This is a genomic window from Shinella sp. 20P9.1.1 (assembly GCF_057798995.1).
In genome coordinates, this window is record NZ_JBYOLC010000006.1 from 1 (window position 1) to 113,310 (window position 113,310).

General features: G+C 63.3%; 99 protein-coding genes and 1 riboswitch (1 of these 100 only partly in view). Of the genes, 53 read left to right on the forward strand and 46 right to left on the reverse strand.

Annotated elements, in window-relative coordinates:
* Nucleotides 1–21: 21 nt before the first annotated feature.
* Both AC27VQ_RS11995 and uvrB read right to left on the reverse strand, forming a co-directional pair.
* Nucleotides 22–1,488 carry a reverse transcriptase domain-containing protein gene (locus AC27VQ_RS11995; RefSeq protein WP_488716652.1) on the reverse strand — a complete coding sequence of 489 codons (1,467 nt, stop codon included), beginning with the start codon at nt 1,486–1,488 and terminating at the stop codon, nt 22–24.
* Between the two features lie 318 nt (nt 1,489–1,806).
* Nucleotides 1,807–4,938, reverse strand: coding sequence for an excinuclease ABC subunit UvrB (uvrB, locus tag AC27VQ_RS12000; protein WP_488716425.1), 3,132 nt, complete (start codon nt 4,936–4,938; stop codon nt 1,807–1,809).
* Nucleotides 4,939–5,052: 114 nt separating this feature from the next.
* On the opposite strand from uvrB, the gene AC27VQ_RS12005 reads away from it, so the two are divergent.
* A complete protein-coding gene (locus AC27VQ_RS12005) occupies nt 5,053–6,000 on the forward strand; it encodes a hypothetical protein (RefSeq protein WP_488716426.1) in 948 nt (315 codons plus the stop codon).
* Here AC27VQ_RS12005 and AC27VQ_RS12010 read toward each other — a convergent pair.
* The gene (locus tag AC27VQ_RS12010) at nt 5,997–6,905 is read right to left on the reverse strand and encodes a LysR family transcriptional regulator (RefSeq protein WP_488716427.1); all 909 of its coding nucleotides are present in this window, start codon (nt 6,903–6,905) and stop codon (nt 5,997–5,999) included. The genes AC27VQ_RS12005 and AC27VQ_RS12010 overlap by 4 nt on opposite strands.
* Before the next feature lie 88 nt (nt 6,906–6,993).
* On the opposite strand from AC27VQ_RS12010, the gene AC27VQ_RS12015 reads away from it, so the two are divergent.
* A complete protein-coding gene (locus tag AC27VQ_RS12015) occupies nt 6,994–7,566 on the forward strand; it encodes an NAD(P)H-dependent oxidoreductase (RefSeq protein WP_488716428.1) in 573 nt (190 codons plus the stop codon).
* Between the two features lie 340 nt (nt 7,567–7,906).
* The gene (locus AC27VQ_RS12020) at nt 7,907–9,358 is read left to right on the forward strand and encodes an NCS1 family nucleobase:cation symporter-1 (protein ID WP_488716429.1); all 1,452 of its coding nucleotides are present in this window, start codon (nt 7,907–7,909) and stop codon (nt 9,356–9,358) included.
* Between the two features lie 78 nt (nt 9,359–9,436).
* Here AC27VQ_RS12020 and AC27VQ_RS12025 read toward each other — a convergent pair whose 3' ends face one another.
* Nucleotides 9,437–11,434, reverse strand: a complete 1,998-nt coding sequence (locus tag AC27VQ_RS12025) for a putative bifunctional diguanylate cyclase/phosphodiesterase (RefSeq protein WP_488716430.1) — start codon at nt 11,432–11,434, stop codon at nt 9,437–9,439.
* A gap of 174 nt (nt 11,435–11,608) precedes the next feature.
* On the opposite strand from AC27VQ_RS12025, the gene AC27VQ_RS12030 reads away from it, so the two are divergent.
* A complete protein-coding gene (locus tag AC27VQ_RS12030) occupies nt 11,609–11,962 on the forward strand; it encodes a DMT family protein (RefSeq protein WP_298100209.1) in 354 nt (117 codons plus the stop codon).
* 13 nt (nt 11,963–11,975) lie between these two features.
* Here the strand turns inward: AC27VQ_RS12030 and AC27VQ_RS12035 are convergent, their stop codons facing one another.
* Both AC27VQ_RS12035 and AC27VQ_RS12040 read right to left on the reverse strand, forming a co-directional pair.
* Nucleotides 11,976–12,566 (reverse strand): hypothetical protein, encoded by a 591-nt coding sequence (locus AC27VQ_RS12035; protein WP_421593414.1) that lies wholly within the window; start codon nt 12,564–12,566, stop codon nt 11,976–11,978.
* Between the two features lie 15 nt (nt 12,567–12,581).
* Nucleotides 12,582–12,968: an acyl-CoA thioesterase gene (locus tag AC27VQ_RS12040; RefSeq protein ID WP_488716431.1), complete on the reverse strand. Its 387-nt coding sequence runs from the start codon at nt 12,966–12,968 to the stop codon at nt 12,582–12,584.
* A gap of 196 nt (nt 12,969–13,164) precedes the next feature.
* Here AC27VQ_RS12040 and AC27VQ_RS12045 point away from each other — a divergent pair, with 196 nt between their 5' ends.
* The 6 genes from AC27VQ_RS12045 to AC27VQ_RS12070 all read left to right on the forward strand — a co-directional run bounded on the left by AC27VQ_RS12045 (nt 13,165) and on the right by AC27VQ_RS12070 (nt 19,804).
* Nucleotides 13,165–14,985: a methyl-accepting chemotaxis protein gene (locus AC27VQ_RS12045; protein ID WP_488716432.1), complete on the forward strand. Its 1,821-nt coding sequence runs from the start codon at nt 13,165–13,167 to the stop codon at nt 14,983–14,985.
* A 251-nt stretch (nt 14,986–15,236) separates the two neighbouring features.
* Complete coding sequence (locus AC27VQ_RS12050; protein WP_488716433.1) at nt 15,237–16,463, forward strand: extensin-like domain-containing protein; 1,227 nt, start codon at nt 15,237–15,239, stop codon at nt 16,461–16,463.
* 82 nt (nt 16,464–16,545) lie between these two features.
* Nucleotides 16,546–17,199 carry a glutathione S-transferase family protein gene (locus AC27VQ_RS12055; protein WP_488716434.1) on the forward strand — a complete coding sequence of 218 codons (654 nt, stop codon included), beginning with the start codon at nt 16,546–16,548 and terminating at the stop codon, nt 17,197–17,199.
* A gap of 410 nt (nt 17,200–17,609) precedes the next feature.
* The gene (locus AC27VQ_RS12060; RefSeq protein ID WP_488716435.1) at nt 17,610–18,536 is read left to right on the forward strand and encodes an ABC transporter ATP-binding protein; all 927 of its coding nucleotides are present in this window, start codon (nt 17,610–17,612) and stop codon (nt 18,534–18,536) included.
* Nucleotides 18,533–19,294: an ABC transporter permease gene (locus AC27VQ_RS12065; protein ID WP_117366303.1), complete on the forward strand. Its 762-nt coding sequence runs from the start codon at nt 18,533–18,535 to the stop codon at nt 19,292–19,294. Before AC27VQ_RS12060 ends, AC27VQ_RS12065 begins: the two co-directional genes overlap by 4 nt.
* Before the next feature lie 132 nt (nt 19,295–19,426).
* On the forward strand, nt 19,427–19,804 hold the full coding sequence (locus AC27VQ_RS12070; protein WP_244759185.1) for a glyoxalase superfamily protein: 378 nt from the start codon (nt 19,427–19,429) through the stop codon (nt 19,802–19,804).
* Nucleotides 19,805–19,840: 36 nt separating this feature from the next.
* Here the strand turns inward: AC27VQ_RS12070 and AC27VQ_RS12075 are convergent, their stop codons facing one another.
* The 3 genes from AC27VQ_RS12075 to AC27VQ_RS12085 form a co-directional block, all read right to left on the reverse strand.
* Nucleotides 19,841–20,539, reverse strand: a complete 699-nt coding sequence (locus tag AC27VQ_RS12075) for a retropepsin-like aspartic protease family protein (protein ID WP_488716436.1) — start codon at nt 20,537–20,539, stop codon at nt 19,841–19,843.
* A complete protein-coding gene (locus AC27VQ_RS12080; RefSeq protein WP_488716437.1) occupies nt 20,536–20,757 on the reverse strand; it encodes a DUF1289 domain-containing protein in 222 nt (73 codons plus the stop codon). Before AC27VQ_RS12080 ends, AC27VQ_RS12075 begins: the two co-directional genes overlap by 4 nt.
* Before the next feature lie 90 nt (nt 20,758–20,847).
* Nucleotides 20,848–21,630 carry an adenosylcobinamide-GDP ribazoletransferase gene (locus AC27VQ_RS12085; RefSeq protein WP_488716438.1) on the reverse strand — a complete coding sequence of 261 codons (783 nt, stop codon included), beginning with the start codon at nt 21,628–21,630 and terminating at the stop codon, nt 20,848–20,850.
* Between the two features lie 288 nt (nt 21,631–21,918).
* On the opposite strand from AC27VQ_RS12085, the gene cobT reads away from it, so the two are divergent.
* Complete coding sequence (gene cobT, locus AC27VQ_RS12090) at nt 21,919–22,935, forward strand: nicotinate-nucleotide--dimethylbenzimidazole phosphoribosyltransferase (protein WP_488716439.1); 1,017 nt, start codon at nt 21,919–21,921, stop codon at nt 22,933–22,935.
* A 143-nt stretch (nt 22,936–23,078) separates the two neighbouring features.
* Nucleotides 23,079–23,456 carry a diacylglycerol kinase gene (locus AC27VQ_RS12095; RefSeq protein ID WP_488716440.1) on the forward strand — a complete coding sequence of 126 codons (378 nt, stop codon included), beginning with the start codon at nt 23,079–23,081 and terminating at the stop codon, nt 23,454–23,456.
* Nucleotides 23,457–23,712: 256 nt separating this feature from the next.
* Here AC27VQ_RS12095 and AC27VQ_RS12100 read toward each other — a convergent pair whose 3' ends face one another.
* Nucleotides 23,713–25,248, reverse strand: coding sequence for a sensor histidine kinase (locus AC27VQ_RS12100; protein ID WP_488716441.1), 1,536 nt, complete (start codon nt 25,246–25,248; stop codon nt 23,713–23,715).
* 171 nt (nt 25,249–25,419) lie between these two features.
* On the opposite strand from AC27VQ_RS12100, the gene AC27VQ_RS12105 reads away from it, so the two are divergent.
* The 3 genes from AC27VQ_RS12105 (at nt 25,420) to AC27VQ_RS12115 (ending at nt 27,194) form a co-directional block, all read left to right on the forward strand.
* Nucleotides 25,420–25,986 (forward strand): thermonuclease family protein, encoded by a 567-nt coding sequence (locus tag AC27VQ_RS12105; RefSeq protein WP_488716442.1) that lies wholly within the window; start codon nt 25,420–25,422, stop codon nt 25,984–25,986.
* Between the two features lie 11 nt (nt 25,987–25,997).
* The gene (locus tag AC27VQ_RS12110; RefSeq protein ID WP_488716443.1) at nt 25,998–26,639 is read left to right on the forward strand and encodes a uracil-DNA glycosylase family protein; all 642 of its coding nucleotides are present in this window, start codon (nt 25,998–26,000) and stop codon (nt 26,637–26,639) included.
* Between the two features lie 66 nt (nt 26,640–26,705).
* Nucleotides 26,706–27,194: an Lrp/AsnC family transcriptional regulator gene (locus tag AC27VQ_RS12115; protein ID WP_313531831.1), complete on the forward strand. Its 489-nt coding sequence runs from the start codon at nt 26,706–26,708 to the stop codon at nt 27,192–27,194.
* Here AC27VQ_RS12115 and AC27VQ_RS12120 read toward each other — a convergent pair whose 3' ends face one another.
* The 3 genes from AC27VQ_RS12120 to AC27VQ_RS12130 all read right to left on the reverse strand — a co-directional run bounded on the left by AC27VQ_RS12120 (nt 27,195) and on the right by AC27VQ_RS12130 (nt 29,674).
* On the reverse strand, nt 27,195–27,881 hold the full coding sequence (locus tag AC27VQ_RS12120) for a DNA alkylation repair protein (protein ID WP_488716444.1): 687 nt from the start codon (nt 27,879–27,881) through the stop codon (nt 27,195–27,197).
* Nucleotides 27,878–28,750: an NAD(P)-dependent oxidoreductase gene (locus AC27VQ_RS12125; protein ID WP_488716445.1), complete on the reverse strand. Its 873-nt coding sequence runs from the start codon at nt 28,748–28,750 to the stop codon at nt 27,878–27,880. The genes AC27VQ_RS12120 and AC27VQ_RS12125 overlap by 4 nt, the downstream gene beginning before the upstream one ends.
* Nucleotides 28,751–28,846: 96 nt before the next feature.
* Entirely contained in the window at nt 28,847–29,674 is an 828-nt protein-coding gene (locus tag AC27VQ_RS12130) for a class I SAM-dependent methyltransferase (RefSeq protein ID WP_488716446.1), read from the reverse strand.
* A gap of 154 nt (nt 29,675–29,828) precedes the next feature.
* Between AC27VQ_RS12130 and AC27VQ_RS12135 the strand changes: the two genes are divergently transcribed.
* Nucleotides 29,829–30,554, forward strand: a complete 726-nt coding sequence (locus AC27VQ_RS12135; RefSeq protein WP_488716447.1) for a DUF2270 domain-containing protein — start codon at nt 29,829–29,831, stop codon at nt 30,552–30,554.
* 14 nt (nt 30,555–30,568) lie between these two features.
* Here AC27VQ_RS12135 and AC27VQ_RS12140 read toward each other — a convergent pair whose 3' ends face one another.
* The 4 genes from AC27VQ_RS12140 to AC27VQ_RS12155 form a co-directional block, all read right to left on the reverse strand.
* Nucleotides 30,569–30,835, reverse strand: coding sequence for an usg protein (locus tag AC27VQ_RS12140; RefSeq protein WP_313531821.1), 267 nt, complete (start codon nt 30,833–30,835; stop codon nt 30,569–30,571).
* A gap of 146 nt (nt 30,836–30,981) precedes the next feature.
* Nucleotides 30,982–31,812 (reverse strand): ABC transporter permease, encoded by an 831-nt coding sequence (locus AC27VQ_RS12145; protein WP_488716448.1) that lies wholly within the window; start codon nt 31,810–31,812, stop codon nt 30,982–30,984.
* Nucleotides 31,809–32,612, reverse strand: a complete 804-nt coding sequence (locus AC27VQ_RS12150) for an ABC transporter permease (RefSeq protein ID WP_421593604.1) — start codon at nt 32,610–32,612, stop codon at nt 31,809–31,811. The genes AC27VQ_RS12145 and AC27VQ_RS12150 overlap by 4 nt, the downstream gene beginning before the upstream one ends.
* A 169-nt stretch (nt 32,613–32,781) precedes the next feature.
* Nucleotides 32,782–33,561 (reverse strand): ABC transporter substrate-binding protein, encoded by a 780-nt coding sequence (locus tag AC27VQ_RS12155; RefSeq protein ID WP_313531816.1) that lies wholly within the window; start codon nt 33,559–33,561, stop codon nt 32,782–32,784.
* A 336-nt stretch (nt 33,562–33,897) separates the two neighbouring features.
* On the opposite strand from AC27VQ_RS12155, the gene AC27VQ_RS12160 reads away from it, so the two are divergent.
* A complete protein-coding gene (locus AC27VQ_RS12160; RefSeq protein WP_488716449.1) occupies nt 33,898–35,994 on the forward strand; it encodes an OmpA family protein in 2,097 nt (698 codons plus the stop codon).
* A 180-nt stretch (nt 35,995–36,174) separates the two neighbouring features.
* Nucleotides 36,175–38,187, forward strand: coding sequence for an OmpA family protein (locus AC27VQ_RS12165; RefSeq protein WP_488716450.1), 2,013 nt, complete (start codon nt 36,175–36,177; stop codon nt 38,185–38,187).
* A gap of 65 nt (nt 38,188–38,252) precedes the next feature.
* Here the strand turns inward: AC27VQ_RS12165 and mobB are convergent, their stop codons facing one another.
* The 3 genes from mobB to AC27VQ_RS12180 form a co-directional block, all read right to left on the reverse strand.
* Nucleotides 38,253–38,777, reverse strand: a complete 525-nt coding sequence (gene mobB, locus AC27VQ_RS12170; protein ID WP_488716451.1) for a molybdopterin-guanine dinucleotide biosynthesis protein B — start codon at nt 38,775–38,777, stop codon at nt 38,253–38,255.
* Nucleotides 38,774–39,409 carry a molybdenum cofactor guanylyltransferase MobA gene (gene mobA / locus AC27VQ_RS12175; protein ID WP_488716452.1) on the reverse strand — a complete coding sequence of 212 codons (636 nt, stop codon included), beginning with the start codon at nt 39,407–39,409 and terminating at the stop codon, nt 38,774–38,776. The genes mobB and mobA overlap by 4 nt, the downstream gene beginning before the upstream one ends.
* 70 nt (nt 39,410–39,479) lie before the next feature.
* Complete coding sequence (locus AC27VQ_RS12180) at nt 39,480–40,385, reverse strand: DMT family transporter (protein WP_488716453.1); 906 nt, start codon at nt 40,383–40,385, stop codon at nt 39,480–39,482.
* 384 nt (nt 40,386–40,769) lie between these two features.
* On the opposite strand from AC27VQ_RS12180, the gene AC27VQ_RS12185 reads away from it, so the two are divergent.
* Nucleotides 40,770–43,313 carry a methyl-accepting chemotaxis protein gene (locus AC27VQ_RS12185; RefSeq protein WP_488716454.1) on the forward strand — a complete coding sequence of 848 codons (2,544 nt, stop codon included), beginning with the start codon at nt 40,770–40,772 and terminating at the stop codon, nt 43,311–43,313.
* A gap of 63 nt (nt 43,314–43,376) precedes the next feature.
* Here AC27VQ_RS12185 and moaA read toward each other — a convergent pair whose 3' ends face one another.
* On the reverse strand, nt 43,377–44,363 hold the full coding sequence (moaA, locus tag AC27VQ_RS12190) for a GTP 3',8-cyclase MoaA (protein WP_488716653.1): 987 nt from the start codon (nt 44,361–44,363) through the stop codon (nt 43,377–43,379).
* A 202-nt stretch (nt 44,364–44,565) separates the two neighbouring features.
* Between moaA and AC27VQ_RS12195 the strand changes: the two genes are divergently transcribed.
* From AC27VQ_RS12195 to AC27VQ_RS12210, 4 genes are all read left to right on the forward strand, one after another.
* Nucleotides 44,566–44,940, forward strand: coding sequence for a gamma-butyrobetaine hydroxylase family protein (locus AC27VQ_RS12195; protein WP_488716455.1), 375 nt, complete (start codon nt 44,566–44,568; stop codon nt 44,938–44,940).
* A gap of 49 nt (nt 44,941–44,989) precedes the next feature.
* Nucleotides 44,990–46,816 (forward strand): monovalent cation:proton antiporter-2 (CPA2) family protein, encoded by a 1,827-nt coding sequence (locus AC27VQ_RS12200; RefSeq protein WP_488716456.1) that lies wholly within the window; start codon nt 44,990–44,992, stop codon nt 46,814–46,816.
* Nucleotides 46,817–46,887: 71 nt separating this feature from the next.
* Nucleotides 46,888–47,472 carry a TMEM175 family protein gene (locus AC27VQ_RS12205; protein ID WP_313532135.1) on the forward strand — a complete coding sequence of 195 codons (585 nt, stop codon included), beginning with the start codon at nt 46,888–46,890 and terminating at the stop codon, nt 47,470–47,472.
* Entirely contained in the window at nt 47,469–48,680 is a 1,212-nt protein-coding gene (locus AC27VQ_RS12210) for a low temperature requirement protein A (RefSeq protein ID WP_488716457.1), read from the forward strand. Before AC27VQ_RS12205 ends, AC27VQ_RS12210 begins: the two co-directional genes overlap by 4 nt.
* Here AC27VQ_RS12210 and AC27VQ_RS12215 read toward each other — a convergent pair.
* Nucleotides 48,677–49,156 (reverse strand): MarR family winged helix-turn-helix transcriptional regulator, encoded by a 480-nt coding sequence (locus AC27VQ_RS12215; RefSeq protein WP_488716458.1) that lies wholly within the window; start codon nt 49,154–49,156, stop codon nt 48,677–48,679. The two genes, AC27VQ_RS12210 and AC27VQ_RS12215, sit on opposite strands and share 4 nt — an antisense overlap.
* A gap of 48 nt (nt 49,157–49,204) precedes the next feature.
* Between AC27VQ_RS12215 and AC27VQ_RS12220 the strand changes: the two genes are divergently transcribed.
* The 4 genes from AC27VQ_RS12220 (at nt 49,205) to AC27VQ_RS12235 (ending at nt 52,041) form a co-directional block, all read left to right on the forward strand.
* Complete coding sequence (locus tag AC27VQ_RS12220) at nt 49,205–50,113, forward strand: alpha/beta hydrolase (protein WP_488716459.1); 909 nt, start codon at nt 49,205–49,207, stop codon at nt 50,111–50,113.
* A 71-nt stretch (nt 50,114–50,184) separates the two neighbouring features.
* Nucleotides 50,185–50,793, forward strand: a complete 609-nt coding sequence (locus tag AC27VQ_RS12225; RefSeq protein ID WP_488716460.1) for a pyridoxamine 5'-phosphate oxidase family protein — start codon at nt 50,185–50,187, stop codon at nt 50,791–50,793.
* A gap of 77 nt (nt 50,794–50,870) precedes the next feature.
* The gene (locus AC27VQ_RS12230; RefSeq protein WP_488716461.1) at nt 50,871–51,257 is read left to right on the forward strand and encodes a hypothetical protein; all 387 of its coding nucleotides are present in this window, start codon (nt 50,871–50,873) and stop codon (nt 51,255–51,257) included.
* The gene (locus AC27VQ_RS12235; RefSeq protein ID WP_488716462.1) at nt 51,247–52,041 is read left to right on the forward strand and encodes a M15 family metallopeptidase; all 795 of its coding nucleotides are present in this window, start codon (nt 51,247–51,249) and stop codon (nt 52,039–52,041) included. The genes AC27VQ_RS12230 and AC27VQ_RS12235 overlap by 11 nt, the downstream gene beginning before the upstream one ends.
* A gap of 4 nt (nt 52,042–52,045) precedes the next feature.
* On the opposite strand, the gene AC27VQ_RS12240 is transcribed toward AC27VQ_RS12235, so the two are convergent.
* From AC27VQ_RS12240 to fumC, 3 genes are all read right to left on the reverse strand, one after another.
* The gene (locus AC27VQ_RS12240) at nt 52,046–52,693 is read right to left on the reverse strand and encodes a L,D-transpeptidase (protein ID WP_488716463.1); all 648 of its coding nucleotides are present in this window, start codon (nt 52,691–52,693) and stop codon (nt 52,046–52,048) included.
* Between the two features lie 310 nt (nt 52,694–53,003).
* Nucleotides 53,004–54,074, reverse strand: coding sequence for a GGDEF domain-containing protein (locus AC27VQ_RS12245; protein ID WP_488716464.1), 1,071 nt, complete (start codon nt 54,072–54,074; stop codon nt 53,004–53,006).
* 161 nt (nt 54,075–54,235) lie between these two features.
* A complete protein-coding gene (gene fumC, locus AC27VQ_RS12250) occupies nt 54,236–55,687 on the reverse strand; it encodes a class II fumarate hydratase (protein WP_313530647.1) in 1,452 nt (483 codons plus the stop codon).
* 471 nt (nt 55,688–56,158) lie between these two features.
* Between fumC and AC27VQ_RS12255 the strand changes: the two genes are divergently transcribed.
* Nucleotides 56,159–58,036: a L,D-transpeptidase family protein gene (locus AC27VQ_RS12255; RefSeq protein ID WP_488716465.1), complete on the forward strand. Its 1,878-nt coding sequence runs from the start codon at nt 56,159–56,161 to the stop codon at nt 58,034–58,036.
* A gap of 63 nt (nt 58,037–58,099) precedes the next feature.
* Here the strand turns inward: AC27VQ_RS12255 and AC27VQ_RS12260 are convergent, their stop codons facing one another.
* Entirely contained in the window at nt 58,100–58,774 is a 675-nt protein-coding gene (locus AC27VQ_RS12260) for an HAD family hydrolase (protein ID WP_488716466.1), read from the reverse strand.
* A 222-nt stretch (nt 58,775–58,996) separates the two neighbouring features.
* On the opposite strand from AC27VQ_RS12260, the gene rpiA reads away from it, so the two are divergent.
* Both rpiA and AC27VQ_RS12270 read left to right on the forward strand, forming a co-directional pair.
* Nucleotides 58,997–59,695, forward strand: coding sequence for a ribose-5-phosphate isomerase RpiA (rpiA, locus tag AC27VQ_RS12265; protein ID WP_488716467.1), 699 nt, complete (start codon nt 58,997–58,999; stop codon nt 59,693–59,695).
* A gap of 18 nt (nt 59,696–59,713) precedes the next feature.
* Nucleotides 59,714–60,259, forward strand: coding sequence for a DUF2059 domain-containing protein (locus AC27VQ_RS12270; protein WP_488716468.1), 546 nt, complete (start codon nt 59,714–59,716; stop codon nt 60,257–60,259).
* Between the two features lie 81 nt (nt 60,260–60,340).
* Here AC27VQ_RS12270 and AC27VQ_RS12275 read toward each other — a convergent pair whose 3' ends face one another.
* Nucleotides 60,341–60,676, reverse strand: a complete 336-nt coding sequence (locus AC27VQ_RS12275) for a hypothetical protein (protein WP_488716469.1) — start codon at nt 60,674–60,676, stop codon at nt 60,341–60,343.
* A gap of 255 nt (nt 60,677–60,931) precedes the next feature.
* Here AC27VQ_RS12275 and gor point away from each other — a divergent pair, with 255 nt between their 5' ends.
* Entirely contained in the window at nt 60,932–62,320 is a 1,389-nt protein-coding gene (gene gor, locus AC27VQ_RS12280) for a glutathione-disulfide reductase (RefSeq protein WP_488716470.1), read from the forward strand.
* Here gor and AC27VQ_RS12285 read toward each other — a convergent pair.
* On the reverse strand, nt 62,298–63,200 hold the full coding sequence (locus AC27VQ_RS12285) for a LysR family transcriptional regulator (protein ID WP_488716471.1): 903 nt from the start codon (nt 63,198–63,200) through the stop codon (nt 62,298–62,300). The two genes, gor and AC27VQ_RS12285, sit on opposite strands and share 23 nt — an antisense overlap.
* Before the next feature lie 150 nt (nt 63,201–63,350).
* Between AC27VQ_RS12285 and AC27VQ_RS12290 the strand changes: the two genes are divergently transcribed.
* The 3 genes from AC27VQ_RS12290 to AC27VQ_RS12300 all read left to right on the forward strand — a co-directional run bounded on the left by AC27VQ_RS12290 (nt 63,351) and on the right by AC27VQ_RS12300 (nt 65,731).
* On the forward strand, nt 63,351–63,587 hold the full coding sequence (locus AC27VQ_RS12290; protein ID WP_488716472.1) for a hypothetical protein: 237 nt from the start codon (nt 63,351–63,353) through the stop codon (nt 63,585–63,587).
* A 165-nt stretch (nt 63,588–63,752) separates the two neighbouring features.
* Nucleotides 63,753–65,126: a class II 3-deoxy-7-phosphoheptulonate synthase gene (locus AC27VQ_RS12295; RefSeq protein WP_313530669.1), complete on the forward strand. Its 1,374-nt coding sequence runs from the start codon at nt 63,753–63,755 to the stop codon at nt 65,124–65,126.
* 209 nt (nt 65,127–65,335) lie between these two features.
* On the forward strand, nt 65,336–65,731 hold the full coding sequence (locus AC27VQ_RS12300; protein ID WP_488716473.1) for a GFA family protein: 396 nt from the start codon (nt 65,336–65,338) through the stop codon (nt 65,729–65,731).
* 15 nt (nt 65,732–65,746) lie between these two features.
* On the opposite strand, the gene AC27VQ_RS12305 is transcribed toward AC27VQ_RS12300, so the two are convergent.
* From AC27VQ_RS12305 to AC27VQ_RS12320, 4 genes are all read right to left on the reverse strand, one after another.
* Nucleotides 65,747–67,471 (reverse strand): pilus assembly protein TadG-related protein, encoded by a 1,725-nt coding sequence (locus AC27VQ_RS12305; protein ID WP_488716474.1) that lies wholly within the window; start codon nt 67,469–67,471, stop codon nt 65,747–65,749.
* Complete coding sequence (locus AC27VQ_RS12310; protein WP_313530677.1) at nt 67,471–67,893, reverse strand: TadE/TadG family type IV pilus assembly protein; 423 nt, start codon at nt 67,891–67,893, stop codon at nt 67,471–67,473. The genes AC27VQ_RS12305 and AC27VQ_RS12310 overlap by 1 nt, the downstream gene beginning before the upstream one ends.
* Nucleotides 67,894–68,035: 142 nt before the next feature.
* Nucleotides 68,036–68,566, reverse strand: coding sequence for a DUF1003 domain-containing protein (locus tag AC27VQ_RS12315; protein WP_313530679.1), 531 nt, complete (start codon nt 68,564–68,566; stop codon nt 68,036–68,038).
* Between the two features lie 56 nt (nt 68,567–68,622).
* Nucleotides 68,623–70,521, reverse strand: a complete 1,899-nt coding sequence (locus AC27VQ_RS12320; RefSeq protein WP_488716654.1) for an LTA synthase family protein — start codon at nt 70,519–70,521, stop codon at nt 68,623–68,625.
* Between the two features lie 315 nt (nt 70,522–70,836).
* On the opposite strand from AC27VQ_RS12320, the gene AC27VQ_RS12325 reads away from it, so the two are divergent.
* From AC27VQ_RS12325 to bluB, 4 genes are all read left to right on the forward strand, one after another.
* Nucleotides 70,837–72,516, forward strand: coding sequence for an NAD+ synthase (locus tag AC27VQ_RS12325; RefSeq protein WP_488716475.1), 1,680 nt, complete (start codon nt 70,837–70,839; stop codon nt 72,514–72,516).
* A 3-nt stretch (nt 72,517–72,519) separates the two neighbouring features.
* Nucleotides 72,520–73,344 (forward strand): TolB family protein, encoded by an 825-nt coding sequence (locus tag AC27VQ_RS12330; protein WP_488716476.1) that lies wholly within the window; start codon nt 72,520–72,522, stop codon nt 73,342–73,344.
* Nucleotides 73,345–73,514: 170 nt separating this feature from the next.
* Nucleotides 73,515–74,981 (forward strand): sensor domain-containing diguanylate cyclase, encoded by a 1,467-nt coding sequence (locus tag AC27VQ_RS12335; RefSeq protein ID WP_488716477.1) that lies wholly within the window; start codon nt 73,515–73,517, stop codon nt 74,979–74,981.
* A 66-nt stretch (nt 74,982–75,047) separates the two neighbouring features.
* Nucleotides 75,048–75,268: riboswitch (cobalamin riboswitch) on the forward strand.
* Nucleotides 75,269–75,313: 45 nt separating this feature from the next.
* A complete protein-coding gene (gene bluB / locus AC27VQ_RS12340) occupies nt 75,314–76,000 on the forward strand; it encodes a 5,6-dimethylbenzimidazole synthase (RefSeq protein WP_313530690.1) in 687 nt (228 codons plus the stop codon).
* 6 nt (nt 76,001–76,006) lie between these two features.
* Here bluB and AC27VQ_RS12345 read toward each other — a convergent pair whose 3' ends face one another.
* Nucleotides 76,007–77,119 (reverse strand): DUF2865 domain-containing protein, encoded by a 1,113-nt coding sequence (locus AC27VQ_RS12345; RefSeq protein WP_488716478.1) that lies wholly within the window; start codon nt 77,117–77,119, stop codon nt 76,007–76,009.
* 268 nt (nt 77,120–77,387) lie between these two features.
* Here AC27VQ_RS12345 and AC27VQ_RS12350 point away from each other — a divergent pair, with 268 nt between their 5' ends.
* Together AC27VQ_RS12350 and AC27VQ_RS12355 are read left to right on the forward strand one after the other, a co-directional pair.
* The gene (locus tag AC27VQ_RS12350; protein ID WP_488716479.1) at nt 77,388–78,452 is read left to right on the forward strand and encodes a phytanoyl-CoA dioxygenase family protein; all 1,065 of its coding nucleotides are present in this window, start codon (nt 77,388–77,390) and stop codon (nt 78,450–78,452) included.
* A 153-nt stretch (nt 78,453–78,605) separates the two neighbouring features.
* A complete protein-coding gene (locus AC27VQ_RS12355) occupies nt 78,606–80,189 on the forward strand; it encodes an ABC-F family ATP-binding cassette domain-containing protein (RefSeq protein ID WP_488716480.1) in 1,584 nt (527 codons plus the stop codon).
* 56 nt (nt 80,190–80,245) lie between these two features.
* Here the strand turns inward: AC27VQ_RS12355 and AC27VQ_RS12360 are convergent, their stop codons facing one another.
* The gene (locus AC27VQ_RS12360; protein WP_488716481.1) at nt 80,246–82,558 is read right to left on the reverse strand and encodes an NADP-dependent malic enzyme; all 2,313 of its coding nucleotides are present in this window, start codon (nt 82,556–82,558) and stop codon (nt 80,246–80,248) included.
* A 235-nt stretch (nt 82,559–82,793) separates the two neighbouring features.
* On the opposite strand from AC27VQ_RS12360, the gene AC27VQ_RS12365 reads away from it, so the two are divergent.
* Both AC27VQ_RS12365 and AC27VQ_RS12370 read left to right on the forward strand, forming a co-directional pair.
* Complete coding sequence (locus AC27VQ_RS12365) at nt 82,794–83,630, forward strand: UDP-2,3-diacylglucosamine diphosphatase (protein WP_488716482.1); 837 nt, start codon at nt 82,794–82,796, stop codon at nt 83,628–83,630.
* Nucleotides 83,631–83,736: 106 nt separating this feature from the next.
* Complete coding sequence (locus AC27VQ_RS12370; RefSeq protein WP_488716483.1) at nt 83,737–84,954, forward strand: MFS transporter; 1,218 nt, start codon at nt 83,737–83,739, stop codon at nt 84,952–84,954.
* On the opposite strand, the gene dgcA is transcribed toward AC27VQ_RS12370, so the two are convergent.
* Nucleotides 84,924–85,907: an N-acetyl-D-Glu racemase DgcA gene (gene dgcA / locus AC27VQ_RS12375; protein WP_488716484.1), complete on the reverse strand. Its 984-nt coding sequence runs from the start codon at nt 85,905–85,907 to the stop codon at nt 84,924–84,926. The two genes, AC27VQ_RS12370 and dgcA, sit on opposite strands and share 31 nt — an antisense overlap.
* 71 nt (nt 85,908–85,978) lie before the next feature.
* Here dgcA and AC27VQ_RS12380 point away from each other — a divergent pair, with 71 nt between their 5' ends.
* The 4 genes from AC27VQ_RS12380 (at nt 85,979) to AC27VQ_RS12395 (ending at nt 90,166) form a co-directional block, all read left to right on the forward strand.
* The gene (locus AC27VQ_RS12380; RefSeq protein WP_488716485.1) at nt 85,979–87,196 is read left to right on the forward strand and encodes an ABC transporter permease; all 1,218 of its coding nucleotides are present in this window, start codon (nt 85,979–85,981) and stop codon (nt 87,194–87,196) included.
* A gap of 8 nt (nt 87,197–87,204) precedes the next feature.
* Nucleotides 87,205–87,990, forward strand: a complete 786-nt coding sequence (locus AC27VQ_RS12385; protein ID WP_488716486.1) for an ABC transporter ATP-binding protein — start codon at nt 87,205–87,207, stop codon at nt 87,988–87,990.
* 60 nt (nt 87,991–88,050) lie between these two features.
* Nucleotides 88,051–89,421, forward strand: a complete 1,371-nt coding sequence (locus AC27VQ_RS12390; protein WP_488716487.1) for an MlaD family protein — start codon at nt 88,051–88,053, stop codon at nt 89,419–89,421.
* A 127-nt stretch (nt 89,422–89,548) separates the two neighbouring features.
* Nucleotides 89,549–90,166 carry an ABC-type transport auxiliary lipoprotein family protein gene (locus AC27VQ_RS12395; RefSeq protein WP_488716488.1) on the forward strand — a complete coding sequence of 206 codons (618 nt, stop codon included), beginning with the start codon at nt 89,549–89,551 and terminating at the stop codon, nt 90,164–90,166.
* Nucleotides 90,167–90,364: 198 nt separating this feature from the next.
* Here AC27VQ_RS12395 and AC27VQ_RS12400 read toward each other — a convergent pair whose 3' ends face one another.
* Nucleotides 90,365–91,342, reverse strand: a complete 978-nt coding sequence (locus AC27VQ_RS12400; RefSeq protein WP_488716489.1) for a Tim44 domain-containing protein — start codon at nt 91,340–91,342, stop codon at nt 90,365–90,367.
* 188 nt (nt 91,343–91,530) lie between these two features.
* Nucleotides 91,531–97,512 carry an apolipoprotein A-IV repeat region-like domain-containing protein gene (locus AC27VQ_RS12405; protein ID WP_488716490.1) on the reverse strand — a complete coding sequence of 1,994 codons (5,982 nt, stop codon included), beginning with the start codon at nt 97,510–97,512 and terminating at the stop codon, nt 91,531–91,533.
* Nucleotides 97,513–98,041: 529 nt separating this feature from the next.
* On the opposite strand from AC27VQ_RS12405, the gene AC27VQ_RS12410 reads away from it, so the two are divergent.
* Nucleotides 98,042–98,410: an Hpt domain-containing protein gene (locus AC27VQ_RS12410; protein ID WP_313530918.1), complete on the forward strand. Its 369-nt coding sequence runs from the start codon at nt 98,042–98,044 to the stop codon at nt 98,408–98,410.
* Between the two features lie 191 nt (nt 98,411–98,601).
* On the forward strand, nt 98,602–98,922 hold the full coding sequence (locus AC27VQ_RS12415; RefSeq protein ID WP_023512203.1) for a 2Fe-2S iron-sulfur cluster-binding protein: 321 nt from the start codon (nt 98,602–98,604) through the stop codon (nt 98,920–98,922).
* 473 nt (nt 98,923–99,395) lie between these two features.
* On the opposite strand, the gene AC27VQ_RS12420 is transcribed toward AC27VQ_RS12415, so the two are convergent.
* On the reverse strand, nt 99,396–100,016 hold the full coding sequence (locus AC27VQ_RS12420) for a DUF922 domain-containing Zn-dependent protease (RefSeq protein WP_488716655.1): 621 nt from the start codon (nt 100,014–100,016) through the stop codon (nt 99,396–99,398).
* 148 nt (nt 100,017–100,164) lie between these two features.
* On the opposite strand from AC27VQ_RS12420, the gene folP reads away from it, so the two are divergent.
* From folP to folK, 3 genes are read left to right on the forward strand one after another with little or no spacing between them, the layout of a single operon-like run.
* A complete protein-coding gene (gene folP / locus AC27VQ_RS12425; RefSeq protein WP_488716491.1) occupies nt 100,165–101,037 on the forward strand; it encodes a dihydropteroate synthase in 873 nt (290 codons plus the stop codon).
* Nucleotides 101,038–101,059: 22 nt separating this feature from the next.
* Nucleotides 101,060–101,428, forward strand: a complete 369-nt coding sequence (gene folB, locus AC27VQ_RS12430) for a dihydroneopterin aldolase (protein ID WP_117366234.1) — start codon at nt 101,060–101,062, stop codon at nt 101,426–101,428.
* Entirely contained in the window at nt 101,418–101,936 is a 519-nt protein-coding gene (gene folK / locus AC27VQ_RS12435; protein ID WP_488716492.1) for a 2-amino-4-hydroxy-6-hydroxymethyldihydropteridine diphosphokinase, read from the forward strand. The genes folB and folK overlap by 11 nt, the downstream gene beginning before the upstream one ends.
* 6 nt (nt 101,937–101,942) lie before the next feature.
* On the opposite strand, the gene AC27VQ_RS12440 is transcribed toward folK, so the two are convergent.
* From AC27VQ_RS12440 to AC27VQ_RS12465, 6 genes are all read right to left on the reverse strand, one after another.
* Entirely contained in the window at nt 101,943–102,491 is a 549-nt protein-coding gene (locus AC27VQ_RS12440) for a hypothetical protein (protein WP_488716493.1), read from the reverse strand.
* Between the two features lie 147 nt (nt 102,492–102,638).
* Nucleotides 102,639–103,700: a YcjF family protein gene (locus AC27VQ_RS12445; RefSeq protein ID WP_488716494.1), complete on the reverse strand. Its 1,062-nt coding sequence runs from the start codon at nt 103,698–103,700 to the stop codon at nt 102,639–102,641.
* A complete protein-coding gene (locus AC27VQ_RS12450; RefSeq protein WP_488716495.1) occupies nt 103,697–105,160 on the reverse strand; it encodes a YcjX family GTP-binding protein in 1,464 nt (487 codons plus the stop codon). Before AC27VQ_RS12450 ends, AC27VQ_RS12445 begins: the two co-directional genes overlap by 4 nt.
* 67 nt (nt 105,161–105,227) lie before the next feature.
* Nucleotides 105,228–105,752 carry a SixA phosphatase family protein gene (locus tag AC27VQ_RS12455; RefSeq protein ID WP_313532669.1) on the reverse strand — a complete coding sequence of 175 codons (525 nt, stop codon included), beginning with the start codon at nt 105,750–105,752 and terminating at the stop codon, nt 105,228–105,230.
* Between the two features lie 73 nt (nt 105,753–105,825).
* The gene (locus AC27VQ_RS12460; protein WP_488716656.1) at nt 105,826–107,115 is read right to left on the reverse strand and encodes a putative bifunctional diguanylate cyclase/phosphodiesterase; all 1,290 of its coding nucleotides are present in this window, start codon (nt 107,113–107,115) and stop codon (nt 105,826–105,828) included.
* Nucleotides 107,112–107,795, reverse strand: a complete 684-nt coding sequence (locus AC27VQ_RS12465) for a hypothetical protein (protein ID WP_488716496.1) — start codon at nt 107,793–107,795, stop codon at nt 107,112–107,114. Before AC27VQ_RS12465 ends, AC27VQ_RS12460 begins: the two co-directional genes overlap by 4 nt.
* Before the next feature lie 371 nt (nt 107,796–108,166).
* On the opposite strand from AC27VQ_RS12465, the gene dksA reads away from it, so the two are divergent.
* Nucleotides 108,167–108,586, forward strand: coding sequence for an RNA polymerase-binding protein DksA (dksA, locus tag AC27VQ_RS12470; RefSeq protein ID WP_117366228.1), 420 nt, complete (start codon nt 108,167–108,169; stop codon nt 108,584–108,586).
* 189 nt (nt 108,587–108,775) lie between these two features.
* Here the strand turns inward: dksA and AC27VQ_RS12475 are convergent, their stop codons facing one another.
* Nucleotides 108,776–109,768, reverse strand: a complete 993-nt coding sequence (locus AC27VQ_RS12475; protein WP_488716497.1) for a flagellar biosynthetic protein FliO — start codon at nt 109,766–109,768, stop codon at nt 108,776–108,778.
* A gap of 298 nt (nt 109,769–110,066) precedes the next feature.
* Here AC27VQ_RS12475 and cckA point away from each other — a divergent pair, with 298 nt between their 5' ends.
* On the forward strand, nt 110,067–112,673 hold the full coding sequence (gene cckA / locus AC27VQ_RS12480; RefSeq protein ID WP_488716498.1) for a cell cycle histidine kinase CckA: 2,607 nt from the start codon (nt 110,067–110,069) through the stop codon (nt 112,671–112,673).
* 47 nt (nt 112,674–112,720) lie between these two features.
* Here cckA and AC27VQ_RS12485 read toward each other — a convergent pair whose 3' ends face one another.
* Nucleotides 112,721–113,310, reverse strand: the 3' portion of a protein-coding gene (locus AC27VQ_RS12485) for a pseudouridine-5'-phosphate glycosidase (protein ID WP_488716499.1). Its footprint extends 337 nt past the window's final position; only the last 590 of its 927 coding nucleotides appear in the window; its start codon lies off the right edge, out of view; its stop codon occupies nt 112,721–112,723.

A 113,310-nucleotide genomic window follows, 5' to 3' on the forward strand; every position in this document is an offset into this window, starting at 1 on the left:
ATTGCTTCGAACCAACAGAAATTACGTATAAGATGAGACTAAAGAATAGTAGTCTGGTTCTCTAATGTCTTGGAAGCCATACCTGTAAAGATATTTTCTAGCACATCTCCACGCTAAAACGAAACTGGGAATTTTTGTTTCGTTTGGTGTCTTCGTGTCTTTATACCATGAGCCATCGATTAGCTCTATTTTTTCCGGTAATTTATATGACTTTATGCCGAGCTTTAGTAAAGCTTTTTTCCTTTCACCCAGGGCTCTCTGGATTATGTTCAGAAGCCATCCATCGAGTTCACTAAGTTTGTCAACTTGATCGACTAATACGTAGAATGACATCAGCCCTTGAATGGTTTTTATCTTTTTATTGCTTTCGATGAAATCTACTAACTGTTTATGTTTCAGTTTCCCATATACGTATTTTCTAATTTCGTTAAGGCATGTTACCAGATCCCAGTCGTGCGCTGAGACGTTTACTCTTGATTTTGAGAACAGCCCTTTTTTGGGGTTAAGTAATAAATGTATATATATAATCTTGCTGACTTTTCTCTTTATTTTCCTTACTGCTTTATCTGTGAGGCCGATGTGGCTCTTCGAAATTTTGTGCCCTAGATATGAGAAATGATCGATGTGGCGAAGGTCATGGCCTTCGCCGTCGTTTAAGTAAAAAGTACGCTCTTGGGATGGGATCAAGGATTTGAGTTTCTCAATTCCTGGCGATTTATCAAAATTAATTCGAACACCTGATCGCTCACAATGAGCTTTGAACTCGTCCGCAACAAGTAGTGCGTCATCGTGATTTTTGGTCGCACACAATACATCATCAGCAAAGCGGACAAATTGCCCGTTTTGCTGTTCTAGTCGTTTATCTAGTTCATGCGCCGCAATGTTGGACAGAAACAGAGACAGCGAGCAACCTTGTGGAACGCCGCGAATTTTATGAAGGATTTGTGGTGGTCCAATCCGGGATTGCCTCAAATACCGATGCGCCATGAATTTCTTTAGGAGAAATCTCTCAATTTGAGTTGTGAAGAAATACTCCTTCTCATCCAGTATTTTTGACAAATAATTGTGATCTATTGTGTCAAAGTATTTAGAGAAATCATATTGAACTATGTATGTCTTGTCTTCCGAAATAAATGATTTTATTTGTATTATTGCATCGTATATCGATTTGTCTGGCCTGAATGAAAAGCTGTATGGGGAAAATATATTTATATTTTTCTTGGTTAATCTTTTATGAAATAGGCTGGCTACCGCCGTATCTATTATGGAAAATACCATAATCTCCCGCGTTCCGCCTGTCTCTTTGGGGATGGATAGTTCGATGGCTGGCGCCGGTTCATATGTGCGATCTTGAATTTTCGCCCATATTACCTTTGCGTAGAACTTTGATCGTGAAAGACAATGACGAGGATCGAATAGCGGATATTGCTCCCAATACCAAGGGTATTGATTTTTTACTTTTGGAGCAGTGCTCGCAGTGCGTTTCAGGAATTTTCTCTGTAACTACGTTGATAGTAGTGATCTATATCGATTTTCCGAAGCATAGATTTAGCTTTGGTTTCGATAGCTTTTTGTATGAGGTCTTGCACAATTCCTCCATCCGACACCGCCTCCGCCGATTAAGGCGGAGGCAATGCGCCGAACTGTCCTACAGTCAGGGGGTCGTTTGCGAAGGGCGAACGACTATCGCAGTCGTCCTGCAAAGAGAGCTTTGAACCTCGGCTATCACGCAAGTGACTATTTTTAGAATATGCAATTTTGACGTGAAGTAAACGGGCATAATTGGAAATTAGCGGGAGTTGCTGTCTATCGCCCCGGCCGTCCCGTTTTCCCCTTCGTTCGCGCTTTCCGCTTCGCCTCCGCCGGGTCCTCATAGCTCCCTGCGCCAATCTTCCCCCGCCGGACCGGCTTCGCGTCGTCGGCACCATCGGCACGTTCGGGTTGGCCTTCGAGGAGGGGGGCGTGGCGTTTTTTGGTGGAGAGGGTTTCCTCCGGGCGGGCGGGCAGGTCTCCGGTGACGGGCTTTTCAGTGCGGCCGACGGTCATTTCGTCGAGCGTGTTGCGGCGGAACAGCGATTTGCCCGCGGGCGTGGCGACGTCGCGGCCCATCTCGTCCAGCGAAGGCTTGCGGAAGAGCGGGCGTTCGGTGTCGGTGCCCGGGCCCATGTCGTCGAGCGAGGGTTTTTGGAAGAGGGATTTCGAGGCCACGTCCGCGTCTGCGGTGGTGGATCCTCGGGTCGAGCCCGAGGATGACGTCGGCGAGGTTGGGCGCGACTTTCCCGATGGTGTGCCGGAGGCGGCAGCGCCGGCCTTTCCGCTATTGCTGCCTTCCTGACTTCTCGCCGAACCTTTTGCATTCCCATTCGCGCCTTCGGCGCTCCGCGCCGGGTTTTTCATGCTCCCTGTCGCGCCTTCGGCGCTCTTCGCCTCTTGCCGCGCCATCGGGTCGTCCATGACGGCGAGTTCGGCGGCCTTGAGGCGTTTGATCTCGTCGCGCAGGCGGGCGGCCTTTTCGAAATCGAGATCGGCGGCGGCGTCGCCCATGGCTTTTTCCAGCGCGTTGAGATGGGCCTGCAGGTTGTTGCCGACGAGGTTGCCGCCATCGGCAAAGCCCTTGCCGGAGACGCCGGAAATGTCGGCGCGGACATGGTCGCGCTCGTAGACCGAGTCGAGGATGTCGGAAATCCTGGCCTTCACCGATTCCGGGGTGATGCCGTGCGCCTCGTTATAGGCGACCTGCTTTTCGCGGCGGCGGGTCGTCTCGTCCATGGCGCGTTGCATGGAGCCGGTGATCTGGTCGGCATAGAGGATGACCTTGCCGTCGACGTTTCGCGCCGCACGACCAATGGTCTGCACGAGAGACGTCTCCGAGCGCAAAAAACCTTCCTTGTCGGCATCGAGGATGGCGACGAAGCCGCATTCGGGAATGTCGAGACCTTCGCGCAGCAGGTTGATGCCGACGAGCACGTCGAAGGCGCCGAGACGCAGGTCGCGGATGATCTCGATGCGCTCCAGCGTGTCGATGTCGCTGTGCATGTAGCGCACGCGAACACCCTGTTCGTGCAGGTATTCGGTGAGGTCTTCGGCCATGCGCTTGGTGAGCACGGTGACGAGCGTGCGGTAGCCGGCCTGCGCGGTCTCGCGGATTTCGCCCAGCACGTCGTCCACCTGGCTTTTCGCCGGGCGTACCTCGACGGGCGGGTCGATCAGGCCGGTCGGGCGGATGACTTGCTCGGCGAAGACGCCGCCGGCCGCTTCCATTTCCCAGTTGCCGGGGGTGGCCGAGACGGCGATCGTGTCGGGGCGCATGGCGTCCCATTCCTCGAAGCGCAGCGGGCGGTTGTCCATGCAGGAGGGCAGGCGGAAGCCGTATTCGGCCAGCGTCGCCTTGCGGCGGAAGTCGCCGCGATACATGCCGCCGATCTGCGGGATCGTGACGTGGCTTTCGTCAATGAAGATCAGCGCGTTGTCGGGGATGTATTCGAAGAGGGTCGGCGGCGGCTCGCCGGGCTTGCGGCCGGTGAGGTAGCGCGAATAGTTCTCGATGCCGGCGCAGGAGCCGGTGGCCTCCAGCATCTCGATATCGTAGCGCGTGCGCTGCTCCAGGCGCTGCGCCTCCAGCAGGCGGCCGGCCTTTTCCAGCTCGGCGAGGCGCAGCTTCAGCTCCTCCTTGATCGCCTTGATGGCGCCGTTCAGCGTCGGGCGCGGGGTGACGTAGTGGCTGTTGGCGTAGATTTTCACCGATTTCAGGTCGCCGGTCTTCTGGCCGGTCAGCGGATCGAATTCGGTGATCGCGTCGATCTCGTCGCCGAACATCGAGATGCGCCAGGCGGCATCCTCCAAGTGTGCCGGGAAGATTTCGATCGTATCGCCGCGCACGCGAAAACTGCCGCGCTGAAAATCCATCTCGCGGCGCTTGTATTGCTGGGCGACGAGGTCGGCGAGCAGCTGGCGCTGGTCGAGCCGTTCGCCCACCTCCATCTGGAAGGTCATGGCGGTGTAGGTCTCGACCGAGCCGATACCGTAGATGCAGGAGACCGAGGCGACGATGATGCAGTCGTCGCGCTCCAGCAGCGAACGGGTGGCGGAGTGGCGCATGCGGTCGATCTGCTCGTTGATCGACGATTCCTTCTCGATGAAGGTATCGGAGCGCGGCACATAGGCTTCCGGCTGGTAATAATCGTAGTAGGAGACGAAATATTCGACCGCGTTTTCCGGAAAGAAGTTCTTGAACTCGCTGTAGAGCTGGGCGGCCAGCGTCTTATTCGGCGCGAGGATGACGGCGGGGCGCTGCGTCTGCTCGATCACCTTGGCCATGGTGAAGGTTTTGCCGGAGCCGGTGACGCCGAGCAGGACCTGGCTGCGCTCGCCGGAGGACAGGCCCTCGACGAGATCGGCAATCGCGGTCGGCTGGTCGCCGGCGGGCTGGTATTCGCTGATCATGCGGATAGGGATGCCGCCTTCCGACTTGGCGGGGCGGGCGGGGCGGTGCGGCGTCCAGAGCTTGCCGTCCTTGAACAGCGGGTTGCCGCTCTCGATGAGGGCGGACAGCGCTTCCACCGTCGCGGTGACGGCCGTGCCGGCATTGAGCGATGCGGCGTCTTCCAGCGAGACATCCATGCCGGAGACCGGGTTGAGGCCGGCGGCGGCGCGGGTCTTCGGGTCCGAGGACCCGCCGATGGAGACGCCGCGCGAGGTCTTGGAGGCCGTGACGTTTTCCGTATGGCGGCGGGCGGCGTTCTCCACCGTCTTGCGGTGTTTGCCCGCCTTGGAGGCGACCTCGCGGCGGCTTTCGACGCTTCCCGCCTCGGCTTCCGCCTCGAGCTGCTTCACCCAATCCGAGACGCTGCCGGACAGGGGCGCGCCCTCGAAAGGCGATTGCGGGGCTTCCTCGAAACCGGGGTTCGAGGCGGTGGGTTTTTTCGGAGCTTTGGCCATGCGGGGAATATGGAGAGAGTCAGGCGGAAAGAAAAGGGGTTTTGAGTACAAAAGGGAAACGAATTTGCGGCCGTCTCTGCCCGTTATCAGGGAAGGCAGGGCGAGGGGGCGATCATGGATACGGTGATTGACGAGGCGGCATTGATGCCGAAGGAGAGCGCGCTGGCGGCGCTGCACGAGGCGGTGGCGGCCTACAATGCCGAGCGCGGCCGGGTGACTAACACGCTCTATGTCAACATGGTGCTGCTGTTCGGCGGCTATGTCGTTCTGGCCGGCATTTTCGCCTATATCGCCTTCACCGAGATCGACAAGAATATCGTCGGCATCGTGCTGGGGCTGCTGTTTTTCGGCGGCACGGTCGTCTGGCGTGTCGCGCAGGCGCCGTCGAAGCGCTTCCAGCAGGATTTGCGCGACCGCCTGCTGCCGCTGGTCTTCGGCTTCATCGACGAGGTGCAGTATGGGCACGGCGTCGAGCCGCGCTTCATGGGCGCCATGCCCGGCAAGGAGCTCTTGGCGCGCGATCGCAGCGAACACGGCGACATGATCGCCGGCAGGCATGAGGGGCTGGCCTTTACGCTTTCGGAGACGGAGATGAGCACCGGCAGCGGCAAGAGCCGGAACACCACCTTCAAGGGCATCATCTTCCATTTCGTGCGCGACGAGGAATTTCCAGGTTTGTTGCTTGCTGCTCGCAAGCCGAACAGCGTGCAGCTGTTCTTCCGCGATCTCTTCGGCGGCAGTTCCATGCCGCTGGTGACGAGCGGCAATCCTGAACTCGACGCTTCGCACGAATTCCGCACCGACCGGCCGGATGCCGCGACACCCATCGTGCAGGGCGCGCTCGCCAAGGCACTTGATTACCTCTCCACCGAATGGCGCGACGACGTGGTGCGTCTCGCGCTGCGGCGGCGGGATTGTTATCTGCTGCTGCCCTCGAAGAAGAATTTCTTCGAGCTGCCGCCGGTGGATACGCCGATCGATTTCGACCGGCACCTGAGGCCGATGATCCGCGATATCGTCACACTGCTGGCGACGGCGAAGCTGGTCAGCAAGATCGGTTAGTTCGTCAGGCCGACGAAGAGCGTCCGCACCTCATCCGCCACATGCTGCACCGCGCGATCCTTGTCGCGGCGGCGGTGCCAGGCGAGGTGGAGGGGGAAGCCGGTGACGGGGATGGGGGGAAGGGCGACGTGGAAGCGCGTTGCGGCCTCCGGCGGCAGGCAATGGCTCGGCATCATGGCGATGAGATCGCTGTCGTCCAGAAGCGCGGGTACCATCAGGAAGCTGGGCACGACGATGCCGACGCGGCGGGTCTTGCCGAGGGGGGCGAGCTGGTCGTCGAAGGGCGTGCGCGTATCGCCGCGGCCGGAGACGAGGATGTGCGGAAAGGCGAGCCAGCGGTCCAGCGTGAAGTGCTGCGCGGCGGGATGATTCTTCCGCATGGCGACGACGTAGTGCTCGTCGACCAGCGTCTCGCGGTGGAAGGCGGTCTCGTCGACGGTCGGGAAGACCGAGAGGGCGATGTCGCTGGCACCGCGGGCCAGCGATTCCAGCGCCTCGGGCGCGCCATGCCAGGGCTGGATGACCAGGTCGATGCCGGGGGCGGACTGGGCGAGCGCGCGGTGCAGGGCGCCGGCGATCAGGATGCCGGGAAAATCGGCGGTGAGAATGCGCACGGTCTGGCGGATTTCGGCGAGCGGTTCCTCCGGTGCATCGACCACGGCGGCGATGCCGACGAGAAGGGTTTTGAGCGGATCGCGCAGGCTTTCCGCCTTCGGCGTCAGGCGCATGCCGCCCTTGCCGCGCTCCAGCAACGGATCCCCGAAGAGATGGCGGCAGCGGTCAAGCGCGCTCGATGTGGCGGGCTGCGACAGGTTGAGCTTTGCGGCGGCGCGCGAGACATGGGCCTCGTCGAGCAGGGCGTCGAGAATAACGAGAAGGTTCAGGTCGACGGATCTTAAATTCATGAGATCGATAATAGCATATACAAATCATTCCAATGGATGATTTCAGCATGCGCGGCATCCTGATGGCGTCAACACAGGAGACGACGCCATGAGCAAGACCTTGATCCTTCTCTTCCACCCCGATCTCAACCGCTCGCGCGCCAATGCGGCGCTGGCCGGTGCGGCCGCCCGCCTACCGGGTATCGAAGTCGCCGATATGTACGCGCTCTACCCCGATGGCGCGGTCGATGCGGATCGCGAGGTGGCGCGGCTGCTTGCGGCCGACCGGATCGTGCTGCAGTTCCCGATCCAGTGGTATGCCACGCCGCCGCTGTTGCAGGCGTGGAAGGATGCGGTGCTGACCCGCATGTTCTACATCAGCTATCCGACCGAGGGGCGCCTGCTGGAGGGCAAGCCGCTGCTCGTCGTCGCAACGGCCGGCAATGTGCCGGAGGCCTATCAGCGCGGTGGCGCCAACAAGTTCACCATGGAAGAGCTGCTGCGCCCGCTGGAGGCGACGGCGCACCGGTGCAGCCTGCCGTGGCAGGCGCCGTTCCTGGTCTATCGCGCGGACAAGCTCGACGATCTCTCGCTGCACAGCGCGGCGAAGGACTATGCGGCGATCCTCGAAACGTGGCGGCGGGAGGATACGCAGCGTTTTCTCGTGGAAGCCTGGGGGTGATGGGCGAGCATCGAGGGAACGAGGGGCCGGGCGATTGGCCCGGCTGCGTCTCTCGGCATCCGGCGGAGGGGAGTCCGCCGTCGCTTTCAACCGGACTACCCCGATCTGATGCGAAAGATTTTATTCCGGCGATTGAAAGTCTTGTTCGCTTTCTAATGCCGGGCTCAACGCCAACGACATTGCTGTGAACGATAGCTTGCTGTTTTTGTTAACAATTTCGTGATGGCGGCCGCTTTCTCCCGCAACCCGCTGATGGCGCAGGCTATTTTTGCTCGATTGACACCCCGGAAACACAGGATCAGATAGGTCGCACAGGGTTCAAACGTCAGGAGGGATTAGGATGACGATACCACCCGGTGCATCACCGCAACTGTATAACGAGGACCTTGCGCCCGCGACGGAGCGCAATTGGGGGGCCTTCTCCATCTTCAACGTCTGGACATCGGACGTGCACAGCCTGTGGGGCTATTATCTCGCCGCCAGCCTGTTTCTCTTCTGTGGAAGCTTCGTGAACTTCCTGCTGGCCATCGGCGTCGGCTCGCTGATGATCTTCTTCCTGATGCACATGGTCGGCCTTGCCGGCGTGCGCACCGGCGTGCCGTTTCCGGTTCTCGCCCGCGCCTCCTTCGGCATCTGGGGCGCGAACTTCCCGGCCATCGTGCGGGCCATCGTCGCCTGCTTCTGGTATGGCGCACAGACGGCGGCCGCTTCCGGCGCCATCGTTGCGCTGCTCATCCGCAACGAGAGCCTGCTGCAATTTCACCAGTCGAGCCACATGCTCGGCCATTCGACGCTGGAACTGATCTGCTATGTCGTCGTCTGGGGCCTTCAGCTGCTGATCATCCAGAACGGTATGGAAACGGTGCGCAAGTTCCAGGACTGGGCCGGTCCTGCCGTCTGGGTCATGATGCTGCTGCTTGCCGTCTATCTCGTCGTCAAGGCCGGCGGTTTCTCGCTCAGCCACACGATCCCGATGGACGTGCTGCTGGAGAAGACCAAGGATGCGGGTGTACCGGGCGTGCCGGGCTCGCTTGCCGCTCTCGGTGCAGTTGCGGCGATCTGGGTCACCTATTTCTCGGCGCTCTATCTCAACTTCTGCGACTTCTCGCGCTATTGCCCGAGCGAGCGTTCGCTGACGGTCGGCAATCTCTGGGGCCTGCCGGTCAACCTCATCCTGTTCTCGCTGGTCGCCGGCGTCACCACGATTGCGGCCTATAGCGTCTATGGCGAGGTGCTGCTGCATCCCGACCAGATCTCGGCCAAATTCGACAGCGTCTTCCTGGCGCTGCTCGCCGCGCTCACCTTCGCGGTGGCCACGCTCGGCATCAACGTCGTGGCGAACTTCGTCTCGCCGGCCTTCGACTTCGCCAACGTCTTCCCCAAGCATATCGACTTCAAGAAGGGCGGCTATATCGCGGCGTTCATCGCGCTCGTGCTCTATCCCTTCGCGCCCTGGGAAAGCGGTGCAGCGCATTTCGTCAACATGATCGGCAACACGATGGGCCCGATCTTCGGCGTCATGATGGTCGACTACTACCTCATCCGCAAAGGCCGGGTGAATGTCGAGGCGCTCTACCGTGAAGACGGCGAGTTCCGCTTCGAGAACGGCTGGCATGTCAACGCGCTGATCGCTGCCGGTGTCGGCATCGTCTTCTCGTCGATCCTGCCGGGCTTCACCAGCATCATGCCGTCCTGGTGGGGTGTCTATGGCTGGTTCTTCGGCGTCGCCATTGCCGGCATCATCTACTACGGCCTGCGCGCCTCCAGCCTGCGCAAGGCTCTGCCGGCCTGATCGTAGGCTTATAGACGTCGCTTCATGGCCCCGGGCGGAAACGCCCGGGGCTTTTTTGCTCATGACACACCTGAAAATCTAGTGTTCGCCGGTCGCCATCCGGGCCATGTGCGCGGCATGCTGGTCGAGCCAGCGCGGGATGTCGGCGGCGGGCATCGGGCGGGCGAAATGGTAGCCCTGGGCGTGGCGGCAGCCGAGCATGCGCAGGACTTCGGCCTCCTCCTCGTTCTCGACGCCTTCCACCACGATATCGATGGACAGCGCATGGCCGATGCCAATGAGGGCGGCGATGAGGGCCTGGTTCTCGCGGCTGGTGGCGATGCCCTTGACGAAGCTGCGGTCGATCTTCAGCCGGTCGATATGCAGGCTGACGAGATAGGCGAGCGAGGAATGCCCCATGCCGAAATCATCGACCGCCAGGCGGAAGCCGGCGGCCTCCAGCCGGGCAAGCTCGGCGCCGGCCGCCTGCGTATCGAGCGTCGCTTCCTCGGTGATCTCGATTTCCATCAGCGCCGGGGAAACCTTATGCGCGTGAACGATGTCGGTGAGCAAGCGCGACAGCGTATTGCCGGAAAATTCGCGCGGCGAGACATTCACGGCGACCGCAGCCTCCGGCAGGCCGAGGCGCGGCAGGGTTTGCAGCAGCTCGGCGGCGCGGGTCGCGACATAGCCGGTCAATGAAGGCGATATATGCAGGGCATGGGCGGCGCGCACGATATCCGGCGGGCTGACGGCGCCGAGTTCGGTGTGCGACCAGCGCAGCAGCGCCTCGAAGCCGGTGACGCGGCCGGTGGCGAGTTCTACCTGCGGCTGGAAGACGACGGTCAGGTCGCGGTTCTCGATGGCCTCCGTCAGGCTGGCCTCGATGAGACGCTGGCGCTCGATGCGGGCCTTGAGGACCGGATTGAACAGGCCGAGACGGCGGCGGCCGCCTTCCTTGGCGGCATAGAGCGCGATATCGGCGCTGGCGAAAAGATCGTCGGCGGTCTCGCCATGATGGGGATGCAGCGCAAGGCCGGCGCTGGCGCCGACGGTGACGGGCCGCTCGTCGATGACGATGGGTTCGGCGGCGAGGCGAACGATGCCGTTGCCGATTTCGCGGCCGCGCGCTTCCGCATTGTCTCCTTCGATGATGACGGCGAACTCGTCGCCGCCGAGGCGCACGACCGTATCATCTGGGCCGGTGAGGCTGGCGAGGCGGCCAGCGATCTCTGTCAGCACGGCATCGCCGGCGCCGTGGCCCATCGTGTCGTTGATCGCCTTGAAGCGGTCGAGGTCGATTGCGAGCAGGGCGAGCGTGCCGCTGGGCACGGTCCCGTCGAGCAGATCGCGCAGGCGCTGGTTGAACAGCGCGCGATTGCCGAGCCCGGTCAGCGGGTCGCGGTTGGCGAGCGAGGCGAGTTGCTCGTAGGACTGGCGGATTTTCGCATTGGCGTCCGACAGCGAGGCGGCAAGCGCCACGGCTTTCAGCCGATCGATCTGGCTGCGGATGAAGCCCGCCTCGCTGAGCTGGCTGGCGCGCAGCATCATGACGGCGAGCAAAAGCACGTCGGCGGAGATGACAAGGGCGGCCGTCGTTCCGGTGAGCAGGAGGGAAAGGATGATCGTGGCGAGCGGCGGCCCGGCAAAGACTAGGGCGGTGCGGGCATAGGCGGTGCTCTGCATGAGCGAGCCCGCGCAGATGCCGGCGATGATGAAGATGAGGTAGGGATTGAGGCCGTTTGCCCCATAGGCCGCGCCGATGAAGGGCGGCAGGCTCCAGGCGAGGCCGCCGCCGAGCGCGCCGAGCGACAGCACGCCGAGCGCACGCTTCGGCCGCTCCACCGCGCAGTTGAGCCGGCGGACGATGCGCACACCGATATAGCGGGCGAGATTGATGGCGAGGACGGTGGCGAGCCAGGCCAGGATGCCGGCGCTCGGTTCATCCAGCCAGAGCACGGCGGCGGTGGTGGCGGCGAGGAAGCAGTTGGCGCCGAGCGACAGGGTGATGCCGTCCAGCACGGACAGGGCCTGTGCGGAGAGTATCTGCCGTCGTGTCGCTTCATCCTCCGGCATCAGCCGGGCCGCATTCGTCATTGTCTTCCCGATTCAGACGGAATCGCCGCCACGGCGATGTGGGCGGATGGTGTGGCGGTGGGCATAAGATTGTCTTAACGGGGGATCGCGAGAATCCATGAGGTTCCGGGCTTGACGGCGGCGGCGGCTCGGATATTTCCGTGCATAAAGTCTCCCCAGCGTCAGGAATCACCCATGCCCTTCAGCCTCAACCCCGCGGCCGTCTGGCCGATCGTGCTGCTCGCCCTTTCCAACGTCTTCATGACCTTTGCCTGGTATGGCCACCTGAAGTTCAAATCGGCGCCGCTCTTCATCGCGATCCTTGCCAGCTGGGGCATCGCCTTCTTCGAATATTGCCTGGCCGTGCCGGCCAACCGTATCGGTCACGAGGTCTATTCGGCGGCACAGCTCAAGACCATCCAGGAAGTCATTACACTCCTGGTCTTCGCTGGTTTCTCCGTCTTCTGGCTGAAGGAAAGCCTCACCTGGAACCACGCCGTCGGTTTCATGCTGATCGCAGCAGGCGCGGCCTTCGTGTTCAAGGGCTGAATGTCGATCGATCCTATTCCAGCATATCGAACGCCCGGAAAATCCAGCTCAATTGATAGAGGATGCCCAGCGTCACGAAGGTGACGTGGTAGCGGCGGCTGGCGGTCCAGGCGGCGGTGAGGCAGAGCAGGATGAAGACGGCGTTGCGCAGCGGGTATTCGTAGCCGAAGGAGCCGAAATAGGCTTCGCCCTTGAGGGCCGTGTCGATCAGGTCCACGGCGAAGACGAGGGCGAAGACGCCGAAGAACCATTTGCGGCGGGAATAGAAATAGTCCTCGTAGCCGGCATAGTCGTCGAGCACGGTGGGAAAGAGCATCACCGCGAGCAGGAAGAACAGGCAGCAATAGCTGATCAGGAAGAGATAGACGCCGAAGCCGATCGTCGTCAGCGCCTGCAGACGAAATTCCCACCACCAGAAATGCAACAGGAACAGCAGGAGGAACCCGGCCCAGGCGAGATGCACGGGATAGGGCTTCACCTTGCCGGGATGCTGGACGAGCAGGGCGACGCCCGTCAGGATGCGGGCGATGCTGAGACTGACCACCATGCCGATGACGACGCGCACATGGCCGAACAGTGCGGGATCCGGGGGCGTGTGCTCCATCGCTTTCCCGCCCTCTTAGTCGACAGGAACGGGCGTGGGCTGGCCGGACTGGTCGAGGGCGACCATGATGAAGGTGGCGCCAGTCACCTTTTCCAGCGTCGTCGTCAGGTAGCGCTGCGCCCAGGCCTCGACGCTGAGCGTGATCGAGGTGCGGCCGACGCGGGCGATGTCGGTGTAGATGCTGAGCGTGTCGCCGATCTTCACCGGCAGTTCGAAGGCCATTTCCTTGACGGCTGCGGTTACGACGCGGCCGCGGGCGCGTTCCGCCGCGCGGATGCCCGAAGCCAAGTCCATCTGCGCCATGACCCAGCCACCGAAAATATCGCCGGCGGCATTGGCATCGCCCGGCATGGCGAGCGTGCGAAGGGTGAGCTGGCCGTTCGGCGTCCGGGTGTCTGTCATGCGGGTCCTCTCCATCTTTCCCTTGGTCTAGCCGAATGCGGGCGAGGGAGAAAGAGGCAGGTGCAGGGCATCTGCCCTGCCTTCTCGTATATATGCGCGATCCCAAAATTGATGATTGCAATTTTAGACGATTTTAAAGGGTTTCCCGGACCCTCGGGCACAAGGCGCAGTGTGCCAAAAGATCGAGGAGAGCCCGGTGAAGAATTTCAGAATATCGACGCGTCTATCTTTGCTGGTCGGTCTTGCCTTGACCATCTTCGCCACGGCTCTCGTCTACAGTCTTTATCATTATCAGGATGCGATGGTGGCCGAGCGCAAGTCGAAGCTTGCCGCGATGGACCAGAGCATGCTGACATTGTTCAAGCATTACAATGATCTGGAAACGGCCGGCACGCTGACGCGCGAGGAAGCGCAGACCCGTGCCAAGGATGCGGTGCGCGCGCTGCGCTATGAGGGCAGCGGCTATTTCTGGATCAACGACATGAACGCCGTGATCGTGATGCATCCGATCAAGCCTGCGCTCGACGGCACGGACCAGTCCGCCATGGCCGACCCGACCGGCAAGAAGATCTTTACGGAATTCGTCAAGGCCGTGAAGGGCAGCCCAGACGGCCAGGCTTTCGTCGACTATCTCTGGCCGAAGCCGGGCTTTGACGAGCCCGTCCTGAAATATTCGCATGTCGCCGGTTTCGCGCCCTGGGGCTGGATTGTCGGCACTGGCGTCTATGCGGACGACCTTGCGGCGATGTTCCGCAGCAATGCGATCGAGATGGCGATGATCCTCGCCGCAGGCGGCCTTGCCATCATTCTCGCCGCCTATGGCATCGTGAAGAGCGTTACCGGCCCGATCCTGCGCCTCAAGGCCTCCATGCAGGCGATCGCCGAGGAGGATGTTTCCCGCGACGTGCCCGAGACCGAGCGCAGGGACGAGATCGGCGAAATGGCGAAGGTCGTCTCGGTGCTGCGCCAGTCGGTCGCCGAGCGGGCGGAACTGCGCGTCCGCGAAGGTGAGCAGCAGGCGCGGCTCGATAGCGAGCGCTCGGAAGGCGAACGCCGCCAGCGGGCGGTGAGCCAGGGCCAGTCGGATGCCATGCACACGGTCGGCGAGGCGCTCGAGCGTCTTGCGGCCGGCGACCTCACGGCGTCGATCGATGCGATCGCGCCTGAGTATGCCAAGCTGCGCGACGACTTCAACCGCGCCGTCGATGCGCTCTCGGGCACCGTCAACGCGATCGCCCGGTCCACGGACGTCGTCTATGGCAGCGCCGGCGGCATTGCCGAGGCGGCCAACAACCTGTCGCACCGCACCGAACAGCAGGCGGCCTCGCTGGAGGAAACCGCCGCCGCCCTCGACGAGATCACCGCCACGGTGCGCAGCGCCTCTGAGCGGGCCGCCGAGGCAAGCCGCATGGTGGCCGAAACCAAGCAGTCGACCGGCCGCTCCGGCACGATCGTGCGCGATGCCGTTGCCGCGATGAGCCGCATCGAGGACGCTTCGAGCCGCATCAGCCAGATCATCGGCGTGATCGACGAGATCGCCTTCCAGACCAACCTTCTGGCGCTGAATGCCGGTGTCGAGGCTGCCCGTGCCGGCGAGGCAGGACGTGGCTTCGCGGTCGTCGCACAGGAAGTGCGCGAACTGGCGCAGCGCTCGGCCAATGCCGCCAAGGAGATCAAGGGCCTGATCAGCAATTCGGCGGCCGAAGTCGGCACCGGCGTGGCGCTGGTGCGCTCGACGGGCGATGCGCTGACGGAGATCGAGGCGCTCGTCAACAAGGTGAACGAGCAGGTCAATTCGATTGCGACCTCGGCCCGCGAGCAGGCGACCGGCCTTGCCGAAGTGAACACGGCCGTCAACCAGATGGACCAGATGACCCAGCAGAACGCCGCGATGGTGGAGGAAACCAACGCCGCCGGCCAGACGCTGACCCAGGAAAGCGAGCAGCTGAAGCGGCTGCTCGGGAACTTCCGGCTCTCGCCAGCCGGAGCGGCGGATTACCGGCGCCGCGCCGCATAAAAGCAAAAGACTTTTCTCCGGAAAACCTCGCCCCGGCGCCCCCGCGCCGGGGTTTTTCGTTTGGAGTGAAAACGGTTCCTTTACCCTGTTGCGAGAAAATCCAGTGGAATTGCGGGGGCATGGTCTCCCGTGTCCGGTTTCGTGCCTGTGCTGTCCGAATGCGGACAAAAGCGGCCTGCACCATTGCCGGACAGACATGGGACATCACGAACCTCGCATCGGGCGAGGACGGGTGCCAGGCGGAAGTGACAATGGGTATTGCGTTCGTTTCTCGTCTCCGCAGGCCGCTCGGGCTGCTTCTCATCCCGGCGATGCTGGCCGCCTGTTCGGGCGGCCTGACCCCGCCCGACGATATCGACGGCGGTGGCGTCAGCGCGATCCGGCCCATGGAAGAGGTGTCGCAGGCCCGCGATAGCGGCGATACAGGCGAGGACGTAAGCGTCTATCCCGTCAGCGAACCCACCGGGGACAGCGTCGACACGGCGATGATGGCGCCGGTCACCGAGAAGAAGCGCCTGCCGATGATCGACAGCGATGAGGCCATGGGGATTTCCGATCCCGTGCAGGCCTCATCCGGCGTGCTGACCGTTCCCGAGGGCGGCGTCAACATGGATGACGGACTGGGTGTCCAGCGCGTCGAGGGGCTGGCGGAAGCACAGGCGAACGAAATTGCCGAGGGCAATGCCACGCAAGTCGTCGTCGATGGCATCGGTTCGGATACGCCGCAGCAGGTTGGCCAGCCGGACGGCATTCCCATGTCCGATGCCGGCATGGAAATGAGCATGCCGGCGGAGAATGACGGTTATCTGCGCGTGCCGGACAAGGCGGCGACGCGCAAGCGCCAGGCCGTCGAGGGTGAGCAGGTCGCCTTCCTGCCGCGGCTTTCCAATCCCATGCAGATGCCCGAGACGATGGGCGGCATGCCGGCCTCGGAAAAAGCCTGCCGCCAGCGGCTGCAACGGCTCGGGGTGAAGTTCCGCGACGTGCCGCGCATTTCGCGCGGACGCTCCTGCGGCATCGCCTGGCCGGTGGAATTGTCTGGTCTTTCCGGCGGCATCCAGATCAAGCCGGCGGCGCAGGTGAACTGCCAGATCACCGAGGCCTTCGCGCGCTGGGTGCGGCAGGAACTCGTGCCGTCGAGCCGCGCGCGCTATCTCTCCGGCGTCGCAGCCATCCACCAGATGTCCTCCTATTCCTGCCGCACCATGAATTCGCAGAAGGGCGCTGCCATGTCGGAGCATGCCAAGGGCAATGCGATCGATGTCGGCAAGATCGTGCTGAAGAACGGCAAGGCCATCGTCATCGAGAAGAAGGGTTTCTTCGCCTTCCGCGAGAAGGGCCTCTTGAAGGCGGTGCGCGGCGACAGCTGCAAGTATTTCTCGACGGTGCTCGGTCCGGGCAGCGACCGTTTTCATAAGGACCATTTCCACTTCGACCTGCGTGCACGCAAATCCGGTTACCGGCATTGCAGCCTTTAAGACCGCTTGCAAATTCTCTGGTCTGATGTCGGAATCCTCCGCGGCCGAGCGTCCTTGAGACGAACAGCCAGGGAGTGAGACCATGACCGCCACGATCACCGCATTCGAAAGCTCGCCGGATCGCGGGCAGGGGCTGGCGCGCGACATGCGCGTGCGCTGGGCACTGGAGGAGGTCGGCCAGCCCTATGAGGTGCGCCTTCTCACCTTCAAGGCGATGAAGCAGCCGGCGCATATGGCGTTCAACCCGTTCGGGCAGATTCCGACCTATGAGGAGGGCGATCTCGCGCTGTTCGAGTCCGGCGCCATCGTGCTGCACATTGCCGAGCAGCATCCCGGCCTGCTGCCTGAGGAGGTTAACGGCAGGGCGCGGGCCATCATGTGGATGTTTGCGGCGGTTGCCACGGTGGAGCCGCCGATCGTCGAGCGCTCGATGGCCTTTATCCTGGAGCGTGACAAGCCGTGGTATGCCGAGCGGCTGCCGATGCTCGATGACCGCATTCGCGCGCGGCTTGGGGAGTTGTCGCGCCATCTCGGCGAGGGCGAATGGCTCGACGGTGCCTTCAGCACTGGCGATCTGATGATGGTACATGTGCTGCGCCGGCTGGAATCCTCGGGCCTGTTGTCGGAGTATCCGGCCGTTGCCGCCTATGTCGCCCGTGGCCAGGCACGGCCCGCCTATCAGCGCGCCTTTGCTGCCCAGCGGGCGGTTTTCGAGGCGGCCGTGGCCGGCAAATGACGGATTTCACACGGGCAAAAAAAAGACCGGCGAGGGCGCCGGTCAAGAAGGGGTTGGCAATCCGCCTTAGGGGGACGGGTGCCTGGAACGTCACATTCCGACATCCCGACCGGGGCGACCGGCCAAGATGCATGCGGTGCTTCCGCGGAGGAAGCGCGGCGGATGGGGCCGCCGGAAACTCCCTCAGGGTTCGGGAGCAAGGCCGCTGCAAGAGCAGGGGAACGGCGGCTGCGCGGGGTGCAAAACCGTTCCTTCGGCCTCGTCGCGACCATGCTGGATATCGGTCACGGTTTGATGACAGGCGGCGGTCGAGTCCTGAGAATTTTTTGCTGCCTACGGGTGAAAATCGACAAAAGACACGCCATATAGGGTGTCCTTCCGCATGAAATCTCCTCCTTCCGGAGCCTCCGATGGCGCCCATCGTTTCCATACGCAATCTCACCAAGAGCTACGCCTCCGGTTTCACGGCGCTGAAAGGCGTCGATCTCGATATCGAACAGGGCGAAATCCTCGCGCTGCTCGGTCCGAACGGCGCCGGCAAGACCACCATGATCTCCATCATCTGCGGCATCGTCACGCCGAGCGGCGGCACGGTCACCGTCGGCGGCCATGACATCCTCAGCGACTACCGCAAGACGCGCTCCATCATCGGCCTCGTGCCGCAGGAACTGACGCTCGATGCCTTCGAGACGGTCTATAACACCGTCGCCTTTTCGCGCGGCCTGCATGGCTGCGCGCCGAACCCGGCGCTGATCGAGCGCATCCTGAAAGACCTCTCGCTCTACGACAAGAAGGACACGATGCTGCGCCACCTCTCCGGTGGCATGCGCCGGCGCGTGCTGATCGCCAAGGCCCTGTCCTATGAGCCGAAGGTGCTGTTTCTCGACGAGCCGACGGCCGGCGTCGACGTTTCCTTGCGCAAGGACATGTGGCAGCTCGTCGAGCGGCTGCGCGCCAACGGTGTGACGATCATCCTGACGACGCATTACATCGAGGAGGCGGAAGAGATCGCCGACCGCATCGGCGTCATCAACCATGGCCGGATCCTGCTGGTCGAGGACAAGAAGGCGCTGATGGCCAAGCTTGGCCGCAAGCAGATGACCGTGGAGCTCGCCGAGCCCATCGCCGCCGTTCCCGATGCCTTGTCGCCCTATGGGCTGACGCTTTCGGGCGAGGGGACGCGGCTGACCTATGAATTCGTCTCGACCGGCGAGCGGACAGGCATCTCGTCGCTCTTGTCGGCACTCTCGCAGTGCGGGTTGCGGGTCAAGGACATCTCCACCGAGCAGAGTTCGCTGGAAGACATCTTCGTGGAACTGGTGGGAGAGGGCAAATGAACTTCGAGGCGATCAAGTCCATCTACGCGTTCGAGATGGCGCGCACGCGCCGCACGCTGCTCCAGAGCATCGTCTCGCCCGTCATCACCACCTCGCTCTATTTCATCGTCTTCGGCGCGGCCATCGGCTCGCGCATGCAGGAGGTGAACGGCGTGTCCTACGGCGCCTTCATCGCGCCCGGCCTCATCATGCTGACGCTGCTCAACCAGTGTATCGGCAACGGCTCCTTCGGCATCTATTTCCCGAAATTCACCGGTACGATCTACGAAATCCTGTCGTCGCCGATCTCGATGATCGAGATCGTCATCGGCTATGTCGGGGCTGCCGCCACCAAGGGGCTGATCGTCGGCACGATCATCCTGATCACCGCCTCGCTCTTCGTCGATATCTCGATCAAGCATCCCTTCATGATGGTGCTGTTCTTCGTTCTGACGGCGGTGAGTTTCTCGCTGTTCGGCTTCATGATCGGCATCTGGGCGAAGGATTTCGAACAGCTCAACCTGTTCCCGATGCTGATCATCCCGCCGCTCGTCTTCCTGGGCGGCTCGTTCTACTCGATCGAAATGCTGCCGCCCTTCTGGCAGACGGTCAGCCATTTCAACCCGGTGCTCTATCTTGTCTCGGGCTTCCGCTGGAGTTTTTACGAGATCGCCGACGTGAACCCGATCGTCAGCCTGGTGACGGTGCTCGGCTTCCTCGTCGTCTGCCTGTCGATCACGGCGTGGATCTTCAAGACCGGGTACAAGCTGAAGAACTGAGTTTACTGCCCGGCGAAAGCCGGGCTAAGCTTTCTTCCGTAGGCACCGTCCTGCTAACCCAAACAACAACGGGCAAACCTTCCGCCGGCACCGTCCGGCGGGGTGTGCACCGTTGCAAGCGGAGGTTCTGCGATGACTGACATCGCCGATCACGGTGTCCGGTTCGGACGAATAGCGGCCATGCTGCCCGTCAAGGACATGGCGAAGGCCGAGGCGTTTTACACCGACGTCCTTGGTTTCAAGAAAGTCTTCGAAAACGGAAGTCCCGTCGGCTTCATGATCCTGAAGCGAGATGCGGGCGAACTGCATCTGACCTTGCAGCCCACCTACAAGGCACCGGCGTTCAATGTGGCGCATATGATGGTGGACGACGTCGATGCGCTGCACGCGGCCTGCCAGAATTATGGCCTGCGCATCATCAAGCGCCTTCAGGACAAGGACTACGGCCTGCGCGCCTTCGTCTTCGCGGATCCCGACGGCAACCGCATAGATGTCGGACAGCCGATCTAGCGGCAGCAGGGAACGGGGCGGCGGTGCCGTCCCGTTTCAATCTTTCAGCCGCAGTTCGTCGCGGGTGATCTCGATCGAGCCGAGGGTTTCCAGAAAACTCATGCCGAGCAGGCTCTGGTCGAGCTGACCGGCCTGCGTGACCATGCCGCGGATCGTGCCGCGCATGATCGGGCCGATGGCGACCTGCCGCAGCGTCACGGGGGCGGCCATGGCGCGGCCGTTGGCGGTGGAGACTTCGATGGAGAAGACGAGATTGTCGGGATTGATGCCGAGCCGCATCGCGTCGTCATAAGTGAGCACGATGGAGCTTGCGCCGGTATCCACCATCATGCGCAGCGGTGTGCCGTCGATGCTGACATCGGTCTCGAAATGGCCGGAGACACCCTTGTGCACGACGAGGATCTGTTCGCCGCCGGCCCCTGTCGTCACCACGGCGCGGCCCGGAATAAGACCGGCAGTCAGCCGGTTGCCGACTTGCTGAAGATCGAAGCGATAAAGATAACCCGTAGCGAGCGCCAGGATGATCAGCAGCCAGATCGCGGCCTGGCGCAGGCTCTCGCCCCACTGCCGGCGGCTGGCGAGAATGCCGGCGCCCATCATCGTGCCGATCGCCGAAAGCGTCACGAGACGGCCGAAGTCGTTGTTGTCGATGCCGAGCGTGCGGCCGCCGTCGTGATTGAGAATCAAGAGCACGAGGCCGGCGCCGAGAATGCCGAAGAGGATATAGAGCCTCATGCCTCGCCGCGCTCCCGCGCCATGCGCGTGCGGCGGGTCTCGCGCCGAGGCTTGCGTTCGACGGTTTCGAGACGGGCCGGCAGTTCGGCCATGATCGCGCGGCGCTGTTCGGATGTGTAGAGCGTCCACGCGCCGATCTCATCGCGCGTGCGGCCGCAGCCGAAACAATAGCCGGTCACCATATCGATCGAACAGACGAGGATGCAGGGCGATTCCATTGCGTCTCCGGATATCCCATTTATGCTTTCGCAATCCCGGACGCAAAACCGCTGCGCACTTTTGCTGGGACTTGCTTGTATATCGTCAGCTCACAGTGCCAAGGCAAGAGCCGTGAGGACCGACATTTCCGTGAGCTGCTGTGTGGCGCCGATTGTATCGCCGGTATGGCCGCCGATCTTGCGCAGCGTGATGCGGTTGAACACCAGCACGGCGGCGATGGCGGCGACGAGCGAGAGCATGAGGGAGAAAATCGTCGCGTGCGGCAGGAGGAGTGCTGCGGCGATGATGATGCCGGTGGCAAGGGCGACGACGGTTGCCGTGCGGTCCGGCTCGCCGACCGAGGCGGCCACCCCGTCGCGCCGGGCGGGCGGCAAAAGCGACCAGTGCCAGACCATGGCGGTGCGGCTTGCGGCGGCGGCGGCAAGCAGCACCATGGCGAGGCCGGCGGGTGTCAGGACCGGGGCAAGCGCAGCGATGGCGGCGCTGCGGATGCCGAAGGAGAGCACCAGCGCCACGACGCCGTAGGAGCCGGCGCGGCTGTCCTTCATGATGGCGAGTGCGCTGTCGCGGTCGCGTCCGCCCCCGATGCCGTCGGCGCTGTCGGACAGGCCGTCCTCATGCAGCGCGCCTGTTATCAGCACCTGCAGGCCGAGCACAGCGAAGGCGAGCAGCAGCGGCGGGGCATGGAAGGCGAGGAGCACGGCGGCGAGCGCTGCCGGCGGCAGCAAGATCAGCACGCCGGCGACCGGGAAGGCCATGACGGCGCGCGACAGCTTGCCGTCATGGCCGATGAAATGGCGCTGCGGCACGTGCACGCGGGAGAGAAAGCCGACGGAGCGGGCGATGTCGTCGATATAGTCCTGGATGGTCACGCTGTTGGCCCCTGCTGGCGGGCGGCCAGACTGGCCGCCGACCCCTGAAAGATAGTTCCCGGAGCATGCTCGAGGATGGAGGAACGCACAGGCTGCCGCCCAGTCTTCACGTCCGTTTGCGGCATCGTAGAACCCGCATCGCCGGGCCACTTTCCGATGCGCGACACCTGTCGCCGCGTGCCGCCGCAAAAGGCGTCGGCCTCTGCCGCAAATGCGGTTGTCGGCGCCGCCCCCTGCCTCTATTAGGAGACACCTGCCTTTGAAAGCCCAAACCAAGGAATTCCCAAGATGAGTGCCAGCGGCCTGCCGTTCGATGATTTCCGTGAATTGCTGCGCAATCTGCCCGGTCCGGATGCCGCCGCGCTGGTGGCCGCGCGCGACCGGGACAGTCAGTTGACGAAGCCGCCGGGCGCGCTCGGCCGCCTGGAAGAGATCGCCTTCTGGCTCGCCGCCTGGACCGGCCGCGCCCCGGCCGTCACGCGTCCGCTGGTCGCGATCTTCGCCGGCAACCACGGCGTCACCAAGCAGGGAATCACGCCCTATCCGTCTTCCGTCACGGCGCAGATGGTGGAAAACTTTGCGGCGGGCGGCGCGGCGATCAACCAGATCTGCGTGACGCACGACCTCGGCCTGAAAGTTTTCGACCTCGCGCTCGACTATCCGACGGCCGACATCACCGAGGAGCCGGCACTCTCGGAACGCGACTGCGCCGCCACCATGGCCTTCGGCATGGAAGCCGTTGCCGGCGGCACGGACCTGCTGTGCATCGGTGAAATGGGCATCGGCAACACGACGATCGCCGCCGCCATCAACCTGGCGCTCTATGGCGGCACGGCGGAGGAATGGGTCGGTCCGGGCACCGGTTCGGAAGGTGAAGTGCTCCAGCGCAAGATCGCCGCCGTCGAGAAAGCGGTCGCGCTGAACCGCGATCATCTTTCCGATCCCCTGGAGGTGCTGCGGCGTCTCGGCGGCCGCGAGATCGCGGCGATGGCCGGCGCCATCCTTGCCGCGCGCATGCAGAAAATCCCCGTCATCATCGACGGCTATGTCGCGACGGCTGCCGGCGCGATCCTGCGTGCCGCCAATCCGTCGGCGCTCGATCATTGCCTGATCGGGCATGTCTCGGCGGAGCCTGCGCATATGAAGGCGATCGAGAAGCTCGGCAAGACGCCGCTTCTGGCGCTCGGCATGCGTCTGGGCGAAGGCACCGGTGCGGCCCTTGCCGCCGGCATCGTCAAATCGGCGGCCGCCTGCCATTCCGGCATGGCGACCTTCGTTCAGGCGGGCGTCAGCAACCGTTCGTAGCGAGCGGTCGGCAAAAAGCCTTGATGGCGTGGATTGAGACCCCCAAGCATTTCCAGCCGAAGCGAGATCGCTTCGGCTGGAAATGCGGCAAACAAAAAGCCGGGGCGACGGCTCCATGGGCACTGTAGGAACGGGATTGTGGAATGGGTCAGGGACCAATCGAGAAAAAGACGGGCTTCAGCCACCTGATCGCCGCGGCGACCTATTCGGCCGCGGGCGCGCGCCGCCTGCTCGGCGAATCCGCCTTCCGCCATGAGCTGATCGCCTTCGGCGTCGCCATGGTCATCTTCGCCTTCGTCGGCGCCAACTTCTTCCAATATGTGGCGATGGCGATCCTCTTTCTGCTGATGATCGCCTTCGAGGCGCTCAACACGGCGATCGAAGAGATCGTCGACCGGGTGTCTCCGGAGATTTCGGAGATGGGCAAACACTCGAAGGACCTCGGGTCGTTCGCGGTGTTTTGCCTGATTATCGCCAATGCCGGTTACGCCGGCTATGTGGTGATTTCGCAGTTCATCTGAGACTGTGGGGTGGCGTGGATCTTCGGGTCAAGCCCGAGGATGACGGTGGGGAGGTGGATGCCTCCGTCGTTTATGCTGCGCAGATATTTCCACTATCACTCCCACGGGATCAGCCCGGGTATGATGCAAGAGCGAAGGTTTCGCCAAAGTATCGGCGGTCTCCTGAAGCACTGGTCAATAAGGGGAGGGTGAAGGCCAGCCTCCCCTCCGTCATCCTCGGGCTTGACCCGAGGATCCACGCCTCCGCTGAAACGCCTCAGGCGAAGCTCTTTCGGCGCGGCGAAACGGCCTGGGTTTCCGTAACGGCGGGCAGGCTTTGCAGCACGCGTTTGGCCGGCAGGATGGCGATGGCTTCGGTGCCTTCACGCAGCTTCGATTTCAGAATGAACTCGCCATTGTGCTTGGCAAGGATGGCCTGAACGATCGGCAGGCCGAGACCGGTGCCCTGTTCGGCGCTCTTGATGGCGATGGAGCCCTGGCCGAAGGCCGAGAGCACGACGGGGATTTCGTCCTCGGGAATGCCTGGGCCGTTGTCCTTGATGGAGAGATATTGCCCGCCGCCGGCCGTCCAGCCGGCCTTGACGACGATCTCGCCGCCCTGGGGCGTGAATTTCACGGCATTGGATAGCAGGTTCAGCACGACCTGGCGCAGGGCCTTTTCATCCGCCCAGATGGCCGGCATGCCGCCTTCGACCTGTTCTGAGATCGCGATGTTCTTCGCCCGTGCGCGCAGCTGCACCATGCCGATGCAATCCTCGGCGATATCGACGAGATGCACGCTATCCTCCGACAGGTCGTATTTGCCCGCCTCGATGCGCGAGAGGTCGAGGATCTCGTTGATGAGGTTGAGCAGGTGCTGGCCGGAGCGGTGAATGTCCGAGGTGTATTCCTTGTAGACCGGGTTATTGAGCGGCCCGAGCACTTCCGTCGACATGACTTCGGAGAAGCCGAGAATGGCGTTGAGCGGCGTGCGCAGCTCATGCGACATGGAGGCGAGGAAGCGGGATTTCGCGAGGTTGGCTTCTTCCGCGCGGCGGCGGGCCTCGTCCGACATGGATTTCGCCACTTCCAGCTCGGCGATCAGGTCGTCCTTCTCCGATTGCGAGGAGAGGAGCTGGGCGCTCGTCTGGCGCAGGCGATGCGTGATGAAGATGAGGAAGACGAGAGCTGCGGCGATGATCGCCGCCATGGCCATTGTGGTGGGGACGGGACGCAGCAAGGCCGAGAGGACAAGGGCCGCGACCGTTGGCGCAAAGGCGAAAAGCACGGCATGACGCAGCATCAGCGTCGTGATCGTCGTGACGGCAAGCGCGACAAGGAGGGCAGTGCCCTGATAGAGCTCGAAGGTGACGCCGGTGCAGCTGCCGCAGGTCTGGAGCGCGAAGGCCGTCCAGGCGACGCCCATCAAAAGCTGTGCCGCGAGGAAGCGGCGCTGCCAGCGCTGGACATTTTCGATAGTGATGTCTTTGCCGCGCGCGCGCCGCGCGATAATCATGCCGACCGCATGAACGCTGAGCGCCAAAACCGCCCAGGCCATAAGGCCGATTTCCTGCGTGAAATAGATGCCGATCGCGGCGATCATCACGATGATGGCGGGGATGATCAGCGCACTCTGCACCACGGAGGCGATGTGGAGTTGCAGCATTTCCCGCTCGAGACCCGCGGAAATGCCCGTCGCGGTCTGCAACCGTTCGCGAGTCGCGCGGACAGCCCGCGAAACAGCCTTGTTTCTATGGCTGCGCGACTTGTCGACGATGATCTTGTCGGTCGAGGTACTGACGCCGGTACTCATCACGAATTGCAACGGTTGCTGATGGCGTTGAATTCTAGGGGGCAATCCTTAAGAAGATGCTGCCGCGCATAAACCATTTACGAACCATTCCGACATTTTCCGTAGCGTGAAACGCGCCGCCGTTTCGGATATGACGGAGCGTGAAGACGAGAACGGCAGGAAGCGGAATTCATGGGGCTTTCCAAAGGAGCGCGCGATGTCGGCGTGGCGATGGCGATCCTGGCGCTGACGGCGCTGATCGTGCTGCGCGTCAGTGGTGAAAGCGGCGAGACGATCACCGGGACCGCGCGTGCGGCCGACGGCGATACGTTGACGCTGGACGGGCACCGCATTCGCCTTGTTGGCATGGATACGCCCGAGATGATGCAGATCTGCAAGCGCGACGGCGAGGACTGGCGCTGCGGCGTGGCCGCCCGCTCGCGGCTTGCCGAGTTTTTGCGCGCGGGACCGGTCACCTGCCGGACGCAGGGCAGGGACAAATATGACCGGCTGCTGGCGCGCTGTGAGACGGAAGCCGGCGATCTCGGCGGACGAATGGTGCGCGAAGGGCTGGCGGTGGCCTATGGCGGCTACGAGGACGAGGAGCAGTTCGCCAAGGCCGAGCGCAAGGGGCTGTGGGCCACGGAATTCGACCTGCCGCAGCAATGGCGCCGCATGAACGGGCGTCCGCAGGAAGACACGCACAAGGGGCAACCCGGCGTGCTCGGCGACATTCTGTCGACGCTGGGTCTCGGTTGACGGATGGCGCGATGAACGAGCGCAAGCCTGCCGACGAGATCGCCGCGCTCAGCACGGCCATTGCTGCCTGTCGTGTCTGTCGGGACGCGCCCGCCAAGGGGCCGGAGGATCGTTTGCCGCACGAGCCGCGGCCTGTCGCCGTTCTCTCCTCGACGGCGCGCATCCTGATCGCCGGGCAGGCGCCGGGGCTTCGGGTGCATGACAGCGGACTGCCCTTCAACGATGCCTCCGGAGACCGGCTGCGCGAATGGCTGGACGTGACGCGGGCGGAGTTCTACGACCCGGAGAAATTCGCCATCGTGCCGATGGGCTTCTGTTTTCCCGGCTATGACGCCCATGGCAGCGACCTGCCGCCGCGCCGGGAATGCGCGCCGCTCTGGCGTTCGCGGGTCATCGCCGCCATGCCGCAGGTCGAGCTGGTGCTGGCGATCGGCCAATATGCGCAGGCCTGGCATCTCGGTGCGGCGAAGGCGAAAAGCATGACCGACACGGTGCGCGATTGGCGCCGGCATCTCGGCCGCAATGCAGCGCCCGCGGTACTGCCGCTGCCACATCCGAGCTGGCGCAATACCGGCTGGTTGAAGCGCAACCCGTGGTTCTCGGACGAGGTTCTGCCTGGACTGCAAAAGCGTGTGAAAACCCTCACGGGCTGAAATGTAATTCTTCCCATTTGCCGTAATCCCGGTATATGAGGGAATTAAATTTCTTAGGGGACTACAATGGATCGTCTGGACCGCAAAATCCTGCGCCTTCTGCAGGAAGATTCCACGCTGGCTGTGGCCGACCTCGCCAAGAAGGTCGGGCTTTCGACCACGCCTTGCTGGCGGCGCATCCAGAAGATGGAAGAGGATGGCGTAATCCGCAAGCGCGTCGCGCTGCTCGATCCGGTCAAGATCAACACCAAGGTCACCGTCTTCGTCTCGATCCGCACCAATTCGCATTCCACCGAATGGCTGAAGCGTTTTTCGGAAGTGATCGTCGAATTCCCTGAAGTCGTCGAATTCTACCGCATGAGCGGCGAGGTGGATTACCTGCTGCGCGTCGTCGTGCCCGATATCGGCGCCTATGACGCCTTCTACAAGCGCATGATCGCCCGCATCGAGATCCGTGACGTCTCCTCGGCCTTCGCCATGGAGCAGATCAAGTACACGACCGAGATGCCGCTCGATTACATGACCGTCGACAATCAGAAGAACAGCGACGAATAGTCAGCGCTTGAGACGGGCGAGGATCTTCTCGTCCGTCAGTTCGCGCACCGCATCCTTGCCGATCCAGCGTGCCGTCTTGTAGCTGCTGCCGGCAAGCGTCCGCGCAAGGGCGAGGGCGGGCGCATGGCAGGCATGGCTGCGCTTGCCGACATTGCGTAGCGCCCAGTTGACGGCTTTTTTCACGAAATTCCGTGGATCGCCGGCGTGGTCTTCGACGAGATCGAGCCAGCCTATCAGTGTGTCGTCCGGCTCCTTCTTCATATGCACGGCAGCGCTCGCGATCATGGCGAAGGCGGTGCGGCGCACGAATTCCCGCTCGTCGGCTGCGAAGGTCGGGATCAGCGAGACAAGCTTTGCTTCGATAAAAATATCCGCGGCGTTGTCGACCACTTCCCAGGAGTTGAAGTCCTCTGCAAGGCGAAGGGCTTCCTCCGTCGTCAGCTTCCCCGGCTCCAGCGTATAGAGCGCCAGCATGCGGGCCTCGCGGATATCGCTGGCCCACAGGGCGAAGGCGCGGGCGTGATCCTTGCCCGTCAGGCGGGCAATTTTCTGCAAGTCGGGATTGGAGATGCCGAGCGCCGTTTCCGTGACGATGCCGAAACGCTCCATGCCGGCGACCGTTTCCTCCGATCGCAGCGACCGGAGGTAGTCGATGATCTCGCCGGCGGTGGAGGCCTTGCCGATCATTTCCGTTCGAGGCGGGCGAGCAGCGAGGATGTATCCCAGCGGTTGCCGCCCATGTCCTGCACATCGCCGTAGAACTGGTCGATGAGGGCGGTGGTCGGCAGCTTGGCGCCATTGCGGCGGGCTTCGGACAGGATGATGTCGAGGTCCTTGCGCATCCAGTCGATGGCGAAGCCGAAATCGTATTTGCCTGATATCATCGTCTTGTGGCGGTTGTCCATCTGCCAGGAGCCGGCGGCACCCTTGGAAATGACCTCGATGACCGCCTCCATGTCGAGCCCGGACTTCTTGCCGAAATGAATGGCCTCGGCGAGGCCCTGCACGACGCCGGCCACGCAGATCTGGTTGACCATCTTGGCGAGCTGCCCGGCGCCTGCCTCGCCCATACGGCCGACCATGCGGGCGTAGGCGTCGATGACGGGTCTGGCTTTGTCGAAAACCGCTTCCTCGCCGCCGCACATGACGGTCAGGACGCCGTTTTCGGCGCCGGCCTGGCCGCCGGATACCGGGGCGTCGATGAAATGCAGGCCCTTGGCCTTCGTCGCGGCATCGAGTTCGCGGGCGACTTCGGCGGATGCGGTGGTGTTGTCGATGAGGGTCGCGCCCGGCTTCATGCCTTCGATCACGCCATCCTTGGCGATGGTGACGGAACGAAGGTCGTCATCGTTGCCGACGCAGGTGAAGACGAAGTCGGCGTCCTTTGCTGCCTCGGCCGGCGTGCGGAAGGCCGTGCCGCCGAATTCGGCCGCCCATTTTTCCGCCTTGGCGAAGGTGCGGTTATAGACCGCGACCTCGTGGCCGCCCTTGACCTTCAGGTGACCGGCCATGGGATAGCCCATGACGCCGAGACCGATGAACGCAACCTTTGCCATGCCGTAACCTCCTGCAATCGCTGGCAGGAGGTTTAGCGGATCATCGTTTCCGGCGAAAGTGTTTCTCTTGTGTCAGGGGCAATGCGGCCCCGCCGGTCAGCCGCGATATTTCGCCAGCACGAGATGGCCGGCGATCGGTTCGCCTTCTTCCATCCGCACGGTGATGTCGGTGATTTCGACGAGGTCGAAACCGGTCTCGTCGAGGCGCTGGCGGACATAGTCGGGCGCATGGGCAAAGCGCTGGTGCGGGCCGACCATGAAGGGGCGGCCGGCGAAGGTGTCGGCCGGCAGCGTTTCGGAGGAGAAGATGAAATGTCCGCCGGCCACGAGGTTTTCGGCGGCGCCGAAGAACAGCGGCTCCAGCGCGCCGAGATAGGGCAGTACGTCGGTCGCGGTGATCAGGTCGAAGGGCTCGTCGTCGTTGTCGTCGAGGAAATCGACGGCCTCGGCGACGTAGAGTGTTTCGTAGAGGTCCTTCTCATGGGCGACTTCGACCATGTTTTCCGACAGGTCGACGCCGGTGATGTCCTCCGCCATGTCGCGCAACGCGCCGCCCGTCAGGCCCGTGCCGCAGCCGAGGTCGAGCACGCGCTGGAACGGACCCATCTTGAGGTCCTGGAAGCGCTGGCGCACCAGAAGCGGCACGCAATAGCCGAGCTGTTCGACCAGCACATCCTCGAACACTTCGGCGTGTTGGTCGAAGAGGGTGGCGACATAGGCGTCCGGCGCCTTTTCCGGCGTGTCGCCGCGGCCCATAGAGGCGAGGCGCACGGCCGCACCGCCATGGTCTTCCGGGTCGAGCGCCAGCACTTCGGCATAGGCTTTGGCGGCGGCATCGAAATCGCCGGACTTTTCCAGCGAAAGGGCGCGGTTATAGGCTTCCGCGAGCGCGTCTTCGTCGATTTTTTTCATGGGGCGTCTCATACGGGCCGGCCGCAGTTTTGGCAATGGAGGCGGATGCGCGCAAACGGTCACGCGATACGGGCGCATTCGCCCTCTAAGTGCAAATAGGCATTTATCAATTGGCGAAAGAGGCGCATGATCTTCCCAAGACCAAAAAGACAGTTGGAGGAAAGACATGCCCGCCGATATGTCCCCCTTGTCGCTTTCCGACGTGAAGCGCACAGGCAGCCCCGCCTTGCCGGCGACGCCGATGGAAACGATCAACACCATGGTGCATTATTATCGCGGCGAGCTTGGCCGAATGGCCGGCTGGCGCGACCGGATCGATCGAACGTCGAACTGGGCGATCACCGTGGTGGCGGCGCTGCTCTCCGTTTCGCTCTCGACGCCGACATCGCATCACGGCGTGCTGCTCTTCGCCATGCTGCTGGTGACGCTGCTCCTGATGATCGAGGCGCGGCGCTACCGCTTCTTCGATGTCTATCGGGCACGCGTGCGCCAGCTGGAGCGTTTCTATTTCGCCGAAATCCTCAATCCGCGCGCCTCGCTCGATCTCGACTGGGCCGCGCCCATCGCGAAAAGCCTGCGCAAGCCGGAATTCTTGATCAGCTACCGCGATGCCGCCTGTCGTCGGCTCCGACGGAATTACTGCTGGCTCTATCTTATCCTGCTGCTCGCCTGGGCGCTGAAGATCTCATCCTCCATGATGCAGAAGCCGGCGACGGCAGGCCGCGACATGACGCTCGCGGTCGAGCATGTGGTGGCGAATGCGGCACTCGGGCCGGTTCCGGGCCTGGTGGTGATCGGCCTCGTCGCGGTATTCTACGCCGTCATCGCCTATTTTTCGCTGAAGGTGGACATGTCCGATACCGAACTGGCGCATGGGTCGGTACACGTCTAATCGTTCCGCGCTGCTCAGTTGATGATGAACTCGCCCTTCAGCGCCCGCCACTCCGTCGCCGAGATCAGGCGATGGTGGATGTAGCGGACGGAGTGGATCGGACCGTCGAGTTTTTCCTGCCAGAATTTCAGGAAACTCTTCATCTCCGGGAAATCCGGGGCGAGGTCGTAGTGCTGCCAGATATAGGTCTGAAGGAACTGCTGGTGATCCGGCATGCGGTAGAGGATCTGGGCCGTGGTCATGCCGTAGCCCTTGAGCTGCATCGCCATGTCGTTCGTCATAGGGACCTCATCGCGAGATGAATGATGGTCCCTAAGATTGAGTGCCCGCAAGGTTAATAAGACCTTAAAGTCTCGTAGCGTAAGGAAAGATTTCTTATGAAATCAACGCCTTGGCAGCACTCTGCGTCGAGTGCTGCCAAGGGATGTCAGCGCTTCAGGTGGCGGGTCAGGCGGGTTTCGAGCCAGGCCCAGATGTTGCGCAGCAGCTCCACCATGAGGAGATACATCAGTGCGGCCCAGAGATAGGCCTGATAGTCGAATGTGCGCGAGAAGGCGAGGCGGGTTTCGCCCATCAGGTCGAGAACCGTGACGATGGCGACGATCGCCGAGCCCTTGATCATCAGGATGATCTCGTTGCCGTAAGGACGCAGCGCCACGATGAGTGCCTGTGGCAGGATGACCTTGAAGAAGGCGACTTTCTTCGGCAGGCCGAGCGCATCGGCGCCCTCATGCTGGCCGCGCGGCACGCTCTGGATGGCGCCGCGCAGGATTTCGGCCTGGTAGGCGGCGGTGTTGAGCGTGAAGGCGAGCAGCGCGCAGTTCCAGGCATCGCGGAAGAACCACCAGACCCCCATGGCCTTCAGCTCGGCGGAGAAGCTGCCGAGGCCGTAATAGATGAGGAAGAGCTGGGTGAGCAGCGGCGTGCCGCGGAAGAAATAGACGTAGCCATAGGCGATCCATGACAGGACCGGGTTCTTCGACATGCGCGCAAAGGCGACAGGCAGCGATATGAGGCCGCCGAGCACGACCGAGCAGACGACCAGCAGCAGCGTCACGCCGAGACCGGACAGGTAGTTCGGGCCATATTTCGCGAATTTTTCCGGATCCCAGCCGCCGACGATCATCATGAAGATGCCGATGGCAAGCGCCAGCCAGACGCCGAGGAAGGCATTGCCGAAGAAGCGGCTGGCCGTGAAGGCTTTTGGCGGGGCCGGTGGCGGGGCCTGTGGTTCGATCAGGGTGGTGACGAAGCTCATCGTGCGGCCTCCGAACGCTTGGCCCAGCCCTCGATGCCGGAGAAGACCAGCGAGGAGAGGAAGGCGAGGACAAGGAAGAGCACGCAGGCGATGACGTAGAACTCGAAGGCTTCTTTGGTGACGCGCGCCGCAATACTCGTCTGGCGCAGGATATCCGGCAGGCCGACGACGGAGACGAGAGCGGTGTCCTTCAAAAGCGCCATCCACAGATTGCCGAGGCCGGGCAGGGCGACGCGGATGAGCTGCGGCAGGATGATGAGCTGCATGGTGCGGCCATGGTGCAGGCCGAGCGCATAGCCCGCCTCGTACTGGCCGCGCGGAATGGCCTTGAAGGCCGACAGCAGCACTTCCGAGCAATAGGCGGAAAACACCATGGCGAGCGCGATCATGCCGGCGAAGAAGGCGTTGATCTCGACCGTGCCGTCATAGCCGACGGCGGTCATGAGGTTCTGCACGACGATCTGCAGGCCGTAATAGATGATGAAGAGCGTCAGAAGCTCTGGCAGGCCGCGGAAGAGCGTGGTGTAGATATTGGCCGAGAGCCTGAGCGACTTTTCTTCCGACTGTTTTGCCAGCGCTATGAAGAAGCCCAGGAACAGGCCGATGGGCAGCGTCGCGATGGCGAGACTGGCCGTGACCAGGAAGCCGAAAGCAATCTCGTCGCCCCAGCCCGCGGCACCGCAGGCGAGCAGCGTATTGCCCGCGAAAAGATTGAAGATGCCGACCGGACCGCAGAGGGGATCGATGATCCCCAGAAATGCGGATACCGCCTCGACGATGGCGGTGAAGAACCCGCTCATGCCAGAATTACCCCCGATGCGCGTTTTTCGCTTCTTGTTAAGGCGCTTGCTGCGCTCTCTTTCTTATGACCAACTTCTCAAACAAAAGGAGCGGGAGAGCAAGCCCTCCCGCCCGTGCATTCTGGTGATGGGGTCAGAAAAAACCCGCATGAGCCGGATGCGTCGTGTCTTACTCGCCGTAGACGTCGAACGGGAAGTACTTGGCGTTGATTTCCTGGTACTTGCCGTTGGCTCGGATCGCCGCGATCGCTGCTGTAAACTTGTCGGCCAGCGCATCGCCCTTGCGCACCGCGATGCCGGCGCCTTCGCCGTTGATGACGGGGTCGATCGGCAGCGTGCCGAGCAGCTTGCAGCAGGCGCCGGCGTCGGTCTTCAGCCATTCGGAGAGCACCACGACGTCGTCGATGGCGGCATCGATGCGGCCGTTGGCGATGTCGAGCTTGTACTCGTCCGAGGTCGGGTACATCTTGATGTCGGCATCCTTCATATGCGCCTGGGCATAGTTGGAATGGGTCGTGGAACCCTGGGCGCCGAGCGCCTTGCCGGCGAGCGCCTCAGGCGTCGCTTCCTTGATGTCGGAATCCTTCGGCACGATGATGGCCGGCGGCGTGTTGTAGTACTTCTTGGAGAAGTCGACCTTCTCCTTGCGCTCGGCGGTGATCGACATGGACGCGACGATGGCGTCGAACTTCTTGGCGATGAGCGCCGGAATGATGCCGTCCCAGTCCTGCGTCACGAAGGTGCATTCAGCCTTCATTTCCTCGCAGAGCGCCTTGGCGATGTCGATGTCGAAGCCGGTCAGCGTGCCGTCGGCCTCGAGATTGTTGAAGGGCGGGTAGGCGCCTTCCGTGCCGATCACGATCTTCTCGCCTTCAGCCATCGCGGAGGTCGCGAAGAGGGCGATGACCGCAGCCGAGGCTGCGAGCGTGAAACGTTTGGAAATACGCATTGTGATCCTCTCTGTTGAAGGCTATCGGGTTTTTCTTGTTGTCCGGGCCTTGAATGGAAGCGGGCAGGCCTGCCCGCTTGGGTTGGATAATCGAACTGTTTCTCATAAAAAATCAACTGCTTTTCCGTCGCGCTCCCGCCGCGTTTCCCCGACAATTTCATGGCCGTCACTGGTCTTGGCGGCGGCGCGACCTATCTCGCCGGTCGATGAGGTCGTTCAGGCGCGGTTCACACCCGCCTGACTAGGCCTGAACAGGAAACGGGCGTTGCCGGCCGGCCGAAAGAGCCGGGAGGCAGCGCTCCAGACAGACAGACGGGACACCGTGAGGACAGAACGATGACTTTCCGCTCCAAACTTTTTGCCACCGTGGCTCTGCCCCTGCTTTCAGCCTCGCTGATCGCGACGCCGACGCTGGCCGATGCGCTCATGAAACCCTTCGACGTGGCCCAGGCGAGCGACGAGGGACAGCCGAGCGAGGAAGAACTGCTGAAACAGCAGCAGGAAGAACAGCAGCGCGCCGAGCAGGAAGACCAGCAGCGGCAGGCCGATGAGCAAAAGGCTGCCGAAGACCAGCAGCAGGCCGACGAGCAGAAGGCTGCCGAGGACCAGCACCGGCAGGCTGATGAACAGAAGGCTGCTGAAGACCAGCAGCGGCAGGCCGACGAACAGAAGGCTGCCGAGGATCAGCAGCGTCAGGCCGACGAACAGAAGGCTGCCGAGGATCAGCAGCGTCAGGCCGACGAGCAGAAGGCGGCTGAGGACCAGCAGCGGCAGGCTGATGAACAGAAGGCCGCCGAGGACCAGCAGCGGCAGGCCGACGAGCAGAAGGCTGCTGAGGACCAGCAGCAGGCCGACGAACAGAAGGCTGCCGAAGACCAGCAGCGTCAGGCCGATGAGCAGAAGGCTGCCGAGGACCAGCAGCGTCAGGCCGATGAACAGAAGGCTGCCGAGGACCAGCAGCGGCAGGCTGATGAACAGAAGGCCGCCGAGGACCAGCAGCGGCAGGCCGACGAGCAGAAGGCTGCCGAGGACCAGCAGCCTCAGGCCGACGAGCAGAAGGCCGCTGATGAGCAGCAATCCGAGCAGCCTGCCACCGAACAGAGCCAGCAGGCCGGCGAGGAAACACCTGCCACCGAGCCGGTGCCGGAGGTGGTTGAAACGTTGACGGAAGAGCAGAAGCAGGAGATCGCTGAGGATCCCGGCAAGACCGACGAGACGGTGGTTCTGCCTGTCGAAAATGGCGCGGCCGTGCTCGACAGTGACAAGGACGCCGACAATGCCGGCGGCCAAAAGAGCCGCGACAACCGCCGCAAGCAGCGTGAGGAACAGCGCGCGCAGGAGGAGGAAGCGCCGGTTCCCGACACGGACGACAGTGCGCAGGCAGCGATTTCCGAAGAGGTGCGCGATGCGGTGCCCGGGCGTATCGAGGCGGCCATCAAGGAAGAAGGCAAGCGCGTCGACGAGGCACCGGAATTCCTCGTTCCCGAGACCACCAACATCGTCAACAACACGGTCATCAACAACACGACGATCGTCAACAACGACAACAAAACGATCGACAACAGCGTCACGCAGGTCAATGTCATCGAGCGCTTCGAGAATCGCACGGTTCTGGAAGTGGGCGACCAGCTGATCGTGCGCGGCGACGATCGTCCGCGCCTGCGCCGTGATTCGGAGGATGTCTTCTACGACAACCTGGCCCGTGGACGCGTGCGTGAAACGATCCAGCGTCCCGGCGGCGTGCGCATCGTGACGATCTACAATCGTTATGGCGATATCATCCAGCGCTCGCGCGTCGGGGATGACGGCCGCGAATATATTCTCGTCTATGCGCCGGAACTGGAGGATGACGCGCCGCGTCCCGGCCTCGTCGATGTCGGTTACGAGCTGCCGCCGATGCGCCTGCGCATTCCCGTCAGCGACTATATCATCGACACCTCAAGCGATCCGGACCGCGATTATTACGCCTTCCTTGCCGAGCCGCCGGTCGAGCGCGTCGAGCGTGTCTATACGATCGACGAGGTGAAACAGTCGGCGCGTCTGCGGGATAAGGTGCGCCGCATCGACCTCGATACGATCACCTTCGCGACGGCGAGCGCCGAGGTGCCGATGTCGCAGGCCCGTACGCTGCGCAGCGTGGCCGACGCGATGCAGAAGGTGCTGGACAAGGACCCAGGCGAGACCTTTCTGATCGAGGGGCATACGGATGCCGTCGGCTCGGACAAGTCGAACCTGGTGCTTTCCGATGAGCGCGCCGAATCGGTCGCCAGCCTGTTGACGGAGGTTTACGGCATTCCGCCGGAGAACCTGCAGACGCAGGGTTACGGCGAGCGCTTCCTGAAGGTTCGCACCGAGGTGGCCGAACAGCAGAACCGCCGCGTCACCATCCGCCGCGTCACGACGCTGGTGCGACCGCTCGCCAAGGCGAACTGATCGGGATTTCGTGCGTTTTGACAGAGCCGCCGGTCAATGCGCCGGCGGCTCTGTCGCATTCAGCGCGGATTCATGTGAGATGGTCTAGCGTCTGTTTTACGAGGGGCGAATATGTGGAAACACGAATTTGCCTCAAACGATTGATCCATTGCCTGCAAAACCGGCAAAAGAGGAAACGCTATGGGTAAGAGAACGACACTTCTGGCAACGGTGGCTTTGCCCATCGTTTCGCTGGTCTGGCAGCCGGTTCAGGCCGCGATGATCCGTCCGCCTGTCATCGACAGCCGCATGCCCAACGTCATCACCGTGCAGGAGAGCGACGGTTCCGAGGAAGAGCGCAAGCCGCGCAAGAAGAGGGAACGGCAGGAAGACGGCGAGCAGCAGGGCGAGCGCCGCAAGCCGCGCAAGGAACAGAGCGAGGAAAGCGCCGGCGAACAGCAGCAAGAACGTCAGGAGCGGCGCAAGAAGCGCGAGTCTGCTGAAGGTGATGACCAGCAACAGCAGCAGGAACGCCAGGAGCGCCGCAAAAAGCAGCGCGAAGCAGCTGAGGGCGATGATCAGCAGCAGCAGGACCGCCAGAAGGCCCGCGAGGAACGCAAGAAGCAGCGCGAGGCCGCTGAAGGCGACGATCAGCAACAGCAGGATCGCCAGAAGGCGCGTGAAGAGCGCAAGAAGCAGCGTGAGGCCGCTGAGGGCGATGACCAGCAGCAGCAGGATCGCCAGAAGGCGCGCGAGGAACGCAAGAAGCAGCGCGAGGCCGCTGAGGGCGACGATCAACAGCAGCAGGATCGCCAGAAGGCGCGTGAAGAGCGCAAGAAGCAGCGCGATGCCGCGGAAGGCGACGATCAGCAACAACAGGACCGCCAGAAGGCGCGCGAGGAGCGCAAGAAGCAGCGCGACGCGGCTGAGGGTGACGATCAGCAACAGCAGGATCGCCAGAAAGCCCGCGAAGAGCGTCGCAAGAAGCAGCGTGAGGCTGCGGAGGACCAGCAGCGCGAAGAGCAGACAAACGAGCGGCCCCGCCGCAAGCGCGATGAAGATCGTGAGCGGATCGCCAGAGACCCGTCCAAGACGAACGAGACGATCGAACTGCCGTTCCTCGACGGTGCGGCCGTGCTCGACAGCGACAAGGATTTCGACAACCGCAAGGGATCGGGCCGTGACGAGCGCCGCCGCAAGCGCGCTGAAGAGCGGGAAAACGTCAAGATCCGTATCCCTGAGTCGGATCGCGACGCGCAGGTCGGCTGGAAGGATCGTGATCGCGTCCGCTACGAATCGGGCGAGAGCGAGCGTGGCGAACGCCGTGACCGCCGTCCGCGCTATGAGGAGCGTGATGGCTGGCGTGTCGAGCGCGAAGTCGATGATCGCGCCGTGATCAATTTCGGCGACCGGATCATCGTCCGCTCGGACGACGGCCGCCGCCTGTCGCGCCGGGCAACCGAGACCTACTACGAGGACCTGCCGCATGGCCGTGTCCGCGAGGTCATCGTCCGCCCGAACGGCGACCGGGTCGTCACGATCCGCAGCCGCTACGGCGACGTCATCCAGCGCTCGCGCATCGATCGCTCGGGTCGTGAATATGTCATGTTCTATGCCCCGGAAATCGATCGTGACGCCCGGCCGACCTTCGTCGATCCCGGCGAGCGTCTGCCGCCGATGCGCCTGTCGGTGCCGCTCGACGACTACATCATCGACACGTCGTCCGAGGGCTCGCATGATTATCGCGAATTCCTCGACCGGCCGCCGGTGGAGCCCGTCGAGCGTGTCTATACGCTGGATGAGGTGAAGTACTCGGCCCGTATCCGCGACAAGGTGCGCCGTATCGACCTCGATACGATCACGTTTGCGACCGGTTCATCGGAGATTTCGATGAACCAGGCGACGACCCTGCGCAAGGTGGCGGATGCGATGAACGAGATCCTCGACAAGGATGCCGGCGAGACCTTCCTGATCGAAGGCCACACCGATGCCGTCGGCTCGGACGAATCGAACCTCGTGCTTTCGGACGAACGGGCCGAGGCCGTCGCCAACATCCTGACGGACGTCTATGACATCCCGCCGGAAAACCTGGCCACCCAGGGCTATGGCGAGCGATTCCTGAAGATCGATACGGATGGGCCCGAACAGCTCAACCGTCGCGTCACAATCCGTCGCGTGACCGCGCTGGTGAAGCCGGTCGCCATGGCCGAGTAATCGGCCGATACAGGATAGAAAGAAGGCCGCGGAATTCATTCCGCGGCCTTTTCCTTTTATGGCGATCAGGCGGGGGCGGGTAGCGGGAGACCGGTGATCTCTATGACGAAATCCGCGATGGCTGCGGTGTCGTCGAGGTCGAAGACGGGAAGGCTGGTATCCGTGACCGGGTGGTCGGCGGCGATGGCGGCGATATGCGGGTCCTCGGGTGCGAGCGGAACGCGGTTGGCTGATTCCAGGCGCCGTGCCTCGATCTTCGGGATCGGCTCGCGCTTGTAGCCCTCGATAAGCACGAGATCGCAGGGCGCGAGGCGGGCGAGGATTTCTTCGAAACTGGGCTCAGGCGCACCGCGCAGCTCGTGCATGATGGCATAGCGCGTGCCCGAGACGATGGTCACTTCATGCGCGCCGGCCTGGCGATGGCGGTAACTGTCGGCTCCGACCTTGTCGATATCGAAATCATGGTGCGCGTGTTTGATGGTCGAGACGCGGTAGCCGCGGGCGACGAGCTCCGTGACCAGACGCACGGCAAGGCCGGTCTTGCCGGAATTCTTCCATCCGGCGATGCCGAAGATTTTGGGACGCGTCATCTCTCCAGCACCCAGAGCCAGTTTTCCGCCTGATCGAGATCGTCGGGCGTGTTGATGTTGAAGAACGGATCGAATTCGCCGCGCGACGTCGCGATCGGCGGGAAGGTGATTTCGCGCGCCTGGTGGCGTTCGAGATAGCTGCGGACGCGCAACGCCCCGCCGCCGGAAAGCCACGCGCCGAGATCGTCGGCCAGCGCGACCGGCCAGAGCGCGAAGACCGGGTGGAGGCCGCTGGCCGAGCGCGCGACGGCGATCCTGTCCGGCGTATCGATGACCTTGCCCAGCCGGCTGACCAGATCGGTCGGGAAGAAGGGGCTGTCGGTCGGCACGGTCGCGACGTGGCTCGCCTCGGGATGGTTGCGCCTCACATGGTCGAGGGCGGCGAGCACGCCACCGAGCGGCCCTGCGCGCGCGGCGCCGAGATCGGCGAAGACCGGAAACTCCTCGCCGCGCTCGAAAAGCACGGGGCCATTGGCATTGACGGCGACGGACGAGACCTGCGGCCGCAACCGCCGTGCGGCGCGGTCGATGAGGGCCGCGCCGCCGAGACGGATGCGCGTCTTGTCCTGCCCCATCCGCGAGGACAGGCCACCGGCCAGGATCACACCCGGTATCGCATGTGAGAGTGCCATCGTGCTCCCATCGTGTTGGCTCTCACACCGGTCTAGTCGGTGCAAGGCCTGGTCGCAAGCCTTTGCGATGTCACGGCGATTCCGGTGTGGACTGCTGGGCGATGGGGGCCGCCCGGCGACGGTTTTCGCGGTAGAAGGTGTAGAGACCCGAGGCGATGACGATGACGGCGCCCACGGTCATCCAGAGATCGGGTAATTCGCCGAAGAACAGGAAGCCGATCGTGATCGCCCAGAGGAGGCTCATGTAGCGGAAGGGGGCGACGAAGGAGATTTCGCCGACACGCATGGCGTTGACGATCGTCTGGTAGCCGATGAGCAGCAGAACGCTGGCCGCGGCCAGCCGCATGACGACCGCCGCCGACATCGGCTGCCAGCCGCCCATCGGCACGATCAGTGCACCGCCGACAAGCGTGATGACGATCGCGGTGATGACGCTGATGAACAGGGTGGAGACATCGCTGCGGATGCGCCGTGTGGCGAGATCGCGTGTCGCCGCACCGATCATCGAGGCGATGGCGTAGATGGCGGCGAGCGAAAAGCCCTCCGGCCCCGGCCGGATGACGATGAGCACGCCGATGAAGCCGACGATGATGGCGAGCCAGCGCCGCCAGCCGACCTGTTCGCCCAGGAAGAGCGCCGCCCCCAGCGTCACGGCAAGCGGTAGCGACTGGAGGATGGCCGAGATATTGGCGAGCGGCATGACGCCGAGGGCGGAAATGAAGGTGAGCGAGGCAAAAATTTCCGCCGCGAGCCGCAGGGCGACCGGCGGCTGCAACAGGATGCGCCAGGAGCCGAGCGCGCCCATCCGCCAGGCGATGACCAGCACGAGCGCACTCGTCATCAGCCCGCGCACAAACAGGATCTGGCCGGTGTTCATCGCATGCGTGACGGATTTCACGAGGGCATCGTTGCAGGTGAAGGCCGCCATGGCGATCGCCATGAACACGGCGCCCCTGGCATTTCCGGTGGAGTTCATAGGGAGTGATTCCGCGCGTTGGTCTCTCCCTCATATGCCGAACGGGCGTGGCCTACCATCATCCTCAAGGCTGGAACAAACGGGGTGATTGGCGAAAGAAGCGGCGATTGAAATGATTTTGAGCAGAAAACGCGATCATTTCGGCGCAAAGCCTTGAGTTTCTGCCGGTTTCTCGAAGGCATTCATTAAGCTTCCCCACCTATCGTTGCGTCATCCCAAATGCGTGTTCGCATGATGCGACGGGTGAGGGCTGGCCGTCTGATGCAAGACCGGCGCAGTTCCTTGAGCAGTTTCCGGCCGCGCTCCCCCTGGTTTCCAGAGCGGCCGTTTCGGCTTTGAAAGCGCCCGACGGGACATGGTCGTCAAAAAAACGTCGGGGAACCCATGTCCTTCATCGACCGCCTGCTCCAGCAGCGCCGTATCGTCACCAAGGTGTTGCTATTCGTCATTCCGCTCGTCGCGCTCATCGCCGGCATCGGCCTTGTCGGTTATTTTACCGCGAGCACCCTGAACGGCCACATGACGGTCACCCGCGAGACGATCAACAGCCTGTCGCATTTCCAGAACCTGCGCACGGGCCTGCAGGATTTCGCCGACAAACCGGGACAGGACACGCGCGATGCGCTTTCCGCCCGCATCGACGAGCAGGACGCCGGCATCCGCGATCTCGACGCGCTGCTGCCAAATGCGGCGGAAAAGGCCAAGATCGCCTCCGTGGTCGCCCTTGCCGGGACGATGCGCGGCCAGACCGAGGCGCTGTGGTCGATCGATCAGGAGCGCAACGCCGTCACGACCAGCCTAGAAAGCGCGCTTGCCGCGATGGCCAGGGACGGCGACTTTGCCGAAAAACAGATCGCGGTCATCCGCAACGAATCGGGTGAGAAGGAAGCCTTCGCCAAGGCGTTGCTGTTCGACGCCGCTGCCTATCAGGGCCTGGCCGAACGAATCGGCAAGTTCCGCAAGCCGGTCGCGCTGGCCATGAAGCCGGAAGACAAGGTGAAGGCGGCCGAGACCTATCTGCCGCAGCTCCTGAAGCAGCTTGCCGAATCCAAGGCGATCGCCTCGCCGAAGGCACTGGCGCAGATCAAGCCGCTGGAAGCCGAAATCGCCGCGGTGCAGGGCATCCTTGCCGGCACTGACGATGCCGAGGGCAAGAAGGCGAAATTCATTCCGGTTCTTACCAAGCTTTCCAAATTCGATGCCGACTTCCTGAAGGAGGCCGGCAAGAATTCCGACACGGCCGCCAAGCGCTTCGTCGGCATGGATGCCGAGATCGCGCTGCTCAAGACGCTGATCACGCTGATGGGCGATACGTTCAAGGGTATCGACCAGACGCGCCTCCATATCAGCGAACTGCATCGCAAGCTCGACCAGCCGAGCCGCGACGCGGTTCTCGCCGACGTGAAGGCCGTTGCAGCCAGCGCCGCCGAGCTTGCCAAGCTCGGCGCCAAGAATGCCGCACTGCGCGATCTCTCGCAAAAACTCGCCCCGTCGCTTGCCAGCATCGAGAAGGGCACGCAGGACCTGATTGCCGTCGGCGAAAAGTGGCAGGCGGCGCGCGTTAACGCCTATGCCTCCGTCGCCGATGCCAGCCAGACGCTGGAGCAGTTCGTGTCGAGCGCGCAGGAGGCGGGCAAGCAGGACAGCCAGCGTTCGGCCAATGTCTCGATCATCGCCATGGTCGCCGGCACGCTGCTCGCCATCATCGGCGGCCTGATGCTGGTCGAAACCTTGCGCGGGCCGCTGAAGCGCGTCACCGAATCGATGGCGCGTCTCGCCAGCGGCGATCTCGACATCAGCATCGACGGCCGTAACCGCGGCGACGAGATCGGCGACATGGTGCGCTCGGTTGCCGTCTTCCGCGATGCCGCCCGCGAAAACGTAAGGCTGGAGCAGGAGGCGGAAGCCCAGCGCCAGCTGACGGCCGAGGAGCAGGCCCGCCGTACCAGCGAGCGCGCCCGCATCGAGGCAGAGCAGACCGAGGCGCTGACGGCGCTCTCCGACGTGCTCGGCCAGCTTGCCGCCGGCAATCTCGAAGAGAGCATGACGGAGGCGCTTGCCGCCGAATATGTCGCCATGGCCCGCACCTACAACAATGCCGTGGAGGCGCTGCGCCACACACTGTCGGACGTCCGCGCGACGACGATGGAAATCAACGGCGGTACCGGCAACCTTGCCGCCTCCGCCGACGATCTCGCCCGCCGCACCGAACAGCAGGCGGCCGCACTCGAGGAAAGCTCGCGCGCACTGCGCCAGCTCACCGACATCGTCCGCTCGACGGCCGAAAGCGCCCAGAAGACCGCCGTTTCGGTCGATGAGACGCATAGCTACGCCCAGCGCTCCGGCGAGGTCGTGGCCAAGGCCGTCACCGCCATGGGCGAGATCAACCGCTCCTCGGAGAAGATCAGCACGATCATCGGCGTCATCGACGAGATCGCCTTCCAGACGAACCTTCTGGCGCTCAACGCCGGTGTTGAAGCCGCCCGCGCCGGCGAGGCCGGTCGTGGTTTCGCGGTCGTCGCGCAGGAAGTCCGCGAACTCGCCCAGCGCTGCGCCGGTGCCGCCCGCGAGATCAAGGGCCTGATCTCGGAAAGCTCCGCCCAGGTGCGCAACGGCGTGTCGCTGGTGACGGAGACGGGGGAGGCGCTCTCGGTGATCAACGACCACATCTCCTCGATCCACACGCTCGTCGGCAAGATCGAGGCGGCTGCGGCGGCCCAGTATCAGGGCATCAACGAGGTGAACCAGGCTGTGCACCAGGTCGAGCTCATCACCCAGCAGAATGCCGCGATGGTGGAAGAGAACACCGCCGAAATCCACGGCCTGCGCCGCCGGGTGCAGACGCTCAACCAGAAGATCGACCACTTCAAGACGCGCGATCTCGATACGCGTGTGGAGGATGGCTACGGCCGGCACTACGCGGCGTAGACGATCGTGAGGGATCAAACAAAACGGCCGGGCAAGAGCCCGGCCGTTTTGTTTGAAAGAGCTTCACCCGCCTGTAACACTCATATGCCGTGCGACGGCCGGGCGGTTGCGGCGGTCGATGATGAAATCGTGGCCCTTGGGCTTGCGGCCGATCGCTTCGTCGATGGCCTGCGAGAGCAGGGCGTCGTCATCCGAGGCGCGCAGCGGAAGGCGGAGGTCCGCGGCGTCGTTCTGGCCGAGGCACATATAGAGCGTGCCGGTGCAGGTGAGGCGCACGCGGTTGCAGCTCTCGCAGAAATTATGCGTCATCGGCGTGATGAGGCCGAGACGACCGCCGGTTTCCTCGACCGTCACGTAACGCGCCGGGCCGCCGGTGCGGTAGGCGTTTTCGGTCAGTGTGAATTCTTCGGCGAGGCGGGCGCGCATTTCCGAGAGCGGGAGATAGCGGTCGGTGCGGTCTTCCTCGATTTCGCCCATCGGCATGGTCTCGATGAGCGTGAGGTCCATGCCGCGGCCGTGCGCCCAGCGCATCAGCTCGGGGATTTCGCGGTCGTTGAAATCCTTCAGGGCAACGGCGTTGATCTTGATTTTCAGGCCGGCGGCCTGCGCGGCGTCGATACCTTCGATGACCTTTGAAAGCTCGCCCCAGCGGGTGATGGTCTTGAACTTTTCCACGTCGAGCGTGTCGAGCGAGACATTGATGCGGCGCACGCCGCAATCGGCAAGCTCGGCGGCGTGTCTGGCGAGCTGCGAACCGTTGGTCGTCAGTGTCAGTTCGTCGAGGCGGCCGTCATGAACCTGTTTGCCGAGTTCGCGCACGAGATGCATGATATTCTTGCGCACCAGCGGCTCGCCGCCCGTCAGGCGCAGCTTGCGCACGCCCTTGGCGATGAAGGCGGAACAGAGCCGGTTCAGCTCTTCGAGGGTCAGCAGGTCCTTTTTCGGCAGGAAGGTCATGTTTTCCGCCATGCAATAGGTGCAGCGGAAATCGCAGCGGTCCGTCACGGAGACGCGCAGATAGGTGACCGCCCGCCCGAAAGGGTCGATCATCGGGGCTGCGGATTGCGCGACCGGGTCGGCGCCGTTCCAAGGTCCTGCATAGGAATTCAAAACATGTCCTCCATTATCGACATGTCGTGCGCGCGAGGCGTAGCGTCAAGCCGATGCGGCGATTATGACAGTATTTTCCGCCTTGCACATCCCCGGCTTGCGGCATAGTCCTTCGCGAAATCGAATAGGAAAGGGCATGGACATGAGCGATCTCTGGCCGACCGAACTGCGCGTTTCCAAGGACCGCCAGCGCCTCGTCGTCACCTTCAACGACGGTGCGAGCTTCGACCTTTCCGCCGAGATGCTGCGCGTTCTTTCGCCCTCGGCGGAAGTGCAGGGCCATGGACCGGGCCAGAAGCTGACCGTACCGGGCAAGCGCAATGTCGGGATCATCGCCATGACGCCGACGGGCAATTATGCCGTGCGCATCGGCTTCGACGACCTTCATGATACCGGCATCTTCACCTGGACCTATCTCCGGGAACTCGGGGAAAAGGGCGAGGCGCTCTTTGCCGATTACGAGCGCGACCTTGCGGAGAAGGGCATGAGCCGCGATATGTCGGAAAAGCCGCGATAATTTGAGGACTGCCAAAGGGCGCGTCCACCGCAAGCGAACGGAGAGACCCTTGGCAGCAGAAGCGAACGCAAACGATCTCACCGAGGTTGTCGTGCTGCTGGCGGCCGGTGTCGCCGCCGTGCCGGTCTTCAAGAAGATCGGGCTCGGCTCGGTGCTCGGTTATCTCGCGGCCGGCCTTGCCATCGGCCCCTTCGGCCTCGGCTTTTTTGCCGATCCGCAGGCGATCATCCATGTCGCCGAACTCGGCGTGGTGATGTTCCTCTTCATCATCGGCCTGGAAATGCAGCCGTCGCGGCTCTGGGGCATGCGCAAGGACATTTTCGGCCTCGGTGCGGTGCAGGTCATGGGCGCCATGGCGGCACTCACCGGTATCGGGCTTTCCTTCGGCTTCCCGCTCATTCCCTCCTTCGTCGCCGGCACCGGCTTCGTTTTGACCTCCACCGCCATCGTCATGCAGATGCTGCAGGAGCGGGGAACGATGTCGACGCTGAAGGGGCAGCGCATCATAGCGATCCTGCTCTTCGAGGACCTCGCCATCGTGCCGCTGCTCGCCATTGTCGCACTGCTTGGCACGGGCGCGGCCGCGACGGATGCGTCCGACCGCTGGCTCTCCGTCGGCATCGCCATCGGCGCCATCGTCGCGCTGGTTCTGGCGGGGCGATACCTGCTCAATCCGTTGTTTAGGGTGCTTGCCGCCTCCGGTGCGCGTGAGGTGATGACGGCGGCGGCGCTGCTCGTGGTGCTGGGGTCGGCGCTCGCCATGCAGGTCTCCGGCCTCTCCATGGCGATGGGGGCCTTCCTTGCCGGCGTGCTGCTGTCCGAATCGGCTTTTCGCCATCAGCTGGAAGCCGATATCGAGCCGTTCCGCGGCATCCTGCTCGGGCTGTTTTTCCTCGGCGTCGGCATGGCGATCGATCTATCGGTGATCGCGGCCAACTGGCAGCTCGTGGTGGCAAGCGTCATCGGCTACATGGTGGCGAAGACGCTGCTGATCTATCTCGTCGCGCGCCTGCTCGGCACGTGCCATAGCGAGAGCCTTGAGCGCGCCGTGCTGATGGCGCAGGGCGGTGAATTCGCCTTCGTGCTCTATGCCGCCGCCGTTGCGGCCGGCATCCTCAATGGCGAGGAAAACGCCATCCTGACGGCGACGATCATCATCTCGATGATCCTGACGCCGCTGATGGTCATCCTGCATGACCGCATCGTGCCGAAGCAGCAGCCCTCCACCGAGGGACTGACGCTGCCGGAAAATGTCGAAGGCACGGTGCTGATGATCGGCTTCGGCCGCTTTGGCCAGATCGTCAGCCAGCCGCTGCTCGCAAGAGGCTACACGCTCTCCCTCATCGACAAGGATGCGGAATTCGTGCGCGACGCCTCCGATTTCGGCTTCAAGGTCTATTACGGCGACGGCTCGCGCATCGATATCCTGCATGCGGCCGGCGCTTCGACGGCCAAGGCGATCCTCATCTGCCTCGACGACAGGCAAGCGGCGGTGAAGATCGCCGAGATCGTTCGCGAGGAATTCCCGCTCGTGCCGATCCTGGCGCGCGCTTATGACCGCGGCCATGCGCTCGACCTCATCCATGCCGGCGTCGACTTCCAGATCCGCGAGACCTTCGAATCGGCCATGATCTTCAGCCAGGAGACGCTGAAGGCGCTCGGCGAGGACGAGGATCTTGCGGCCGAGGTGGTCGAGGAGTTCCGCGATGTCGATCGCCAGCGGCTGGAGCTGGAAACCGTCGGCGGAATCTATGCCGGACGCCAGCTCATCCGCGGCAATGCCTCGCCCGCCGATCTCGTCGCCGCCCGTACGGGGCGTCAGCGTGCGGCGGCGGAAGAGGAGCGCCACCGCCACGAGGAGGAACCGGCAGACTGACGTTACGCAATCTGCTGTAGCGACTCAGCGCAACATGCGTCATGTCTAATGAAAATGGACATGAGGTGCCTATGAACAAGGGACGGCTCGAAGCCTTCAGCGATGGTGTGATCGCCATCATTATCACGATCATGGTATTGCAGCTGGCGGTACCGAAGGAGCCGACCTTCGCGGCGCTGGTTCCCATGCTGCCGATATTCCTCGGCTATCTCCTGAGCTTCGTCTATGTGGCGATCTACTGGAACAACCATCACCATCTGCTGACAATCTGCAGCAATGCCAGCGGGGGCGTGCTCTGGGCGAACATGCATCTCTTGTTCTGGATGTCGCTCATTCCCTTTGCCACCGCCTGGATGGGCAACAATCCTTCGGACGCGCTCCCGACGGCGCTCTACGGCGTGATCCTGCTTCTGACGGCCGTTGCCTATGAAATCCTGCAGATCCGCATCGTCGCGGTGCATCCCGACGCCGCGCGCGTGCGCAGCGCGCTTGGAAGCGATTTCAAGGGGCGGTTCTCGCCTGTTTTCTATCTCGCCGCGATTGGGCTTGCCTTTGTCTCGCCGGTGATTTCCCATGTGCTCTATGCGGCGGTAGCGCTTCTCTGGATCGTGCCCGACCAGCGCCTGGAACAGCTTTATAAAAAGGATGCGCCATGACGGCGACGAATGACGAACGTTTTGCCACTTCCGCCTGCCTGCGTGCCCGCGGCACTGCCAAGGAAGGCAAGGTGGCCTTTGCCGAGCTTTTCTTCGACCTCATCTTCGTGCTGACGATCATCCAGCTCTCGCATTCGCTGGCCGCGCACTATTCCCCCCTTGGCCTCGTCGAGGCCGCACTGCTGATGCTGGCAATATGGTGGGTGTGGATCTACACGACCTGGGCGACGAACTGGCTCGATCCGGAAAAGTCGCCGGTGCGCATCCTGCTCTTCGTTCTGATGTTCCTGGGGCTGATGCTGTCCATCGCCATTCCCACCGCCTTCGAGGCGGGCGGACTTCTGTTCGCGATCACCTACGTCGCCATGCAGACCGGCCGCTCGGCCTTCACCGCCTATGTCATGCGGCGCGACTGGCCGGAAAACAGCCTCAACTTCACGCGTATCACGGTCTGGACGCTGTTTTCGGCCGTGTTCTGGATCGGCGGCGCTTTCGTCGAGCATGAGGCACGTCTCGCGATGTGGATCATCGCGCTCGGTCTCGAATATGCCTCGCCGGCACTCGGTTTTGCCGTTCCGGGGCTTGGCCGCTCGACGGTCAGCGACTGGCAGGTCTCGGGCGAGCATATGGCGGAGCGTTGCGCGCTCTTCGTCATCATCTGCCTTGGCGAAACGATCCTTGTCACCGGCCGCACGGTCGCCGGCATGGAACTGCTCGACGGCTTCACCATCTTCATGCTGATGACTGCGTTCCTCTCGACCGCCACCATGTGGTGGATCTATTTCCGCTTCGGCCATGGCGAGGCGGCGCATCTCATCGAGCATTCGGCGACACCCGGCCGCATCGCCCGCATGGCCTTCACCTATGCGCATATTCCCATCGTCGCCGGCATCATCCTGTCGGCCGTGGCGGAGGAATTCGCGCTTGCCCATCCGCACGGCCATGTCGATGCCAAGACGGCGAGCGCCATCCTTGGCGGCCCGATCGTCTTCCTGCTGGGCAACATCTGGTTCAAGGCGGCGATCCGCGGCCGCTCGCCGCTGTCGCATATCGTCGGCATCGCGGCCCTTCTGGCGCTTTCGGCGCTGGTGCCGTTCGTCGAGCCCTACCAGCTCTTCATGGCTGCCGCCGCCGTACTGTTGGGGGTCGCGCTCTGGGAATTCCAGTCGCTGAAATCGACACGGGCGGACGCCGTGGCGAAAGCCTAGCCGTCGTCTTCGTCATCCGCATTCTCCAGCGTCTGGAGAATGCGGATGATGTCTTCCATGGCGTCAGCCACCTGAAGGCAGCGGTCTTCCGGCGTCTGCGATAGGATGCGCTCGATGAGGCCGGTCTGGATGGCCATGGCCTGTTCCGTCAGCGTCCGACCATTCGGGGTCAATGACAGGCGCAGCACGCGTTTGTCCTTGGCGTCGGGATTGCGCTCGATGAGGCCGCGCTTTTCGAGCTGCGGCAAAAGCATGCTCATGTTCGAGCGGCCGACCAAAAGCTTGCGCGCCAGCTCCTGCTGCGAAATGCCCTGGAAACGGTAGAGATTGACGAGAATGTCGAGATGCGGCGGCTTGATGCCGAGATCCGCAATCGCCCGCGTCACCGCCTGTTGCATCAGCTGGCAGGCGCGCGCCACCCCGATCCAGCTGCGAAAGCGCGGATGGTCCCAGGGGAAGGCTTGATTTTTGTTCATCGTTGTACTTTATTGTTCATCATTGAACATTTTTGATGGATTCCCACTATGGCATCCTTTGGCTTGAAGGTCATCCGCCTCGCGCTCTCCGGCGTCGCCGCGGTTTCTCCCGATGCGGCCGGCTGGGCCGCGTTCCGCCTCTTTGCGACCACGCCGGGTCGCCGCCCGCGCACGGCCAAGGAGAAGGAGCTTTTTGCGCGCTCCGAAGGCTGGATGCGCCAGGCACAGCGCGTAACGCTGGACTTTGCCGGCGGCACGGCGGTGGCGCATCGTTTCGCGGCGCGCCCCTGTGAACATTTCGCCGGCCGGGTGCTTGTCGTGCACGGCTGGGGCTCGCGTGCGGCCTATCTCTCGGCTTTGACGGAGGGGCTGGTGGCTGCGGGCCATGAGGTCGTGGCACTCGACCTGCCGGGCCATGGCGCCTCGCGCGGGCGTACGCTGACGCTGCCGATGGCTGTGCGCGCCATCGATGTGGCCTGGCAGCGTTTTGGCGGCTTCGACTATTTCTGCGGTCATTCCTTCGGTGGCGCATCGCTGGCCTGCGCGGCAAGCGGCCTCGTGCCCTCGGTGCCCGCGCACCGGCCGCGCCGGCTCGTCACCATCGGCTCGCCGAGCGAGATGGTCTGGCTGTTCAAGGATCTCGGGCGCTATCTGAAGCTCGGTCCCAGAACGCAGGTGGCGCTGGAAGATCATGTCGAGCGCATTGCCGGCGCGCCGCTTTCGGCCTTCGATGCGGCCAGCGGGGCAGGGCGGCTCAGCACGCCGATGCTCGTTCTCCATGCCGAGGACGACAAGGAGGTGCCGGCCCATCACGCCCGGCGTTACGCCGCCTCCGGCCCCAATGTAACGCTGGAATGGGCCAACGGCTTCGGCCATCGCCGCATCGTTTCCGCCGAGCCCGTCATCGACCGGATCGTCGGTTTCTTCGCGGAGGACGGGCAGCGTATCGCCGCCTGATCGCTTTCCGTCACGCGCCTGTCATGCAAGGGTGCGATGCGCCGCAAAGGTGCTAAGCACAGGAGAGCAGCATGACGGTGGTCACGTCGGTGGAGCAGTTGAACGAACTTTACGGCGCGCCGGGCGAAGCCTCGCTCGTCAAGGTGACGGATTTTCTGCTGTCGGAATACCGCACGATGATCGAGGCCTCCCCGTTCGTGGCGCTCGCCACGGTGGGGCCGGAAGGGCTCGACTGCTCGCCGCGCGGCGATGCCGGTGCGGTCATCCATATCGAGGACGAGCGCACGCTGATGCTGCCGGACTGGCGGGGCAACAACCGGATCGATTCGCTCTCCAACATCGTGCGCGATCCGCGCGTCGCGCTGATGTTCCTCATTCCCGGCTCCAACACGACCATGCGCCTCAACGGCCGCGCCGTCGTGCGCATCGATGACGAGATCACGCAGCGTTTCGTCATGGATGGAAAACATCCACGCTCGGTCGTCGTCATCAAGATCGAAGAGGTTTATTCGCAATGCGCCCGCGCCGTGCTGCGCGCCGATCTCTGGAACCCGGAAAAATTCCGCGATGCCGCTTGCCTGCCCACCGTCGGGCAGATGCTGGCATCCGCCAAGAAGGGTTTCGACGGCATAGCCTATGACAAGGAATGGCCGGGCCGTGCAGCAAAGACCATGTGGTAGGCGCACGCGAATATCCCGCCTTCCCGAACCGTCTTGTTCTTGGTTATGAATGGCTTTTGCCGAATTTGGAGTTTGAGATGCGGACAGGACTTTTTGCGGCGGTTTTCGCCGGCATGCTTGCGGCCTCGATGGGCGCAGCCAAGGCAGACGAATTGATCGAGAGCTACGGCGCCTATATCGGCCAGGACGATCTCTACAATTCCAACAACGAGCGCCTGACGCAGCCCTGGCAGGTCATCCGCCAGGATCGCGCCAATGTACATCGCTTCGGCGTCAGCCAGCCGGGCGACGACACCGATGGCTTTTTCGCCTCGGCTCGCAACCGCGAGCTTGCCGAACGCATGATCAGCCATGGCCGCATCGAGCGCAGCGCCGCCCGCCGCCTGCTTCAGGGCGATGTGCGCATCGAGGTCGAGATCTGGCGCGGCGCGGATGGCGACTATATCAACATCAATGTCGATTAAGCCTCTTCTCGCCGGCTTTGCCGCACTCCTCCTCGCCACGCCTGCGGCACGGGCGGCGGAGCCCGATCTCGCGGCCCGCCTCAAGCTCTTAGTGGAAGCCTATCCGGAAAGCCTTTCTGGCGTGGAGGGCAACAGGCTGCTGTTCAAGGATGGCGGCCCGGCGCTCTATATCGACGACGGCAAGGTCAAGGATCACCAGACGGCACTGGCCTCTGGCGATGTCGAGGACAGCCTGCGGCAGGTCTATCCGCTCGGCGCCTGCGAGAAAAAGCCGGAGGTCGATTTCGATCCCGGCCGCATTCGCAGCGATGCCTTGATGATGCGGCTCTATGGTGCCTCGGCGAAGGCCGTCGGGGCCGATCTCGTTCCCGTCAAATGGTTCGGCAAAACCTTGCGCGTGACGAAGCGGCAGGGTGCCGCCGCGGCGCTGGAGAAGGTGCGCGATGAACTTGAGGCAAAACCGGAGCTGAAGCGCTACCTCAGCCCCTCGGCCGGCGTGTTCAACTGGCGCAAGGTTTCCGGCGCGAAAAATATGTCGGTGCACAGTTTTGGCGCGGCCGTCGATCTCAACACGAAGTTTGCGGATTACTGGATCTGGTCGGGCGGAAAGCCGGGCAAGGTGCCGAAATACGCCAACAAATATCCGCTCGAGATCGTCGAGATTTTCGAGCGGTATGGCTTCATCTGGGGCGGGCGCTGGTATCACTACGACACCATGCATTTCGAATACCGCCCGGAACTCATTGCCATCGCAAAATCGGCAGACGTTTCCGCCTGCCGCTGATCACTTAGTTACGAACGATGACCGTTACGCCTGCCGTGACCTGCGCATAGAGGTGCTCGACGTCTTCGTTCGCCATGCGGATGCAGCCGGAGGACTGCGCCTTGCCGAGCGATGACGGCTGGTTGGTGCCGTGGATGCGGTAGACGGTCGAACCGAGGTAGATGGCGCGCGAGCCGAGCGGGTTGTCGAGGCCGCCCTTCATCGAGACCGGCAGGATCTTGCCCTTCTTGGCTTCGCGGGCGCGCATGTCTTCCGGCGGCGTCCAGGTCGGCCATTCGGTCTTGCGCGTTACCTTTTCCGTGCCGGTCCAGATGAAGCCTTCGCGGCCGACGCTGACGGCGTATTTCATGGCGAGGCCCGAGCCGAGCACGTGGTAGAGGCGGCGCTCGGAGTTATCGACGATGATCGTGCCGGGGGCGACGTCCTCGGTGAAGGCTACGAGTTCGCGGGCGATCGGGGCGCGGGAAACGGCGGCGATCTTCTTTTCCGACTTCATCGGCTTGCCGCCCGACAGGACCTGCAGCCAACCGGTCTTCTGCGAGGAGGACGAGAGCGAGGCGACCACGATGGGGTTGATGGCGTTGTCGGCGGCAGATGCAGCGCCGGCGGTGGAAAGAAGGCCTGCGATAAAGGCGAGTGCGAGCTTGTTCATGGTCCTGGTCCCTGTCTGAAGTGCCGGTGCGGTTCGTGCCCGGCGTCGTGTTCTCATGGGGACGTTTTAGGACGTTGCCGGCTGTCGCGATGTTCCGGCGGGAACAGGCCTCAGAAAGGCTGGATCCAGACGAGGCTGCTCAGCATCAGGGCGACAATCATGGTAATTTCGACAAATCCGGTTTGCATGGTGCGGTCCTCCTGTTGCCCCGAAAACGCTTTCGTGTCGCCGCGGTTCCGCCGGATTTCAAAAAATGCCCGAAACGCAAAACGGCGCCCGAAGGCGCCGTTTCGAAAGGATGCCTGGAGGTCTATTTTCGGTAGATAAGCCAGCTCTTGGCAAAATCCTTCTTCATGCCGTCCTCATAGGCCATGGTGCGGTTGCGGCCGCCGTTCTTGGCGCAATAGAGAGCGATGTCGGCCTTCGAATAGAGTTCGCCGGGGCCTTCCGCCCAGGAGGCCATGCAGAAGCCGAGCGAGATGGTGATCGGGCCGTAGTTGACGCCTGTCTTGGAGTTCTTGAAGGGCGTGTGCTCAAGCGCGGTGCGGATGCGCTCGGCGATCGCCATCGCCTCTTCTTCGGTATTGCCTTCCACGATCATCGCGAATTCCTCGCCGCCGGTGCGCGCAACGAGGATGTCCTTGCGCACATTGGCGCGGATGAGGCTGCCGATGGAGGCGAGGATCTTGTCGCCGACGGGATGGCCGTAGGTGTCGTTGATCTTCTTGAAGTGGTCGATGTCGGCGATGATCAGCGCCGTGACATGGCGCGTCATCGTCGAATTGTAGATGGCGGAGAGCTTGTCGTCGAAGGCGCGGCGGTTGGAAAGCTGCGTCAGCGAATCCGTGTTGGCGATGCGCTTGTACTCGTCGAGTTCCTTGCGCACATTGTCCATCTCGATGGACCGCTGTACGACATTCTCGACCATCACCTTGCCCTGGCTGATCGTGTCGCCAGTGGCCTGGGTGAGTACCCCGATCACGCCCTTGATGATATCGACGCTGGCGGAGCTCTTGTTGTTGATGCGCACGAAGGTTTCGTCGAGCAGCTTGTTGTAGCTTTCGAGTGAGGTCTGCTCCTGCTTGAGCAGGCGCAGCAGGCCTTCGAGTTCGCCGACGATCTTGGTGTGTGCGCCATCGATAGCCGGCGCGCCGTGGTGGTGGCCAAAATACTGCATGCCGATTTCGTCGAGCTCTTCCTGCGAGGCCTTGCTGCCGAGGGCTGCGAGTTCGCGCGTCAGCTTGGGGTTCGAGCCGATATAGGCCTCGTAGAACAGCTCGTAATTGCGGGGAATGGGAGACACACCCATTATGCGCATGGCATAGGTCACCTGGGCCGCGATATCGGGCACCTGGACCTTCTGCGCAACTGCCGTGTTCATGTCGGCTGCTCCTGGCTCATTCGTTAGCTCCCGCAAAATACTGCGCAAATGCTTTGCGAAGGATTAACGTTTGTGGATTCCGTAACGGCAGGCTGCAAAGAAAAAAAGCCGCAAATCCCGGGATTTGCGGCCTTTCCAGTAGAATATGAGGGATTTCTTCCTCAACCCGGCATAATCATTTTTTCGGGACGTACAACTTCGTCAAACTCTTCATTGGTGACGTAACCGCCGCCGACGGCTTCCTCACGCAGCGTCGTGCCGTTCTTGTGCGCCGTCTTGGCGATCTTCGCGGCGTTGTCGTAGCCGATCTTCGGGGCGAGCGCGGTGACGAGCATCAGCGAGCGGTCGAGCGCTGCCTTGATGTTGTCTTCGCGGGCCTCGATGCCGACGACGCAATTGTCGGTAAACGAGATCGCGGCATCCGACAGGAGCTGGACGGACTGCAGGAAGTTGTAGGCCATCAGCGGGTTGAAGACGTTGAGCTCGAAATGGCCCTGGCTGCCGGCGAAGGTGAGCGAGGCATGATTGCCGAACACCTGGGCGCAGACCTGGGTCAGCGCCTCGCACTGGGTCGGGTTGACCTTGCCGGGCATGATCGACGAGCCGGGTTCGTTTTCCGGCAGCGCCAGTTCGCCGAGGCCCGAGCGCGGGCCGGAACCGAGGAAACGGATGTCGTTGGCGATCTTGAAGAGCGCGGCGGCCGCCGCATTGATCGCGCCGTGCGAGAAGACCATCGAGTCGTGGGCGGCCAGCGCCTCGAACTTGTTCGGCGCGGTCTTGAAGGCGATGCCGGTGATCGAGGCGATGTGCTCGGCGACCTTTTCGGCAAAGCCGATCGGGGCGTTGAGGCCCGTGCCGACGGCGGTGCCGCCCTGGGCAAGTTCGCACAGGCCCGGCAGCGTCAGCTCGATGCGCTTGATCGACGAGGCGACCTGCGCGGCGTAGCCGGAGAATTCCTGGCCGAGCGTCAGGGGCGTGGCGTCCTGCGTGTGCGTGCGGCCGATCTTGATGATGTGATCGAAAGCCTTGACCTTGGCTTCGAGCGCGGCGTGCAGGTGCTTCAGCGCCGGCAGCAGATCGTGCACGATGCGCTCGGCGCAGGCGATGTGCATGGCCGTCGGATAGGTGTCGTTCGACGACTGGCTCATGTTGACGTGGTCGTTCGGATGCACCGGCTTCTTGGAGCCCATGACGCCGCCGAGCATTTCGATCGCCCGGTTGGAGATCACTTCATTGGCGTTCATGTTGGACTGGGTGCCCGAGCCCGTCTGCCAGACGACGAGCGGGAAATGGTCGTTGAGCTTGCCGTCGATGACTTCCTGCGCGGCTTCGGTGATGGCCTTGGCGAGAGCCGGATCGAGGCGGCCGAGTTCGGCATTGGCGCGGGCGGCGGCCTGCTTGACGATGCCGAGCGCACGTACGACCGACAGCGGCTGCTTTTCCCAGCCGATCTTGAAGTTGCCGAGGGAGCGCTGGGCCTGCGCACCCCAGTAGCGGCTGTTGTCCACTTCGATGGGGCCGAATGTATCCGTTTCCGTGCGCGTCGATGTCATAGTGCTTCCCGCTTCTCCGAGCCCATGCGTCAAGATCTGCCGCCGGCTTTGCCGCCGCATGGGGCGCGGCAGGCCGGTCGAGCGCGCGCCTTTTCGAGGCCGCGCTGGCGCGAAAAAATCGCGCAAATCTCTGGCCTATCTGCGACCCGCTTGCAAGGGCGGAATGGCGGAAGAAGACGATACTTTCGGTTAAAATCGATTAGGCGGAAAACGGGCCGGGAAGGTGTGCGGGAGGCGATGCGTGCTGTGCCTTTTCCATCACAATCGCCGGCTTGTTTTTTCGGCGAGTTCCAGCAGGCAGGCGGAAATTTTCGCCTCCTGCGCGAAATTTCGCCACCAATTCAAATTTTTACGCAGGCTCGTCCGTTTGCTTTTCCAGGTGTCGGCGTCACGGATATGTGAGGTTTTGCGGGGCTGGCGGGAAGGGGTGTTTCCTTTTCATTCACCATCCTTTCCTATAACTTACCGGCCTGCTGGTTCGGGCGCCGCCAGAGACCGCGCGTTGCGGTTCATACGGGGAATGGATTATTTATGAAGCTGACAAAGACTGCCGTGCTGGCCGCCGCGCTGGCTCTTTCCTGCGCCACCATCACGCTCCACGCTGCACCGGCCAACGCCCTGACGCTGTTCGACATCTTCCGCGGCAAGAAGAAGGAGCCGGTGCGCGAAGAATTGCCGGGTGTGACCACGGGTGCCGCCCTTCCGGGCGCTGAGACGAAGCAGGCGGCCAAGCCGCTGCCGCGCGTCACCGGCCCGCGCTACTACACCTACAAGGCTGACGGCCTGAAGCGCGTCGCCGTCGAGAAGCTCGCCGACCCGGTCGTGACGAGCTCGATCACCGTTGACATCCCGGCCGCCGGTGACGCCGGCGTGCGCGCGGCCTTCGCCAATGTGAACGTGCGCACGACGCCCGATGCCGCCAAGGCGGTCGAGGCATTCTACGCCACGCAAAAGAAATTTGTCTGGATCGACGGCACCGGCATCAACGAAAAGGCGAAGAGCGCGATTGCTGTTCTCGCCGACGCCGCCTCCGTCGGCCTAGATCCCTGGGACTACGCGGTCAAGATTCCGTCTGATAGCTTCGACAGCGCCGACATCAACAAGCGGTACGACGAGCTTGCGACCTTCGAGATCGCGCTGTCGTCGGCTGTCGCCACCTATGTGCAGGACGCGGTGCGCGGCCGCATCGATCCCAATCGCATTTCCGGCTATCACGATTTCAAGCGCAAGGACGTCAACATCGTCGCCGCGCTGAAGAACGTCGCGATGAGCAGCAACGTCAAGGGCTATCTGGAAAGCCGCTCGCCCGCCAGCAGCGACTTCCAGGCGCTGAAGGCCGAGCTTGCAAAGCTCAAGGCCGAGAGCACTGCGGAAGACCGCGTCGTCATCGCCGATGGCACGCTGCTGAAGCCCGGACAGAGCAATCCGGAACTCTCCAACATCGTCAAGGGCATCGTCAAGCACGGTTCCGATGCGCTGAAGACCGAGCATTCGCTCACGATCGCCGGCTACAAGGACACGCCGGAATACACGCCGGAACTGGTTTCCCTCGTCGAGGCCTTCCAGAAAGAAAACGGCCTGAAGCCGGATGGCGTCGTCGGCAAAGCCTCGATCCGCAAGATGGTCGGCGGCGACAGCGCGGCCGACAAGATCGCCAAGCTGGAAGTGGCGCTGGAACAGGCGCGCTGGCTGCCGGTCGATCTCGGCGCGCGCCATGTCTTCATCAACCAGCCGGCCTTCCAGGTCTATTACTACCAGGACGGCCACGAAAAATTCTCGATGCGCACGGTCGTCGGCTCGAAGTCGAACCAGACCTATTTCTTCGAGGACCGCATCCAGACCGTCGAAGTGAATCCCTATTGGGGCGTGCCGCAGTCGATCATCATCAACGAGATGCTGCCCAAGCTGCGCAACGACCCGAATTATCTTGACCGCATGGGCTATGAAGTGGCCGTGGGTGGCAGGGCGGTTCCGTCGTCCTCCGTCAACTGGTATGGCTCGACATCGGGCATTTCCGTTCGCCAGCCGCCGAGTGGCGACAATGCGCTGGGCGAATTGAAGATCCTCTTCCCGAACAGCCATGCCATCTACATGCATGACACGCCGTCGAAGAGCTTCTTCAAGAAGGATATGCGGGCGCTGAGCCATGGCTGCGTGCGCCTTGCCGAGCCCCGCAAGATGGCTGCCGCCGTGCTTGGCGTGACGGAAGCCGATGTCGCCAAGGAAATTGCCGGCGGCAAGAACAAGGGCATCAACGTCAAAGCCGATATCCCGATCTACGTTGCCTATTTCACGGCCTGGCCGAACAAGGACGGCGCGGTTGAATATTTCGACGACGTCTATGGCCGCGACGACTATATGCGCAAGGCTTTCGCCGCCACGCAGAAGGCGCGGCAAGTCCAGGGCTGATAGCGTCAAAGGGCAAGTGTATCGAAGGCGCCGTGTCCGGAAGGATACGGCGCCTTTTTCCTGTCAGCGCGCGAGCAGGCGCTCGATGAGATCGGGCGTCAGTTCGTCGAAATGCGTGACGACATGGCTGGGCTCGAGTTCTGCGACCGGCACGTCGGAATAGCCGAAGGGTACGCCGATGGAGGGCACGCCGGCATTGCGGGCGACCAGGATGTCGTTGAGGCTGTCGCCGACCATCACCGTGCGCTTCGGATCGCCCTCCGCAAGGCGGACCGTGCCGAGCAGGTGTTCGGCATCGGGCTTGCGGACCGCGAAGGTGTCGCCGCCGGTGATTGCGGCAAAGCGGGCGGTCAGGCCAAGACCGTCGATCAGGCGGCGGGCAAGGCCCTCCATCTTGTTGGTGCAGACGGCAAGGCGGTAGCCGGAACCGGACAGGCGATCCATGGCCTCGACGAGGCCGGGATAGGGCACGGAGACGCCCGGCATCGCAGCGGCATAGTGCTCGACGAAGACATCAAGCATGCGCTCCAGCTCGCCATCCGTGATGTCCCTGCCGCGCAGCGAAAAGGCGCGCTTGATCATGACCTGTCCGCCATGGCCGACGAGATAGGTGAGATCGCCATAACCGACGGGATCGAGGCCTTCGAGGCCGATCGTGTGGTTGAGGCTCGCCACGAGGTCGTGTGCGGTGTCGATGAGCGTACCGTCGAGATCGAAGACAACGAGAGAAGCGGACATGGGAAACCTTGTCGAAAAGATGGGAGGCGGGTCTCTCCGGTAGGCGATGGAGGCGGCATTTGCAATTCCCTTGTGCCGACGCCTTTGAACGGCGCGCGTACCCGCCGGCTTTGCCGCGATTTTGGCTTTCGTTTGCCGGGCGGGGCGTGTAAGTGTCTCACCGGAATTTCCGGCCGCTTCGTACGAAGGGCCGACAGGTTGGTTTTAGGGAGTGCGTGGCGGATGGACGCCAGGGAAATGAAGATCAAGGCTGCGGAAGCCGCTCTTGCCCATGTGGAAGACGGCATGCGGCTCGGTATCGGCACCGGCTCGACGGCGGAGGAATTCGTCCGGCTTCTGGCGGAAAAGGTGGCCGGCGGCCTCAAGGTCGAAGGCGTGCCCACCTCCGAGCGCACGGCGCGGCTCTGCGTCGAACTCGGCGTGCCCCTGAAGTCGCTCGACGAACTGCCGGAACTCGACCTGACGATCGACGGCGCCGACGAAGTCGATGGCCGGCTGCGCCTCGTCAAGGGCGGCGGCGGCGCGCTGCTGCGCGAGAAGATCGTCGCGGCAGCCTCGGCCCGCATGATCGTGATTGCCGACGAGACCAAGGTAGTCGAGACGCTCGGCGCGTTCAAGCTGCCGATCGAGGTCAATCCGTTCGGTCTCGTCTCCACGCGCATCGCTATCGAGAAGGCGGCCGCGCGGCTTGGCCTTTCCGGCCCGCTCACGCTGCGCGCCTCCGGCGACGGCACCTTCAAGACGGATGGTGGGCACTATATTCTCGACGCATCTTTTGGCCGCATTCCTGATGCAGATGCGCTCGCAAGCAGCCTCAATGACATACCCGGTGTCGTCGAACACGGACTCTTCATCAATATGGCGTCGCTTGCCATCATCGCCGGTCCGACTGGTGCGCGCACGCTGACGGCAAAAGCATAGACAGGAGCACAGACCGACATGATCAACTTTGCTGGTTTCGGCCGGACCCTCGCGGTAACCCTCATCGTTTCGGCAAGCCTCGTCGGCGCCGCCAAGGCGCAGGAGGTCTCGGAAGAGCAGTTGAAGACCGCGCGCGCCGCCATCGACGCCATCGCGGCGACCGCAGGCTTCGACAACATCCTGCCGAGCCTTGCCATGCGCGCCAAGGCAGCGCTCATCCAGGCTTCGCCGAACCATGAGGCGGAAATCAACGCGACCGTCGACGAGCAGGCGCTGGCACTTGCGCCGCGCCGCGCCGATCTCGAGAAGGAAGCCGCGACGATCTACGCTAAGACCTTCACCCAGGACGAGCTGAAGGCGATCGCCGACTTCTACTCCTCGCCGGTCGGCAAAAAGCTCCTGACGGACGGTCCGATCGCAACGCGCAGCCTCATGAAGGCAGCCGAGATCTGGGCTGCCGGCATCGGCCGCGACCTGCAGGTCGAAAGCGGCAAGAAGCTGCAGAACATCCTCGGCGCTCCGGCGACTACCGAAGGCGGCGAAGCGCAGCAGCCGCAGCAGTAAGCGAACAAAAAAGGCGGCCTTCGGCCGCCTTTTTCAGATCCGTTGCATGACGCGGGCCGCCCTATCAGGGGCGGCCCGTTTTTATTCGTGGATCGTATATTCGCCGAGTTCGCAGAGGTTCTGCGTGTCGGTGGTCGTATCGAGATCGGACTCCTCGGCGAATTCGAAGCGCATGTCGTAATTGCAGACGTCACGACCGTCGGCGATCGTGATTTCGATCGTCTCGCCGGGGTTAAGGACCTGCTCGCCGAAGACATCGTCTTCCCACTTGTCGACGCCGACGGGCGAGGTGTGGAAACGGGTCAGGACGGAGTTGGTGCCGTTCTTCAGCTGGAAGACGAGGTCTTCCGCGAGAGCGGGGCCTGCAAGCATGGCGAGTGCCAGTGCCGATGCTGCGAAAACTTTAGATTTAGACATATCTATCATCCGGTTAGCCCACAATCGGGCGCTCATTTCCTACGGCGCCTTTGTTTCGCCGTAAATGGGATACGCCTGCTTTTTTAGAAAAAACTGTTGGGCGGCGCGCCTTGGTCACGCTCCGATTTGCAGATCGTTGCGGCGTGCTCTTTTCCTTTTTGTTGCGGCGTTCCTATATGGAGAAAACCGGGCGGCGGATTCGCGTCGCCGCACCCCATACGGCCGTCCGGCCAGCCTTGCCCGCAGGAGATCACCATGCCGACATTCGACTACGACCTCTTCGTCATCGGCGGAGGCTCCGGCGGCGTGCGCAGCGCGCGCCTTGCGGCCAGCATGGGCAAGAAGGTGGCGATCGCCGAGGAGTTCCGCTTCGGCGGCACCTGCGTCATCCGCGGCTGCGTGCCGAAGAAGCTTTATGTCTATGCCTCGCAGTTTCCCGAGCATTTCGAGGACGCGGCCGGTTTCGGCTGGACGGTCGGCGAAAGCACCTTCGACTGGCAGGCGCTCGTCGCCGCCAAGGAGAAGGAGATCACCCGTCTCGAAGGCCTCTATCGCAAGGGCCTCGACAATGCGGCTGCGACCATTCTGGCGACCCGCGCGGTGCTGGTCGGCCCGAACACCCTGCGCCTGACCGCGACCGACGAACTGGTGACGGCCGAGCGCATCCTGATCGCCGTCGGCGGTCATCCGACGCCGCATCCCGATCTGCCGGGCCACGAGCTCTGCATATCCTCAAACGAGGCCTTCGACCTGCCGGAGATGCCTGAAGCCATCGTCATCTCGGGCGGCGGCTATATCGCGGTGGAATTCGCCAATATCTTCCACGGCCTCGGCGTCGAGACGACGCTGATCTATCGCGGCAAGCAGATCCTCTCGCGCTTCGACCACGACATGCGTCAGGGCGTGCAGGCGGCGATGATCGCCAAGGGCATCCGCGTGATCTGCGAGGACCTCATCACCAGCGTTTCGGAAACGGCGCATGGCAAGCGGTCCGTCGCCACCAAGGCCGGCGAGACGCTTGTCGTCGACCAGGTCATGCTGGCGCTCGGCCGCGTGCCGAACACCGGCAGCCTCGGGCTGGAGACGGCGGGGGTCAAGACGAATGAACGCGGCGCCATCATCGTCGACGACTATTCGCGCACCAACGTTCCCGGCATTTTCGCGCTCGGCGACGTGACGGATCGCGTGCAGCTGACGCCGGTCGCCATCCATGAGGCGATGTGCTTCATCGAGACGGAGTTCCGCGGCAATCCGGTCTCGCCTGACCACGACCTCATCGCCACCGCCGTCTTCTCGCAGCCGGAAATCGGCACGGTGGGCTTGAGCGAAGAGGATGCGGCGAAAAAGTTCGACGATCTCGAAATCTACCGCGCCGAATTCCGGCCGATGAAGGCGACGCTGTCGGGCCGTCAGGAAAAGACGATCATGAAGCTCGTCGTCAATGCGGCGGACCGCAAGGTCGTCGGCGCACACATTCTCGGCCACGAGGCCGGCGAGATGGCGCAGCTGCTCGGCATCTCGCTGAAGGCCGGCGTCACCAAGGACGATTTCGACCGCACCATGGCGGTGCATCCGACGGCGTCGGAAGAGCTGGTGACGATGTACCAGCCGAGCTACCGCCTCAGGAACGGGCAGCGGCTCTAAGCGCCGGCTTCCTTTCCACCGGGAGACGACCGGCGAAACGATCCTCGTGGCGCTTGAAGAGGGTAACGAGCCGATCGAGCGCAAGGCGCATTTCCGGCCGGTGGCGATCGTCGTCGTTGACGGCGAGCCACAGCGGGTGGGTGAGGGCCTCGATGGGGTCACCCTCGCGCACCAGCCCCGGTATCGTGTCTCCCACGAAGGTGGGCAGCACGCCGCGCCCCGCACCGCCGGCTATCAGCCGGGCAAGGATGTCCGGCGCGTTGGTCCAGGTGTGGATCTGGTTTTCGTGATGGCGGAAGACCCATTTTTCCGGCTCGGAGACCGCGACTTCCGTGCCGATCGATACCCAGGGCAGATTCCCTTCGAAAGCGCGGCCCGCCGCACGGTAGACCGAATAGGCGACGTCCACAGACTTGCGCACGGCGACATTGCCGGTCTTCGGCGCCGCATGGAGGAGGAAGATCATGCCGTGGCGATAGGTGAGGTCGTCGCCGGGTGGGAGCCGCTTGCAGCAGAGGCGGAAACTGTCTTCAGCGCCGCGTAGCGCGCCGGTGTTGTCGGCCACGAAACCCGTCAGCCAGATATCGCCGGCAACGGAAACGATGGGCAGCGCGAAGGCATCGCCATGCCAGCGGGTGATGTCGGCCGTCGTGCGGCGGATCGTCTGCACATGCTCGAACAGCACCACGCCGTCAGGTGCCAGCCGATAGCCCTGCTGGCTGCGGACGAAGAGCGTGCGGCCCATGGTGCGCTCCAGCGCCAGCATGCGGCGGCCGATCGTCGGCGCGCTGATGCCCGTCATGGTCGCCGCACCGGCAAGTCCGCCCTCGGCGGCGACATGGAAGAAAAGCTGCAGGTCGCTCCAGTCGACTTCCGACATGTCCGGCTCCTCGTTTGTGCCTGCCTTCATACCGCAAAAGCCGCCTCTGGTATCGCTCACCGGTGAAACGGACGTTTCATTTCCGCATCTACGAAGACCGCAGACCGGTCGCTACTTCCATGACGGACACCGAAAACAGGGAGTTTCGTCATGAGCCCGGAATGGATGGTCGCCTTCGATCGACAGACGACCGCGATGCAGCGGTCAAAACGTGACGCCTTCGCCGACCCGCTGGAGCGGGTGGAGTGGTGCGGCCTGCAAGGTGTGAACACTCTGTTCAGCCGATGGCTGGGAAGCACCCGGCCGCAACCGCGAAAGGCCATGCAAAGGCCTGTTTCCGGCTGGATATTCCCGTCCGGGACGGCTTCGCGCCGCTCGCAGGCCTGACCGGCCGCCTGCGGCCTGTCACATGAAAACACCGCCGTCGCAATTGCCTCGGCGACCGCTGGAAGTTCGGCTATGCAAGAACCATCTAACGGTTTATAAGCCCGCATCTTCAAAAAGGAGGGGCGCCCGCAGGCTTTCGCGAGCGCTTCAGGACAGGTGAGTATCATGGCACAGAATTGGACCCCGACCAGCTGGCGGCACAAGCCCATCCAGCAGGTTCCGGATTATCCGGATCTCGCCGCATTGGCGGCGACTGAAGAGCGCCTCGCGAAGTTTCCGCCGCTCGTCTTCGCCGGCGAAGCCCGCCGCCTGAAGGCCTCGCTCGCCAATGTCGCAGAAGGCAAGGGCTTCCTGCTGCAGGGCGGCGATTGCGCCGAGAGCTTCGCCGAACACGGCGCCGATACGATCCGCGACTTCTTCCGCGCCTTTCTCCAGATGGCCGTGGTCCTGACGTTTGGCGCCCAGCAGCCGGTCGTCAAGGTCGGCCGTATTGCCGGCCAGTTCGCGAAGCCCCGTTCCTCGGGCATCGAGAAGCAGGGTGACGTGTCGCTGCCGTCCTACCGCGGCGATATCATCAACGGCATCGAATTCACCGAGGAAGCCCGCATTCCGAATCCGGAACGCCAGATCATGGCCTACCGTCAGTCGGCTGCGACGCTGAACCTGCTGCGCGCCTTCGCGATGGGCGGTTACGCCAATCTCGACAACGTGCACCAGTGGATGCTCGGCTTCGTCAAGGACAGCCCGCAGGCCGAGCGTTACCGCAAGCTCGCCGACCGGATTTCCGAAACGATGGACTTCATGAAGGCCATCGGCATCACGCCGGAAACCAACCCGAACCTGCGCGAGACCGATTTCTTCACGAGCCACGAGGCGCTGCTGCTCGGCTACGAGCAGGCGCTGACCCGCGTCGATTCGACCTCCGGCGACTGGTACGCCACCTCCGGCCATATGATTTGGATCGGCGACCGCACGCGCCAGGCCGACCATGCGCATATCGAATATTGCCGCGGCATCAAGAACCCGCTCGGCCTCAAGTGCGGCCCGTCGTTAACCGGCGACGGCCTGCTGGAGCTCATCGATCTCCTGAACCCGCAGAACGAGGCCGGCCGCCTGACGTTGATTTGCCGTTTCGGCCACGACAAGGTCGCCGACAACCTGCCGAAGCTCATCCGTGCCGTCGAGCGCGAGGGCAAGAAGGTCGTCTGGTCCTGCGATCCGATGCATGGCAACACGATCACGCTCAACAACTACAAGACCCGTCCGTTCGAGCGGATCCTGTCGGAAGTCGAAAGCTTCTTCCAGATCCACCGCGCGGAAGGCACGCATCCGGGCGGCATCCATATCGAGATGACCGGCAACGACGTGACGGAATGCACGGGTGGCGCACGCGCGCTGTCGGGCGACGACCTGGCCGACCGCTACCACACCCATTGCGACCCGCGCCTCAATGCCGACCAGGCCCTCGAGCTCGCCTTCCTTCTTGCCGAGCGCATGAAGGGCGGCCGCGATGAAAAGCGGATGGTTGTGAACGGCTGATCTCTATCCGTTCATGCTTTGGCTCCGTAAATTAGCGGCGCTGATGCAAGCATTCAGGAATGTGAATTTGACAGGACCGGGCCGGCTGACAAAGCTGGCCCGGTTTTCGTTTGTGTAGCCGCGCCATGGCGCGCCGCGCGAAAGCAAATGGGACGAGGCGAAGCCGCCTACGATCCATGTCGTGGAAACAAAGGCTCGAAGGGGGAGACATGAGCGAGACGCATTCGGGACATTGCCTTTGCGGCGCGGTGCGGTTTCGCACATCCGGCAAGCTGCGCGAGGTGATCGCCTGCCATTGCAGCCAGTGCCGCCGACAGACGGGGCATTTTTATGCGGCGACCAATGTGCAGGACGACGGGCTGGCGGTGGAGGGCGCCGACAGCGTCACCTGGTACCGGGCCAGCGAGACGGCGAGCCGCGGCTTCTGCCGCACCTGCGGCTCGGCGCTGTTCTGGAAGGGCGACGGCTCGGACTATACTTCGATCATGGCCGGCTCGTTCGAGCAGCCGACGGGGTTGAAGATCGGCATGCATATCTTCTGCGCCGACAAGGGCGACTACTACGAGATCGTCGATGACGCGCCCCAATATGCTCAAGGCGGATGAGGCGCGCCGTCATCTTCACTGCACAAGGGCTGGGCGCTGGCAGCGCACGCCGGTGACGCGGATATCCGCTTCCCCGACCCTGACGCCGACGACCAGCAGCAGATTGTAGAGCAGCTCGTCGATCGGCGCCGTTACCGTTGCCAGCGTGGAGGCGAGCGCGGCTGTTACCGCCTTCGGCGTGCCGAGCGTCAGGAAGAGGATCTGGATGTCGAGATCGAGGTTCTGAAGCAGCGTCGTCGTCGCGGAGGTCAGCGTGTGGCGTGTTGAGACGGTCTTGACGGCGCGGGAGGCAATGTCCGTCGGTGAGAAGGCGAGGCGGGTGCGGCCGAGGTTTTTTGCTTCGACATGAGCGATGGCATCGATGCGGACGAGACCGGAATCGAGGATTCTTGCTTTCTGGACGCGGGCCTCGTCGGAAAAATCCGAGAGCACGGCGGGATCGACCTTGCCGAGCGCGATTTCCGCCACACCCGGTACGGCATCGACCGAGACATTGGCGTTTTCCGCCTTGCCGCCGAGGCAGCGGATATCGGCAAGTTTGGCCTCCGATGCCGCGACCTCGACATAGAGCGGCAGTTTTATGCGAAGGCCGGCGAGTGCCGCAAGGCCGTCGAAACTCACCTCCACGGCAAGTCGCGTCTGGGCGCTGCGCACGGCGCTGCCAGGCTCACCCAGGCGATGGGCGGGCGTTTCGACCGGCGGTTCGCCGATGGCGAGGCGGACGGTGACGGCGGCGAGACCGGGCAGCGAGGTGCCCAGATCGAGCGCCACCTGGTTCTTGCCATTGGCAAGGGCTGCCGCGGCCGAGACCATCTGCAGCGCGTTGACTGCCATCTTCCAGTCTCCGCCAGTGGCGACGGCGAGGCCTTTCTTCGGATCGATATTGAGGATGCGCGACAGTGGCAACTTGACCTTGCTGCTTGCCGTTGCCTGTTCGATCATCCTGAGCGCTGATTTGGTGGTGGCGGAAAGGCCTTCGACGGCGCGCATCGAGGCGAGAAGCTGCGGCATGGTGATGCCGGCATTCAGCACGTCCTCATAAGTGGCCGCCGTAAGGTTGAGCTGTGTCGCGACGGCCTTGAGAAAGGGATTGACGGCAATGTCGGTATCGACGAGGGCCCGATAGTCCATCACTTTCAACGAGAGCTTGGTGCCCAGCAATTGGCCGAGCAGTGCATTGAGAATGCCGTCATTGAGGCTGGCAAGCCGCGTGCCGACCGAAAAAGCGGCGATCTTGTTGCGGGCCGCAGAACCGACGGCCGACAAAACCGGCGGCTCGGGCATGAAGATCGACGCGATGAAAAGATCTGCGGGACGGGTGAGCGTGACGCGTGCGGCATCGGCGTCGGCGCTGGCTGGCTTGAAGCGTGCTTCCGGGGTGATATCGGGATCGGCGCTATAGCGGCCGCGCTCGATCTTCGCCGCGGCGAGCGTTCTCTTGGTGCCGGCCGGCAGGGTGATCGGCTGGATGAGGTTGCCGCCGTCCTTGTCCGTCACGGTGACGGGCATGCCGTTCAATGCGAAATAACTGGCCGCCGATTTCTCCGCCTCGCTGATATTGGCCGCGGCGGCGATGGCAGCGAGATCGGCGGAGGCCTGCAAATGGCGCTGCTGCACGGTGAGGTAGCCGTAGTCGACACCGAGCGCGATGGAGAAGACCAGCAGCGGCAGGCTGAGGGCAGCGAGTGTGCCGATATTGCCGGAGCGATCAGTGAGGAGGTTGGACGGGCGCTTCGTCATCACAGGCCTCCCACGCGCACGGTGGCGTAGCGCTCGATCTTTTCCTGCGGCAGGGCGAAGGTGAACATCTTCCAGATCGGCAGGTCGCTGGAATCGTAGGAGATGGTCACCGTGAATTGATCCGGATTGCCGGGGTCGTCGGCCACCAGCACATTCATCTTCTTCCGGTTGATGAAGGAGTAATTGAAGCGCGAGGCATCGAGATAGTGATTGACCAATGTCACGCGTTCTGCCGGGTTGAGGCCGGCGACCGCCGTGCGGGCGGCATCCGCCGCGATCTGTTGCACCGAATGGGTGACGGACAGGTAGATGCCATAGGCGATCAGCGTGAAGAGGACCAGGAAGAACAAGGGCGCGATGATCGCGAATTCCAAGGCCGATGTGCCGGCGCGATCCTTCGACAAGCGGGACAGAACGTGCATGACATCTCCTCCTTGAGACTGTCTGACGACTTGGCATTCCCGCATCCGGAAGTGGATGCACGCCTATAGTGCAACCTGAATCTTAATTTCTCCTATAGATTGGGCGGCTGGATTTATGTAGTCGAAAAGTTGCATCTACACGTCACCCTTTATCGCGCAGAACATCATGCAATCGCAGCACTTCCATTTTCAGGGCGGCGATCTCGTTGAGAAAATGCGTGTCGATCTTATGGTGCAGCGCGATCAGCTCGATCTCGGCCTTGAGGTTCACCTCGTAATCCTTGGACGCCTCGAAACGGTCTCGCGCGGCCTGCCGGTTCTGCGACATCATGATGATCGGCGCCTGCAGGGCGGCGATCATCGACAGCAGAAGATTGAGGAAGATGAAGGGGTAGGGGTCGAAGGCGTCTTTCGTCAGCAGGATCGTGTTGGCGACGGTCCAGCCGGCGAGAAAGACGAGGAAACCCACGATGAAGGCCCAGGAGCCGCCGACGCGGGCGATGGCATCGGCGACGCGGTCGCCGGGCGCTTGCTTCGACTGGTAGGCGACGTTCCTGTCTTCCGACAGGATACGACCCTCGCGGGAATGGAGCAACACCTCGCGCTCGGTCTCGTCGAGCTCATCGGAGGTTTTGCCGAAGAGGATTTGGGCGGCGTCGTCGAAGGGTTTCATGGCGGGGCTCCGCAAGAGAATCGGAGCCCTAGCCTAGCCTCGTTTTGTGCGGGAAATCAGTACGCCGCGCTCATCAGTTCCGCATGGGAGTTGAAGAAGCGTTCGAGACCGTACTGCTTGCCGAACATGATGTCGTGCTGCAGGAAGCGGAAATCGCGCACCAGCGGGTCGACGGTCTTTTTGCGGGCCCAGTCCGGGTTGCCGTTACCCTTGGCGTCGATCAGCATGTAGCGGTCGATAACGCGCAGCTTGTCATGCACGGCGCCAAGGAAGCCCGTATAGTAGGGGTGCTCGAAGCCGGCTTCCTTGAGGATGTAGTAGGAGAGGAAGGCCGGGCTGATCGTGCCGACATCCTTTTCCGCACCGGTTTTGTTGGACCAGATGACAAGCGGGGTTTCGTGCTCCTTCTTCATCTGCTCGGTCGAGCCCTTGCGCGAGGCCGTGATGCCCTTCATGTAGCCGGAATTCTGGTAGACCGTGTTGAGCGGCGGCAGGTGATCGCCGAACACGACGATGATCGTCTCGCGGTCGCGCTCCTTGGCCCAGTCCATCAGCATCTTGAGGCTCTGATCGGCTTCCTTCACACCCTGCGCATAGCTTGCCAGCATGCGGTTGTCGCGCGCGTCCAGCTTGCCTTCGGGGGTGATGTCCGTCTTCGTGTAGCGGCCGTCGTCATAGGGGCCGTGGCCCTGCAGGGTCACGGCGAAGAAGAAGAACGGATCTTCCTGCAGATCGGCCTGGCGGATGATTTCCTTGGTTAGCGCCTCATCGGAGGTGAAGTTGCCACGCTTGGCGAGCGGCGGCATCTTGTCGACGTCCTTGAAGGTCTCGAAGCCGAACGCCTTGTAAACGCTCGAACGGTTCCAGAACCAGCCCGAGAACGGATGGATGGCGCGCGCCGTGTAACCTTCCGCGCGGAAGAACGTGGCAAGCGAGGGGATCGGCTTGCGGATATACTGCTGGTAGGGAATGCTGCCGGTCGGCAGGAAGGCGTTGGAGAAGCCCGTCAGCGCCTCGAATTCGATATTGGCCGTCAGGCCGCCGAATTCCGGCGAGAAGACGTGGCCGCCCTGGCTTTCGCGGATGACCGGCATCGGATCCTGCGAGAGCTTCACGCTGTCGATGCGCGTCGGATCCCACAGCGATTCACTCATCACGACGATGACGTCGGGCTTCGAGCGGTGCGTCGTGCCGAAGGGCAGCGGCTTGGACGGGATCTTGTCGATCGCGTCGACCATATAACCGCCCGGCGCCTGAACGTTTGCCATCGGCAGGTTGATGGCAAAGGCCATGACGAAGCCGTTGTGGCGATAGTTCTCCGCCTGGTCCCACATGATCGGGAAGACCTTAAGCCGGTCGCGGACCCACGAGAAGTCGTTATAGTCCATGATGGAGGCAAAGCCGGCGAGCAGCGGCAGCGCGACGGCGAGGCGTGCAAGGCGTTCCTTGCGCGTCAGCGGCCGGAAGCGGCGCCAGGCGAAGACCCAGAGGCTGACAAGACCGACGACGGCGGCGACGATGGCGAGGGCGAGACCTGCGGCCGTCCAGGGACGATCCTGCACGAGAACCGGCATCAGCTCCATGATCTGGCGGCCGAACAGCAGGTCCGTCGGGTAGAGCGGGTCGGTCAGGAAGACCTGCTTCTGCTGCGAGATGACGCCCATCAGCACGACGAGCGGCGCGATGAACAACACGCCCTTGTGCTGGCGGCCGATCAGCGCATCGAGCGCGAGATAGGTCAGGAAGAACACGCCCGTCGTGGTCCAGGCCGGCTGTTCGAGATTGGTGAAATAGATCCAGGTCTGCTCAAGCGAGCCGCGCGTGATGAGTTCGACGACGACGACGGTCAGCAGTGCCAGAAGGCCGGAAACGACAAGCGAACGCAGGACGGCAAGCGCCTTTGCATGGCGCGCAAAGAAGCCTGCCTCAGCGGCAAGTCCTTCGGTGGCATCCATTGCCACGGCTGCGGGAGTGAACAGGGCCAAGGCCGTCTCCAAACTTCATGAAACTTTCGTGTATCTGTCATACGGACGTCATCTTGAACAGGAGATGAACGGTTTCTGCAACGTTCTCCCTGTGCTTTGGTTCCACCTGTTGCATCGTCGCAATGGCGGCGGGAACCCGCTGAAAACAGGGGCTTGGCGGGAAAGCGCGTGCAATCGTCAGGCTTTTCATTCCCAAAGCCTCTGTCATGCTCTAAACAGCTTCTCGACCGTTCGAGAGTGCGGGCTGCGCAGGATCGGACACCATGCAAAGACGGGTCTGCAGATATGACTTCCGAGACTGAAAAGGCGACGCTCCGTATCGCGGTTGCGCAATTGAACCCTGTCGTCGGTGACATCACCGGCAATCTCGCCAAGGCGCGTGCGGCCCGCGAGGACGCGGCAAAGCAGGGTGCCGATCTGCTGCTGCTTACGGAACTCTTCATCTCCGGCTATCCGCCCGAGGATCTCGTCCTGAAGCCCGCCTTCCTGAAGGCTTGCCGCCGCGCCATCGACGATCTGGCCGCCGACACCGCACAGGGCGGCCCCGGCGTCATCATCGGCTTTCCCCGGCAGGACGAGACCGGCCGCTTCAACGCCGTCGCCATCATCGATGCGGGCAAGGTGATTGCCGTCAGGGACAAGGTGGACCTGCCGAATTACGGCGAATTCGACGAAAAGCGCGTCTTCGACCAGGGCGCTATGCCGGGTCCGGTGAATTTCCGGGGCGTGCGGCTCGGCATCCCGATCTGCGAGGACATCTGGGGCGAGCTCGGCGTCTGCGAGACGCTGGCCGAAAGTGGGGCTGAAATCCTGCTCTCGCCGAACGGCTCGCCCTATTATCGCGGCAAGGTCGACATCCGCCATCAGGTCGTGCTGAAGCAGGTCATCGAAACCGGACTGCCGTTGCTCTATGCCAATCAGCTCGGCGGCCAGGACGAACTGGTCTTCGACGGCGCGAGCTTCGCCTTCAATGCCGACAAGACGCTCGCCTTCCAGATGAGCCAATTCGAGGAGACTGTCGCACTCGTCACCTTCAAGAAGGAAGGGGACGGCTGGATCTGCGACGGCGGGCCGATGTCGCGCATTCCCGAAAAGGAGGAGGCGGATTACCGGGCCTGCCTGCTCGGCTTCCGCGATTACGTCAACAAGAACGGCTTCAAGAATGTCGTGCTGGGCCTGTCGGGCGGCATCGACTCGGCGATCTGCGCCGCCATCGCGGTCGATGCTTTGGGTGAGGAGCGGGTGCGTTGCATCATGCTACCCTATCGCTACACCTCGCAGGATTCGCTTAAGGATGCTGCCGATTGCGCCAAGATGCTCGGCTGCCGCTATGACATCGTGCCGATCGAGGCGCCGGTGACCGGCTTCCTTTCTGCCTTGTCGGAGACCTTCGAGGGCACGGAAGAGGGCATCACCGAAGAAAACCTGCAAAGCCGTACGCGCGGCACCATCCTGATGGCGATCTCCAACAAGTTCGGCTCGATGGTCGTGACGACGGGCAACAAGTCGGAAATGTCGGTGGGTTATGCCACGCTCTACGGTGACATGAACGGCGGCTTCAATCCGATCAAGGATCTGTACAAGATGCAGGTCTATGCGCTCTCCAGCTGGCGCAACGCCCATCTGCCGCCGGGCGCGCTTGGGCCGACGGGCGAGGTGATCCCGAAGAACATCATCGACAAGGCGCCCTCCGCCGAGCTTCGGCCGAACCAGACCGACCAGGATTCGCTGCCGCCCTATCCCGTCCTCGACGACATCCTCGAATGCCTCGTCGAGATGGAGATGAGCACGGAGGACATCGTCGCGCGGGGCCATGACGTCAATACCGTGCACCGCATCGAACACCTGCTCTACATCGCCGAATACAAGCGCCGCCAGTCGGCGCCGGGCGTGAAGATCACCAAGAAGAATTTCGGCCGCGACCGCCGCTATCCGATCACCAATCGGTATCGCGACCGGGGGTAGGCGATGCGCAGCTCGGTCGAGATCCACAACATCGTCTCCGGTGAAACACGTGTCGTCTGGCAGACCGAGCAACTGGTCGAGGCGCCGAATTTTTCGCGGGACGGGCGGTTTCTCGTCATCAATGGCGATGGGCTGCTCTACCGGCTGGCGCTCGATGGCAGTGCGCCGGAGCGGATCGACACCGGCTTTGCCGTCAAATGCAACAACGATCATGGGCTTTCGCCCGACGGGCGTCTGCTTGTTATCAGCGACAAGGTGGAATTCGGCAAATCGGCGATATATGTGCTGCCGGCCGAGGGTGGCGTTCCCAGGCTGGTGACGCCGAACCTGCCGTCGTATTGGCACGGCTGGTCGCCGGATTGCGCGACGCTCGCTTATTGCGGCATTCGTGACGATGTCTTCGATATCTACACGATTCCTGTGTCGGGGGGTGAGGAAAAGCGGCTGACTTTTGGAGAAGGGCGCAATGACGGGCCGGATTATTCGGCGGATGGGGAATGGATCTATTTCAATTCCAGCCGCACCGGCCGCATGCAGATCTGGCGGGTGCGTCCCGACGGTTCCGAGCCGACCCGCATCACCGACAGCCCCTTTGGCGACTGGTTTCCGCATCCGTCGCCTGATGGGAAACACCTGCTTGTGCTGTCCTATGACGGCGATGTCTTCGATCATCCGCGCGATCTTAACGTGCGGCTGCGCCTCATGGACATGGACGGCGGCAATGCACGGATTCTCTTCGATCTTTTCGGTGGGCAGGGCACGATGAACGTGCCGAACTGGTCGCCGGACGGCAGCGAATTCGCCTTTGTGCGTTACGCGCCGGTCTGATCACAATTTGTGGTGCATATGCGTTAAGTTTTCGCTCACCAGCCTGTTTAAGTGAATTTTGCGGTCTGCCAATTAGCCTCTGTTCAACAATGCCCGGAACCGGGCGGGGGCAGGCAGGGGTGACGATGACGGGCAGGACTGAAGAAGGCCGGACGGGAAAACGGCGCAGGGTGAGTTTCGCAATTCGCGCTGCGGCCGTGATGATCGTCGGGCTTTTCGGCGCGGCAAACTTCTTCGTCCTCGACTATGCCATCGAACGCGCCGACAGTTTTGTCGCCGAGACCGAGCGCACGCTGGTCCGCAACGAATTCAGCCACCAGATCGACCAGGTGGTGCAATATCAGAGCCAGCTGTCCTTCTGGGACAAGAGCTTTAGCGCACTTGCCCACGGCATGCCGGACGACGATTTCGTGCGTGACCAGATGCGCGACTGGATGTGGTCCGATTTCGGCTTCTCCTGGATGATCCTGACCTCGCCGGATGGTGAAAAAATCCTCGGCGTGCATCGTGGCGAAAAGGTTTCCGACCGCAAGGCGCGTGAAAAGCTGCAATGGATGAGCGATCTCACCCGCCGCGCCGAGCGGGCCTATCGCGAGGCACTGTCGCCCGATCGGGGTGGCTGGCAGGTGGCGCGCGCCAAGGAGGACCCGGATCTCCTGACCCCGGCACTGCCGGAAATCCATGTCTCGGGCATGCGGCTCATCGACCGCGTCATGAGCATCGTCGTCGTGCAGGCCGTCGTTCCGAAATCGCTCTATATTCCCGCAAGCCGTCTGGAGCCGACCCTGCTCATCACCGTCAAGCCGGTGTCGCAGAAGATGCTGTCCAGTGCCGAGCGGCGGCTCGGCGTGCATGATCTCGGATTCACGCCCATCGTCACCGAGGAGCCGGGCCTCGTGATGACGCCCGTAGGTGGCGATGCGTATAATCCGATGGTCGCCTCCTGGCGGCCCAATATGCCGGGCTCCTTCGTCTGGCGCTCGGCTCTTCCGCAGATCGCGATTTTCGTGCTGGTCTTTGCCGGCGTCATGCTCTTCGTGACCCTGCGCTTTTCCGCGCTGGTCAGGGCGCTTCAGCGCAGCGAGGCGAAAAACGCCTTCCTCGCCCGGCATGATCCGTTGACGGGGCTGAAGAACCGCAGCGGCTTCGACGAGGAGGTGCGTCGCACCATCGCCAGGGGCAACGGCAAGCCCTTTGCGATCCTTGCCCTCGATCTCGACAAGTTCAAGGCGGTCAACGACCGTCATGGCCATGCGGCGGGCGATATCGTGCTGCAGGCGGTTGCCCGGCGCTTCTCCGATCGTGTCGGCAAACAGGGTTCGGTGGCGCGTCTCGGCGGCGACGAATTCTCCATTCTTCTCAATGGCGATTTTTCCCGCGAAACCCTCGTGGCGCTTGCCGAGGCGCTGGTCCTTGATGCGCAGGTGCCGATCGCCTATGACGGCCAGCTTCTGCTCATTGGCGGCAGCGCGGGCATTGCCCAGTTCCCGGATCACGGCGGCAGCCTGCACGATGTCATGGTGATGGCCGATGCCGCGCTCTATGCGGCCAAACATGCCGGCCGCAACCGTGCCTTTCATGCAGGCGATATCGATGCTGGCACGGTGGCCGAAGCGGGTGCGGCGCGCGCTGCCTGAAGCCGCCGAGACGCTATGAGACAGGTGCGCGGCGCGGGCGGGCTTGATCGTGCCCTAAAGCCGTGCGCATATCCTTTTCAGTCAGGTGCCCGCGACATGCGGGAGAATCGGGAATTCGGTGCGGGTGCAATATCCAGGTCCGGAACGTGCCCAACGCTGTGACGGGGATGGCGTGCACTCCAAAGCTTGAATCGATTCAAGCTTTTGCCACTGGTTCTTGAACCGGGAAGGCAGGTGCGGGCCGTGTGAACCGAAGTCAGAAGACCGGCCTGGCGAGATAGACCGAACCGCGCGGACGGCGGCAGGTTGGACGCATTGTTGGGGAGAAAACGATGCGAACAGAACTCTCGGACGCTCTCGTCCGGGCGGGCGCTTTTCCGTGTGAGGACAAGCAGGCCGTCTATCGTGCCATTGAAACGCGCCGCGACGTGCGTGACCAGTTTTTGCCCGATGCCTTGCCCGACGATCTCGTCGGCCGCCTGCTGCATGCCGCGCACAGCGCGCCGTCCGTCGGCTTCATGCAGCCGTGGAATTTCCTGCTGGTACGCGGCGAGGAAACGCGCCGTGCCGTGCATGGCGCCTTCCTCAAGGCCAATGCCGAGGCGGCGGATATGTTTTCGGGCGAGCGGCAGGCGCAATACCGCGCGCTGAAGCTCGAAGGCATCCTGAAGGCGCCGCTGTCGATCTGTGTGACCTGCGATCCGACGCGGGGTGGCACGGTGGTGCTGGGCCGCACGCACAATCCGCGCATGGACGTCTATTCCACGGTCTGCGCCGTGCAGAATCTCTGGCTCGCGGCGCGGGCGGAAGGGGTCGGCGTCGGCTGGGTCAGCATCTTCCACGACAGCGATATCCGCGACATTCTCGGCATTCCCGCCCATGTCGAAATCGTTGCCTGGCTCTGCGTCGGCTTCGTGGATCAGCTGTATGCGGAGCCGGAACTGGCGGTGAAGGGATGGCGGCAGCGCCTGCCGCTGGAAGAGTTGGTGTTCGAGGAGCGTTGGCCGGCGACTGCATAAAGCCGGTCAGTTGACGCCTGCATCGGCCGGGCGGCCGAGATCGATGGCGGACTCGTTTTCCGGCAAGAAGGCGGGGCCGACGGTGCGCACCTTGCTATGCGTGGGATCGTAGTCACGGTCCTCGATCTTGGCAGGGGTTTTTGCTGTTTCCTGCTTGTCCTGCCGGGTTGTGATCGTCGTGATGGAGCCGGTTTCCGGCAGGGCTTCCTCTGTCGTGCCCCCGCTCGTACCAGCGGTCTCGCCCTTCATCGCCTTCTGGCGCTTGATCATCTCCTGGTAATAGGCGGAGAGATTGCAGCCGCAGGTGCCGGCTTTCGAGAGATCGCGGGTCCGGTAGCTGAAGGCATGTTCGAGATCGCGGTAAGGCCGACCGGTGACGGTGGACGTCATCTGCTCGGTTTCCTGGCCGGGTGTCATCGACTGGTAGAAAAGCTGCGTCTCCGTCTGCGGGCACATCATCGCGCAGACCTTCTGGTCGCGGCGGAAATCGAGCGGCGTCGCGCCCGACGAGATCGGGAAGAAGCCGCCGTCGCAGGTGCGCACGCAGACGGTACGCAGATTGCCATGGCCGGCGCTGCCACCGAGCGAGCGCAGCTGCAATCGCCCGCTGTCTTCAGGCATGGTGCCCAGCGGCAGGGTGCGCGTATCGTCCTGCAAGGTGCGCAGGGTTTCGGTCGCGGCGATCGGCATCACCTTCGCGTCGTCGTTGCAGCCGTTGGTTTCCAGCGTGGCGAGCAGGCGGCTGCGCGGTCCTTGCGAGGATATGCCGCCGGCAAATTCGCGGCGCTTGCGGTCGAGGATGTAGAGGTTGCGCTCCATCTTGCCGATGACTGTTTCCAGCGTGTCGCAGGCCGCTTCGTTCTCGCCGCCGAAGACGGTGATGCTGCCGGACGAGCAGCCGAGGCGGCGCTGGTCGCTCTTGGCCTTGCGCAACTGGATATTCTGGCGGGCGATCGCGCCGGCATATTTGCGCGCGCTTGTGGTGTCGACCATGACCCGAGGGAGGTTTGCCAGTTCCGCCTGAATCCGTTCGCACACGTCGGACGCCGACGCGCCGCCCGAAACGAGGAGCGACAGGCCGGTTGCGAGCGCAAACAAAAGGCGAAGGCGTCCTTTCACGTCCTGATATCCCGTAAGAGAGCTTGGAAGGCGGCCCGAGGCGCACCTTGATCATGTTCCTATCATAAGCCACTGCGCGCGCCGTGCAACGCGCTCCCGGATTTGTGATTAACGGCCGAAGAGATAATATGAATTATCTGGTCAGCTTTGCGCGGACGGCGCAATTGATCTCGCGGGGGGCTTGGTGTAGCACTCTCGGCATATATGCAGCAGCCGGTTACGGCACGGTCGCCTTCCGGCGGCGCAATCATCCCGCAGGCAGGTGACCATGAAGATATCGTCAGTCTTGTTGAGCCCTCTCTATGCGCTGCAACTCGCATCGGGCGCGAAATCCTTTGCCGACAATCCTGTTATCGGCAGCAAGTGGCTCAACAAAAAGGGCCTGCATGAAAAACGCGTGTCGCTGGCCATGCGCATGGCCGCCTGGCGCCGCAGGAAGCTGGAAAACCTCGTCGCGCCGGACCACCGCCGGCAATATGCCGAGACCGGCTTCGTCAAGATCGAGAATTTTTTGTCGCCGGAGGTTTTTGCCGCCGTCACGCGCGAACTGGCCGAGCGCGATTTCGAGCGCTACGACATGAAGCAGGGCGCGACGGTCACGCGCCGCGCGATCATCGATGACAGCGACCTCGAAACCCTGCCGGGGTTCAAGGCCGCGCGCAACGATCCGCGCCTGACCAACCTGCTGCGCTACGTCTCCTCCCATTCCGGCCAGCCCTTGCTGGTGGTTCAGATCGTCATGGCCCTGCCGTCCGTCGTTGCGGCCGGTTCGACCGATCCGCAGACGGCGCTGCACAGCGACACGTTCCAGCCGACGGCGAAGGCCTGGCTGTTCCTGCGCGATGTCGGTGAAGAGGACGGTCCGTTCGCCTATGTGCCGGGCTCACACGAAATGACGCCGCAGCGGCTCGCCTGGGAGCGCGGCATCAGTGAAAACGCCGATGCGATCGAAAACATCTATTCCGCCCGTGGCTCGCTGCGCATCATGCCGGACGAGCTCGGTGCGCTCGGATACGGTCAGCCGGTGAAGATGACCGTGAAGGCCAACACGCTCATCGTTGCCGATACGCATGGTTTTCACGCCCGCAGCCCGAGCTACAAGACGACGACGCGCATCGAGATCTACGGCTCGCTGCGCCGCAATCCGTTCCTGCCGTTCACCGGCTTGCACATTGCCTCGTTGCCGTTCATCGCCTCGGGCATGAACCGCTGGATCATCTCCGGCATGCGCCTGCGCAGCAAGCTCGGCATCAAGGGCTCGCCCTGGCGCGATGCCGGCCTTGGCAAGGCCGATGAATGGTCCAAGCGTCTCGACAAGCCGCCGGTGGCCTGACGGCTTCGAATACCCCGATTGGCGGCTTGCCCTTGCAAGGCCGCCGGTCGGGCTCTATATCACGCCCGTCGTCAACACCGACCGGATGGTGCAGCATGAATTTCAACCCGACCACAAATCGACGTCGTTTTGTCCTCGGGGAAATTCGTATCCATGCCTTCCATCACCCTCTCGAAAATTTCGTGGTCCACGCCTGACGGCCACGCGCTTCTCTCCCATCTCGATCTGAGCTTCGGTCGCGAACGCGCCGGTCTTGTCGGCCGCAACGGCGTCGGCAAGACGACCTTGCTCAAGCTGATCAACGGCGATCTGCGACCGCTCTCCGGCACCGTGACCGTCGATGGTTCCATCGGCGTGCTGCGCCAGAGCGTGCAGGTCGGGGCGGAGGAAACGGTCGCCAGCCTGTTCGGCATCGAAGATGCGCTCGACCTTCTCCGCCGAGCCGAATGCGGCGAAGCGGAAGCCGATGCCTTGGCGGATGCGGACTGGACGCTGGAAACGCGCCTTGCCGCTGCGCTCGCCCGCGTCGGGCTGAATGCAATGGCCGAAACGCGACTTGCCGCCCTTTCAGGCGGCCAGCGCACGCGCGCAGCCCTTGCGGCCCTTCTCTTTCACGAGCCGGATTTTTTGCTGCTGGACGAGCCGACCAACAATCTCGACCGGGAGGGCCGGCAGGCCGTCGTCGACATGCTTTCCGGCTGGCGTGCCGGTGCGGTGGTCGTCAGCCATGACCGCGAATTGCTGGAATGCATGGATGCGATCGTGGAACTCACCTTGCTCGGCGCCACGCGCTACGGCGGCAACTGGAGCGCCTACCGCGAGCGCAAGGCGCTGGAGCTGGCGGCTGCGCAGCGGCAGTTGTCCGATGCGGAACGGCACGCGGCAGATCTCGCGCGCTCGGTGCAGGCCGTCGCCGAGCGCAAGGCGCGCAAGGATGGCGCCGGCAAGCGCAAGAGGGCGAAGGGCGATATTCCCCGCATCATGCTCGGTGCCATGAAAGAGCGCAGCGAGGTAACAGGCGGTGTGCAGGCACGTCTTGCCGAAAGCCGGCAGGCGCAAGCGGCGGAGGCCATGGCGACCGCACGGGGACGGATCGAGGTTCTGCAACCGCTCACCGTTGCCGTGCCGCCGACGCATCTCGCCGCCGGCAAGACGGTGTTGAAGCTCGACGGCGTGACGGCCGGTTATGAACCGGAACGCCCGATCCTTCGAGGGCTTTCCTTCACCATCACCGGGCCGGAGCGCATTGCGGTGGCCGGGCCGAACGGCTCCGGCAAGACGACGCTGCTCAGCCTTGCCACAGGGCAATTGCTGCCCTCCGAAGGAAGCGTGCGCGTCTTCACGGAGTTCGCCATGCTCGACCAGCGCGTCAGCCTGCTCGATGCCGGCCTCTCCATTCGTGACAATTTTCGCCGTCTCCATCCCGAGGCCAACGAGAATGCCTGCCGGGCGGCGCTGGCGCGGTTCATGTTCCGCGCGGATGCGGCTTTGCAGAGTGCAGGGAGCCTCAGCGGCGGCCAGCTTCTGCGCGCCGGTCTTGCCTGCGTGCTCGGGGGCGGGGCACCGCCACCGCTGCTCATCCTGGACGAGCCGACCAATCATCTCGACATCGATTCCATCGAGGCGGTGGAAGCGGGGCTTCGGGCCTATGACGGCGCGTTGCTCGTCGTCAGCCACGACGAGGCTTTTCTTCGGGCGATTGGCATCGCGCGCCGGTTGGAGCTTTCCGGGACCTAGAAACGCAAACGGCCGCCGGGGGAACCGGCGGCCATCTTTCAATCATTCCATCGACTTCAAGCCGGATAGGAGGCTTCCACGACTGCAAGCGCCGCCATGTTCACCACGCCGCGCGAGGTTGCCGACGGTGACAGGATGTGGGCGGGCAGGGCGGCACCGAGCAGGATCGGGCCGACATGCAGGCTGTCCGTCATGGTCTTGACGACGCCGAGGGTAATGTTGGCGGCGTCGAGGTTCGGGAAGACCAGCAGGTTGGCTTCGCCCGTCAGCGTCGAGTTCGGCATGACGCGCTGGCGCAACACTTCGGAAATGGCGGCGTCGCCGTGCATTTCGCCGTCGGCTTCCAGATCCGGGTCCTGCTCGCGCACAAGCTCCATCGCCCGGCGCATCTTGAGCGCGCTGTCCGATTCGCGCGAACCGAAGTTCGAATGGGAGACGAGGGCTGCGCGCGGTGTGATGCCGAAGCGGCGGATTTCCTGCGCGGCCATGATGGTCATCTCGGCCACTTCCTCGGCCGTCGGCTCCATCGTCACGTAGGTGTCGGTGAAGAAGGTCGCACCGCGCTGCGAGATCAGGAGGCTGAGACCTGAGAAATCGAGCACGCCGGGCTTCTTGCCGATGATCTGGCTGACATCGCGCAGGTGGCGCGCATAACGGCCCTCGACACCGCAGATCAGGGCATCGGCGTCGCCGCGCTTGACGGCCAGGGCGCCGATGACCGTCTGGTTCGTGCGCACGATGGTGCGGGCGGCTTCCGGGTTGACGCCCTTGCGGCCGACGAGGTTCAGGTACTCCTCGACATAGTCACGGTAGCGCGGATCGTCTTCCGGGTTGACCAGTTCGAAATCGACATTCGGGCGCACGCGAAGGCCGTAGCGCTTGAGGCGCGTTTCGATGATCTGCGGACGGCCGATGAGGATCGGCAGGGCGGTATTCTCTTCGAGCAGGATCTGGGCGGCGCGCAACACGCGTTCGTCTTCCCCTTCGGCAAAGATCACGCGCTTCTTCTCGGCCTTCTTCGCGGCGGCGAAGATCGGCTTCATGATGAAGCCGGAGCGCCAGACGAAGCGGTTGAGCTGGTCGAGATAGGCGTCGAAATCGGTGATCGGGCGCAACGCCACCCCGGTCTCGGCCGCCGCGCGGGCAACGGCCGGCGCGATGCGCAGGATGAGGCGCTGATCGAAGGGCGAGGGGATCAGGTAGTTCGGGCCGAAGCTCGGCGTGTCGCCGGAATAGGCGCGGGCGGCGACGTCGGAGACTTCCTCACGGGCAAGCGCCGCGATGGCGCGCACGGCGGCCATCTTCATCTCTTCGTTGATCGTGCGCGCGCCGCAATCGAGCGCGCCGCGGAAGATGTAGGGGAAGCAGAGGACGTTGTTGACCTGGTTCGGGAAGTCCGAACGGCCGGTGCAGATCATGGCATCCGGGCGTATGGCCCGCGCCTCCTCGGGCATGATTTCCGGCGTCGGATTGGCAAGCGCCATGATCAGCGGATTTTCCGCCATGCGGGTCAAAAGTTCCGGCTTCAGCACGCCAGCGGCGGATAGGCCGAGGAAGACGTCGGCGCCGTCGATGCTTTCGGACAATGCGCGCTTGTCGGTCTCCTGTGCATACACGGCCTTCCACTGGTCCATGAGGACTTCGCGGCCCTTGTAGACGAGGCCTTCGAGGTCGTGCACCCAGATGTTCTCCACCTTCGCGCCGAGCGAGACGAGCTGATTGAGACAGGCGAGTGCGGCAGCGCCGGCGCCGGACGCGACGATCTTGGCCTCGCCGAGCGCCTTGCCGGCCAATTCCAGGCCGTTCAGGACGGCGGCTGCGACGATGATGGCCGTACCGTGCTGGTCGTCGTGGAAGACGGGTATGTCCATCTTCTCGCGCAGCTGGCGTTCGACCTCAAAGCACTCCGGCGCCTTGATGTCTTCAAGGTTGATGCCGCCGAAGGTCGGCTCCAGCGCGGAGACGACATTGACCATCTCATCGACGGTCGGGGCGTCGATTTCGATGTCGAAAACGTCGATGCCGGCGAATTTCTTGAAGAGGACGGCCTTGCCTTCCATGACCGGCTTGGAAGCGAGCGGGCCGATATTGCCGAGGCCGAGAACTGCCGTACCGTTCGAGACGACGGCGACGAGGTTGGCGCGCGCCGTGTAGTCGGCGGCCGTTTCGGGATTGTCGCGGATCGCAAGGCAGGGGGCGGCAACACCGGGCGAATAGGCAAGGGCGAGATCGCGCTGGTTGCCGAGCGGCTTGGTTGCGGTGATCTCGAGCTTGCCGGGGCGGGGATAGCGGTGGAAGAAGAGGGCCTGCTGGTCGATGTCGCCACTGACTGGGCCGTTCTGCGTCCTCGGTTTGTCACCCGTGCTCATGATGTTTCCTGCCATATGCTGTTTTGGTTGCGGCTCCACATGCCACGAACACGTCGCGACGTGAAGTTTCCGGAAGCTTCCATAAAGCCGCATTCGCCGGCCTGTGCAATGCCTATTTGCGGACGGAAAAGGCATAGGTGTGTCATCAATTTGAAACAGGAGTCTGGTTTTCAACGGGACGAAAGCCGCCGGTTCCAGATTGAACGCGGCGGCCGGCCACCCGGAGACGAACGCGATGAACCCGACGCCTGCCGACCCCAATGTCCGCCACTTCCGCACGCTCTTCATCTCGGATGTGCATCTGGGATCGAAGGCGGCCAAGGCGGATTTCCTGATCGACTTTCTGGGCCACCACGAGGCCGAGACGATCGTACTGGTTGGCGACATCGTCGACGGCTGGCGGCTGAAGCGCAACTGGTACTGGCCGCAGTCCTTCAACGACGTCACGCAGAAAATCCTGCGCAAGGCGCGCAAGGGTACGCGCATCATCTACATCCCCGGCAATCACGATGAGTTCCTGCGGGATTTCCCCGGCACGCATTTCGGCGGCGTCGAAGTGGCCGAGCGCATGATCCACGAGGCCGCCGACGGCAAGCGCTATCTCGTGCTGCATGGCGACGAGTTCGACGTCGTGGTGCGCCATGCCCGCGTCGTCGCCTATCTCGGCGACTGGGCCTATGATGCGGCGATTGCCATCAACGTCGTCTTCGCCGCCATCCGCCGCCGCCTCGGGCTGCCGTACTGGTCGTTCTCGTCCTGGGCCAAGCAGCAGGTGAAGAGTGCCGTGAATTTCATCGGCGAGTTCCAGAAGGTGGTCGTCGAGGAGGCGCGCCGCAACGATGCCGACGGCGTCATCTGCGGCCATATCCACCACGCCGTCATCACCGAGATCGACGGCATTCGCTACATCAACAGTGGCGACTGGGTGGAAAGTTGCACGGCGATTGCCGAGCATCACGACGGCGAGATGGAACTGATCACCTGGCAGACGCTGACGGCGGTGCCCGAACCCGTGTCGATTGCAAGCCGCAGCCTCGGCGTGGTGGCGACGTCTGGTGCCGAAGCCGCCTGACGCATTGCGTTGCAGACGAGATCGGAACGCAACCGGCAGAAATAGCGGATTGGCGTACGTACATCGGCGTGCTAGAGCGAGGTCGTTCCAATACAGGTTCCCCGCCATGACCGCCCCTTCCGGGTTCACCGTGACATCAGGCGCGCCGCCGTTCTTCGTCGCGCGCATCGCCCTCGTTTTCAGCGCCCCGATGATGGTGAACGGCATTGCGCTGCCGTTTTTCCCCGTCTGGCTGGAAACGCTATCGATGAGCGATTTCCAGATCGGCATCATTCTGGCCGTGCCGATGTTCGTGCGCGTCTTCACCGCGCCGGTGGCCGGCGTCATCGCCGACCGGATCGGCGAGCGCTCGATCATGCTGGCCTGGTCGGCCGTGCTGTCGCTCATGACGGCGATCGCGCTTTTCGCGACGGGATCGTTCTGGCCGGTGCTGTTGCTCTATACGCTGCAAGGCGCGGTCTATTCGCCCTATGTGCCGATCACCGAGGCGATCATGCTGTCGGGCGTGCGGCGCTGGAATTTCGATTATGGCCGGATGCGCCTCTGGGGTTCGCTCGCCTTCATCGTCGCGACGATGATCGGCGGCTGGCTCGCCGGTCTTTATGGCGGCGCCATGGTGCTGCCGGCGATGGCGGTGGGCTTCGACTTGACCGTGCTCGGCGCGGTGATCGCGCCGCGGGTCGGCAAGCCGCGCCGGCCGTCGCCGATCTCGGCGATCGCCACCATGCCGACGAAAAGCACGCTGCGGCAGGCGGATGTGCAGTTCATGCTGATCGGCGTCGCGCTGGTGAACTCCAGCCATGCCATGCTCTTCGCCTTTTCGGCGATCTACTGGCAGAAGATGGGTTTTAGCGGCGTCGATGTCGGCATTCTCTGGAGCGCCGGCGTGATGGCCGAGGTGGTTTTCTTCCTCTTCGCCGTCCAGCTCCGCCGCCGCTTCAATCTGTGGTCCATGATGATCGCCGGCAGCAGCGTCGCCGTCCTGCGCTGGATCATCTTCCCGATGGAGATGTCCTTTGCCGGCTATTTCGTGCTGCAATGCCTGCACGCCTTTACCTATGCCATCATCCATATGAGCGTGCAGAGCCGCCTCGTGGAGCGCGTGGCGGAAGAGCAGGAAGCCTCGGCACAGGGGCTCTATTATTTCTACACCGGCATCTTCACGGCGATCGCGACCTTCCTGTCAGGCTATGCTTTCAACTGGTACGGCGTGCACGGCTTCTACCTGATGTCCTGCATCGCTGCGGCGGGTCTTGCCTGCGTCGTCATCGCAAGGGTCTTTGCCGTGCGTCTTCAGCCCCAGAGTGCGGCTTCCGGCGGATAGACCGACGATCCCTCATAGTGCAGGCTGGGCACCCGATCGCGGGCCAGCAGCAGGGGGCCGTCGAGATCGACGAAATCGGCACCCTGCGCCAGAAGCACCGCCGGCGCCATGCCAAGCGAGGTGCCGACCATGCAGCCGACCATGATCTTCAGCCCGAGTTCGCGGGCGGCTTCGCGCAACGCCAGCGCCTCCGTCAGGCCGCCGGCCTTGTCGAGCTTGATGTTGATCGCGTCGTAGCGGTTAACGAGCTTTGCCACGTCCTCCGTGCGATGCACGCTCTCGTCCGCGCAGACCGGGATCGGCCGCGCATGAGCGGCAAGCGCGGAATCGTTTCCGGCCGGCAGCGGCTGTTCGACGAGCGCGATGCGCGTCTCGGCGCAAATGGCGAAGTGATAGGCGAGGTTTTCGGGCATCCAGCCCTCGTTGGCGTCGAGGATGATCGCGCTGTGGGGCGCACCGGCGCGCACGGCCCTGATGCGCGCGGCGTCGTCCGCCGTGCCGACTTTCACCTTGAGCAGGGCGCGGCCGGCATGCTGAGCGGCCTGGCGCTGCATAGCCTCGGGCTCGCCGAGCGAGAGCGTATAGGCGGTGACGAGTTTCTGCGGGGCGGCGGCGTTGATGACCTGCCAGGTCGGCACGCCCGAGAGTTTTGCCTCGAGGTCCCAGAGGGCGCAATCGATGGCGTTGCGGGCCGCGCCGGCCGGCATGATGCGGGCAAGGTCCTCGCGGCCGATACTGTCCTCCACAGCGCCGCGCATCTCCTCGATTGCGGCCAGCACGCCAGGCACCGATTCGCCGTAGCGGGCATAGGGCACGCATTCGCCCCGACCGATCTGGCCGGAGGATTCGATTTCGCAGATCACCACCTCGGCCGTCGTCTTGGCGCCACGGGAAATCGTGAAGGCCCCGGCAATCGGGAAGGTTTCGGCGGTTGCGCGCAGTCTACGGTGCATCGGGCGGGATCCTGGCTGGCCCCGAAATATTCGAGGCGGAAACGGGGTTTTGCCGGTTCGTTCGGTGACAGATGGCCGGCGAGCCGATAAGACAGGCGCATGTTGTGCCCCAAGCACGGGAAGATGCAAGAGACTTGACCACAGCCGCCAGCCCATCAGCCGACATCGTGAGCGAAAGCCTGCCGGACAATGGCGGGGAGGTCTGGCGCCTGTCCGGCCATTGGGTGAACACGACCGCCGTTGCGGGCGCCAAGCGCCTGGCGGAGATGGCAGGCGGCAAGGGCGGTGCGCTGGAGGTCGACCTCAGCGGCGTCTCGGAAATGGACACGGCCGGCGCCTGGCTGTTGCGCCGTGCGATCACCGAGCGGCAATCCGGTGGCGCGGAGGTGAAGCTGAGGGATGGCGACGGTGAGCGTTATGCCGATCTCGTGTCCGCCTTGCCGGAGAAGCTTGCCGAGCCGCGTGCGGAAAAAGCGGCGCGCGTAACGCTGTTCGAGCGTGTGTTTTCACCCGTCGGCCGCGTCATCATGGACGCCTGGGAGGATATGGTCGCCGCCATGTTCATCCTCGGCTCAGCGGTACGCGGGGCGCAGCTGAAACTTGGCCGCAGGAGCGGGCTTTCCCCGGCCGCTATCGTGCACCAGATCGACCATATGGGCGTTCGCGCCGTGCCGATTATCCTTCTGATGTCGTTTCTCATCGGTGCCATCATCGCCCAGCAGGGCGCTTTCCAGTTGCGCTATTTCGGGGCGGAGGTCTTTGTCGTCGATCTCGTCGGAATCCTGCAGTTGCGCGAAATCGGCGTGCTGCTCACGGCCATCATGATCGCAGGCCGCTCCGGCAGCGCCATCACCGCCGAAATCGGCTCGATGAAGATGCGCGAGGAAATCGATGCACTGAAGGTGATGGGCCTCAGCCCCGTCGGCGTGCTCGTCTTCCCGCGGCTCGTGGCGCTGACTGTCGCGCTGCCGCTGCTCACCATCATCGCCAATTTCGCCGCGCTGTTCGGCGCGGCCTGCGTCGCCTGGGCCTATTCCGGCATCACCTTCGACACGTTCCTGTCGCGCCTGCGCGAGGCGATCGACCTTTCGACCATCGTCTCCGGCATGATCAAGGCGCCGTTCATGGCGCTGATCATCGGCATTGTCGCTTCGGTAGAGGGACTGAAGGTCGGCGGCAGCGCCGAATCGCTCGGGCGTCACGTCACGGCCGCCGTGGTAAAGTCGATCTTCGTCGTCATCCTCGTCGACGGTCTCTTCGCCATGTTCTACGCAGCCATCGATTTCTAGGAAGGCGAATGGATCAGGCTCCCGAAAAACAGGACAATGTCGTGCTCTCGGTCAAGGATCTGACTGTGGGCTTCGGCAGCAATGTCGTGCTCGACCGGCTGAACCTCGATATCTATCGCGGCGAAATCCTGGGCTTCGTCGGCGCGTCCGGCACCGGCAAATCCGTACTGATGCGCACCGTCCTGCGCCTCCTGCCGCGCCGCTCCGGCAATATCCGCATCTTCGGCACGGATTTCGATAAGGCGAGCGAGGCCCAGCGCCTGGCGCTCGACATGAAGCTCGGCGTGCTCTTCCAGCACGGCGCGCTGTTCTCCTCTCTGACGGTCAAGGAGAACATCCAGGTGCCGATGCGCGAATATCTCGACCTGCCCCAAGCGATGATGGACGAGTTTGCGAAATTGAAGATCGAGCTTGTGGGCCTCGCACCCGAGGCCGCCGACAAATATCCGTCCGAGCTTTCCGGCGGCATGATCAAGCGCGCGGCGCTGGCGCGTGCGCTCGCGCTCGATCCGGCGCTGGTCTTTCTCGACGAACCGACCTCCGGCCTCGATCCGATCGGTGCGGCCGAATTCGATGAGCTGATCGCCAAACTGCGCGACACCCTGGGATTGACCGTGTATATGGTGACTCACGACCTCGACAGCCTGTTTTCGGTCTGCGACCGGATTGCAGTGCTCGGAAAGAAGAAGGTCATGGTCGAAGGCACGATCGAGGACATGCTGGCCTTTGACGATGCGTGGGTGCAGTCCTATTTCAAGGGCAAACGCGCGCGCTCCATTGTCCGGAAAGCGTGAAGAAGTGTCCGGGAGCGTCGCTGCCCCGGAATAGGAACTGCGAGCGGGATAGCCTGAAGCATGGAAACGAAAGCCAATTACGCCATTGTCGGTTTCTTCACCGTGCTCGTGATGGCCGCCGCCTTCGGCTTCGTCTACTGGATGTCGCAATACGGCCGCAGCGGCGACATGGCGCAGCTCGCCATCCGCATTCCAGGTTCCGCCAATGGCCTCAGCATCGGTTCGCCCGTGCGCTTTAACGGCATTCCGGTCGGCTCCGTGCGCAGCCTTGCCATCGATGCGGACGATCCGCGCTTTTCCGTCGCCATGACGGAGGTGGCGACAAGTGCGCCGGTCAAGCAGTCGACCACGGCCGTGCTCGAGGTGCAGGGTCTGACCGGCGCGGCCTATATCGAATTGTCCGGTGGTACCTCCGGGGATCCGAACATTCTTCAGAAGGCTTTCGACACGGAGACGGCAGCCGTGCTCGAGGCCGAGCAGTCGAGCGTCACCAATATCCTGTCGACCGCTGACAAGATCCTGAAGCGCGCCGATGCCGCCATTACCGATATCCAGGGTTTTGTCGCCGATGCGCGCGGGCCGCTGACCAAGACGATCAACAATGCCGAGCAGTTCTCCGATTCGCTCGCCCGCAACGGCAAGAATATCGACGAGTTCCTGAAGAGCGTCGGCGGCCTTTCGGAAACCTTCCGCAACCTTTCCGGCCGGCTGGATTCGACGCTCGCGTCGGTCGACGACCTCATCAAGGCCGTCGATCCCAAGAAGGTCGAGGACTTCGTCGGCAATGTCGACAAGATCAGCAAGGACATCGCGGCCGCCTCGGGTGACGTGAAGACGACTGTCGAGGGCTTCCGTAAGACGGCCGAGACCTTCGATACCTTCGGCAAGAATGCCAATGCGGCGCTCGACAAGGTCGATACGCTGATTGCCGCCGTCGACACACAGAAGGTCTCTGGCGCGATCGACAATATCTCGGTGGCGAGTGCGGATGCCCGCAAGGCGATCGCCTCGGTCACGGGCGTTGCCAATCGTATCGGCGAGCGTCAGGGGGATATCGACCAGATCATCACCGACGTGAAACAGATGACCAACAAGCTGAACGCCGCCTCCACGCGCGTCGATGGCGTGCTCGCCAAGCTCGACGGCTTCCTGGGCGAGGGCGATTCCGAATCGCTCTTTGCGGAGGCGAAGGCCACGCTGCAATCGATCAAGCAGGCGGCCGATACGCTGAACGGCCGCATCGGGCCGATCGCCGACGGCCTCCAGCGCTTCTCCGGCTCGGGTCTGCGCGATGTGGAAACGCTGGTGCAGGATACGCGCCGCACGATCCAGAACCTCGACAGCGCGATCTCGGGCTTTGAGCGTGATCCGCAGCGCCTGCTGTTCGGCGGCGAGACGGTGAAACAATATGACGGCCGCACGCGGCGCTAAACCAAAGGTGTGGCGCTATACCCACAATGGCTGTCTGGATGTTTCGGACGCGAATTTGTCCGGTATCGCAGCCGTGACTTGTTGTTGTGCCACTGCTAGACATTGAGTCTGTGGCTTTGAGGACGAGATGACAGTATCGGGTATCGAGTTGTTGCGGAACGGAACGGCGGCGCGCGCTGCCCTGATCGCCGTTCTGGCGGCAATGCTGGTCGCCTGCGGCAGCAAGGCAGCGAACAACGATACGTTCAGCCTTTCGGCACTCAGTTCCGTCGAAGGTCCTTCGGCGAAGAGCCGCCAGCTTCTCGTGCCGCCGCCTTCCGCGTTGAAGGCGCTAGACAGCGAGCAGATCGTCATCCGCCCGACGCCGTCCGAAATCCAGTACCTCGCCAAGGCGCAGTGGAGCGACAGCCTGAGCAAGATGGTGCAGGCCAAGCTCGTGCAGGCCTTCGAGAACACCGGCCGTCTCGGCGGCGTGGGCATGCCGGGGCAGGGGCTTGCGATCGACTATCAGCTCGTCACCGACATCCGGTCGTTCGAGGTGCAGGCGTCGGGCGCGGACACGGCCGTCGTGGAGATTTCGGCGAAGCTGCTGAATGATCGCAATGGCACGGTACGAGCGCAAAAAGTGTTCCGTGCGGCGGTACCTGTCAGCGGCACGGGCAACCCGGCCTTCGTGAAGGCGCTCGATACGGCCTTCGCCCGTGTGACCGCCGACATCGTCGGCTGGACGCTCACCACGATCTGATTTTTCGGATGTGAAAGCCTCTCTTCATCCGCCTGCCGGCACCTTCTTCCCGCAGGTGGGAAGAAGGAGCGGATGCCCGATCTCTTCCTGAAAATCGATGCTGCGGCAGGGAGGAAGCGTCGCTTCCTTGTCTTTCTCCCGGCGTGCGGGGAGAAGGTGGCCGGCAGGCCGGGATTAGGGGCGGCCGCCGGAACCTGATCAGGCGTCGGCGACGCCCTGGATGGCCGAGACCTTCCATTCGCCGCCGTTGCGGCGCAGGAACGTCCAGATTTCGACGGCTTCCGTCAGATTGTCGGGATCGCCGGAAACCAGGCGGCCGGTCGCGCGGTCGCGCATCACGTCGATGCTCTCGTAGCGCATGGCGACGGTCGCATAGTCATCCGAGCCTTCGCGCCAGGCTTCGGCCACGTCGCCCTGCACCAGGTGGATATCCCTAACCTCGTTCTTCAGGCCCTGGGTAGCGTTGTCGCTCAGCTCCTCGGCGAGATAGGACATGGCTTCCGGCGTCGTGATCTGGCGCAGCGTGCGGAAGTCTTCCGCCGCATAGGCCGCCTGCAATTCCTTCAGCATACTTTCGAACTGTTCGAGGTCCGCCTGCTTTATGCCGATCTCGTCGCTGTTTTTCGGCTGGACGGGCGCTGCCTGCCGGCTGCCGCCGCCGATGCGCGGGATTTCGAAATCGGAGGCGCCGCCCTGATAGGCGCTGCAGGCCTGGCCGTTGCCGGCATAGGCGGGCGCGTTGCGCTGCGCGAACATGCGCCGCAGAAAGAAGAACAGGCCGGCGATCAGCGCCACCTGCAGGATGAGGCCGAGGAAGCCGATGCCGCCGCCGAGACCGGAGCCAAGCAGCATGCCGACGAGGCCGCCGAGCATCAGGCCACCGAGCAGCCTGCCGCCAAAACCGCCGAACAGGCCGGGGCGCGGGTTGGTTGCGGTGGTGGTGTTGCGGCCGGCCGAAGGCTGCGCCGACTGCTGGCGGGTCATGGTGCGGTCGATCGGCTGGGCTTCCGACGGCGAAGTGCGCGTCGTCGAAGGCGTCGAGAATGTCCGCGTGCCGCGGCTGCCGAAACCACCGCCGGCGCGGCGCGCTTCGGCGACGTCAACGACCGTGACGATCGTCATCAGCGCAATCGCCAGCGTTGCCAGCACACGCCCAAATCCCTGTATCAAAATCATATTTCGTCTCTCTTCCCCTTGGCACTTTCAAAGTGCGTCGAGACGCATATAGAGGCCGGGCGAGCGGATTATAAGGTTTTGGCGCGGGGAAACGGCGTGAAGACCTCACATCTGCGTTATCGGCGCGTTATCAAAACAAAACGGCCGCCCCGAGGGACGGCCGTCGCTATTTTCGATCTTTATTCCGCTTAGCTGAAGCGGCCTGCCGCATGGGCCAGCATGGTATAGACCTTGCCGGTATCCGAGGTGAGGTAGGTCTGCGTCATCACCTTGTCGCGGTCGTTGCGGGCGACATCGGCGAGCAGCTTTTCGAAGTCCGAGATGTAGCGGTCGACCGCGGTGCGGAATTCCGGCTCGCGCTCATACTTGCGCTTGATTTCGTCGAACGTCTGCTGGCCCTTCAGCGTGTACAGGCGGCGTGTGAAGACGTCACGCTCGCCGCGCTGGTAGCGGCGCCACAGATCGACCGAGGCATCGTGATCGATGGCACGGGCGATATCGACAGAAAGCGAGTTCAGCGATTCCACGACATGGCGCGGGTTGCGCGTATCGGCCGGGCGAGCGGCCTGGGCCTCGCCGCGCGGCTGGGCGAACTGCGCTTCCTCGCGCGAGACGGCGCCGCGCAGCAGGTCGCGCATCCAGCCGCCTTCGCCAGCCGTCTTGGCATCGGCTTCGGCGGGCAGGGGCTGCGCACGCTGCGGCAAGGTGGCGCTGGCCGCACGCTCGAGGCCGAGGCTACCGCGCAGCTGGGCCGGCTCTTCGCGGCGGGGCTCGACGGCGCGGGTTTCCTGCACCGGCTGCTGCTGTACCACGGGCTGCTGAACGGCCGGGCGGGAGACTTCGAGCGCAGAGGAGGACTTGCCGATGATATCGGACAGATCCTGCAGCGCCTTGATCTGCTCGCTGACGGCGCGGCGCATCTGGGCGGCGTTTTCCTTGGCTTCCTCCGGAAGGTCGAAGGCACCGCGCTTCAGTTCGCCACGAGTCTGGTCGAGTTCCTTGCGAATTTCGGAGGCCGCACGGCGGATTTCTTCGGTCGCACCGGAGAACTTGCCGATGGCTTCCTCGACGGCCTCGCGCATGGATTCCCGCATGACGGTCGTGGCGGCCTCGGACTTCTTGCCGGATTCGGTAAGAAGGCGATCGACATCGGAGAGCGAGGCGCCGACGCTGCCGCGCAGACGGTTCGCGACCTCCTTGGTCCGTTCCTCGGCGCGCACGAAGGCGCCTTCGACGGACTGGCCTGCCTCTTCACCGGCCTTGACCAGCGAATCACGCAGGGTGCTGGCCGCGGCTTCGGCGCGCTTTTCGGTCTCGCCGAGAATGCGGCCGACTTCAGCAAACGAGCTCTGGATGCCGCCTCGCAGGTTGCCGGCGATCAGGCTGGAGCGTTCCTCGGCGCGGCTGAAGACGCCCTCGACCATGCCTTCGAGCGACTGCATGGTCTTCTCGATCTCTTCCGAGCGCTGGACGAGGCCGATGGAGAGCGAGCGCAATGCGTCCTGGCGCTCTTCCAGCGTCGAGACGAGGTTCGATTGGGCGGCGGCGAGCAGGTCGGATGCCTGCGACAGGATCTTGGAGTGATCCTCGAAGCGGCCGACGATGCCGCCGATCTGCGACAGCGTGCCGGCCGAAATGTCGGACAGGCGATCGACCTTGCCTTCGAGCAGGCGCGACGTGGTCGCGACCATGTCGGCGGCGCGTTCGGCCGAGGTGGTGAAGCGCTCCGATGTGCTGGTGAGACGGCCGTCGATGGCACCGAGCGTCTGGCTTGCCGAATCGACGAGCCCGGCAATCGCGCCATTGCTCTCGGAGAGGCGGGCGATCAGGCTGTCGACATTGGCGGCAAGGCCGTTTTCGATATCGCGCATCGCGCCGGCCGCTTCTTCGGTGCGGCTTGAGATCGCGGCAAGCGTATCGGCCGTGCGGGCGGAGATGGCGTTGATCAACGCGGCATTCTCGTTGCGCAGACGGTCGGCGCTGTCACGGGCGACGCTGCTGATGCTTTCCGCGGTCTCGCGGCCGACACCGGCCATCCGTTCGACGGCCTCGCGGCCGACGGCAGCATAGTCGTCGATAACGGGACGGGCTTCCTCGTTGATGAGGCGCGACAGTTCTTCCGTGCGGCTTGCCAGCATGGAGTTGAGTTCACGCGTGCGGTCGTCGAGCGTCGAGCGGATGGAGGCGCCGCGCGCTTCCAGCGCCTTCTCGACATCACCAAGACCGGTGCGCAGCGACTGCGCCTGGCTTGCGAGACGGTTTTCCGTTTCGGCGAAGCGGGCAGCGGCCGCCGTCGTGGTCTCATCGACCGCGCGCGTGAAGGCTTCGTTGCGGGCGGAAAGGTTTTCGGCGAATTCATCGCCGGTCTTGGCGATGTTTTCCGCAACACGCTGAGCTTCGACGCCCATTTCCTGGGCTGCACGCGAAACCGCGCCGCGCAGCGAACTCGACAGATGGGCGAATTCCTCGCCGGTCTTGGCAAGCGACTGGGCCGAACGGATGGCTTCGGCATCCATATCCTGGGCAGCTTGGGAGACGGCTTCGCGCAGTGTCTGGGCAAGGCCGGCGGCCTTGCCGTCGATCGTGCGGTTGACGCCATCAAGACCGATGGTGAGGGCCCGGTCCATCGTGCCGAGACGTTCCTCGATACGGCCGGTCTTCTCGTCGATGGTCGCAGCGATACGTTCGGAGGCTTCGGTCGAGACCCGCTCGATATCGTTGGTGCGCTGTGTGAGCGTACTGTCGATCTTGTCGGTGGCTTCGCCGGTCACGCGGGCGATTTCGCTCGCGCGTTCGGCAAGCGCACCTTCGAGGCGCGTCGCGGCGGCACCGGCAATGCGTTCGATCTCGGACGCGCGGCCGGAGAGCACATTCTCGATACGCTCAGCGGTGTCGCTTGCAACACGTTCCAGCTCGGAGGTCCGGCTCGACAGCGTAAGGTCGATGCGCTGGGCGGCATCACCGGCAATGCGCTCGATTTCTGAGGCGCGGCCGGAGAGAGACGCGTCAATACGCTGGGCGGCATTTTCGGCGATCAGGTCGATTTCGAGTGCGCGGCCGGTCAGCGTGTTATCGATGCGCTCGGCGGCTTCGGTCGTTACGCGTTCGATATCGCTGAGGCGGCCGGAAAGGGCGCCTTCGATGCGGTTGGCGGCATCCGCGCTGACGCGCTCGATATCGCCGACGCGGCCGGCAAGGGCCGCCGCGATGCGGGCCGTCGTCTCGTCGCCGATGCGATCGACTTCGGCGATCGGGCGGGAGAGTGCGTCGGAGACGCGCAGCGACACGTCGCTGCCCACGCGGTCGAGATCGACCAGACGCTCGGACAGCGTGTCGGAGATACGGGCGGCGGCGGTATCGACCGTGCCCGAGACATGATCGACACTCTGTTCAATGCGCGCTTCCAGCTTGCCGAGGTTTTCCTCCAGACGGCTGCCAGTGGCGTCGAAACGGTTTGCGACGCCATCGACCGTCGTTTCCATACGGGCGCCAAAGGCATCGGCGGCCTCGGCGATCTTCGCCGTGGTTTCGCTGAGGCGTTCGGCGACCGCACCGGCGCTTTCGCGTACGCGGTGGTCGAGCAGGGCGGCGCTGCCGTCGATGGTGCGGCGCAGCGTTTCTTCATGCTGCTCCAGCGACATTTCCAGCATGCCGGCCGAGGTGGCGATCGAGGTGCCGATATTGGTGGCCTGCTCGTTCAACGTTTCGGTGAGCTGGTTCTTGCCGTCGGTGATGGCGACATTGATCGCGTTGATGCGGTCGTCGAGCGTGGCGCGGATCTGCTCGTGGGTGTTGACGAGCGAGCCGGCGAGCTGTGAGGCGCGGCCGGAAAGGGCTTCGGCGATCTCGGCGGCGCGGCCGGAGAACGCATCGGCGAATTCCGCGGCCTGACCATGCAGGACGCCGCCAAGCTCGCGGCTGCCTTCCGTGAGGACGGTCTCGACGCGGTTTGCGGCGGCATCGATCGACGACTGCATGGCGCCGGCGCTGTTGGACAGAACCGAGGCGAGGTTGGCCGTGCGGCCGGTGATGACTTCATCGATCTGGCGGGCAGCACCCGTCAGCGCGTTTTCGACGCGGCCGGCGGCGGAGCCGACCGACTGCTCGAGCTGGCTTCCGGTTTCGTTCAGCATGGCCGAGAGGGCGGCCGTGCGTTCGGTGAGCGCGCTGTCCAGACGGTTGTGGCTGGCGGCGATCGTCGAAGTGATCTCGTCGGCGCGGGCGCCCAGCGCTTCTTCCATACGCGCCTGGGCGGCCTGGATGTCGGTGGCAATTGCCGTGCCGCGGTTGTCGAGCGCTTCCGTAAGGCGGCGTTCGCTGCCCGAAATGCTTTCCGCCAGCGCATCCGCGCGGGCACCAAAACCGCTTTCGATGCGATTCTGGACATCGGAAAGGCCGCCGAGCAGGGCCGCCGACTTTTCGGAGAGCACCGCGCCGACGCGCTCATGCGCACCGGTGACGGCGCTGTTGATGGCATCCGCATGGCCGGAAACGGCGCTTTCGAGCACTTCCTGGCTGGTGGCGAGCGTCGTCGCGAGAGCGAAGGACTGGTCGGTCAGCGTGTTGCCGAGGCGGTCGATGCCGGAGGTCAGCAGGCCGTCGATGGCATCGCGGCCGCTCGCAACCGTCTCGTTGATGCGGCCGAGACTTTCCATCAGCTTCGAGTCGAGCGAACCGGCGCGCTGATCGAAGGCCTGGGCGAATTCCTCGACGCGATTGTCGAAAGCACCGGCGATCTGGCCGACGGTCGCCTGCATGCGCTCGTCGAAGAAGCCCGAGCGCAGGTCGAGGTCCATGACCGTATCGTCGGCGGCGTTCTTGAGGCTCTGGCGGAACTGCGCGCCCTTTTCGTCGAGCGCGGCATTCATCGACTGGAGAACCTGGTCGAGGCCGTTTGTGACGGCATGCTGGCCGACGGACAGGCTTTCGCTGATCTCGCGGGTGCGGGCGATCAGCGTCTCGTTGAGCTGCTTGGCGCGCTCGTTGAGGGCGGCGTTCAGCTTTTCGGTATTGGTGTCGAGCGAGGAGGCGCGCGTCTCGAACTGCTGGAGCAGATCGCGGCCGCGGGAATCGAGGCTCTTGGTCAGATGATCGAGGCGGGTGTCGAACTCGTTGGCGAGTGCCAGGCCCGAAGAGGAGAGGGTGGAGAGCAGGCTGTCGGTGCGGGCCGAAAGCATGGCGCCGATCGTCTGCGTCGCGCTGTCGGACTTTTCCATCAGCATTGCGGCGCGGGTGTCGAGCATGGAAGCGAAGGCTTCGCCCGAGGTCGCAAGCCGATGGGTAATGTTGTCGCCGGCGCTGGCGAGCTCGTCCTTCAGCTGCTCATGCGCACCCGAAATCGAGGAGCGGATGCGCTCGGCATGACTGACGATGGCTTCGCGCTCGGAGCCAAGTTCCTGCACGAGCGTGCGCACGCGCATTTCATTATCGGTGTAGCTGCGCTCCAGTGCATTCACTTCCGAATGCACGAGGGTTTCAAGTTCGGTGGCGCGCGCGATGGTGCGCTCGATGCCTTCGTTCATCGCCGACACTTCGCGACGAACCGCCTGGCCGACGGTCATGATGCGGTCGGTGGCGACGGTTTCCGGCTCGGAAAGACGCAGAGCGACTTCGGCCATCGAGCGGGCAGCGCTGCGCAGCTCATGAGCGCGCGAGATCATGATCGCGAAGGCGAAGAACAGCATGATCGGCATGACGATGGCGACGACCATGCCGATGGCGCCGGGAAGGGCGACGAGATCGGCTACCGAGCGGATCTCCCAAATCTTCGGCGCATAAAGCAGGTTGGCAACGCCGAGGCCGCCGACAACCCAGAGGATCGAGGCGAGCACGGCGGTGCGGATCGATGAGCGGCTGGAGCGCACGTCCAGCGATTTCAGGATCGCAGCCGGCGATTTGCGCGAACCGTCATTGGCGGGCGTGAAGGCGGGGGTCTTGGGTGCGGGCTCGGGCGCCAGGTTGCGGGGCGTTTCGCCCGCTGCCGGGCGGCTTGCCGGCTTCTCCTGGGTCTTGGTCGAAACACGGCTTGCTGGTTCAGACACGCGCGCCTCGGAAGTGTCCTTCGTCGCGGGCGTCTCCGGCGTCAGATCGTCGAAATCGATCTTCAACGCCTCTTCCAATGCCTGGAAAGCCTTTTCGTCGATCGTTTCGTTGGACTTGTTCGTCGCCATGCGGTTACGCCTCGTTACCATTCTCCGGGACGGGCCTCATACGCGCTGCCGCTGCTCAGGCGTCTTCGAACCGTCCGGTGGGTGGCCGGTCTTGCTGCTTACCCTCATGGCAAGCAGCGTCCAGGCCGCCGTTCATTCCAAATTCGCTCGATAAACCGAAATCGTGGCGTAAAGTATCTCCGCGCACGGCTTATCCACCGGGACTATCCCGGTCGTATCGTAGTGACACATTAGCCTGTATCACACAATTGATTGCCATCTCCCTTCGCTTGAAACTTAACAGGAAGTTAATGCGAGGGCTTTTTGTATCGCGATGGAATAATAGGAAAAATGGCGATTTTTCAGCCGTTAACCATAGTTTGCGATTCATGCCCAGATTGCGCCCTCTTTTAATCGGATAGGCGCGCCGGTCCCGCAGAATGGTGTCCCATGACTTCCACCTGATCCCGGCACAGGTTCGTGGCCGCATCCGGCTCCTGCGTGCATCACAACGAAACAAGCGTGCGTCGCGTATAAAGGAAATTGGCAAATGGCAGCGCTCAACATCGCCTTCGAGGCCCCCGACAATACCGGCGGCATGGGACCTTCGAACGGACGTCCGATCGATCTGGTACACCTGGCGCGCCAGACGATGGGCGACAAGGCCCTCGAACTGGAAGTGTTGCAGATGTTTGCGCGCCAGGCGCGCGAAAGCATGAAGGAACTGGCAACGAGCGAAGGCGCTGTGCGTGCCGCCGTGGCACACCGCCTCAAGGGCTCTGCCCAGTCCGTCGGCGCGGATGCCGTTGCCAAGGCTGCCGCCGCGCTGGAGGACAACCCGGCCGATGCGATTGCGCTTGCCGGCGTCACCGCCGCCGTCGTCGAGGCGGAAAACTTCATCCTCAAGCTCTGCCGCTGATCGCCGCTGCCCCGGCGCAGCGGGAAAATTCCATGGCGCGGCGGGACTGGCGCGGCCTCGCCCGGCGCGCGATGTTGACTGGAGAGGGGTTTTGTTGGAAACGTCCGGCGGAAAACCGGCGTTTCGGAAAACACCTTCGCCGGTCGTCCCTTCGCCCGCTTCGGGCAGTTCTTGAGAATCCGGAAGCCATCATGAGCAAACTCACCATCGTCGCCTTCGACGGCACGCGCCACGAACTGGATGTCGCCAACGGCTCCACAGTCATGGAAAATGCCGTGCGCAACTCCGTGCCTGGCATCGAGGCGGAATGCGGCGGCGCCTGCGCCTGCGCCACCTGTCATGTCTATGTCGACGACGCCTGGAGCGCCACCGTCGGCCCACCGGAAGCGATGGAAGAGGACATGCTGGACTTCGCCTACGAGGTGCGCCCCACCTCGCGGCTCTCCTGTCAGATCAAGATGTCGGATGCGCTCGACGGGCTCGTGGTTCACGTGCCGGAACGCCAGGCCTGACATCATCCACCCATGCCGAAGTTTAGCGGCGGCACCGTTCCGGTGTCGCCTTTTTGGCATGCGCATTTTGCTTTTCCGTGTCGGAAGAGAGGAAGACGCGGCGTTACATTTTCTCTCGCAAAGAAGAGAATCGTTCGTCTGTGTTTTCTTGAAGTATAGAAGACAAAAAAAGAGCCTCGCTGGTCGATCAAGACGAGCGAGGCCAGTAGGGCGCATCGCAGCGAGGAGAGGGAGGAGACACCTGCTGCTGAGATAAGGACGCGCCAGGAGAACCTGTTACAAACCGTTTCATGCAACTCCGGGAAGGAAACTGCCTCTTCCCGTTCACTGTTGATAGGAAAGTACGGTGATTTGCGGAATTGCGCTATCGCTAAAACTAACCAGTCATTTCATGGATAGAAAGCATACGGGGCCTTGCGCCGATCCCGTTGCATTAAAGCTTTCTCAAGAAATACCTGTGCGGCCACGTACGCTTATTCGGCTTGGCTCTTCAGCCGGTGCGTGAGGAGCCGCATCATGCGGTCGTTGAAGCTTTTCGATTCGACATTGTCGAAGCGGGCTTGGTCGGCATCGTGCTTCGAAACGGCATCCGCCGTTGCCCGGTCGACACGGGCCTGCATGCGTTCGCAGTCGCTTTCCGGCCGCAGCGTCTTCAGCGTCTTCTCCAGGGCGCGGGCATGGGTGCGGGCGATTTCCGCGTGACGCTCCTCATGGCGCTTGATGTCGGCCGAGAGCGTATCCCAAATGAGGGCGAGCGAGGCGGTGGCGCGCCTGCGGTTCTTCCATTTGGGCAGGATGATCTGGGTGGAGAGCGTCACCTTGGCATCGCCGACCGCGCATTTGCCGCCGCGGCGCACATAGGTGACCGAGCCGCCCCATTTGATGCGCGTGGCGCCGGGATGGCGGGAGCCGGAGTGCTTCATGACAGGACCGCGCTTCGATAGTTCTTCGTCCAGTTCGGCCGCCGTGCGCCCGCCGATGGAGAAATAGGCGAAGGATTTCGAGGTGATCGTCTCGGCGGCTGCGGGCTGAAGAGCGGCGGAGGCGAGGGCGGCAACGGCCATCAGGCGAGCGATGGTCTTCATTCTGATCAGCATTCCTTTCGCCATCGGGCTTTTGCAATCGACGAAGCCCGACGCAGTGCCGGCCAGAGGCCGGTTGAACTTCCCGTAAGCTTGGGGCATAGGCTCGGCGAGCGCAACACCCTTTCGGGAACGCTGGTTAATCGCGAAGGAAACCGCCATGGTCTCGCCGTTCGATCCCTTTCGCTGGGCGCTCGCCCATGGCCGGCATCTGGAGCTCGGCCCGCGCGGTATCCTGATGGCGATCGTCAATGTCACGCCCGATTCCTTTTCGGACGGCGGGCAGTTCGACAGCGCCGATGCGGCGGTCGCGCAGGCGATCCTCTGTCTGGAACAGGGGGCCGGGATCATCGATATCGGCGGCGAATCGACCCGGCCGGGCGCGGCCAGCGTCTCGGCGGCCGAGGAGCAGGAGCGTATCCTGCCCGTCATCGAGGCGCTCGCCGGCACGACGGATGCCATCATCTCCGTCGATACCCACCGCACCGAGACCGCGCGTCTTGCCGTGGCCGCTGGCGCCCATATCGTCAATGACGTGCACGGCCTGCAGCGCGAGCCGGATATCGCCCGTGTCGCGGCCGAAACGGGGGCGGGGCTGTGCATCATGCATACCGGCCGCGACCGTGAAAAAAGGCCCGATGTGGTGGAGGACCAGTATCTCTTCCTCGGCCGCTCGCTGGAGATCGCCCGCGAGGCCGGCATTTCCCGCGATGCGATGGTGCTCGATCCCGGTTTCGGCTTTGCCAAGGATACGGAGGAGAATCTCGAACTGATGGCCCGCTTCGGCGAACTTTTCGGCTTCGGCCTGCCCATCCTCGCCGGCACGTCGCGCAAACGCTTCGTCGGCGCGGTGACGGGCCGCGAGGCGGCGGAGCGCGATGCCGGCACGGCCGCGACGACGGCGCTGCTGCGTGTCGCAGGTGCGGCAGTGTTTCGGGTGCACGATGTCGCAATCAACAGGGATGCGCTTGCCATGGCGGATGCTATGCTGGACGCAAAGCGCACGGTGAAGGCCCGCGAAGAACGCGCCTGACCACAGCCAGACAGGAAAAACCATGACCACCACCTACACGATCACGCTCAAGAACTGCGCCTTCTTCGCCCGCCATGGCCTGCATGATGCGGAAGAGTTTCTGGGCCAGCGCTTCTTCGTCGATGCGGAGCTCGAGGTCCGTCCCTCGCAGCCGCTCTCCGACGATGCCATCGAATCGACCGTCGACTATGGCGTTGCCTTCCAGGAAATCGAGAAGATCGTCACCGGCCAGCGCCGCTACCTCATCGAAGCGCTGGCGCAGGAGATCGCCACCGTGCTCTGCGCCCGCTTCCCGCAGATTTTCCGCGCGCGCATCACGGTGCGCAAGCCGAATGCGCCGGTGCCTGGCGTGCTGGATTACGTTCAGGTGACCGTCGATCATGTCGTCTGAAATCTTCCACCGGGCCTCGCTCGGCCTCGGCGGCAATATCGGTGATCCCGTGCAATCCATGGCCGAGGCGCTGCGTGCGCTCGATGCGCGGCCGGATTGCCGCGTCACGGCCGTTTCGCGGCTCTATCGCACGCCGCCCTGGGGCAAGACCGATCAGGACTGGTTCTTCAACGCCTGCGCGCTGGTGGAGACGAGGCTTTCGCCCGAGGCGCTGCTCGACACCTGCCTCGGCATCGAGCGCGACATGAAGCGCGAGCGCAAGGAGCGCTGGGGACCGCGCACCATCGATATCGATGTTCTGACCTATGAGGGTGTGGAGCAGTCCGGCGGGCGACTGGAATTGCCGCATCCGCGCATGACGGCTCGCGGCTTCGTGCTGATGCCGCTTTCGGATATCGCGCGCGATCTGATCGTCGCGGGACGCACGATCGGCGACTGGCTTCAGGACGCGGATGTCGCGGGCATCGAGCCGGCGAGCGCCGGCTCCGAATGGTGCCCGCTTACTTGATGGAGCTTACTTGATCGAGCCGACGGCGATGTCGTCGAGATTGCGGTCGAGCGCGACGCCGATGACCGGAACCATCTTCTCGCCGACCTTCACCGAGATGGTGATGGCGAGCTTGTTGTCGCTTTCGAGCCGGGCGATCATGGCGCCGTTCAGCTTCTGGCGGTTGATGCCGACGACGACCTTATTGCCGGCGACCTGGCCGGAGGTGATGTCGAGGCCCTTGCCGGCTGCGCCGTCGAGGAACTTGCCCTTGTAGGTGCCGCCGGCCTTGGTGATCAGCGCCGACATCGGCTGCTTGAAGACGCCGACGCGGCAGAAGCCGTCGAGCTGGATGCCGGAGCCCTTGGCGGGTGCGGTGTCGCCCGTCAGGTCGCAGGCGAATTTGGTGCCCTTGTACTTGCCGGCGACGATTTCGCCCTTGCCGGACCAGTTGCCGGTGACCTGCTCGAAGAAGGCCTTGTCACGCGTGCCGGCCGATGCCGGAATGACGAAGGTGGAGGCTGCAACGAAGGCCGCTACGGAAGCGCGGGCGATCAAAGAGGTGCGCGGGTACATGAACGATCCTTGATGGGCGACGGCCATTCGGCCTGCTTTGGTGCGACGAGATTTGCGCGAAAATGGTTAATGGACGGTTTCCGGCGCCCTTGTCGTTCATCATTTGCTAGGATTGTGCACCCGCAAAACCGGGGTGTTGCAAGACGGTCACGTCTCGTCGCGCCGGCCGTTTCCGGCGCCCGGCGTCAGGTCGCCGATGAAATCGCCGATGCCTGGGCGCTTCAGCGCGCGAAACGGCATGGGGCGGCAGAGGTCCATGGCGGCGATGCCGATCCGGGCCGTCATCAGGCCGTTGATGACGCCTTCGCCGAGGCGGGCGGAGAGTTTCGAGGCGAGCCCATGGCCGAGTACCTGCTGCACGACGCTGTCGCCCATGGCGATCGAGCCGGTGACAGCGAGATGGGCGATGACGTCGCGCATCAGCCTGAGCATGCCAAGCTTGCCCGGCCGGCCGCCGTAGAGTTCCGCCATGCGCCGCACCAGCCGGCTGCTTTCATAGATGACATAGCCGAGATCGACCAGCGCGCGTGGACTGACGGCGGTTACGATCGAGACGCGTTTCGCTGCGCCGAGGATGAGTGCGCGCGCCTCGCGGTCGAGCGGGCCCATCAGTTCGCGTTCGGCAAGATCGACCAGATGCGCCGAATCGATGATCTCGCCCTCCGTCTCGGCAAGCCGTCTGCGGCCGCGCGCGGTCTGCGGGCGGGCGGAGAGGAGTGTGACGAGGCGGGCGACGATGGCGCGGCCCACAGCCGGCTTCGGCGAGGCGATGGCCTCCGTCACGTCGCGCTTCAGGTCCTGCACGGCGGCGAGGCGGCGCAGGCCCCAGGCCTCGCGCAGCACGACGCCGAGAAGGGCGAGCACCGCAATAACGGTCGCGCCGATCGCCAGATAACCCAGCCAGTCGTTGCGGCTAAAGAGGTCGCGGATCAGCGCATCGACCCAGAGGCCGACGGCGAGCGAGAGCAGCAGACCGAGCGCGCCCATGGCGATGCGGCCGAAGGTGAGGCGGCGCGGGCGGGGTGTGGCGACCGGCGGAGCGAGATCCGGCAGGTCCGTCGTCGTCGCGATGAAGGGATCGTCGGCATCCGGCGTGAGCGTCACGGCATTGTCGAAGGCGGCCGGTTTGCGCGGCTCGCTGCGTACCGGCGGCACCGTGCTATCCGACGGCAGCGAGAAGGCTGCGGGCTTGCGCGGACGGTCGTTCATGCCAGCCGGTCTCCGATGAGATATTGCAGCGCGCGGTCGAGCCTTATGTGCGGCACCGACAGTTTCAGGCCGCCGCCGGTCTCTTCGATATGCGGCGGGCGGAAGCGCACGAAGTTGAGCAGGCCTTCAGAATGCTTCTCAAGCGCTTCGAAAAGTGAATCCGGATTCTCCGGCAAGTCACCGGGAAATATGGCGGTTTTCCTTTCGCCGTCGAAGATCTCACCGTTGATCTTCTCGCCCGCCATCGGCACGCCGACGATGACGGGCAGCTCTTCTCCATTGTGCTTGACGGTCGCCTCGCGGGTGGCGCGCACGGAGGCGAGCGCCATGACCTCGATGCCGGCGCCGCTCATGCCGATGCGCTCGATGGCGCGCTCGACCAGCCGCCGCGTGACGGCTTCGAGCCGCGCGTGGCTTTCATGGTGAAGGTGGTCCGCCTTGGTCGCGGCGATCACGATGCGGTCGATGCGGCGGGTGACGAAGGAGGACAGGAAGCTGTTGGTGCCGGAGCGGAAGCAATCGAGCACGTCGCCCAGCGCCCGCTCCAGATCGTGCACCGCCTCCGCGCCGCGGTTGATCGCCTGAAGCGCGTCGATCAGCACGATCTGCCGGTCGAGGCGGGCGAAGTGCTCGCGGAAGAACGGCCGCACCACATGGGTCTTGTAGGCCTCGTAGCGCCGCTCCATCATCGCCTGGAGCGAGCCCTTGGCGGGGTTCTCCTTGGTCAGGTTCGGCAAGGGTGCAAACGTCAGCGCCGGCGACCCCTCGAGATCACCCGGCATCAGGAAGCGGCCGGGCGGCAACGTGGAGAGCGAGCGCTCGTCGGATTTGCAGGCCTTCAGATAGGCGGTAAAACTTTCCGCCAGTGCCCTTGCGGTCGCTTCGGACGCCGCGGCGGTGGGATCGACCGTGCCGGACAGGGCCAACCAGTCGTGGGCAAGTTCGGCGCGGATGCCGGACCCTGCCAATGCCACGGTGTTTTCACTGAAGGTACGGAAATCCTGTGCGAGCAGTGGCAGGTCGAGCAGCCATTCGCCGGGATAGTCGACGATGTCGATGGAGAGCTTTCCAGGCGAAAACAGCCGGCCCCAGCCGGAGGCGCTTTCATAATCGAGCGTGATGCGCAGCTGCGAGATGGCGCGCGTCGAGTCGGGCCAGAGGCGATCGGCGACGAGTGCGCGGATATGATCCTCGTACTGGAAGCGTGGGACGGCGTCGTCGGGCTGCGGCTCCAGCCGGATTTTCGAGACGCGGCCGGAGCGGCCGGCCTCGAACAGCGGCAGGCGGCCGCCGTTCAGCAGGTTGTGCACCAGCGAGGAGATGAACACCGTCTTGCCTGCGCGCGACAGGCCGGTCACGCCAAGCCGGATCGTCGGATGGACGAGATTGGCGGCGCGGCCGGTCAGCGCGTCGAGCGCGAGCAGGGCTTCATCGGTGAGATTGGTCAGGCTAGGGGGCAAGGTCTCTTTCCAGCATCGATCGCGATATAGGAACCGAAATCCGGCGAAAAAAGAGGCCGCCGTGTTCTCAGCGCGCGGGGCGCGGCGTCATGAAGCCTGCAAGGCAGGCGCCGGCATAGTCCTCTTCCGTCGGCCGCTTGTCGAAATCGAGGATCGCGAGGCCAGCCGTCGGATAGCCGAAGGGGGCCGCGGTTTCCGCGATTTCCTTGCCGACGAGGCGGTGAAAGAACTCCTCGATCATCGGATTGTGGCCGACGATCATGATGGAGGTCTCCTGTCGCTCGGCGAAGGCGAGCTCGGCATAGGTATCCACCGTGCCGGAATAGAGCGAATCGACATAGTCGATGGACAGCTCCTCGCTGACCGTCCGCTGGAACGGCTCGGACGTCTGGCGGCAGCGCACGGCGGTGGAGGATAGGATGAGATCGGGTTTGTAGCCCTGGTCGGCCGCCTCTTCGGCGATCACCTCGGCCTCGGCAAAACCGTCATCATCGAGCGTGCGGTCGAAATCCGTCTTGCCGGGGTCGGCCCAGGCTGCGCGGGCATGGCGAAGGAGATAGAGCCGGAAGGCCGGTGCGCCGAAAGATGCCAAGTCTGTCCTCCATCGCCAGCGGCCGGACATCCGTGCCGCGTCCAGACTTTCATGTCTTTCCTCGCGGTAAAGATCAACCGGTTTTGCGCAGGACCGGATTGAGGATCGTCTCCGACGTTGCCCGATAGGCGAGCGTGTCCTCCAGCTTCTGCGGCCGGGCGAAATAGTAGCCCTGCATCATGCGGCAACCGAGCGCGCGCAGCGCCGCCACCTGCTCGGCCGTCTCCATGCCCTCCACGACGCAGACACAGCCGACATTGCGCGAGAGATCGACGATGGTCTTGACGATGCTGCGGCTGAGTTCGTTCGTCGCGATATCGACGATGAAGCTGCGGTCGATCTTGATCTTGGTGAGCGGCAGCTTGTGCACATAGCTGAGGCTGGAATGACCCGTGCCGAAATCATCGAGTGCTACGCCGATGCCGCGCTCTGCAAAGCGGCGGATATTTTCGGCGGCGAGCGTGAAATTGCGCATGACGGCGGTTTCCGTCACCTCGATATCGAGGCGGGCCGGATCGATGCCGCTTTCGGCGATGATGTCGAGCAGCGCGTCGACGGTCTTGTTGGAGACGACGTCGCGCGTGGAGAGGTTGACGGAGAGGCGGATATGCTCCGGCCAGGTCTGCACCGCCTCCAGCGCCTTGCGCATCAGCACCTCGGTGAGCTTGCCGATGATGCCGGCCCGTTCTGCGGCCCGGATGAAGACGCCGGGGGCAACGGTGCCGATGGTCGGGCTCTTCCAGCGGGCCAGCGCCTCATAGGCGGAGATGCCGTTGGTATCGGCGTCTACCATGGGCTGGAAGGCAAGATACATTTCCTTATCGAAATCCGCAGCGCGCAGCGCCTGCTGGATGCGGCCCTGCTCGCTGATCTCCGCCTCGTGCTCGGCGGAGAAGACGACGGTCGTTCCACGAAAATTCTGCTTGGCGAGATAGAGGGCAAAATCTGCCCGGTCGAACAATCGGTCGGCGGTGGTGCCGGCCTCGCCGAGGATGGAAATGCCGAGCGAGCCGGAAACACGGGCCGCTTGGCCGCTGAAGACATAGGGCTCCTGCAAGGCCGTACAGATTTCCTCGCCAAGCGCATCCAGTTGATCCGGATCCAGGGTGCCCTCGAAGATGAGGCCGAATTCGTCGCCGCCGAGGCGGGCGGGGAAGATGTTGCGGTCCGCGAAGGCGGTGAGCCGCTCGCCGACCTCAATCAGAAGCCTGTCGCCGATGCTGTGGCCGAACGTATCGTTGACCGGCTTGAAGCCGTCGAGATCAATGAGGCCGAGCCCTAGGCCCGTGCCGTTCTTTTCCGCGCGCGCAAGACGTTTTTCAAGTTCAGCGCGGAACTGGCGGCGGTTCGGCAGGTTCGTCAGACTGTCGAGATTGCCAGCCGATGGTTCTCGTCGCTGAGACGCTGGGTTTCCGCCTGACGGGCGGTGAGTTCCTTCTGCGACTGGATGAGCGCGCGGAAATCCCGGTAGTAGGTCAGAAGGATGAACACCATGGCGACCGTGACGAGCGCGACGTTGAGCGCCAGCGCCGTGAAGACCGGATTGCCCGACGTGCCGAAGAAGATGGTGAAGGGGCCGAGCACGATAGCCGTCAGGGCCAGTGCCGCCGCCCGCAGATGCATCAGGCAGAAGATGCAGCCGATCACCGTGTTGGCGATGTAGAAGGCGACATGGGATTGCTGGTAGGCATCGCCATAGGGATAGAGGCTGAGCGACCAGGCGCAGAAACCGGCGCCGAGCAGGGTGGTGAGACGGTAGGTCGAGCGCAGGCGGCCGGTCGCCTCTTCATGCGTATAGCGCTTGTGGCGGCTGAACCACCAGTGCACCAGCCGGAACAGGCTGACGGCATAGAGCATGGAAGGGATATAGAGCGTCAGGAGGGCAGGCGCGGCCCCGAAATGGGTCACCGTCAGCGCGACCGTGTTCGTCACCAGCATGAAATAAAGCAGCGGCACCTGCTTGGTGAAGGCGGCCAGCTGTGCCTGAACCAGATCGGGATCGCCAGCCTCGATTGTCAGAAGTGCCCTCAAATTGCGAAACATCAAAAACACGCTCCTACCCCACGCTGAAGAGAAGCATGACTTACTAAAATAAATCTGAATCCGGCCTTTCCGACAGGTTCAGGAAAGAAAACGGGCGCATCATCCGTTTAGGAACAAAGACCCTGTGCCTGAATTGAGGGCAGGGTAATGTGAAGCCCATCGCGAAGGCAAGGTTCCCGAGGGGGGGCGGCCAATTTTGGCACTTCTCCGGGGCGGTTTTGCCATCCCGTTGTAATCTTGATGAAATATTAGTCTGGCAAGGTTTAAAATTAAGGCATGCGCGAAAACCGTGGGTAAGTCCCGACAGGCTTGAATCGCGTTACCCGTGGGGATATACAGCGCGCCTTGAGATGTTCTTCAGGAGAATCGCGTTGAGTGAGAAGATCGATCTTAGCAGTTTCGTCCTCGATGAGGGCGAAGAATTCATGAATGCACGCCAGCGCGCTTACTTCCGTGCGAAGCTGAACGCCTGGAAAAACGACATCCTGCGCGAAGCGCGCGAAACCCTCGATCATCTGGCGGAGGAAAGCGCCAACCACCCGGACCTCGCGGACCGGGCATCCTCGGAAACCGACCGTGCCATCGAGCTTCGGGCTCGCGACCGCCAGCGCAAACTGATCTCCAAGATCGATGCCGCGCTCCAGCGTCTCGACGAAGGCACCTACGGCTATTGCGAGGAAACCGGCGAACCGATCGGTCTCAAGCGTCTCGACGCCCGCCCGATCGCAACGCTGTCGATCGAGGCGCAGGAGCGCCATGAGCGTCGGGAAAAGGTGTATCGCGACGAGTAAGCGTTATCAGCGGATCTGAGGAGGTCCGCGGACTGCGTTCACAAGGGTCGAATACCGGATGCATCCGGTACCGGCAGTTCTCGGACTGTGGTGCACCGTCAAAATCAAAAGCCGCTGGAAACGTCTCGTTTCCTGCGGCTTTTTCTTTTGAAGGATGCGGGAGGGCGCAAGGCTGTCGGACGTGTGAAATCAGCTTTTGCGGTTTGCCGCGATCTCGCCGAGCAGGCGAGCCATCTCCGCCTCGGTTTCCTCGCGGCTCTTGGCGACGGGCTGACCTTGTCCGCCTGTCGGTGTCGCCTGCGTGGTGAGGGCGGCGGTCTGCGTGGCAGGCATTTGCGTCACGGGGCGGGCGGCACTTGCGGCAGCGGCATTGCCGACCATTTCGGCTTCGAGGATCTTTTCGAATTCGCTGACCAGCGCGGCGTTGTCGGTGACGTTGGTCACCGGCTTGGCGACGGCAGCCGTCGTCACCGGCCGCTGCACGGGCTGGCCGGCCGTCGACTGCGTCGTCGTGGTCTGCGCGGTCGTGGGTTGCGTCGCCAGGACACGCTGGCGGCTTTGCTCCAGCACGTCTTCGGCGCGCCGTTCCGGCGTGCGTTGCTGGGCGGTTGCCGGGATTTGCTGCTGGGTGGTGACGGGCTGCGTGACCGGGCGGGCCTGCGCCGCGCGGGCGGAGGCCTCGTCGTCGCCGGCATAAAGCACCTTGCTCATGGAGGAGACGCCCTCGGGAACGGCGGCAGGGCGACGCTCGGTCGTTCCTGACGCGGCCGATGCCGCGGCCCGAGAAACCGTAGCGGTCTCGGTGGTGCGTAAAGGCGTTTCCTGAAGGACCGGCACTGGCTCGGCGCGCTCGATCTTCTGGACAGGCTTTTCAGCCGGCTGCTCGGAGGGTGCGCCCGTGCCGATGCGCGTCTCGATGACGATATCGGTCGGACCGCCGATCATGATGAGATGTTCCACGTCGTCGCGCCGCACCAAAACGAGGCGGCGGCGCGTGTCGATGGCGGCGGCATCCAGCACGGCCAGGCGCGGCGTGCGGTTGCGTCCGCCGCGGATGAAAGGCGAGGAGGGGCGGCCACGGATGATCCACAGAACGAGCGCGAGGCAGAGCAGGCCGAGCAGCACCACGATGGCGGCGATGACGAACTTCGTGCCGTTCTCCGCGAGGATCTCCTGGAACATGACGCGCGCACTCCTTGTCGGCAGATGGATCGATCAGCTCGAAGGCTGCATTTGACGGCTTTTTGCAGGCACCTACAAGCGCTTGTTGCCGCTTGTCCAGCGCCCATTTCCCCCGCCACTGTCGCGAAAATAGCGCGAGGTACCGAAATTGCGATGGTTATGCCGGGAATATTCCCTGTGAATTCGCGCCCTTGCTTTCCCTTGGTGGCTTTTTGCGCTTCCCTCGTGCAGATAAAAATGATTCTGGCATCGGATCCGGCGGCAAGTGCTACACCGGACCTTTGCGAATGAGGGAATGATGACGACGATGAAGCGGCCTGGCGAGGACAACCTGCCGATCGTGGACCGCAATACGCGGCCGGCAGTGGCGCTGCGCGTCGTCGTGCTCGCCGTCGTTCTGGCGGCTTCGGCCGGCGCCTTCATCGTCTTCAAGAACCAGCTCGACAACGAACTCGTGCTCGGTGTGCTCGGCGTTCTCGCCATGGCCGGCATTTTCTTCGTTGTCTCGGCGCTGATCGGCTTCATCGAGATCATGCCGCAGGCTGCGGGTTCCGACGAGCTTGCGCGCGCCTTCCTCGAATCCCATCCCGACGGCACCGTCGTGACGGACCGCAAGGGCCGCATCGTCTATGCCAATGCCGCCTATGGCGCGCTGACGGGCGCTTCGGGTGCCGCGGAGGTGCAGACGCTCGAAACCCTGCTGTCGCGCAACCGCGACGCCACCGAGGCCGTCTATCGCCTGACCAACGGCCTGCATGAGGGTAAGGAGGGCGCGGAGGAATTCCGGGTCCAGAAGGCGCTCAATCCGTCGTCGACAAGCGGATCGGGCGCCCATTGGTATCGCCTGAAGGCACGCGTTCTGCCGAACCGCGACAAGGCGAAACAGCCGCTCTATATCTGGCAGATTTCCGACATCACCTCCGAGCGGGACGACCAGGAGCGCTTCTTTAAGGAGCTGCAGAACGCGATCGATTATCTCGACCATGCGCCGGCCGGCTTCTTTTCCGCCGGCCGCAAGGGCGAGATCGTCTATCTCAATGCGACGCTTGCCGAATGGCTCGGCATCGATCTGGCAAAATTCCATCCGGGCTCGCTGTCGATCGCCGACGTGGTGGCGGGCGAGGGGCTTGCGCTCATCCAGTCCGTGCAGGCCGAACCCGGCCTCAAGCGGACGGAGACGCTGGATCTCGATCTTCGCAAGACCAACGGCCAGAGCCTGCCCGTGTGCATCGTGCACCGGGTCTCCTCCATGCGCGACGGTGCGCCCGGTGAGAGCCGCACCATCGTTCTGGCGCGCGAGGAGGGCAGCGAGAGCGACCAGTCCGCGTCGATCGCCTCCATGCGCTTCACGCGTTTCTTCAACAACACGCCGATGGCGATCGCCTCCGTCGATGGCAGCGGCCGTATCCTGCGCACCAACGCGCCGTTCCTGAAGCTGTTCTCCAGTGTCGTCTCGCGCGACGATATCGACCGGGGGGCCAAGCTCGAAACCATCGTGCACGATGTGGATCGCCTGCGCCTGCAATCGGCGCTGGATGCCGCCAAGGACCGCCAGGGCGATATCCCGCCGCTCGATTCGCTGCATCCGGCCGACGACACCAGGCATTTCCGCTTCTACATAAACGCCGTCATCGACCAGAGCGACGAGGCGCCCGAAGAAGCCGCCATCGTCTATGCCGTCGAGATCACCGAGCAGAAGGCGCTCGAGACGCAGATGGCGCAGACGCAGAAGATGAATGCGGTCGGCACGCTGGCCGGCGGCATCGCGCACGATTTCAACAACGTGCTGACGGCGATCCTGCTCTCCTCCGATCACCTGCTACTCTCGGCGCGACCCTCGGATGCGAGTTTTGCCGATCTCATGGAGATCAAGCGCAATGCCAACCGCGCCGCCGTGCTGGTGCGCCAGCTGCTTGCCTTCTCGCGCAAGCAGACGATGCGCCCGACCGTCCTGAATATGACGGATGTCATCGGTGACCTGCGCATGCTCGTTGACCGCATGACGGGCACCAACGTCAAGATCGACGTCGAATACGGTCGCGACCTCTGGGCGGTGAAGACCGATCTCGGCCAGTTCGAGCAGGTACTGATCAACCTCGCCGTCAATGCGCGCGATGCCATGCCAGAGGGTGGCACGATCACCTTCCGCACCCGCAATCTGCCTGCCGACGAGGCCGCCGACCGCAACCTTCGCGACCTGCCGCCGGGCGATTATGTCGAAGTCGATGTCGCCGACCAGGGCACCGGCATCCCGCCCGAGATCATCGACAAGATCTTCGAGCCCTTCTTCACGACGAAGGAAGTCGGCAAGGGCACCGGTCTCGGCCTCTCTATGGTCTACGGTATCGTCAAGCAGTCCGGCGGTTACATCTATCTCGATTCGGAAGTCGGCAAGGGCACGACCTTCCGCATTCTCATGCCACGCCACATTGAGGACGTCGTGCCGGTCGAGGCCGCTGTCGCTGGCGAAGCCAGCGTGCAGCAGCCAGTCGCGGCCGTCGCCACTCCGGAAAAAGAGCCGCGCGACCTCACCGGCGGCTCGGCAGTCGTGCTTTTGGTCGAGGACGAGGAGGCGGTGCGCCGCGGCGGCAAGCGCATGCTGGAAACCCGCGGCTACACGGTGCACGAGGCCGGCTCGGGCGTCGAGGCGCTGGATATCATGGAAGAGCTGAACGGCGCCGTCGACATCGTCGTCTCCGACGTCGTCATGCCCGAAATGGATGGCCCGTCACTACTGCGCGAGCTGCGCAAAACCTATCCGGATATGAAGTTCATCTTCGTCTCCGGCTACGCCGAAGACGCCTTCGCCCGCAATCTGCCGGCCGATGCCAAGTTCGGCTTCCTGCCGAAGCCGTTCTCGCTGAAGCAGCTGGCCGAAGCGGTACGGGAAATGCTGGACGCGTAAGGCGCGCATCCAAAAAAATGGCCGGCTTAAAGCCGGCCATTCGCCTTTCAATCCACCAGCGCCACGGCGATTTCAGCCGCCAGCCGCGCGTTGTTTTCGACGAGCGCGATGTTCGTCTTCAGGCTCCGGCCATCGGTCAGGTGGAAGAGATTGTCGAGCAGGTAGGGTGTCACCGACTTGCCGGCGATTTCGTCGCGCTCGGCATTGTCGAGGGCACGAGCAATGTAGATTTCCATTTCCTCGCGCGGAATCTCGTCGGCTTCCGGCACGGGATTGGCGATCAGCATGCCGCCATCGACGCCGAGCTGGTCGCGCACCGTCTGGAAGTTGGCGATCGCCGCCGGGCTGTTCAGCGTCAGCGGGCTCTTCAGGCCCGAATCGCGCGACCAGAAGGCCGGGAAGACGGGGCTGTCATAGGTCACGACCGGCACACCGCGGGTTTCCAGCACTTCCAGCGTCTTCGGGATATCGAGGATCGCCTTGGCGCCGGCGCAGACGACGATGACGCCGGTGCGCGAGAGTTCGTCGAGGTCGGCGGAGATGTCGAAGGTCTCCTCGGCCTTGCGGTGCACGCCGCCGATGCCGCCGGTCGCAAAGACCTTGATGCCGGCGCGGGCCGCGCCGATCATCGTGGCCG

Bases quoted from the DNA above. Each gene is read 5' to 3' on its own strand.
- AC27VQ_RS12040 (WP_488716431.1), bottom strand. From the start codon at position 12,968: ATGACAGACACCCGGACGCCGAACGGCCAGCTCACCCTTCGCACGCTC.
- AC27VQ_RS12315 (WP_313530679.1), bottom strand. From the start codon at position 68,566: ATGAAACCCTTCGACGACGCCGCCCAAATCCTCTTCGGCAAAACCTCC.
- AC27VQ_RS12205 (WP_313532135.1), top strand. From the start codon at position 46,888: ATGAACAAGGGACGGCTCGAAGCCTTCAGCGATGGTGTGATCGCCATC.
- AC27VQ_RS12475 (WP_488716497.1), bottom strand. From the start codon at position 109,768: ATGTTCCAGGAGATCCTCGCGGAGAACGGCACGAAGTTCGTCATCGCC.
- AC27VQ_RS12295 (WP_313530669.1), top strand. From the start codon at position 63,753: ATGGCACAGAATTGGACCCCGACCAGCTGGCGGCACAAGCCCATCCAG.
- AC27VQ_RS12105 (WP_488716442.1), top strand. From the start codon at position 25,420: ATGGGGCTTTCCAAAGGAGCGCGCGATGTCGGCGTGGCGATGGCGATC.
- AC27VQ_RS12065 (WP_117366303.1), top strand. From the start codon at position 18,533: ATGAACTTCGAGGCGATCAAGTCCATCTACGCGTTCGAGATGGCGCGC.
- AC27VQ_RS12395 (WP_488716488.1), top strand. From the start codon at position 89,549: ATGACAGTATCGGGTATCGAGTTGTTGCGGAACGGAACGGCGGCGCGC.
- AC27VQ_RS12290 (WP_488716472.1), top strand. From the start codon at position 63,351: ATGAGCCCGGAATGGATGGTCGCCTTCGATCGACAGACGACCGCGATG.
- AC27VQ_RS12405 (WP_488716490.1), bottom strand. From the start codon at position 97,512: ATGGCGACGAACAAGTCCAACGAAACGATCGACGAAAAGGCTTTCCAG.
- AC27VQ_RS12115 (WP_313531831.1), top strand. From the start codon at position 26,706: ATGGATCGTCTGGACCGCAAAATCCTGCGCCTTCTGCAGGAAGATTCC.
- AC27VQ_RS12070 (WP_244759185.1), top strand. From the start codon at position 19,427: ATGACTGACATCGCCGATCACGGTGTCCGGTTCGGACGAATAGCGGCC.
- uvrB (WP_488716425.1), bottom strand. From the start codon at position 4,938: ATGGCCAAAGCTCCGAAAAAACCCACCGCCTCGAACCCCGGTTTCGAG.
- AC27VQ_RS12365 (WP_488716482.1), top strand. From the start codon at position 82,794: ATGAACCCGACGCCTGCCGACCCCAATGTCCGCCACTTCCGCACGCTC.
- AC27VQ_RS12130 (WP_488716446.1), bottom strand. From the start codon at position 29,674: ATGAGACGCCCCATGAAAAAAATCGACGAAGACGCGCTCGCGGAAGCC.
- mobB (WP_488716451.1), bottom strand. From the start codon at position 38,777: ATGACGCGTCCCAAAATCTTCGGCATCGCCGGATGGAAGAATTCCGGC.
- AC27VQ_RS12220 (WP_488716459.1), top strand. From the start codon at position 49,205: ATGGCATCCTTTGGCTTGAAGGTCATCCGCCTCGCGCTCTCCGGCGTC.
- AC27VQ_RS12235 (WP_488716462.1), top strand. From the start codon at position 51,247: ATGTCGATTAAGCCTCTTCTCGCCGGCTTTGCCGCACTCCTCCTCGCC.
- mobA (WP_488716452.1), bottom strand. From the start codon at position 39,409: ATGGCACTCTCACATGCGATACCGGGTGTGATCCTGGCCGGTGGCCTG.
- gor (WP_488716470.1), top strand. From the start codon at position 60,932: ATGCCGACATTCGACTACGACCTCTTCGTCATCGGCGGAGGCTCCGGC.
- folK (WP_488716492.1), top strand. From the start codon at position 101,418: ATGTCGTCTGAAATCTTCCACCGGGCCTCGCTCGGCCTCGGCGGCAAT.
- AC27VQ_RS12165 (WP_488716450.1), top strand. From the start codon at position 36,175: ATGGGTAAGAGAACGACACTTCTGGCAACGGTGGCTTTGCCCATCGTT.
- AC27VQ_RS12360 (WP_488716481.1), bottom strand. From the start codon at position 82,558: ATGAGCACGGGTGACAAACCGAGGACGCAGAACGGCCCAGTCAGTGGC.
- AC27VQ_RS12270 (WP_488716468.1), top strand. From the start codon at position 59,714: ATGATCAACTTTGCTGGTTTCGGCCGGACCCTCGCGGTAACCCTCATC.
- AC27VQ_RS12030 (WP_298100209.1), top strand. From the start codon at position 11,609: ATGCCCTTCAGCCTCAACCCCGCGGCCGTCTGGCCGATCGTGCTGCTC.
- AC27VQ_RS12095 (WP_488716440.1), top strand. From the start codon at position 23,079: ATGGGTCAGGGACCAATCGAGAAAAAGACGGGCTTCAGCCACCTGATC.
- AC27VQ_RS12020 (WP_488716429.1), top strand. From the start codon at position 7,907: ATGACGATACCACCCGGTGCATCACCGCAACTGTATAACGAGGACCTT.
- AC27VQ_RS12330 (WP_488716476.1), top strand. From the start codon at position 72,520: ATGCGCAGCTCGGTCGAGATCCACAACATCGTCTCCGGTGAAACACGT.
- folP (WP_488716491.1), top strand. From the start codon at position 100,165: ATGGTCTCGCCGTTCGATCCCTTTCGCTGGGCGCTCGCCCATGGCCGG.
- AC27VQ_RS12320 (WP_488716654.1), bottom strand. From the start codon at position 70,521: ATGGATGCCACCGAAGGACTTGCCGCTGAGGCAGGCTTCTTTGCGCGC.
- AC27VQ_RS12385 (WP_488716486.1), top strand. From the start codon at position 87,205: ATGGATCAGGCTCCCGAAAAACAGGACAATGTCGTGCTCTCGGTCAAG.
- AC27VQ_RS12275 (WP_488716469.1), bottom strand. From the start codon at position 60,676: ATGTCTAAATCTAAAGTTTTCGCAGCATCGGCACTGGCACTCGCCATG.
- AC27VQ_RS12410 (WP_313530918.1), top strand. From the start codon at position 98,042: ATGGCAGCGCTCAACATCGCCTTCGAGGCCCCCGACAATACCGGCGGC.
- AC27VQ_RS12310 (WP_313530677.1), bottom strand. From the start codon at position 67,893: ATGCACGTTCTGTCCCGCTTGTCGAAGGATCGCGCCGGCACATCGGCC.
- AC27VQ_RS12325 (WP_488716475.1), top strand. From the start codon at position 70,837: ATGACTTCCGAGACTGAAAAGGCGACGCTCCGTATCGCGGTTGCGCAA.
- AC27VQ_RS12015 (WP_488716428.1), top strand. From the start codon at position 6,994: ATGAGCAAGACCTTGATCCTTCTCTTCCACCCCGATCTCAACCGCTCG.
- rpiA (WP_488716467.1), top strand. From the start codon at position 58,997: ATGGACGCCAGGGAAATGAAGATCAAGGCTGCGGAAGCCGCTCTTGCC.
- AC27VQ_RS12150 (WP_421593604.1), bottom strand. From the start codon at position 32,612: ATGAGCGGGTTCTTCACCGCCATCGTCGAGGCGGTATCCGCATTTCTG.
- AC27VQ_RS12300 (WP_488716473.1), top strand. From the start codon at position 65,336: ATGAGCGAGACGCATTCGGGACATTGCCTTTGCGGCGCGGTGCGGTTT.
- AC27VQ_RS12195 (WP_488716455.1), top strand. From the start codon at position 44,566: ATGAGCGATCTCTGGCCGACCGAACTGCGCGTTTCCAAGGACCGCCAG.
- AC27VQ_RS12380 (WP_488716485.1), top strand. From the start codon at position 85,979: ATGGCCGGCGAGCCGATAAGACAGGCGCATGTTGTGCCCCAAGCACGG.
- AC27VQ_RS12025 (WP_488716430.1), bottom strand. From the start codon at position 11,434: ATGACGAATGCGGCCCGGCTGATGCCGGAGGATGAAGCGACACGACGG.
- AC27VQ_RS12160 (WP_488716449.1), top strand. From the start codon at position 33,898: ATGACTTTCCGCTCCAAACTTTTTGCCACCGTGGCTCTGCCCCTGCTT.
- AC27VQ_RS12215 (WP_488716458.1), bottom strand. From the start codon at position 49,156: ATGAACAAAAATCAAGCCTTCCCCTGGGACCATCCGCGCTTTCGCAGC.
- AC27VQ_RS12055 (WP_488716434.1), top strand. From the start codon at position 16,546: ATGACCGCCACGATCACCGCATTCGAAAGCTCGCCGGATCGCGGGCAG.
- AC27VQ_RS12100 (WP_488716441.1), bottom strand. From the start codon at position 25,248: ATGAGTACCGGCGTCAGTACCTCGACCGACAAGATCATCGTCGACAAG.
- AC27VQ_RS12390 (WP_488716487.1), top strand. From the start codon at position 88,051: ATGGAAACGAAAGCCAATTACGCCATTGTCGGTTTCTTCACCGTGCTC.
- AC27VQ_RS12135 (WP_488716447.1), top strand. From the start codon at position 29,829: ATGCCCGCCGATATGTCCCCCTTGTCGCTTTCCGACGTGAAGCGCACA.
- AC27VQ_RS12230 (WP_488716461.1), top strand. From the start codon at position 50,871: ATGCGGACAGGACTTTTTGCGGCGGTTTTCGCCGGCATGCTTGCGGCC.
- AC27VQ_RS12285 (WP_488716471.1), bottom strand. From the start codon at position 63,200: ATGTCGGAAGTCGACTGGAGCGACCTGCAGCTTTTCTTCCATGTCGCC.
- AC27VQ_RS12145 (WP_488716448.1), bottom strand. From the start codon at position 31,812: ATGAGCTTCGTCACCACCCTGATCGAACCACAGGCCCCGCCACCGGCC.
- AC27VQ_RS12125 (WP_488716445.1), bottom strand. From the start codon at position 28,750: ATGGCAAAGGTTGCGTTCATCGGTCTCGGCGTCATGGGCTATCCCATG.
- AC27VQ_RS12180 (WP_488716453.1), bottom strand. From the start codon at position 40,385: ATGAACTCCACCGGAAATGCCAGGGGCGCCGTGTTCATGGCGATCGCC.
- AC27VQ_RS12255 (WP_488716465.1), top strand. From the start codon at position 56,159: ATGAAGCTGACAAAGACTGCCGTGCTGGCCGCCGCGCTGGCTCTTTCC.
- dgcA (WP_488716484.1), bottom strand. From the start codon at position 85,907: ATGCACCGTAGACTGCGCGCAACCGCCGAAACCTTCCCGATTGCCGGG.
- AC27VQ_RS12035 (WP_421593414.1), bottom strand. From the start codon at position 12,566: ATGGAGCACACGCCCCCGGATCCCGCACTGTTCGGCCATGTGCGCGTC.
- cobT (WP_488716439.1), top strand. From the start codon at position 21,919: ATGAGTGCCAGCGGCCTGCCGTTCGATGATTTCCGTGAATTGCTGCGC.
- AC27VQ_RS12305 (WP_488716474.1), bottom strand. From the start codon at position 67,471: ATGACGAAGCGCCCGTCCAACCTCCTCACTGATCGCTCCGGCAATATC.
- AC27VQ_RS12245 (WP_488716464.1), bottom strand. From the start codon at position 54,074: ATGAACACGGCAGTTGCGCAGAAGGTCCAGGTGCCCGATATCGCGGCC.
- AC27VQ_RS12080 (WP_488716437.1), bottom strand. From the start codon at position 20,757: ATGGAATCGCCCTGCATCCTCGTCTGTTCGATCGATATGGTGACCGGC.
- AC27VQ_RS12240 (WP_488716463.1), bottom strand. From the start codon at position 52,693: ATGAACAAGCTCGCACTCGCCTTTATCGCAGGCCTTCTTTCCACCGCC.
- AC27VQ_RS12120 (WP_488716444.1), bottom strand. From the start codon at position 27,881: ATGATCGGCAAGGCCTCCACCGCCGGCGAGATCATCGACTACCTCCGG.
- AC27VQ_RS12350 (WP_488716479.1), top strand. From the start codon at position 77,388: ATGAAGATATCGTCAGTCTTGTTGAGCCCTCTCTATGCGCTGCAACTC.
- AC27VQ_RS12415 (WP_023512203.1), top strand. From the start codon at position 98,602: ATGAGCAAACTCACCATCGTCGCCTTCGACGGCACGCGCCACGAACTG.
- AC27VQ_RS12210 (WP_488716457.1), top strand. From the start codon at position 47,469: ATGACGGCGACGAATGACGAACGTTTTGCCACTTCCGCCTGCCTGCGT.
- AC27VQ_RS12225 (WP_488716460.1), top strand. From the start codon at position 50,185: ATGACGGTGGTCACGTCGGTGGAGCAGTTGAACGAACTTTACGGCGCG.
- bluB (WP_313530690.1), top strand. From the start codon at position 75,314: ATGCGAACAGAACTCTCGGACGCTCTCGTCCGGGCGGGCGCTTTTCCG.
- AC27VQ_RS12155 (WP_313531816.1), bottom strand. From the start codon at position 33,561: ATGCGTATTTCCAAACGTTTCACGCTCGCAGCCTCGGCTGCGGTCATC.
- AC27VQ_RS12110 (WP_488716443.1), top strand. From the start codon at position 25,998: ATGAACGAGCGCAAGCCTGCCGACGAGATCGCCGCGCTCAGCACGGCC.
- AC27VQ_RS12400 (WP_488716489.1), bottom strand. From the start codon at position 91,342: ATGATTTTGATACAGGGATTTGGGCGTGTGCTGGCAACGCTGGCGATT.
- AC27VQ_RS12465 (WP_488716496.1), bottom strand. From the start codon at position 107,795: ATGTTTCGCAATTTGAGGGCACTTCTGACAATCGAGGCTGGCGATCCC.
- moaA (WP_488716653.1), bottom strand. From the start codon at position 44,363: ATGATCGACCCTTTCGGGCGGGCGGTCACCTATCTGCGCGTCTCCGTG.
- AC27VQ_RS12050 (WP_488716433.1), top strand. From the start codon at position 15,237: ATGGGTATTGCGTTCGTTTCTCGTCTCCGCAGGCCGCTCGGGCTGCTT.
- AC27VQ_RS12260 (WP_488716466.1), bottom strand. From the start codon at position 58,774: ATGTCCGCTTCTCTCGTTGTCTTCGATCTCGACGGTACGCTCATCGAC.
- cckA (WP_488716498.1), top strand. From the start codon at position 110,067: ATGACGACGATGAAGCGGCCTGGCGAGGACAACCTGCCGATCGTGGAC.
- AC27VQ_RS12440 (WP_488716493.1), bottom strand. From the start codon at position 102,491: ATGTACCCGCGCACCTCTTTGATCGCCCGCGCTTCCGTAGCGGCCTTC.
- AC27VQ_RS12075 (WP_488716436.1), bottom strand. From the start codon at position 20,539: ATGAGGCTCTATATCCTCTTCGGCATTCTCGGCGCCGGCCTCGTGCTC.
- AC27VQ_RS12355 (WP_488716480.1), top strand. From the start codon at position 78,606: ATGCCTTCCATCACCCTCTCGAAAATTTCGTGGTCCACGCCTGACGGC.
- AC27VQ_RS12010 (WP_488716427.1), bottom strand. From the start codon at position 6,905: ATGAATTTAAGATCCGTCGACCTGAACCTTCTCGTTATTCTCGACGCC.
- fumC (WP_313530647.1), bottom strand. From the start codon at position 55,687: ATGCGGCGGCAAAGCCGGCGGCAGATCTTGACGCATGGGCTCGGAGAA.
- AC27VQ_RS12370 (WP_488716483.1), top strand. From the start codon at position 83,737: ATGACCGCCCCTTCCGGGTTCACCGTGACATCAGGCGCGCCGCCGTTC.
- AC27VQ_RS12445 (WP_488716494.1), bottom strand. From the start codon at position 103,700: ATGAACGACCGTCCGCGCAAGCCCGCAGCCTTCTCGCTGCCGTCGGAT.
- AC27VQ_RS12005 (WP_488716426.1), top strand. From the start codon at position 5,053: ATGGATACGGTGATTGACGAGGCGGCATTGATGCCGAAGGAGAGCGCG.
- AC27VQ_RS12060 (WP_488716435.1), top strand. From the start codon at position 17,610: ATGGCGCCCATCGTTTCCATACGCAATCTCACCAAGAGCTACGCCTCC.
- folB (WP_117366234.1), top strand. From the start codon at position 101,060: ATGACCACCACCTACACGATCACGCTCAAGAACTGCGCCTTCTTCGCC.
- AC27VQ_RS12140 (WP_313531821.1), bottom strand. From the start codon at position 30,835: ATGACGAACGACATGGCGATGCAGCTCAAGGGCTACGGCATGACCACG.
- AC27VQ_RS12185 (WP_488716454.1), top strand. From the start codon at position 40,770: ATGTCCTTCATCGACCGCCTGCTCCAGCAGCGCCGTATCGTCACCAAG.